General features: G+C 50.8%; 106 protein-coding genes, 2 tRNA genes, 1 other RNA gene and 4 pseudogenes. 28 read left to right on the forward strand and 85 right to left on the reverse strand.

What is annotated here, in order from left to right:
* Positions 1-103: 103 nt before the first annotated feature.
* The gene (locus QO008_RS02910) at positions 104-445 is read right to left on the reverse strand and encodes a type II toxin-antitoxin system PemK/MazF family toxin (RefSeq protein WP_307384215.1); all 342 of its coding nucleotides are present in this window, start codon (positions 443-445) and stop codon (positions 104-106) included.
* Between the two features lie 25 nt (positions 446-470).
* Positions 471-1,640 (reverse strand): NAD(P)H-hydrate dehydratase, encoded by a 1,170-nt coding sequence (locus QO008_RS02915; RefSeq protein ID WP_307384218.1) that lies wholly within the window; start codon positions 1,638-1,640, stop codon positions 471-473.
* 255 nt (positions 1,641-1,895) lie between these two features.
* On the opposite strand from QO008_RS02915, the gene tyrS reads away from it, so the two are divergent.
* Entirely contained in the window at positions 1,896-3,128 is a 1,233-nt protein-coding gene (gene tyrS, locus QO008_RS02920) for a tyrosine--tRNA ligase (RefSeq protein WP_126465616.1), read from the forward strand.
* A 45-nt stretch (positions 3,129-3,173) separates the two neighbouring features.
* Here the strand turns inward: tyrS and QO008_RS02925 are convergent, their stop codons facing one another.
* The 8 genes from QO008_RS02925 to QO008_RS02960 form a co-directional block, all read right to left on the reverse strand.
* The gene (locus QO008_RS02925) at positions 3,174-4,193 is read right to left on the reverse strand and encodes a PIN/TRAM domain-containing protein (protein WP_331852448.1); all 1,020 of its coding nucleotides are present in this window, start codon (positions 4,191-4,193) and stop codon (positions 3,174-3,176) included.
* Positions 4,194-4,310: 117 nt separating this feature from the next.
* Complete coding sequence (locus QO008_RS02930) at positions 4,311-4,820, reverse strand: CarD family transcriptional regulator (protein ID WP_126465618.1); 510 nt, start codon at positions 4,818-4,820, stop codon at positions 4,311-4,313.
* Between the two features lie 166 nt (positions 4,821-4,986).
* Positions 4,987-5,994 carry an electron transfer flavoprotein subunit alpha/FixB family protein gene (locus QO008_RS02935; RefSeq protein WP_126465619.1) on the reverse strand — a complete coding sequence of 336 codons (1,008 nt, stop codon included), beginning with the start codon at positions 5,992-5,994 and terminating at the stop codon, positions 4,987-4,989.
* Between the two features lie 27 nt (positions 5,995-6,021).
* Positions 6,022-6,819: an electron transfer flavoprotein subunit beta/FixA family protein gene (locus QO008_RS02940; RefSeq protein WP_307384224.1), complete on the reverse strand. Its 798-nt coding sequence runs from the start codon at positions 6,817-6,819 to the stop codon at positions 6,022-6,024.
* A 15-nt stretch (positions 6,820-6,834) separates the two neighbouring features.
* The gene (locus QO008_RS02945; protein WP_126465621.1) at positions 6,835-7,980 is read right to left on the reverse strand and encodes an acyl-CoA dehydrogenase; all 1,146 of its coding nucleotides are present in this window, start codon (positions 7,978-7,980) and stop codon (positions 6,835-6,837) included.
* 405 nt (positions 7,981-8,385) lie between these two features.
* Complete coding sequence (locus tag QO008_RS02950; protein ID WP_126465622.1) at positions 8,386-9,606, reverse strand: glucose-6-phosphate isomerase; 1,221 nt, start codon at positions 9,604-9,606, stop codon at positions 8,386-8,388.
* A gap of 9 nt (positions 9,607-9,615) precedes the next feature.
* The gene (locus tag QO008_RS02955; RefSeq protein ID WP_307384227.1) at positions 9,616-10,716 is read right to left on the reverse strand and encodes a SpoIIE family protein phosphatase; all 1,101 of its coding nucleotides are present in this window, start codon (positions 10,714-10,716) and stop codon (positions 9,616-9,618) included.
* A gap of 19 nt (positions 10,717-10,735) precedes the next feature.
* Positions 10,736-11,857 (reverse strand): THUMP domain-containing class I SAM-dependent RNA methyltransferase, encoded by a 1,122-nt coding sequence (locus tag QO008_RS02960; protein WP_126465624.1) that lies wholly within the window; start codon positions 11,855-11,857, stop codon positions 10,736-10,738.
* A gap of 173 nt (positions 11,858-12,030) precedes the next feature.
* Here QO008_RS02960 and QO008_RS02965 point away from each other — a divergent pair, with 173 nt between their 5' ends.
* Positions 12,031-12,387, forward strand: coding sequence for a desulfoferrodoxin family protein (locus tag QO008_RS02965; RefSeq protein ID WP_126465625.1), 357 nt, complete (start codon positions 12,031-12,033; stop codon positions 12,385-12,387).
* Positions 12,388-12,434: 47 nt separating this feature from the next.
* Here the strand turns inward: QO008_RS02965 and QO008_RS02970 are convergent, their stop codons facing one another.
* Positions 12,435-13,106: a class II aldolase/adducin family protein gene (locus QO008_RS02970; RefSeq protein WP_126465626.1), complete on the reverse strand. Its 672-nt coding sequence runs from the start codon at positions 13,104-13,106 to the stop codon at positions 12,435-12,437.
* Positions 13,107-13,196: 90 nt separating this feature from the next.
* On the opposite strand from QO008_RS02970, the gene QO008_RS02975 reads away from it, so the two are divergent.
* The 6 genes from QO008_RS02975 (at position 13,197) to ffs (ending at position 17,364) form a co-directional block, all read left to right on the forward strand.
* Complete coding sequence (locus QO008_RS02975) at positions 13,197-15,023, forward strand: DEAD/DEAH box helicase (RefSeq protein WP_307384232.1); 1,827 nt, start codon at positions 13,197-13,199, stop codon at positions 15,021-15,023.
* Positions 15,024-15,032: 9 nt separating this feature from the next.
* Entirely contained in the window at positions 15,033-15,485 is a 453-nt protein-coding gene (locus QO008_RS02980) for a helicase C-terminal domain-containing protein (protein ID WP_307384234.1), read from the forward strand.
* On the forward strand, positions 15,482-15,949 hold the full coding sequence (locus tag QO008_RS02985) for a tRNA (cytidine(34)-2'-O)-methyltransferase (protein ID WP_307384236.1): 468 nt from the start codon (positions 15,482-15,484) through the stop codon (positions 15,947-15,949). Before QO008_RS02980 ends, QO008_RS02985 begins: the two co-directional genes overlap by 4 nt.
* A complete protein-coding gene (locus QO008_RS02990; RefSeq protein WP_307384238.1) occupies positions 15,949-16,902 on the forward strand; it encodes a biotin--[acetyl-CoA-carboxylase] ligase in 954 nt (317 codons plus the stop codon). The genes QO008_RS02985 and QO008_RS02990 overlap by 1 nt, the downstream gene beginning before the upstream one ends.
* A gap of 94 nt (positions 16,903-16,996) precedes the next feature.
* Positions 16,997-17,088: transfer RNA gene (locus QO008_RS02995), tRNA-Ser, on the forward strand.
* An 11-nt stretch (positions 17,089-17,099) separates the two neighbouring features.
* An RNA gene (gene ffs, locus QO008_RS03000) (signal recognition particle sRNA large type) lies at positions 17,100-17,364 on the forward strand.
* Between the two features lie 45 nt (positions 17,365-17,409).
* Here the strand turns inward: ffs and QO008_RS03005 are convergent.
* The 6 genes from QO008_RS03005 to QO008_RS03030 all read right to left on the reverse strand — a co-directional run bounded on the left by QO008_RS03005 (position 17,410) and on the right by QO008_RS03030 (position 22,579).
* Positions 17,410-18,057 (reverse strand): hypothetical protein, encoded by a 648-nt coding sequence (locus QO008_RS03005; RefSeq protein ID WP_307384240.1) that lies wholly within the window; start codon positions 18,055-18,057, stop codon positions 17,410-17,412.
* Positions 18,050-18,877, reverse strand: coding sequence for a 4-(cytidine 5'-diphospho)-2-C-methyl-D-erythritol kinase (gene ispE / locus QO008_RS03010; protein WP_307384243.1), 828 nt, complete (start codon positions 18,875-18,877; stop codon positions 18,050-18,052). The genes QO008_RS03005 and ispE overlap by 8 nt, the downstream gene beginning before the upstream one ends.
* 43 nt (positions 18,878-18,920) lie before the next feature.
* Positions 18,921-19,187, reverse strand: a complete 267-nt coding sequence (locus QO008_RS03015) for a Veg family protein (RefSeq protein ID WP_126465632.1) — start codon at positions 19,185-19,187, stop codon at positions 18,921-18,923.
* Between the two features lie 159 nt (positions 19,188-19,346).
* Positions 19,347-21,539 (reverse strand): 5'-nucleotidase C-terminal domain-containing protein, encoded by a 2,193-nt coding sequence (locus QO008_RS03020; protein ID WP_307384246.1) that lies wholly within the window; start codon positions 21,537-21,539, stop codon positions 19,347-19,349.
* Positions 21,540-21,624: 85 nt separating this feature from the next.
* On the reverse strand, positions 21,625-22,062 hold the full coding sequence (gene msrB, locus QO008_RS03025; protein ID WP_307384248.1) for a peptide-methionine (R)-S-oxide reductase MsrB: 438 nt from the start codon (positions 22,060-22,062) through the stop codon (positions 21,625-21,627).
* A 7-nt stretch (positions 22,063-22,069) separates the two neighbouring features.
* Positions 22,070-22,579 carry a zinc ribbon domain-containing protein gene (locus QO008_RS03030; RefSeq protein WP_307384250.1) on the reverse strand — a complete coding sequence of 170 codons (510 nt, stop codon included), beginning with the start codon at positions 22,577-22,579 and terminating at the stop codon, positions 22,070-22,072.
* A gap of 142 nt (positions 22,580-22,721) precedes the next feature.
* Between QO008_RS03030 and QO008_RS03035 the strand changes: the two genes are divergently transcribed.
* Positions 22,722-22,964 (forward strand): glutaredoxin family protein, encoded by a 243-nt coding sequence (locus QO008_RS03035; RefSeq protein ID WP_126465636.1) that lies wholly within the window; start codon positions 22,722-22,724, stop codon positions 22,962-22,964.
* Positions 22,965-23,027: 63 nt separating this feature from the next.
* Positions 23,028-23,225 carry a DUF1858 domain-containing protein gene (locus tag QO008_RS03040; protein WP_126465637.1) on the forward strand — a complete coding sequence of 66 codons (198 nt, stop codon included), beginning with the start codon at positions 23,028-23,030 and terminating at the stop codon, positions 23,223-23,225.
* Positions 23,226-23,302: 77 nt separating this feature from the next.
* On the opposite strand, the gene QO008_RS03045 is transcribed toward QO008_RS03040, so the two are convergent.
* The 7 genes from QO008_RS03045 to metG form a co-directional block, all read right to left on the reverse strand.
* On the reverse strand, positions 23,303-24,181 hold the full coding sequence (locus tag QO008_RS03045) for a DUF1002 domain-containing protein (RefSeq protein WP_126465638.1): 879 nt from the start codon (positions 24,179-24,181) through the stop codon (positions 23,303-23,305).
* Between the two features lie 165 nt (positions 24,182-24,346).
* Positions 24,347-24,580, reverse strand: a complete 234-nt coding sequence (locus QO008_RS03050) for a glutaredoxin family protein (protein ID WP_126465639.1) — start codon at positions 24,578-24,580, stop codon at positions 24,347-24,349.
* A gap of 106 nt (positions 24,581-24,686) precedes the next feature.
* Complete coding sequence (locus tag QO008_RS03055; RefSeq protein ID WP_307384260.1) at positions 24,687-24,974, reverse strand: ArsR/SmtB family transcription factor; 288 nt, start codon at positions 24,972-24,974, stop codon at positions 24,687-24,689.
* On the reverse strand, positions 24,967-25,845 hold the full coding sequence (gene rsmA / locus QO008_RS03060) for a 16S rRNA (adenine(1518)-N(6)/adenine(1519)-N(6))-dimethyltransferase RsmA (RefSeq protein WP_307384263.1): 879 nt from the start codon (positions 25,843-25,845) through the stop codon (positions 24,967-24,969). Before rsmA ends, QO008_RS03055 begins: the two co-directional genes overlap by 8 nt.
* A complete protein-coding gene (gene rnmV, locus QO008_RS03065) occupies positions 25,826-26,377 on the reverse strand; it encodes a ribonuclease M5 (protein WP_126465641.1) in 552 nt (183 codons plus the stop codon). Before rnmV ends, rsmA begins: the two co-directional genes overlap by 20 nt.
* Positions 26,374-27,147: a TatD family hydrolase gene (locus QO008_RS03070; protein WP_126465642.1), complete on the reverse strand. Its 774-nt coding sequence runs from the start codon at positions 27,145-27,147 to the stop codon at positions 26,374-26,376. The genes rnmV and QO008_RS03070 overlap by 4 nt, the downstream gene beginning before the upstream one ends.
* Positions 27,148-27,155: 8 nt before the next feature.
* The gene (metG, locus tag QO008_RS03075; RefSeq protein WP_307384266.1) at positions 27,156-29,132 is read right to left on the reverse strand and encodes a methionine--tRNA ligase; all 1,977 of its coding nucleotides are present in this window, start codon (positions 29,130-29,132) and stop codon (positions 27,156-27,158) included.
* Between the two features lie 138 nt (positions 29,133-29,270).
* Between metG and QO008_RS03080 the strand changes: the two genes are divergently transcribed.
* On the forward strand, positions 29,271-29,879 hold the full coding sequence (locus QO008_RS03080; RefSeq protein WP_126465644.1) for a pentapeptide repeat-containing protein: 609 nt from the start codon (positions 29,271-29,273) through the stop codon (positions 29,877-29,879).
* 33 nt (positions 29,880-29,912) lie between these two features.
* Here the strand turns inward: QO008_RS03080 and QO008_RS03085 are convergent, their stop codons facing one another.
* The 10 genes from QO008_RS03085 to QO008_RS03130 form a co-directional block, all read right to left on the reverse strand.
* Complete coding sequence (locus QO008_RS03085) at positions 29,913-30,569, reverse strand: YitT family protein (protein ID WP_126465645.1); 657 nt, start codon at positions 30,567-30,569, stop codon at positions 29,913-29,915.
* A gap of 285 nt (positions 30,570-30,854) precedes the next feature.
* Positions 30,855-31,961, reverse strand: coding sequence for an aminotransferase class V-fold PLP-dependent enzyme (locus QO008_RS03090; RefSeq protein WP_307384269.1), 1,107 nt, complete (start codon positions 31,959-31,961; stop codon positions 30,855-30,857).
* Positions 31,958-32,206: a putative Se/S carrier-like protein gene (locus tag QO008_RS03095; protein WP_126465647.1), complete on the reverse strand. Its 249-nt coding sequence runs from the start codon at positions 32,204-32,206 to the stop codon at positions 31,958-31,960. Before QO008_RS03095 ends, QO008_RS03090 begins: the two co-directional genes overlap by 4 nt.
* Complete coding sequence (locus QO008_RS03100; RefSeq protein WP_126465648.1) at positions 32,181-33,359, reverse strand: amidohydrolase family protein; 1,179 nt, start codon at positions 33,357-33,359, stop codon at positions 32,181-32,183. The genes QO008_RS03095 and QO008_RS03100 overlap by 26 nt, the downstream gene beginning before the upstream one ends.
* Positions 33,340-35,421, reverse strand: coding sequence for a helix-hairpin-helix domain-containing protein (locus QO008_RS03105; protein ID WP_126465649.1), 2,082 nt, complete (start codon positions 35,419-35,421; stop codon positions 33,340-33,342). Before QO008_RS03105 ends, QO008_RS03100 begins: the two co-directional genes overlap by 20 nt.
* Before the next feature lie 53 nt (positions 35,422-35,474).
* Positions 35,475-36,581, reverse strand: coding sequence for a peptide chain release factor 2 (gene prfB / locus QO008_RS03110; RefSeq protein WP_307384271.1), 1,107 nt, complete (start codon positions 36,579-36,581; stop codon positions 35,475-35,477).
* Between the two features lie 18 nt (positions 36,582-36,599).
* On the reverse strand, positions 36,600-39,338 hold the full coding sequence (secA, locus tag QO008_RS03115; RefSeq protein WP_307384272.1) for a preprotein translocase subunit SecA: 2,739 nt from the start codon (positions 39,336-39,338) through the stop codon (positions 36,600-36,602).
* 129 nt (positions 39,339-39,467) lie between these two features.
* Positions 39,468-39,704, reverse strand: a complete 237-nt coding sequence (locus tag QO008_RS03120) for a DUF951 domain-containing protein (protein ID WP_126465652.1) — start codon at positions 39,702-39,704, stop codon at positions 39,468-39,470.
* Complete coding sequence (locus QO008_RS03125) at positions 39,701-40,528, reverse strand: mechanosensitive ion channel family protein (RefSeq protein ID WP_307384275.1); 828 nt, start codon at positions 40,526-40,528, stop codon at positions 39,701-39,703. Before QO008_RS03125 ends, QO008_RS03120 begins: the two co-directional genes overlap by 4 nt.
* Positions 40,521-41,600 (reverse strand): hypothetical protein, encoded by a 1,080-nt coding sequence (locus QO008_RS03130; protein WP_307384277.1) that lies wholly within the window; start codon positions 41,598-41,600, stop codon positions 40,521-40,523. Before QO008_RS03130 ends, QO008_RS03125 begins: the two co-directional genes overlap by 8 nt.
* Before the next feature lie 59 nt (positions 41,601-41,659).
* On the opposite strand from QO008_RS03130, the gene QO008_RS03135 reads away from it, so the two are divergent.
* From QO008_RS03135 to QO008_RS03165, 7 genes are all read left to right on the forward strand, one after another.
* On the forward strand, positions 41,660-42,382 hold the full coding sequence (locus tag QO008_RS03135) for a polyphenol oxidase family protein (RefSeq protein ID WP_307384278.1): 723 nt from the start codon (positions 41,660-41,662) through the stop codon (positions 42,380-42,382).
* Positions 42,383-42,499: 117 nt separating this feature from the next.
* Positions 42,500-42,575 (forward strand) — tRNA-Ala (locus QO008_RS03140).
* A 108-nt stretch (positions 42,576-42,683) separates the two neighbouring features.
* A complete protein-coding gene (murI, locus tag QO008_RS03145) occupies positions 42,684-43,475 on the forward strand; it encodes a glutamate racemase (protein ID WP_307384281.1) in 792 nt (263 codons plus the stop codon).
* A complete protein-coding gene (locus QO008_RS03150) occupies positions 43,468-44,556 on the forward strand; it encodes a bifunctional glycosyltransferase family 2/GtrA family protein (protein WP_307384283.1) in 1,089 nt (362 codons plus the stop codon). The genes murI and QO008_RS03150 overlap by 8 nt, the downstream gene beginning before the upstream one ends.
* An 83-nt stretch (positions 44,557-44,639) precedes the next feature.
* The gene (locus QO008_RS03155; protein WP_307384285.1) at positions 44,640-45,269 is read left to right on the forward strand and encodes a hypothetical protein; all 630 of its coding nucleotides are present in this window, start codon (positions 44,640-44,642) and stop codon (positions 45,267-45,269) included.
* Positions 45,266-47,650 (forward strand): homocysteine S-methyltransferase family protein, encoded by a 2,385-nt coding sequence (locus QO008_RS03160; protein WP_307384287.1) that lies wholly within the window; start codon positions 45,266-45,268, stop codon positions 47,648-47,650. The genes QO008_RS03155 and QO008_RS03160 overlap by 4 nt, the downstream gene beginning before the upstream one ends.
* On the forward strand, positions 47,647-48,438 hold the full coding sequence (locus QO008_RS03165) for an EFR1 family ferrodoxin (RefSeq protein ID WP_307384290.1): 792 nt from the start codon (positions 47,647-47,649) through the stop codon (positions 48,436-48,438). The genes QO008_RS03160 and QO008_RS03165 overlap by 4 nt, the downstream gene beginning before the upstream one ends.
* Positions 48,439-48,475: 37 nt before the next feature.
* On the opposite strand, the gene QO008_RS03170 is transcribed toward QO008_RS03165, so the two are convergent.
* The 9 genes from QO008_RS03170 to QO008_RS03210 form a co-directional block, all read right to left on the reverse strand.
* Positions 48,476-48,781, reverse strand: a complete 306-nt coding sequence (locus QO008_RS03170; protein WP_126465661.1) for a YciI family protein — start codon at positions 48,779-48,781, stop codon at positions 48,476-48,478.
* Positions 48,778-50,121: an aminotransferase class I/II-fold pyridoxal phosphate-dependent enzyme gene (locus tag QO008_RS03175; protein ID WP_307384296.1), complete on the reverse strand. Its 1,344-nt coding sequence runs from the start codon at positions 50,119-50,121 to the stop codon at positions 48,778-48,780. The genes QO008_RS03170 and QO008_RS03175 overlap by 4 nt, the downstream gene beginning before the upstream one ends.
* 3 nt (positions 50,122-50,124) lie before the next feature.
* The gene (locus QO008_RS03180; RefSeq protein ID WP_126465663.1) at positions 50,125-51,003 is read right to left on the reverse strand and encodes a radical SAM protein; all 879 of its coding nucleotides are present in this window, start codon (positions 51,001-51,003) and stop codon (positions 50,125-50,127) included.
* 147 nt (positions 51,004-51,150) lie between these two features.
* Positions 51,151-52,287 (reverse strand): ABC transporter permease subunit, encoded by a 1,137-nt coding sequence (locus tag QO008_RS03185; protein ID WP_307384299.1) that lies wholly within the window; start codon positions 52,285-52,287, stop codon positions 51,151-51,153.
* On the reverse strand, positions 52,280-53,350 hold the full coding sequence (locus QO008_RS03190) for an ABC transporter permease subunit (protein ID WP_126465665.1): 1,071 nt from the start codon (positions 53,348-53,350) through the stop codon (positions 52,280-52,282). Before QO008_RS03190 ends, QO008_RS03185 begins: the two co-directional genes overlap by 8 nt.
* Positions 53,343-54,923: a sugar ABC transporter ATP-binding protein gene (locus tag QO008_RS03195; protein WP_407653960.1), complete on the reverse strand. Its 1,581-nt coding sequence runs from the start codon at positions 54,921-54,923 to the stop codon at positions 53,343-53,345. The genes QO008_RS03190 and QO008_RS03195 overlap by 8 nt, the downstream gene beginning before the upstream one ends.
* Positions 54,924-55,025: 102 nt before the next feature.
* Positions 55,026-56,372: a DUF3798 domain-containing protein gene (locus QO008_RS03200; RefSeq protein ID WP_126465667.1), complete on the reverse strand. Its 1,347-nt coding sequence runs from the start codon at positions 56,370-56,372 to the stop codon at positions 55,026-55,028.
* 247 nt (positions 56,373-56,619) lie between these two features.
* Positions 56,620-56,994 (reverse strand): hypothetical protein, encoded by a 375-nt coding sequence (locus tag QO008_RS03205; RefSeq protein WP_307384305.1) that lies wholly within the window; start codon positions 56,992-56,994, stop codon positions 56,620-56,622.
* 167 nt (positions 56,995-57,161) lie between these two features.
* Positions 57,162-58,322, reverse strand: a complete 1,161-nt coding sequence (locus QO008_RS03210; protein ID WP_407653961.1) for a CD0519/CD1768 family membrane protein — start codon at positions 58,320-58,322, stop codon at positions 57,162-57,164.
* A gap of 889 nt (positions 58,323-59,211) precedes the next feature.
* On the opposite strand from QO008_RS03210, the gene nifJ reads away from it, so the two are divergent.
* Entirely contained in the window at positions 59,212-62,730 is a 3,519-nt protein-coding gene (gene nifJ, locus QO008_RS03215; RefSeq protein WP_407653956.1) for a pyruvate:ferredoxin (flavodoxin) oxidoreductase, read from the forward strand.
* Positions 62,731-62,807: 77 nt separating this feature from the next.
* Here nifJ and QO008_RS03220 read toward each other — a convergent pair whose 3' ends face one another.
* The 6 genes from QO008_RS03220 to QO008_RS03245 all read right to left on the reverse strand — a co-directional run bounded on the left by QO008_RS03220 (position 62,808) and on the right by QO008_RS03245 (position 68,293).
* Entirely contained in the window at positions 62,808-63,749 is a 942-nt protein-coding gene (locus QO008_RS03220) for an NADH:flavin oxidoreductase (RefSeq protein ID WP_307384312.1), read from the reverse strand.
* A 77-nt stretch (positions 63,750-63,826) separates the two neighbouring features.
* Complete coding sequence (locus QO008_RS03225; protein ID WP_307384314.1) at positions 63,827-64,609, reverse strand: copper amine oxidase N-terminal domain-containing protein; 783 nt, start codon at positions 64,607-64,609, stop codon at positions 63,827-63,829.
* Positions 64,610-64,806: 197 nt separating this feature from the next.
* Entirely contained in the window at positions 64,807-66,000 is a 1,194-nt protein-coding gene (locus QO008_RS03230; protein WP_307384317.1) for an SAM-dependent methyltransferase, read from the reverse strand.
* A gap of 93 nt (positions 66,001-66,093) precedes the next feature.
* On the reverse strand, positions 66,094-66,270 hold the full coding sequence (locus QO008_RS03235; protein ID WP_371828952.1) for a rubredoxin: 177 nt from the start codon (positions 66,268-66,270) through the stop codon (positions 66,094-66,096).
* 75 nt (positions 66,271-66,345) lie between these two features.
* A complete protein-coding gene (locus QO008_RS03240; RefSeq protein WP_307384320.1) occupies positions 66,346-66,699 on the reverse strand; it encodes a rhodanese-like domain-containing protein in 354 nt (117 codons plus the stop codon).
* Complete coding sequence (locus QO008_RS03245) at positions 66,629-68,293, reverse strand: FAD-dependent oxidoreductase (RefSeq protein WP_307384324.1); 1,665 nt, start codon at positions 68,291-68,293, stop codon at positions 66,629-66,631. The genes QO008_RS03240 and QO008_RS03245 overlap by 71 nt, the downstream gene beginning before the upstream one ends.
* Before the next feature lie 192 nt (positions 68,294-68,485).
* On the opposite strand from QO008_RS03245, the gene nadA reads away from it, so the two are divergent.
* The 4 genes from nadA to QO008_RS03265 are packed head-to-tail and all read left to right on the forward strand — an operon-like array spanning position 68,486 to position 71,594.
* The gene (gene nadA / locus QO008_RS03250) at positions 68,486-69,385 is read left to right on the forward strand and encodes a quinolinate synthase NadA (protein WP_126465676.1); all 900 of its coding nucleotides are present in this window, start codon (positions 68,486-68,488) and stop codon (positions 69,383-69,385) included.
* 22 nt (positions 69,386-69,407) lie between these two features.
* Positions 69,408-70,271 (forward strand): carboxylating nicotinate-nucleotide diphosphorylase, encoded by an 864-nt coding sequence (gene nadC, locus QO008_RS03255; protein ID WP_307384328.1) that lies wholly within the window; start codon positions 69,408-69,410, stop codon positions 70,269-70,271.
* Positions 70,258-70,797, forward strand: coding sequence for a transcription repressor NadR (locus QO008_RS03260; RefSeq protein WP_307384331.1), 540 nt, complete (start codon positions 70,258-70,260; stop codon positions 70,795-70,797). The genes nadC and QO008_RS03260 overlap by 14 nt, the downstream gene beginning before the upstream one ends.
* Positions 70,794-71,594, forward strand: a complete 801-nt coding sequence (locus QO008_RS03265) for an aspartate dehydrogenase (protein WP_126465678.1) — start codon at positions 70,794-70,796, stop codon at positions 71,592-71,594. The genes QO008_RS03260 and QO008_RS03265 overlap by 4 nt, the downstream gene beginning before the upstream one ends.
* 402 nt (positions 71,595-71,996) lie before the next feature.
* On the opposite strand, the gene QO008_RS03270 is transcribed toward QO008_RS03265, so the two are convergent.
* The 10 genes from QO008_RS03270 to QO008_RS03315 all read right to left on the reverse strand — a co-directional run bounded on the left by QO008_RS03270 (position 71,997) and on the right by QO008_RS03315 (position 81,758).
* The gene (locus QO008_RS03270) at positions 71,997-74,444 is read right to left on the reverse strand and encodes an ABC transporter permease (protein ID WP_307384335.1); all 2,448 of its coding nucleotides are present in this window, start codon (positions 74,442-74,444) and stop codon (positions 71,997-71,999) included.
* Entirely contained in the window at positions 74,428-75,108 is a 681-nt protein-coding gene (locus QO008_RS03275) for an ABC transporter ATP-binding protein (RefSeq protein ID WP_126465680.1), read from the reverse strand. Before QO008_RS03275 ends, QO008_RS03270 begins: the two co-directional genes overlap by 17 nt.
* A 35-nt stretch (positions 75,109-75,143) precedes the next feature.
* On the reverse strand, positions 75,144-76,004 hold the full coding sequence (locus QO008_RS03280; protein ID WP_126465681.1) for a sensor histidine kinase: 861 nt from the start codon (positions 76,002-76,004) through the stop codon (positions 75,144-75,146).
* A 2-nt stretch (positions 76,005-76,006) separates the two neighbouring features.
* Positions 76,007-76,657: a response regulator transcription factor gene (locus QO008_RS03285; protein WP_126465682.1), complete on the reverse strand. Its 651-nt coding sequence runs from the start codon at positions 76,655-76,657 to the stop codon at positions 76,007-76,009.
* Positions 76,658-76,778: 121 nt separating this feature from the next.
* Positions 76,779-77,675 carry a glucose 1-dehydrogenase gene (locus tag QO008_RS03290; protein ID WP_126465683.1) on the reverse strand — a complete coding sequence of 299 codons (897 nt, stop codon included), beginning with the start codon at positions 77,673-77,675 and terminating at the stop codon, positions 76,779-76,781.
* Positions 77,676-77,766: 91 nt separating this feature from the next.
* Complete coding sequence (locus QO008_RS03295) at positions 77,767-78,366, reverse strand: DJ-1/PfpI family protein (RefSeq protein WP_307384341.1); 600 nt, start codon at positions 78,364-78,366, stop codon at positions 77,767-77,769.
* A 119-nt stretch (positions 78,367-78,485) separates the two neighbouring features.
* Positions 78,486-79,550: a DUF2871 domain-containing protein gene (locus tag QO008_RS03300; RefSeq protein WP_126465685.1), complete on the reverse strand. Its 1,065-nt coding sequence runs from the start codon at positions 79,548-79,550 to the stop codon at positions 78,486-78,488.
* Positions 79,537-80,118, reverse strand: a complete 582-nt coding sequence (locus tag QO008_RS03305; RefSeq protein ID WP_126465686.1) for a TetR/AcrR family transcriptional regulator — start codon at positions 80,116-80,118, stop codon at positions 79,537-79,539. Before QO008_RS03305 ends, QO008_RS03300 begins: the two co-directional genes overlap by 14 nt.
* The gene (locus QO008_RS03310) at positions 80,096-80,533 is read right to left on the reverse strand and encodes a hypothetical protein (protein WP_126465687.1); all 438 of its coding nucleotides are present in this window, start codon (positions 80,531-80,533) and stop codon (positions 80,096-80,098) included. The genes QO008_RS03305 and QO008_RS03310 overlap by 23 nt, the downstream gene beginning before the upstream one ends.
* 160 nt (positions 80,534-80,693) lie before the next feature.
* Positions 80,694-81,758, reverse strand: coding sequence for a methyltransferase domain-containing protein (locus QO008_RS03315; RefSeq protein ID WP_126465688.1), 1,065 nt, complete (start codon positions 81,756-81,758; stop codon positions 80,694-80,696).
* 309 nt (positions 81,759-82,067) lie between these two features.
* On the opposite strand from QO008_RS03315, the gene QO008_RS03320 reads away from it, so the two are divergent.
* Both QO008_RS03320 and QO008_RS03325 read left to right on the forward strand, forming a co-directional pair.
* Positions 82,068-83,948: a glycine betaine ABC transporter substrate-binding protein gene (locus QO008_RS03320; protein WP_307384348.1), complete on the forward strand. Its 1,881-nt coding sequence runs from the start codon at positions 82,068-82,070 to the stop codon at positions 83,946-83,948.
* Positions 83,938-85,113, forward strand: a complete 1,176-nt coding sequence (locus QO008_RS03325) for a quaternary amine ABC transporter ATP-binding protein (protein WP_307384350.1) — start codon at positions 83,938-83,940, stop codon at positions 85,111-85,113. The genes QO008_RS03320 and QO008_RS03325 overlap by 11 nt, the downstream gene beginning before the upstream one ends.
* Before the next feature lie 170 nt (positions 85,114-85,283).
* On the opposite strand, the gene QO008_RS03330 is transcribed toward QO008_RS03325, so the two are convergent.
* From QO008_RS03330 to QO008_RS03380, 11 genes are all read right to left on the reverse strand, one after another.
* Positions 85,284-85,742 carry a copper amine oxidase N-terminal domain-containing protein gene (locus QO008_RS03330; RefSeq protein ID WP_307384353.1) on the reverse strand — a complete coding sequence of 153 codons (459 nt, stop codon included), beginning with the start codon at positions 85,740-85,742 and terminating at the stop codon, positions 85,284-85,286.
* Positions 85,634-86,059, reverse strand: a complete 426-nt coding sequence (locus QO008_RS03335) for a hypothetical protein (protein WP_307384357.1) — start codon at positions 86,057-86,059, stop codon at positions 85,634-85,636. Before QO008_RS03335 ends, QO008_RS03330 begins: the two co-directional genes overlap by 109 nt.
* 198 nt (positions 86,060-86,257) lie before the next feature.
* The gene (locus tag QO008_RS08040) at positions 86,258-86,557 is read right to left on the reverse strand and encodes an SdpI family protein (protein ID WP_407653957.1); all 300 of its coding nucleotides are present in this window, start codon (positions 86,555-86,557) and stop codon (positions 86,258-86,260) included.
* A gap of 282 nt (positions 86,558-86,839) precedes the next feature.
* Positions 86,840-87,679, reverse strand: coding sequence for an MBL fold metallo-hydrolase (locus QO008_RS03345; protein WP_307384363.1), 840 nt, complete (start codon positions 87,677-87,679; stop codon positions 86,840-86,842).
* Between the two features lie 56 nt (positions 87,680-87,735).
* Positions 87,736-89,274 (reverse strand): CHAD domain-containing protein, encoded by a 1,539-nt coding sequence (locus QO008_RS03350; protein ID WP_307384366.1) that lies wholly within the window; start codon positions 89,272-89,274, stop codon positions 87,736-87,738.
* 316 nt (positions 89,275-89,590) lie between these two features.
* On the reverse strand, positions 89,591-91,096 hold the full coding sequence (locus tag QO008_RS03355) for a pyruvate kinase (protein WP_307384370.1): 1,506 nt from the start codon (positions 91,094-91,096) through the stop codon (positions 89,591-89,593).
* Positions 91,097-91,288: 192 nt separating this feature from the next.
* The gene (locus tag QO008_RS03360; RefSeq protein WP_307384372.1) at positions 91,289-91,459 is read right to left on the reverse strand and encodes a hypothetical protein; all 171 of its coding nucleotides are present in this window, start codon (positions 91,457-91,459) and stop codon (positions 91,289-91,291) included.
* A 57-nt stretch (positions 91,460-91,516) separates the two neighbouring features.
* Positions 91,517-91,831: a GNAT family N-acetyltransferase gene (locus QO008_RS03365; RefSeq protein ID WP_307384423.1), complete on the reverse strand. Its 315-nt coding sequence runs from the start codon at positions 91,829-91,831 to the stop codon at positions 91,517-91,519.
* Positions 91,832-91,840: 9 nt separating this feature from the next.
* Positions 91,841-92,128 carry a GNAT family N-acetyltransferase gene (locus QO008_RS03370; protein WP_307384374.1) on the reverse strand — a complete coding sequence of 96 codons (288 nt, stop codon included), beginning with the start codon at positions 92,126-92,128 and terminating at the stop codon, positions 91,841-91,843.
* 226 nt (positions 92,129-92,354) lie between these two features.
* A complete protein-coding gene (locus QO008_RS03375; RefSeq protein WP_307384376.1) occupies positions 92,355-94,430 on the reverse strand; it encodes a GmrSD restriction endonuclease domain-containing protein in 2,076 nt (691 codons plus the stop codon).
* 172 nt (positions 94,431-94,602) lie between these two features.
* Positions 94,603-96,057, reverse strand: coding sequence for a type I restriction enzyme subunit R domain-containing protein (locus tag QO008_RS03380; protein WP_407653962.1), 1,455 nt, complete (start codon positions 96,055-96,057; stop codon positions 94,603-94,605).
* A 45-nt stretch (positions 96,058-96,102) separates the two neighbouring features.
* Here QO008_RS03380 and QO008_RS08045 point away from each other — a divergent pair.
* The 3 genes and pseudogenes from QO008_RS08045 to QO008_RS03390 form a co-directional block, all read left to right on the forward strand.
* Positions 96,103-96,345 (forward strand): annotated as a pseudogene (locus QO008_RS08045) (transposase); the annotation flags it as partial.
* A gap of 15 nt (positions 96,346-96,360) precedes the next feature.
* Positions 96,361-96,588: a hypothetical protein gene (locus QO008_RS03385; RefSeq protein ID WP_307384382.1), complete on the forward strand. Its 228-nt coding sequence runs from the start codon at positions 96,361-96,363 to the stop codon at positions 96,586-96,588.
* Between the two features lie 41 nt (positions 96,589-96,629).
* Positions 96,630-97,052, forward strand: coding sequence for an IS3 family transposase (locus QO008_RS03390; protein WP_407653958.1), 423 nt, complete (start codon positions 96,630-96,632; stop codon positions 97,050-97,052).
* Between the two features lie 1,198 nt (positions 97,053-98,250).
* Here the strand turns inward: QO008_RS03390 and QO008_RS03395 are convergent.
* The 15 genes and pseudogenes from QO008_RS03395 to QO008_RS03465 form a co-directional block, all read right to left on the reverse strand.
* Positions 98,251-99,570 (reverse strand): sensor histidine kinase, encoded by a 1,320-nt coding sequence (locus QO008_RS03395; RefSeq protein WP_307384386.1) that lies wholly within the window; start codon positions 99,568-99,570, stop codon positions 98,251-98,253.
* Positions 99,567-100,220, reverse strand: a complete 654-nt coding sequence (locus QO008_RS03400) for a response regulator transcription factor (RefSeq protein WP_126465707.1) — start codon at positions 100,218-100,220, stop codon at positions 99,567-99,569. The genes QO008_RS03395 and QO008_RS03400 overlap by 4 nt, the downstream gene beginning before the upstream one ends.
* A 187-nt stretch (positions 100,221-100,407) precedes the next feature.
* A pseudogene (gene tnpA / locus QO008_RS03405) lies at positions 100,408-100,874 on the reverse strand (IS200/IS605 family transposase).
* A gap of 190 nt (positions 100,875-101,064) precedes the next feature.
* The gene (locus tag QO008_RS03410; protein WP_307384390.1) at positions 101,065-102,441 is read right to left on the reverse strand and encodes an ABC transporter permease; all 1,377 of its coding nucleotides are present in this window, start codon (positions 102,439-102,441) and stop codon (positions 101,065-101,067) included.
* Positions 102,441-103,097 carry an ABC transporter ATP-binding protein gene (locus QO008_RS03415; RefSeq protein WP_307384393.1) on the reverse strand — a complete coding sequence of 219 codons (657 nt, stop codon included), beginning with the start codon at positions 103,095-103,097 and terminating at the stop codon, positions 102,441-102,443. Before QO008_RS03415 ends, QO008_RS03410 begins: the two co-directional genes overlap by 1 nt.
* Before the next feature lie 9 nt (positions 103,098-103,106).
* Positions 103,107-104,384, reverse strand: coding sequence for an ABC transporter permease (locus QO008_RS03420; protein WP_307384396.1), 1,278 nt, complete (start codon positions 104,382-104,384; stop codon positions 103,107-103,109).
* Between the two features lie 18 nt (positions 104,385-104,402).
* Positions 104,403-105,293, reverse strand: coding sequence for a 4Fe-4S binding protein (locus QO008_RS03425; protein ID WP_307384399.1), 891 nt, complete (start codon positions 105,291-105,293; stop codon positions 104,403-104,405).
* Positions 105,286-105,438 (reverse strand): CD1871A family CXXC motif-containing protein, encoded by a 153-nt coding sequence (locus QO008_RS03430; RefSeq protein ID WP_126465712.1) that lies wholly within the window; start codon positions 105,436-105,438, stop codon positions 105,286-105,288. Before QO008_RS03430 ends, QO008_RS03425 begins: the two co-directional genes overlap by 8 nt.
* 21 nt (positions 105,439-105,459) lie before the next feature.
* Positions 105,460-106,617: a TlpA family protein disulfide reductase gene (locus QO008_RS03435; RefSeq protein WP_307384404.1), complete on the reverse strand. Its 1,158-nt coding sequence runs from the start codon at positions 106,615-106,617 to the stop codon at positions 105,460-105,462.
* A 175-nt stretch (positions 106,618-106,792) separates the two neighbouring features.
* A pseudogene (locus QO008_RS03440) lies at positions 106,793-106,995 on the reverse strand (hypothetical protein).
* A gap of 72 nt (positions 106,996-107,067) precedes the next feature.
* Positions 107,068-107,493 carry a group II intron maturase-specific domain-containing protein gene (locus QO008_RS03445; protein WP_407653959.1) on the reverse strand — a complete coding sequence of 142 codons (426 nt, stop codon included), beginning with the start codon at positions 107,491-107,493 and terminating at the stop codon, positions 107,068-107,070.
* Positions 107,494-107,511: 18 nt separating this feature from the next.
* Positions 107,512-107,742 (reverse strand): hypothetical protein, encoded by a 231-nt coding sequence (locus QO008_RS03450; protein WP_232006460.1) that lies wholly within the window; start codon positions 107,740-107,742, stop codon positions 107,512-107,514.
* Positions 107,743-108,256: 514 nt separating this feature from the next.
* A complete protein-coding gene (locus QO008_RS03455; protein WP_307384412.1) occupies positions 108,257-109,105 on the reverse strand; it encodes a MerR family transcriptional regulator in 849 nt (282 codons plus the stop codon).
* A gap of 287 nt (positions 109,106-109,392) precedes the next feature.
* On the reverse strand, positions 109,393-109,599 hold the full coding sequence (locus QO008_RS03460; protein WP_126465715.1) for a hypothetical protein: 207 nt from the start codon (positions 109,597-109,599) through the stop codon (positions 109,393-109,395).
* Between the two features lies 1 nt (position 109,600).
* A pseudogene (locus QO008_RS03465) lies at positions 109,601-109,723 on the reverse strand (helix-turn-helix transcriptional regulator); the annotation flags it as partial.
* Between the last annotated feature and the right edge of the window lie 334 nt (positions 109,724-110,057).

Consider the following 110,057-nt stretch of genomic DNA (forward strand, 5'->3'; position numbering starts at 1 on the left):
CCTTTCTTTCCCTATACTTAGCAGATCCATTATACAACATTCCCGTTGCTTCACCAATTCAATATGAAAATAAGCACGAGAAAACCCGTGCTTATCCTATGTATTATAGACCCAGACTTACTTTGATGGCATCGTCCACCGCGTCCATAATAGACGTATTGAATTTTCCGATCTTCTCTCTTAATCTCTTTTTGTCTATGGTCCGCACCTGTTCTAGCAAGATCACCGAATTTTTCGGCAAATCGTTGGTCGCCGCCCGCACCTTGACGTGGGTGGGGAGCTTGGTCTTGTTCATCTGCGAAGTGATCGCAGCGACGATCGTCGTCGGCGAGTATTTGTTGCCCACGTCATTCTGTAAGATGACCACGGGACGCACGCCGCCTTGTTCCGATCCGACCACAGGACTGAGATCCGCGTAGAAGATATCTCCTCGCTTGATAACCATAGATCACATCCTTTCTATGCAATTTTTATGTATGCGACTCGACGCCGGAATCCGCCTCCGACAATCCAAAGGCTTCGGGCAGATATTCGATGATATCCGATGCGGTGAGGCTGCGCATTCCCTTATGTCGCGCGGCCACATCTCCCGCCAGTCCGTGCATATATACCCCTAAGCGGCAGGCGGTAAAACCGTCAGCGCCTTGGGCGAGAAATGACGTAATGATGCCCGTGAGCACATCCCCGCTTCCGGCGGTGGCCATGCCTGGATTACCCGTGGCATTGACCGCGCGCTCCCCTTCTCGGGCGATTAGCGTCCGCGGCCCCTTCAAGACCAAAATGCCGCCGTATCGCGCCAAAAACAGATCCGCCGCCGATTCGGGGTGCGCCGCCACCCAGCGGCTGTCCCGGTCGATCAAGCGGGCTGCCTCCGCGGCATGGGGGGTATAGATCCTGTCGTCCCGTTTTTCGGCGGGTCGCGCCTGCGCCAAATGGTACAGGCCGTCGGCATCCACCACCATAGGAACATCCTTCGAAAGGACCGACGCCAAAAGCGCCCCCGCGGATTCGTCCCGCCCCATGCCGGGTCCGATCGCGACCGCATCCGCCTCGTTCAAAATCGAAAAATCCGACTGCCCCTTTACGATCACCTCCCGTGCGCGCAGGGCAAAGTCCCGCATACAGGCGTCGGGGACCGCCAAATACGAGAGCCCGCAGCCCGCGCGGAGCGCCGCCCTGGCGGAAAACTCCGCCGAGCCGTACATCCCGAGACTTCCGCCGATGACGAGCACTTTTCCCCGGTCTCCCTTGTGGTCGTCGGTATGTATGGCGGGCAATAGACGCGCCATCTCGGGATCGATGCGCGGCACCGTCCTATTGCGGAGTCTGGCGACGGCGACGGCATAGTCTTTTTCATGGCTTAGGGAAAGAGCAAACAGGCGGTCCTTCCACACCCCATAGGGCGCGCCGGCGGCCGTATAGCGCACCTTCAAATTCTTTAGGCCCGCGCGGGCGATCCCCGTGCCCAGGGCCTTCGCCATGGCTTCTTTCGCGGCAAAACGCGCGGCGATGCCGGCGGCGGTTTTCTTCCGCAACCCCTCGTATTCATTCCCCTCTGAGATATAGCGCAAAAACGCCTCGCGGCGGCGCGCTAAGATCTTTTCTACCCGGGGGATATAGACCACATCCACACCGATCATATTCCACCTCGTTTCCCCTTCATACTATCATACTTATCTATGAATAATAAAAACAAATTTATTACATAGATACTTGACATCCGCACCTAGGGTACTTATAATAAAATACAAATCGAATATATACGTTGATGGCGTCCCCAAAATTACAACGCCGGAGTATAATACTGTTTTAAGGCTTTGTGCGAAGAAAGGTGGTACCGCGTCGAAGAGACGCCCTTTCCCTCGAGTCTTTTTTTGTGCTTAAAAGGAGGCATTATGACCGAAAATGTATTTGACCTATTGGAGAGAAGAGGTTACATCGACCAGGTAACTTTTCCCGAAGAACTCAAAGAACGATTGGCCGAAGGACCCATTACCTTCTATATCGGCTTTGACGCCACGGCGGATTCGCTGACCCTGGGCCACTATCTCCAGGTAAAAGTACTGCAGCACTTCCAAAGAGCCGGCCATATCCCCATCACCCTCTTCGGGGGCGGCACCACCTTGATCGGAGATCCCTCCGGTAGAAGTGATATGCGCAAGCTCTTAACCAAGGAAAACATCGATCACAATATCCGCTGCTTCCAGGAGCAGCTCTCCCACTTTATCGACTACGGCGACGGAAAGGCGATCGCCGAAGACAACGGCGACTGGCTGCTGGACCTGAAATACCTCGACTTTATGCGCGAGATCGGCATCCACTTCTCCGTAAACCATATGCTCAAACTCGACGCCTACGCCAACCGGCTCGAAGAGGGACTGACCTTCTTTGAGATGGGATACATGCTCATGCAGTCCTATGACTTCCTCTACTTCTACCGCAAACACAACTGCCAGCTGCAGTTGGGCGGTTCGGATCAGTGGAGCAATATGCTCGGCGGCTACGATTTGGTGCGCAAACTGGAAAACGGCAAAGTCTACTCTATGACCTTTAAGCTGCTCACCACCGCCGACGGCCAAAAGATGGGCAAGTCTATGAAGGGCGCTATCTTCCTCGATCCCGAGAAGACCTCTCCCTACGAGATGTTCCAATACCTGAGAAACTGCGACGACCGCGACGTCATCAAGTTCCTCAAGCTCCTCACCGACGTTTCCGACGCCGAAATCGCCGAATACGAAAAGCTCGAAGGACAGGCGTTGAACGAAGCGAAAGAACGACTCGCCTGGGAAATCACCAACGAAGTCCACGGCAAAGAAGAGGCGGACAAGGCGCTCGCCTCTTCCCGCACCCTCTTCGGCGGAAGCGGCGATACCGATGAAATGCCCACCACCGAACTTTCGGCCGGCGAAGTCGAAGGCGGCATCACCGTCGTAGAACTCATGCAAAAAGGCGAACTCATCTCCTCGATGAGCGAAGGCCGCCGCTTAATCAAACAAGGCGGGGTCTCCGTAGACGACGAAAAGGTCGCTTCCCATGATCAGTTGATCACCCCCGAGGCATTGCGCGAAGGCGTACGCCTCAGAAAGGGCAAAAAAGTACACCACCTCTTCACCTTGAAAGAAGAGTAAGAAAAAACGAAAGCGATGGACATTTGTCCATCGCTTTTTCTATGCCTACTGGTGGGCGGGCTTGGCGAAGATCATCTTTCCGGCACTGGTCTGCAACATACTGGTGACGATGCAGTCGATTTCTTTGCCCAGATAGTCGATGCCGTTTTCCACGACGATCATCGTGCCGTCGTCCAGATACCCGAGCCCCTGCTTGTCCTGGCTACCGGGCTTTACCACCGACACGCGGATCTTTTCGCCAGTTACAAAGACGGGCTTTAAGGCATTCGCCAAGGCATTGATATTTAAGACCGGTATGCCCTGCACCGCGGCAACCTTATTGAGATTGTAGTCGTTGGTGACCACCATCCCCTTCACCTCTTTTGCCATCTTGAGGAGCTTGGCGTCCACGTCGTGGGCTTCGGGATAGTCCCGCTCCGAGACCACGATCTCGAGCTTGTCGTCCTCTTGCATTTTGCGAATGGCATCGAGGCCTTTTCTTCCTCGGGTCCGCTTCATACCGTCGGCAGAATCGGCGATCAACTGCAGCTCCGCCACCACAAAGGTGGGAACCACAATCGGACCCTCTAAAAATCCCAGTGCCAAAATATCCGAAATCCTGCCGTCGATAATCACCGACGAATCCAGGATTTTTGCCATAGCGGCTTTCCTCTCGCCGCTTTTTAACTTCGGCATCTCTTTGGCGGAGATGAAATTTTTAAGAGAAGTCGCGATCTCCTCCCGCTTAAACAGCATAATACGAATTCCCAATATGCCGAAAATGATATAGATAAACAGCGACAACAGGCTGCCAATAAAAGCGATGTCGAGCCGGTAGACCGGAATGGAGACCAGATAGGCCAATACCATCCCGATGACGAGCCCCGCAACGCCCCATAAAATATCGCCGGCGGGCAGATCTTTCATCCTCGCCTCTGCAAAGACGATCAAACGATCTACCCACCGATACACATACTTGCCGAGGAAGAAAAATAAAATTGCAAAAATGAGAAAAACAAAGATCGGCAAGAAGAATGTAGGCACATAGGTTTCGACAATCCCTCTGGCGCCCAACTCGGTGAGCATTTCCAAGAATAGGCGCCCTACCGCCAAACCCAAGACGGTAAACAATAGACGGAACAAAATGCGAAAAATTTGATTCGATCGGATAAAGACGCTCCTTTCTTTCTATAGTAATAGGGATCAGGCATTGCCGGCGTCTTTCAGACAACCCTCTTTCATGGTCGTATCGACGATATCGACGACTTCGTCGAAGGTCTTGTCGTAGACCAATACCATCTCGGAAAGGATAATCTGGCGAGCATTATTCAGGATCTTTCGCTCTCCGGTGGATAGGGACTTTTCCATATCCAGAGATTCAAGGTTTTTGATGACCTTGGCGATTTCTTTTAAGTCACCGGTCTTAATCTTATCCTGATGGAATCGATAACGGCGGTTCCAATTGGAAGGCATGTCTTCCTTCGAAGGGTCCTTGAGGACATCCAGTACTTCGTGCATCTCCTGCGGGGTCTTGATTTCGCGCACCCCGACTTCGTCCATACTCCCTACGGGCACGAGTACGCGCATCTCGTTAACGGGGATCTTTAGGACATAGTACTCCTTCTTTTCCCCCAAAATCACTTTGCTCTCGATGTCGACGATCACGCCTGCTCCGTGGATCGGATAGACGATCTTATCTCCGATTTCAAACATAGGTACCTCCTTTACCGGAATGTCTACCTATCTATTGTACCACAAGTGAATAAAATATTAAATGTTATCATATATTTCGCCCCGGATTAAGGGAAATCGAACAATAAAAAAAGGGAGACCCGGAGGTCTCCCCAAAAAAAGGATGTATTCTTGATGAATATAAAACTTAAATGGATTCTTTTCTGGCTTTTGCCTTTTTGTATTCTTCGACGAGTTTCGGCAGAATCTTGTTGATATCGCCGACGATACCCAAATCCGCCACTTCGAAGATCGGTGCGCCGTCGTTTTTGTTGATGGCGATAATCAGACCGGAGTCTTCCATGCCCGCCAAGTGTTGGATAGCGCCGGAAATACCCATGGCAAAGTAAACGTCAGGGCGAACGGTCTTACCGGTTTGTCCGACTTGACGATCTTTTTCGATCCAGCCAGCGTCGACAGTCGCACGAGAGGAGGAAACTTCCCCTTCCATAAGGTCTGCGAGTTCTTGCAGATTTTCGAATCCTTCGGGGCCGCCGATACCGCGTCCACCGGATACGAGCACTCTCGCTTCGGTGATGTCCATCTTCTTCTTTTCGTCTTTTGCGACTTCGAGAATCTTGACGTTCATGTCGGCGTCGGTAAATTGAATGTCTTCTACGATCACTTCGCCCTTGCGATTTTCGTCATTGTCCAAAGCTTGCATAACGCCGGGACGTACGGTCGCCATTTGGGGTCTAAAGTCTTCGCAGACGATGGTGGCCATAAGGTTTCCGCCGAATGCCGGACGGGTCATTCTGAGGAATTTGGTTTCTTCGTCGATATCCAGTCCCGTACAGTCTGCGGTCAGACCTGTGTGGATCCGCGCAGCGAGTCTCGGTGCCAGGTCGCGGCCGATGGAGCTCGCTCCGTAGAGCACGATTTCGGGTTCGTATTTTTTGATGATTTCGAATACGGCTTTTGCATAGGGCTCGGTTACGTATTCCTTCAACATGGGATCGTCGACGACGATGACCTTGTCCGCACCGTGGGAAATGCAGATATCGGCGAGGTTTTTAATGTTTTCGCCCAAAACGACCGCATAGACTTCCTGTCCGAGGTCGTCGGCGAGTTGGCGTCCCTTACCGATCAGTTCCGTGCTGACTTTTTGTAATTCACCGTCTCTTTGTTCGGCGATAATAAAGACATTTTTGCTCATTTCATTCACTCTCCCTGTATGGCAATCTTAGATAATAAACTTTTCTTCCAACTTGGAGACGATGGCTTTGGCTGCTTCGTCGGCAGACAGATCGGTCATTTTAATACCTGCACCCTTGCCTTCCTTCGCATAGGATTTTTTGACCTTGGTCGGGGAACCCTTCAGGCCGATGTGGTCGATATTAAGATGTTCCTTAATGTCGTCCAATCCCCAAACGGCGATGTCTTTTTCATAGGCATCGAATACGCCCGATACGGTCATATAGCGAGGCTCGGCGAGTTCGGCGAGTGCGGTGATGACACAGGGGGTCTTGATTTCTACTTTGTGGTAGCGGTCTTCGAATTGACGTTTTACGTGGATCGTGTTTTCGTCGATCAGTTCGAGACCTTCTGCATAGGACACTTGGGGTAGGCCCAGGTGTTCTGCGATTTGGGGACCGACTTGTGCGGTGTCGCCGTCGATGGCTTGGCGTCCGGTGACGATCAAATCGTAGTCGCCGACGTTTTTGAGACCGGCAGCGATCGTGGTCGAGGTGGCCCAAGTGTCAGCCCCGCCGAATGCTCTGTCGGAGAGCAAAATGGCTTCATCGGCGCCCATGGCGAGGGTTTCGCGTAATGCGTCTTCCGCTTGCGGGGGTCCCATCGAAAGAACCGTTACGTGGGTGTCGGGGTATTCGTCTTTAATGCGCAAAACCGCTTCTACGCCGGCTTTGTCGTCGGGGTTAATAATGCTCGGAACGCCGTCACGAATCAAAGTATTGGTCTTCGGATCCAAGCGAACTTCAGTGGTATCCGGTACTTGCTTTACGCAAACAATAATTTTCATTGTGCTTTCCTCCTCTTATTTTACGCCCATCCAGCCGGAGATGACCATGCGCATAACTTCGGATGTTCCTTCGTAGATTTCGGTGATCTTCGCATCGCGCATCAAACGTTCTACCGGGTAGTCCTTGATATATCCGTAACCGCCCAACAACTGTACGGCGCGACGGGTTACATCGGATGCGTTTTCTGCCGCAAACAACTTCGCCATGGCCGCCAGGTGACTATAGGGCACGCCGCGGGATTTGCTGTCGGCTGCTTGATAGACCAACAAACGAGCCGCTTCGGTCCTGGTTTGCATATCCGCCAATTGGAATTGGGTGTTTTGGAATTGAGAAAGTCTGCGACCGAATTGTTTTCTTTCCTTCGTATACTGTACAGTCTCATCGATGGCGCCTTGTGCGATACCCAGCGCTTGTGCGGCGATACCGATACGACCGCCGTCCAAGGTCTTCATAGCCAGGGCAAAACCCTTGCCTTCGCGGCCCAACATATTTTCTTTGGGGATGCGGCAGTCTTCGAAAATCAGCTCACAGGTGGAAGAAGCGCGGATACCCATCTTGTTTTCGGCTTGTCCGATGCTGAAGCCGGGGGTTCCCTTTTCTACGATAAATGCGGAGATGCCACGGGTGCCCTTGGCTTCTCTGTCGGTGATGGCGATGACGACGAAGATATCGGCGATGCCGGCGTTGGTGATAAAGATCTTCGTGCCGTTCAATACATATTCGTCTCCGTCTAAAACGGCGATGGTCTGTTGTCCGGAAGCGTCGGTACCGGCGTTGGGTTCGGTAAGACCGAAAGCGCCGAGCTTTTTACCGCTGCAAAGATCCGGTAAGTACTTTTTCTTTTGCTCTTCGGTTCCGTTTTCGAAAATAGGAGCTACGCAAAGAGATGTATGTGCAGAAACGATAACGCCGTGAGATCCGCAGACCTTCGACAGTTCTTCGATGCAGCTGACATACGCCAGATAGTCGCCCCCTTGTCCGCCGTATTCTTTGGGGAAGGGAATACCGAAAAAGCCGGCTTTGGCCATTTTCTTGATATTTTCCATCGGCGGTTCTTCTGTTTCGTCGATTTCCGCTGCAATCGGCTCTACTTCATTTTCGGCAAATGCGCGGTACAGTTGACGCAGAAGCAGATGCTGTTTGTCCATTGCAAAATCCATTACAAGTCCTCCTTCATCTTCCTAGATTGTTCATTTATTGTTTAACTAACAGCCTGAAACTATTGACTTGAATGTATCAATCATAGCTCCACCAACTAAATCCTATTATAAACCTTTTGCGCAGAATGTAAACCATTTCCGGCAAATCTTCGTGAAATATTTTTCATTTATATTGTATCCTTTCTATATGCACTCTGCTACCATGTAAAATCATGACTTTGAAACGCCTTTTCGATTTTTCCCGTAATTCTCCCCGTTTTAAACCACGAAGATTTTTTATTTCGATTCTCCGCGACGCGACACATAAAAATAATCGTTTCCCGCTTCGTTGTATATTTGTCAATTTGGAGTACATCGTTTTCCGAAAGGACAAAAAAAAGAGATGTCTCCATCTCTTTTGCGCGTTTATAATCTCTCCCGCATCGCCTGTTTATAATCTTCTACCCCCGGCTGATCGAAGGGATTTACGCCGTCCAAGTAGGCGCTTAAGGCGCAGGCGTATTCCATAAAATAGAAGAAGCGTCCCAATTGATAGGCGTCCATTTTCTCACAGACCAACGACGCCGTATCGACGCCACCCGCTTCGTGGGCAGCGCGGGTGCCGGTGAATGCCGCGCGGTTCACTTCCGATATGGCTTTGTTTGCAATGCCATTCAAGCCGTCTTTCATGTCGAGATCCGGCACGGCGAGCGAGGCGTCCCCGTCTTCTATAAAGAGGACGGTCTCAAAGAAGGTCTTCGGCCCCTGCTGAATCCACTGTCCCATGGAGTGGAGATCGGCCGAATAGACGAGGGGAACGGGAATCATGCCCCGCCCGTCTTTGCCTTCGCTCTCGCCGAAGAGTTGCTGCCACCACTTGCCCAGCGCCATAAGCTTGGGTTCGTAGACGGCAAAGATCTCCCCGACTTTGCCGTCTCTGCGCATCGCGTCGCGAAACAGGGCGTACTCCGCCGCCTTGTTCTCGGCGGGATCTTTCGCGCATTCGGCTTCCATATCCCGAGCGCCTCGTAAGACCTCGCGTATATCGATGCCCCCGAGCGCCATGGGAACGAGACCCACCGGAGAGAGTACGGAGTAGCGTCCGCCCATGTCTTCCGGCACGACGAAACGTCGAATGCCGTTTTCTATCGCAAAATCGCGTAGAGGGCCTTTTTGGGCATCGGTGATGATTGTAAAGTGGCGTAAGTGCTCGGATTCACCACCCGCCCGTTCTAAAAACAGGCGAAAGGCGATGGCAGTCTCCATGGTGGAGCCGGATTTCGAGATTACGACCACGTGATCGCGCGCGGGGTCGTATCGATTCAGCGCATCGGAAAGATCTGCCGCCGAAAAGCTGTTTCCCGTAAAATAGAGCCCATCGGCATCCAGCGCACAGGCGGCGGCATACGCACCCAAATACGACCCGCCGATTCCCAACACGAAGATGCGCTCTGCCTGAATCCTATCGGCATAGGCCTCGATTTCCGCCACATCCTCTTCCATTGTGCGCGAAGGATAGTCCAGCCAACCCGTAAATTCCACCCCCGGGGCGGTTTTCGACCGCATGGCTTCGACGATGGCGAAAATTTCTTCGCGCCGATGCGAAGTAAAGGGCTCGTTTGTGTGCAAACCGATGCGTACTTTCATAGCGACCTCCTAGATCATGCGAATATAGACACAACTCATGTCGTCGACAATATCTTGGTGAATATAGTCTTCCAAAGTATGAACGATATGCTCTAACATAGACGGTTCGTCGCCGGAGAAGAGTTCTCGCAAGGCTTCGACGCCGAATTGTCTCTGTTTTTGGTCCCTGCATTCCGTGATGCCGTCGGTATAAAACAAGAGCTCGTCTCCCCGCTTCAGATACGCCTTGCGGCATTCGTAGAAGGCGCCCTGCACCAGGCGGCTCACTGGAAAGCCCGAATTCAGCAAAAGCCGCACCCGGTTCTTTCGCTTTAACAGCGGCGGGCAGTCGTGCCCGGCATTTACGTAGGTAAAGCTGCGGTCCGTATCACAATAGACGCCCAGGAACATGGTAAAGTAAATGGTCTCCGGCAGATGCAGATCCCGAAACCGCTCCCCGAGCTCTACAATGGCGACGGTGGGATCGATCAAAATCTCGGGATCCAGATTCCGCATGGTCTGGGAGATAAACATATTGACCATCGAGGAGGCGAAGCCGTGTCCCACGGTATCGGCGATGTAGATCACCGTATGGTGCTCGTCGACCTCGAGCAGGTCGAAGAAGTCGCCGCTTAAGACCTCCGCCGGCCGGTAAAAGAAGTCCATATGCATCTTTTCGGTATATCCCCTACGCGGCAGGAGCGCCTGTTGAATATTGGCGGCGGCCATTTGTTCCTCGATCAGCGATCGATTCTTCTCGATCAGTTCGACCTGGAGGTTTTTCTCCATACTCTTGTCGCGAAAGACCTCGATGGCGCCCACGATTTTTCCCTTAGAAGAGCGAATCGGGTTTGTCTTTACGGAATAGTATTTGTCCTCGAATAAGACCTCCCGCTGAATATTCTCTCCGCTCGCAAGACAGCGTGCGGTCATGCGAAAATCGCAGAGACCGTTGGGATTGCCATCGTCTCCGGCGGGACAGAGCAAGCCGATATCCATGCCCTGGACTCGTCGCATCGCCTCGTTGACGAAGATGACTTCGTTGTTCTCGTCGACGACGCGGATCAAATCCGACATGGTATCTAAGAGCTTAATGTCCATTTGACCCGATAAAATATCATTGTCTTTCATCAAAACCTCACTCGAAACTTTATCTCGGCCGGGGCCCGTAGTATTGGTAGTAGTCTACTCTTATATTTCCGTTATACAATTTTCTCTTGCGATCCGCGACTTTCCCGAATCCCTTTTCAAAGCCGCCGTCGGCGGTAATGATGTAGTGGCTCCAGGTCTTCAGCGTGCGGCACAGCGCCCCCAGTTCGCGGTTTAAGGCCATCACCGATTCGCGGTCTTCGATCCGCATTCCGTAAGGCGGATTGGTGATGATCACGCCGTAATCGCCGGCGAGATCCAACCGCGCGATGTCCTTTTCCAACAGGCGAATGTCGTCGGTAAGACCCAGCGCGTCGATATTGATGCGCGCCGCTTCGATCGCCTTGGGGTCGATGTCGAACCCGTAGATCTCGAGGGGCGTCTCGTAGTCGATGCCCGCGTATGCTTCCTGGCGGATCTCTTTGGAGCGGGTACCCTCTAAATTCCAGTACTCGAAGTCGAACCTGCGGTTCAGTCCCGGCGGAATGTTGCGCGCGATCATCGCCGCTTCGATCAAGATGGTGCCGCTTCCGCAAAAGGGATCGACCAGAATGCGGTCCTTATTCCAATAGCTGAGCTGCACGAGTCCCGCCGCCAGGGTTTCGCTTAAAGGCGCTTTGACCGAACGCTTGCGATAGCCCCGGTCGTGGAGCCCGTCGCCGCTGGTGTCCAAGTAAATCGTCGCCATATTGTCTATAATGCGTATGCCGACGCGGAATCGGGCGCCGTTTTTCGGAAACCACTCCGTTTGGTAGCGGGTCTGCAATTTCTTGACGATCGCTTTTTCGCTGATTCGTTGAATGTCCGACAGGGAAAACAGGGCGGATTTTTTGCTCTTCGCCTCGGTGATGAAATTCGCCGTCTTCGGCAAAATCTCCTCCCACGGGAGCGCATACACGCCCTCGAAGAGCGCCTCAAAGCTTTCGGCCCGAAAGGTCCCGAGTACCCAATGTACCCGTTCTGCCGAACGCAAACAGAGATTGAAACGCGTCATATCTTCCATAGTGCCCGCCATGGACACCAATCCGTCGACGACGCGGATGTCTTTTGCGCCCAAGGCTGCTACTTCCCGTTTTACCACGGCTTCCATGCCGATATTGGTCGTCGCTTCAAATTGAATCATAGATCACCTCCACTGTATTATACTAAATGTATGCCGAAGTTAGCGTATATTTTATAGTTTTTGCCATCGTATCGTATAATAAATATATTTTGATTGTGAATTTTTATGGTCTACGGGGTATAAGGGCATTGTAGGACAAAATGATCTGTTGTATTACTGGGAGGTAATTGTACATGGCCAAATTAACCGAAACCGTAAAAAGCGGCGACTTTAAAAATGAAAAACACGTTCCCGAAATCGAAGCATCCTTCGAAAACGGCGAAGTTAAAGTAAAAGTAGCCGTCGGTTCCGAAATCGAGCACCCCAACACCTTAGAACACCATATCGCATGGATCAAGGTATTCTTTACCCCCGAAGGCGCTTCCGTTCCCTTCGAAGTAGGCAGCTATGAATTCGCAGCACATGGCGAAGAAAAAATCTTCACCAAGCCCGAAGTCGAAGCTTGCTTCAAGAGCGCAAAGAAGGGTACCGTTTATGCCCTGTCCTTCTGCAACATCCATGGTCTGTGGGAAAACGCAAAAGAAATCTAAGCGGTAAAAAAAGGATCCACCTGCGGGTGGACTTTTTTTGTGCGAAATTATCTCCTCTTTTTATTGCTTTCCGATTTTTGCCCGTAGTCTTTGGCCCGCGCAATGACCTCGTCGATCTTTTCGTCGGAAATAAACGAAATCTCTTTTCCGGTGGAAAGGGCGGTGATATACAAAAAGGCGCAGAACTCGAGATCCTTCGTGATCTCCAATGCCTCCTTTAAGGTCTTTCCGCCGGCAATCAGTCCGTGATTGGCGAGAATGACCGCCTTAGAACGGTCTCCCAAATGCTCCGCCGCCGACCGCGCCAGCGCCGGCGTTCCGAAGGTTTCGTAGGGAGCCAGGGGAATTCTCGACGTGCCGGAGGAGGCGATCAGATAGCTGATGGCCTGTAAGTCTTCGCCCAAGGTGGACAAAACCGAAATATATTTGCTGTGGGTGTGGATCAGCGCGTGGATGTCGCTTCTTCGGTCGTAGATCTCGGCGTGCATCTGCCATTCGGAAGAGGGCGTGCGAAAGCCTTCCACCACATTGCCGTAGGTATCCATGGCGACGAGATCCCGTTCTTTGATCGCAAAATAGTCCATCCCCGACGGGGTGATCATAAATTTCTCGCTGCCGTCCAAGCGGACGGACAGATTGCCGCCGCTGCCGAAAGCGAGCCCCTCTTCGATCAGGGTCTTTCCGTAATATATCAGTTCTCTTCGCTCTTGTACGTCCATAATGCCTCCTTCTCCGTGTGAGTATTATACATCCGGCGTACGGCATTCGCAACAGTACGCCGTCGTAGTATAATAGGAAACGGTGATCCTATGAAATTACGTTGGTCGGTACGCAAACTGATCGAATTTACCCTGCGAAGCGGCGATATCGACGGCGGCGTCTTATCCCACAGGCGGGCGCTCGAGGGCATTCGCCTCCACCAAAAATTGCAAGACGCTTACCCGCCCCGCTTCGAATCGGAGGTCGATATATCGACCGTGCTCTTCAAAGACGGCACCGAAATTCTCCTAGAAGGCCGCATGGACGGCATCGACCGGGAAGGGGGAGAAATCGACGAGATCAAATCCACCACGGCGACAAAAGAAGAGCTGGACGCGCACCCCAACGCGCTCCACTGGGCGCAGCTCAAGTGCTACGGCTATCTCTACTGCAAAAACGAAGAAAAAGACGAGGTGCGGCTGCGCCTTCGCTATATCCGCGTCGAGGACGAGGCGGTGTTTACCTATACGGAAGTCTTTCAGAAGTCGGATTTGGAGCGCTTTGTCTTCGACGTCATCGACCGCTACTGGGAAATTCAGAAGCGACTGGACGCCTTTTCGGAAACAGAAATCGCCTCTATGCGCGCCCTCCGCTTCCCCTACCCCCGCTTTCGACCGGGGCAGCGGGAGACTTCGGTGGCGGTCTATCAAAGGATTCGCGAAAAGGGCGCCCTTCTGATTCAGGCACCCACCGGCATCGGAAAAACCCTCGCCACCCTCTTTCCCGCCATAAAGGCCGTGGGCGAGGACATCGCCGGGGCCGTGTTTTATGCGACGGGTCGCTCCACACAAAAAGACCTCGCCTTTCAGACGCTTCGGCTACTGGAGAAAAACGGCCTCGCCACAAAATCCGTAGAACTGGTGGCGCGGGAAAAGGCGTGTCTCAACGACACGACGGACTGCCGTCCCGAGGCCTGCCCCTATGCCAAGGGCCACTACGACCGCCTGATCGAGGGAATTATCGACATTTACGAGCGCGAAAATATCTTCGACGCCCACACGATTCGCACCTACAGCGAAACACACCGGCTCTGCCCCTTCGAATTCGGCTTGGATCTGAGCAACTTCGCGCGGGTACTGGTCGGCGACTACAATTACATCTTTCATCCCAAGAGTTTTTTGGAGCGACTGATGGAGGACCGAAAGCGCACCCGAAAGACGGCGCTCTTAATCGACGAGGCGCACAATCTATGTGACAGGGGCCGGGATATGTATTCGGGAAAACTGAATGTCGAAGATTTCGACGGGATCGACTATCCCACCGCGCGCCTAAAACGGCTGGCGACGGCGGTACAAGAGAAACTGGAGGCGGAAACGAAGGCTGAGAATCGCGCCTTTACTTCGCTTCCCAAAACGCTTACGATACAGATCGAAAATCTGATCGACGAGCTGGCGTCGTACTTCGCCGTCGTAAAGGGCGAGCCCGACGAGACGCTGACAGAGCTCTATTTTATGCTCTTGGATTGGCAGAATCTCCTCTCCTACTACGACGCGGATGACTTCACTTTCTTCGTGCCCCGCCGGGGCGCCCTCGCTCTGTTGTGTCTGGATGCGAAACAGGTGCTCGCCGAACGACGTAGACGGTTTCTTTCCGCGATCTATTTTTCGGCGACGCTCAAGCCCTTCGACTACCACGCCCATTGCCTCGGCGCGGGCGACGACGCCGCAAAATACGCCGCGCCGTCGCCCTTCGATCCGGCGCATCTTCTGATTTTGCACCCGCCCGAGATCTCGGTGAAGTACAAAGACCGCGTGCGCAGCCTGGATGCAGTGAGCGAGTATCTGCGGATCCTCAGCGAATCCAAGACGGGCAACTACATCCACTTCTTCCCCTCCTACGCCTACAAGGATATGGTGGCGGAAAAGAACAAAGACTAGGAAGACGCCATGCACGACCAAACCCCGGGCATGACGGAACGGGAGCGACGGGCATTTATTCAGCGCTTCTTTGCGGAGTCCCCCGTGCACGGCTATTGCGTGATGGGTGGCGTCTTTTCCGAAGGGGTGGACCTGCCCGATACGGCCCTTACCGGCGCGAGCGTCCTTACCTTGGCGCTTCCCACGATATCGCCCGAAAGAGAGCTCTTGCGGCGACGATTTTACGAAAAGGGCTATAACGGCTTCGACTACGCCTACACCTATCCCGGCCTGATCAAGGTGGTGCAGGCGGCGGGCCGCATTATACGCACCGAAACGGACCGGGGCGTCTTATTGTTGTTGGATCGCCGTTTTTCCGACCCGGCAATCCGCGCCCTGCTCCCCGACAATTGGCACATTCGCTCTGTATCTTCCCGTGCGGAAATGCAGAGCGCAATCGATACATTTTGGAGGAATCAATGACAGTACACATTTGCCTGGTAGAACCGGAAATCCCCCACAACACCGGCGCCGTCGCGCGCAGTTGCGGCCTCACCAAGAGCGTATTGCATCTGGTGCGTCCGCTGGGATTTTCTACCGACGACCGCCATCTCAAACGGGCGGGACTGGATTATTGGCATCTGGTCGACATCCGCTATCACGACAGCATCGAAGAAGTGCTCGACGAATACCGCGGCCACAACTTCTACTTTGCATCCACCAAGGCAGAGCGCCCCTATACCGACGTATCCTTTCAAGACGGAGATTTTCTTGTCTTCGGCAAAGAGACCAAGGGCCTGCCCGAGCCGCTGATCGAGGCGCATTTCGAAAACGCCATCCGCATTCCCATGCTCAAGGATTTCGGCCGAAGCCTGAATCTTTCCAACTCGGTCAATATCATCCTCTTTGAGGCGCTGCGGCAATTGGACTTTCCGGGGATGGCGTAATGGCGAACAAAGACATCATCCTAAAGAAATTAAAAGAAAGCGAAGACTTCCTCTCGGGCGAAGAGATCGCCGAATCGCTGCATATCACCCGCGCCTCGGTATGGCAATCGGTAAAGGCGCTTAGAGACGAGGGCTACCGCATCGTCGCCGTGACAAATCGGGGCTACTTTCTCGATACGGACTATGCGCCCCTGGACGCCGATACGATTCGATCTATGCGCGCCCCGAAGGACATGGCGGCAGAGGGGATCGTGCTCCAAACGGTGGATTCCACCAACGACGAACTCTTTCGCAGAAACAAAAAGACGCCCCTCCCCTCCTATTCCTTTGTGGCAGCCGAGGAACAGACCGCCGGCAAAGGGCGGGTGGGAAAGTCCTTCCACTCCCCCTTCGGCACCGGTCTTTATCTGTCGGTCCTCCTCAAAGACGAAGTATATGTACGGCCGGATTTGATTACTATTACCGCCGCCGTCGCCGCGCGCCGCGCCGCCGCCCGTCAAAGCGATCTGCCCGTCGAAATTAAGTGGGTAAACGACCTCTACAGCGCACACAAAAAAATTGCGGGCATCCTCACCGAAGCGGACTTTTCCGCCCCCTCCCGTCCCGTCGTGGTGGGCATCGGAATCAACACCGCCACGTCACAGGAATCCTTCGAGCGCAAACAACTGCCTCGTGCGGGTTCCCTACGCGGTACAGCGGTCGATCGCAATCGATTGGCGGCGGATTTCCTCTCGGAGCTGCACGCCTGCTTTCTTACAGACCCCCGCGACATCCTCAAGGAATACCGCACCCACAATCTGGTCTTGGGCCGCACGGTCCGCTTTTCCGAAGGCGATATCGTATCCACCGGCGTGGCGGAGTCGATCGACGACAATGGCCATCTGATCGTCCGTGCGGGCACGCGTCGCGTAACCCTCCGCGCCGGCGAAGTATCCGTCGAAGGCGACTGGTGATCGCGTAGATCCACACAGATTTAACAAAATCGAAATAGTGTCTTGACAAATTTCCTCCGAGGCCATATAATTATTTACTGTAATCACTGCTCACGGAGAGATGGTTGAGTTGGTTTAAGGCGCTCGCCTGGAAAGCGGGTATACGTTAATAGCGTATCGGGGGTTCGAATCCCCCTCTCTCCGCCAGTAAAAGTTTGCCATGCTAGATGGGGAATCAGCGGTGCCCTGTAACTTGCAATCCGCTACAGCAAGATTGAATTCCCGATCGAGGGTATCTTTCTTGTGGTCTGCCCGAAACAAGTGATGTTGAGGAGCGGGTCCTACGCAATAGGCGCTTGCGAACCGTGTCAGGTCTTGACGGAAGCAGCACTAAGTAAGTCAGTCTATGTGACGTAGATTCGCCTGTTCTGAGTTAACTATTTCGGTAACGCACGGGAAATTTATTCGAAGTCGGGTGCATGGCTACATATAAAAAAAAGTACGGCATATGCCGTACTTTTTTTATGCTCACTTTCCCCCTTCGCCCCGAAGCCACGGGTGCGAATAGTAGGTGCGAAATCGAATTTCTTCGCCAAAAATCTCTGTCATGCGCCGCTCCAAGGGAAAATTGCGCTCGGTCCAAAAAGCGCGCAGCGCCCCGCCCGTTGAAGTCCTCGGCAAGGTGCGCATAAATGCATCCAGCGGATCGTCGATCGCGATGCCCCGCGCCCCGAAAATGCGCCGAAAATCGTCCGCGCGGTAACTGAGACCCGGGCGCCCCAAGACCAGCCGGTCCGCTTCTCCGCCCAGGCGATCCGCATAGTCGCGGATGATATCGAGGACATAGCTCCGCTGAAAGAGGCCATCGGCGATGGTATGGATCAAAATGCCGATATCCACATCTTCTGCCGCCGTACCCAGAGCGGGCGTCGCTGTTTTCTCACCTCGGATATAACGGTAAAAGTCGCGCTCCCAGTCGTTTTCTTCGGGCAAGAAAGACACAAATCGCTCGATCCCCATCGAGAGAAAGCGCGCCACATTCTCTTCGCGGTAGGAAGACGAATCCGCCGCCGGATCGTAGAGCAATGTGAGGTTTATATCCGGGCGCAGATGGCGAATTCTCGCCGCCATATAGGCCCCCGTTATATCTGCGATCAGTATGCCCAGTCTATACATCCCTCTCCCCCCGAACTCTCGTGCGAATCACTGCGGCGTATCTTGCTTTCAGTATAGCATAGGATCGGTCTCGTGCCCTCTCGTCGGCAAAAATTCCGTATACGGTGGGCCCCGATCCCGTCATATCGGCAAAGGCGGCGCCGGTCGCGTAGAGATCGGCGATCATCGACTCGACTTCGGGGCAGAAGGCGGCCACCCCGGGCTTTAAGTGGTTTACCGCATATCGCCCGAGTCCTTCTATGTCTCCGTTGACGAGGCAGGCGATGCTCTCTTCCACAGAACCCGCCCGCCGATCCGCAGAAAGGCGCTGATACGCCACGGGCGTCGATACCGGATACCCGGGGTTCAACAGGAGCAGCGGATACGAAGGAACCGGAACCAAGAAAGTGAGTTCGTCGCCGATCCCCGTTGCCAAGGCGGGGCGCGATGCGATGCAATAGGGAAAATCCGCCCCCAGGGGCCGCGCAATCTCTCGTAGCGTATCGTCTTCGACCGCCGGCAGATAGAGGTCGCGCATGCCGCGCATAACCGCCGCGCCGTCCGCCGTGCCGCCGGCGAGACCCGCCCCTGCGGGAATCCGCTTCGCGATCTCTATGGAAATGGGCATCGGGCCGTAGCGATCTTCCATCGCCCGATACGCCTTATACATCAAATCATTTTCGCCGTAATGGGGGCCCTTTACATGGTATTGCTTCGCCTTTTCGATTTGAATCGCATCGTGTAGTTCCAGGGGCAAAAAAATGGTTTCTATTTCGTGATAGCCGTCCTCGCGCCGATGGCGCACCCAAAGGCCGACGTTGATCTTTGCATATGCTCTCACATTTCCTCCAAGAAAAAAAGCTCCGAGCGATCGGAGCTTTTGCTTACGATATTTTTAAGTCGGCTACGTCGACGTCGTCTTCTAAGATCGTGATCTGTACCGTGGAGGTGAGGACGTCGGAGTAGGTAAAGGAAATGTTCCGATCCGATGTCTCATCCGCCTTGATCGATACGACAAAGAGGGAGGGATAAACCGCTTCCAAAATGCCCTTTCGAGTCACAATCCGCTTTCTTCCCCGATTTGCCTTGACGATGACGCGTTTGCCGATGTGCTCTGACAGTTCGTTCTTAATCATATCCATTTGAGTCATTTGGACACCCCTTCTATCCACAATGCGACTATTCTTTCATAGTATACAATAGATTCGAGGATAAGTCAAGAAAGCAACGAAATATAATATCGCATTTGTGGCAACAGGTCAAGCCATTTGCACAAAAAAGGAGCCGGTCTCCCGGCTCCCGATGGGGTCTTATGCCGCTTTTTTTGCGGATTTTTCTACCGGCTTCTCAACCGCTTGGGGTTTGTCCGCCTTGTTCACTGTATCATTTGCCGCATTGGCCTCTTTAATTTGTGCTAATTTTTGAATCACCTTGGCGAGTTCCGCTCTGGTCGCGGAGTCCTTGGGATAGAAGCGGTTTTGTTCTCTACCGTTCATAACCCCCATGTTTTGCAAGGGAATCAGGTATTCCTTCGCCCACTTTGCAATCTGCGCGTCGTCGGCAAAGGGCGCCGGCATCTGTTGGGTGACGGGGAATTTCTTCATATCGACATAGCGGCCCAAAATGGCTGCCATCTCTTCTCGGCTTACATTTTGCTCGGGCTTAAAGCTCTTGTCTTCGTAGCCTTTGACGAGTTTATTTTCTACCGCCCAGACTACCGCGTTCTCGTACCATTTGCCCTTTTCCACGTCGGGGAAGGGGTTTTTCGCGTCTTGCTTCTTGTCTTGTCCTTCCAGACGGGCGAGGGTGGTGACGAGCATGGCGCGGGAAATCTTGGTATCCGGTTCAAAGGTGGCGCGGGTCATGCCGGTAAAGTAGCCGTCGTTATACACCGACATAATGATGTCTTCCGCCCAGTGGCCCTTGATGTCGACAAAGACTTCCTCGGGCGTTTTCTCGCCGGGCTTTTCGCCGGATTTTTCGCCGACGGTCATGCGACCTTCGGTCTTGGGGCTAACGACTTTCGCTTCTGCGATATAATCTGCAAGCACTTCCGAGAGCAGATTGTATTCGCCCAGCTTCTTCTTGCCGGCAAACATCTTGTAGCCGTCTCCGCCCACGGCCATAAAGTCGTTGGTCGCGAGGGTATAGGTCTTATCGGGATCTAATGCTTCGCTCTTGACCTTCACTTCGATGATGCGGTTTCCGGCGGCTTGTTTGGGATCGTATTTTACGGTCATGCCCGCCACGTGGGGGAACTTCCCGGCGGCTTCGGGGGCGGCATCCAGGCCGTATTCCAATGCGGCGAGAATGTCCTTGCCCTTCACTTCGAGTTTCACGGGATAGTTGGTAAAGGGGAAAGAGGTCAGCACTTCGCCGCGGGTAATTTCGCCGATGTCGATGCTCGCGCGAATGCCGCCGCCGTTGGTAATCGCCACATCGGCGCCGGTTACCTTCAGCATGGCGTCGGTGAGGAGGTTCCCCAGATTGGTTTCTCCGGTGCGCACGTGTTCTCTCTCGCCGTCTAATACCACGTCGGTCTTTCCAATGACGGTCTCGAGATAGGGTTTGTTGGCTTCTTCGATGCCCGCGATCATGGCGAGAATCTTTTCGTCTTCTTTTACGTTTTTAAAGAATTCCTGATCGTGGAGCGTGGCCGATTTGGTGATGACCTTTCCGTCTCTCAGGGTGATGTTCACTTCGCCCAATTGTTTTAAGTGGCCGCCCGTCTGTGCGATCAGGGTGCCGTTTACCATGCGGCCGTCGGGCATTTCGGTATGGGAGTGGCCGTCGATGATCACGTCGATTCCGTCTACCGCCTTGGCGATGTCGGTGGATTTGATCTCGGTCGAATCGTCTACGCCCAAGTGGACGTCGGCGACGATGACATCCGCGCCCTTTTCCTTCAAGGACTTCACCTGCGCCTTGGCGACTTCGACGGGATTTAAGAAGAGAATCCCTTCGGTGTTGGCGGGATTGGATTTGGTCTTGGATTCTTCCGTAGAGAGACCGAACATCCCGATTTTCACACCGTCCACTTCGATCATGGTCTGATCCTTCAGGTCCCTTTGGCCGGTGGAACGGATGACATTGGCGGCGAGCACCGGAAATTCTGCGGCGCCCGCGAGTTCAATCAGCCGGTCGTAGCCGTAGTTGTAGTCGTGATTGCCGGGGACCATTGCCTTATAGCCCATGGCGTTCATCAAGGCGACAATGCTCTCGCCGCGGCTGATCGATGCGAGCGTCGTACCGTGGAGGACGTCCCCCGCGTCGATCAATACGGAATTGGGAATGCTGTCCGCATAGGTCTTTACCTTGGCATAGCCGATATTGCCGCCCTTTTCGTCGGCGGTCGCATGGCCGTGGATATCATTGGTATGGAGCAAGGTTACCGTCTTGGTATGTTGCGCCGTCGCTTCCTGCGCTAGAACCTGCGCGGGTCCGGCGATGGCTCCAAAGACCATGGTCAGCGCCAAAAGCATAGAAATATAGGTTTTCTTCATAATGCCCTCCTTCGTGGAACTTAAAATGAAACAGTATTATTTTATTTACCCCGAAATCGAAATTTTATAGCGTCCATTTTATGGATTACAGATACGGAATCCATTTGCCGTATCCCCGCGCCTCCATTTCCGCTTTCGGTATAAATTCGAGGCTCAGGCCGTTGATGCAGTAGCGCAGCCCGCCCCGATCCGCCGGGCCGTCTTCGAAAACATGGCCCAAATGCGTGCTCTCGGTGCGCACTTCGGTGCGCCGCATGCCATAGCGGAGGTCGGTTTTTTCCTCCACCGGCGCATCCGGCGCCGTGCGGCTGAAGCTGGGCCAGCCGCAACCGGATTGAAACTTGTCCTTAGAAAGAAACAGTACCTCTTTGGTGATCACATCGACATAAATGCCTTCTTCGAAGGTCCGATCATAGGGATGGCTGAAGGGCGCTTCGGTTCCTTCTTCGCGGGTCACGTGATAGGCGGCATCGCCCAAATCGCGCCGCAGCTGTTCTTCCGTACGTTTTTGTTTTTGATCCATTGTTCACCTATCCTTGCATAGGGGCGCCACAACGGGGGCAATAGGTGGCGCCCCTTTCCGTTTCAAAATGACAATTCTTGCACTCGATAAAGTCGGGCACTTCCTTGGTATGGGGAATCGATTCCACCTTGGTACCGCAGTTGGGACAAAAATTCGTCCCCTCCGTAAGGCCCTGCCCACAACGGGGACACTGCATGGGCAAATCCTCTACATCCAACGCCTTGGAATCGATCTGATTTTGAAGCGCCGCCCTCTCTTTTTGGAGTTCGTCGATGGCGAGCAGAAGTTCCGAGGAAGAGCTGTCCGTCAAATGGGACTGCTCCCGCATCTCCATATAGTACACTTCGCCCAAATGCCGGTACTGCTCCGCGATCATATTCTCGAGTTCGCGGATGCGAATACGCAGCTTTGTCGCCTTCGACGCCTCCTTCGCTTCATATATGCTTCGCTTGCCCAAATCTTTAACCTGTTGGGAAAGATCCTCGAAGCTCTTACCGATGCCGGAAAAAATATCCATACACTCACCTCAAGGGTACTATACCATATAAATTTTGCACTTTTTTCCTCCTTTGACAAGGATTGGATTTTTCGGGGAATTTGCCTGTCTTTGTGTCAGTCTTCGGAATTTGGGTATAAGACCAACGAACAAAGGAGGATGAATTATGGACTATAAATTGTATGCTGCCACCTACTGCCCCTTCTGTAAAAAGGTTGAAGGTTTTATGAAAGAAAACGGATTGGACCAAAAAGTCGAAGTCGTCTATGTCGACAAAGACGAAGCGGCCAAAGAGGCGTTGATCGAAGGCGGCGGAAAGAAACAGGTTCCCTGTCTCTACCACGACAACACCTGGCTCTATGAATCCGACGATATTATCGTCTATCTGAAAGAAAATCTGCTCTAACTTGATCTTCCCCGCCACTTGGGGTAGAATTTAGGAATCAGATCAATACAAGGAGGAGAAAATATGATTACCAAAGATATGCTGATCGGCGATTTGGTACGCCAACATCCCGAAGCCATCCGCACGCTGATGCAGTTCGGCATGGGTTGTGTCGGCTGTCCTTCCAGCCAGATGGAATCCCTGGAAGAAGCGGCCTATGTGCACGGATTTGACGTCGACGAATTGATGAAGTCCCTCAACAACACCATTGAAAATAAATAAACGTGGCGCATTCCGAAAGGAACCGCCCAAAATAAAAAGGGTGCATACCATGGTATGCACCCTTTTTTGTTTTTTCATTAGCGAAAGAGGGATGCGATCCAGTCGATAAAGTTCGAGATCGCATTTTTGATGCCCATCAACATCCCCTGGCCTTCGTCGCTTCCCAAGTATTCCTTGGCGGAATCGGCGGCGCCTTTCGCCTTATCGGCGAGGCCTTCCCAGTCGATGTCGGTGGTCCGCAGTCGATCGAAGAAGTCGGTCAGATCTTCAGTCTGTTTTTCGTTCAGATTGATATTGTACTCATTGGAAATGTTCACGATAATGGTGCGTACTTCTTCGCGGCTCTTGGGCGCTTCCTGCGCCATAGTGTCCTTGACGCCCTTTACGAAATCCGCCGCCTTGTCGCTCCCCACATCTTCCGCGAGATCGGAGGTGACGACCATCTCTTCGTTGGCGGCCTTTTTCACGGAATCGGAAATCTTCTTGCCGCTAGATACTTCATAGGCCTTCATAATGCCCGTCAGCGCCGCCGTACCGGTCACATTGCCCGGCGCATCGACGGTGATCCGCGCATCTTCCACGCCGGCGGTCTCAAGTGCCTGCTTATACATATCGCCGGTGATATAGGTAATGCGTTCCGAAGTCTCTACCGAAATCCCGCTTCCGGGTTTGGTGTATTCGATCTTCGCACTGGAGATCGCGCGCTTGCCGATCTTCGCCGCCGGCACGAAATCTCCCAAATACTTATACTCCTCCGCATTGGTGACCTCGATGATCTGAGGATCTTTCGGATCTCCGAAGCGTTTTGTAAGCTCGTCTCTCTGTTCCGCCCGCAGATCCTGACCGAACGAGAGAATAATATCCCCCTCTGCCGCATCGGCAAATGTCGGAATCGCGGCGGCTTGCAATAATACCAGCGCCAACACAAAGGCCGCGCATCGTTTGAATGCTTTCATATTTCTCCTCCTGAGATTCTCTTTCCGCCCGATACGGCGGAGCTCTACGGGATTATTATAGCACAGCGAATGTGCCCTGCCCGCCGACTGCCGGATCCTTCGCATCTTTTAGAACGATATTAGATTTTGGGCAAAAAAAGAGAGGGCATAGCCCCCTCCTTCGATTTAGTTCTTGTTGAGCGCCGCGTCGATTTGTTTTCTGTCGAAACCGACGATCTCTTTGTCGCCGATGACCAAAACCGGCACGCCGGTATAGCCCTTAGAGATCAATTCGTCTCTGGCGGCGGCGTCGGTTTGCACATTTCTTTCTTCGAAATCTACGCCGTGTTCTTTCAAATAATCTTTTGCCATGGTGCAATACGGACAGGTATTGCTGGTATAAATTTGCACTTTTTCCATAATCATGCCTCCATTTTATTCTGAATCGGTTTACGGTATGTATACCCGCACGCCCCGGCGTTAATCAATTTCGCCCAATTTGTGGCGCGCGTGGGTATAGCCCATATTAAAGAGAATCTCCACGTGTTCGTCGTCCAGCGAATAATACACTTTCCGTCCCTCTTTGTTTGCGCGCGCGAATCAACCCCTCTTTGCGCAACTCGCTCAGCTGATGGGATATGGAGGACTGACTCATAGACAACAGGTCGACCAACTTGCTGACATTGCAGGTGGACAGCATCAGCGCATACAAAATCTTAAGCCGCGTCGGATCCGCCATCGCCTTAAAGAGCCGACTCAAAACTTCGATCAGTTCGTCGTCCTCGGCAAATGCATCAAATTGCTCTCTATCCAATTTCCTTCTCCTTTGTTACTTTGGGAAAATTTTTTGCCAATACGCGGTACTCCTCCACGCTCAAGGTCTCGGCGCGCCGCGACGGGTCGATCCCCGCGTTCAACAAACTGCGCTCGATCTCCTCTTTCTCGACGGGAAAACCGTAGCGGGACAGGGCGTTTAATAAGGTCTTTCTGCGCTTCGAAAAGGCGGCGCGCACCACCGCCTCCGCTTGTCGTAAGGTCTCCGCGTCTTCGTCGATAAAATCGCGGACCGAAAGCACCGCGCTGTCGACATTGGGTTGGGGAATAAAGCAGGTGCGGGGCACATAGATTTCCGATTCCACCGTTCCCCGCATTTGCAGATACACCGAAATCGAGCCATATGCCTTGCTCCCCGGCGGCGCCGCCATGCGCTCCGCCATCTCTTTTTGTACCATCACGTGGATGGATTCCAAGAGCAGGTCGGAATCCAACAGGTGCAAGAGAATGGGGGTGGTTACATAATACGGTAGATTGGCGACCACCTTGATCTTTCGATTGGGAAAACGAGCGCCGAGTTCCTTTTTGAGATCGGTCTTTAAGACGTCGTTATAAAAGATCTCGACGCGCTCGAACGCCCCCAGGGTATCGGCGAGGACGGGCCGCAGGTTTTCGTCGATCTCGACGCAAAATACCTCCGCGCCCCGCAGCGCCATCTCTTCGGTTAAGGTGCCGATTCCCGCACCGATCTCCAACACCACGTCCCCTTCTTGCACCTCTGCCGCATCGGCAATGGCGCGGACGATATTTCCGTCGATCAAGAAGTTTTGTCCCAGGGATTTATGAAACCGAAAGCCCCATTTTTCTTGTATCTCCCGTACTTTTCCGGGGCTATAAAGTCTCTTTTCCACCGAGGACCTCCTCATATTTTTCCGTAAATTCTTCTATGGTAATGCCGAAGCGGTTCAGGCGATTCAAAAACTGCTTTCCGTTTCCGTGCCCGATCCCCAAGGATTCGCCGAGTTTTCTACGCCGTTCCGTGGCCGCATCGCTCCCGACGAGGCCCCAGCGAATCATATCCGCCTTGGTAAAGGTCTCTACATAGTCCTCCCGCATGGGCTGGGCGCGCTCTACGGCGATGCGGATGTCTTCGGGCCGCGCGTTTTCGATGCCGATGTCGTCCGCCTTGATCGCCTTGTCCTGGGGCAAATACGCCTGTTTCGGCGCCTTCAGCGCCCGGGTCAGGCGGCGGCGAATCTGCTCGCCCATATAGTCCGGATCGGTGAGGATAATCACGCCCCGCCGCTTTTCGATCTTGCGGAGCTGGCGGAGCAGCTTTTCGCCGAAGGCGAAGCCGCCGGTGGCGATGACCTCGCAATCCAGCGCCGATTTTACCCGTGCGATGTCGTCTTTTCCCTCGACGACGATGACTTCGCGAATCATATAGAAAACCCGTAGAAGCGCATGGCGTTCTCGTCGGTACGGCGGATCAACTCTTGGGTGTCCATCTCGCGCAATCGCGCGATGTTTTCCGCCACAAGGCGCACATACTTGGGTTCATTGCGCTTGCCCCGATGCGGCTCGGGCGTCATATAGGGGCTGTCCGTTTCCAGAAGAAGGCGGTCGAGTGCCACCGCTTTCGCCACCGCCTTGGGGGTCTTTGCGTTCTTGAAGGTCGTCACGCCTCCCAGCGAAAAGTAGCAGCCCAATGCGGCAAATCGCTCCATCATTTCGGGCGAATAGCTATAGCAGTGAATCAGCACCGGGTGGCCGGGATGGTCGTGCAAATAGGATTCTACGATCTCGAAGGTCTCGAGCGCCGCCTCCCGGGAGTGGATCACCACCGGCAGATTCAACTCGATCGCCAATTCGAATTGGGCGCAAAATGCTTCCCTTTGCACGGATTTCGGCGAATAGTCGTAGTAATAATCCAGTCCGATCTCGCCGATGGCGACGACTTTTTTTGAGGCGGACATGGCGCGAAGTGCGTCTTCCACTTCTTTCGAATAGGTCGTCGCGTCGTGGGGATGTACGCCGATTACGGCATAGAGCCCCTCGTAGGCCTCGGCGAGCGCGAGAACCGCTTTACTGGTCTCGAGATCCGATCCCACATTGACGACGGCGTCCAGGCCGTCTTTCATTCTATTTTCGATGATGCGGTTTCGATCCTCGTCAAATGCCTCATTTTCCAAATGGGCGTGGGCGTCGATCATGCTTCCTCCTAACCGATGGCGGCGCCGGATTTTAATGCTTCCATGGTCGTCGCCAAAGACAGCTTTCCGTCCGCATCTTCTGCCGCCAAAAGCATTCCTTCGGACAAAATGCCCCTGAGCTTGGTCGGCTTCAGATTGGCGAGGACGAGAATTTGTCTGCCTTCCAATTCTTCTTTCGTATACTCTTCTTTAATGCTCGAACAAATCGTGCGCTCTTCCGCACCCATGCGGATCTTGAGCACATACAGTCTGTCGGCATTGGGATGGTCTTCTGCGGATTCGATCGTCGCGACGCGAATGTCCAACTTATCGAAGTCGTCGATCGTGATCTCGGGTTTGCGTTCCATCTTTTCTTCTCCCTCTTCTTCTATGGCTTCACCCTTTTGCAGTTTTTCCTGTTTTCTGCGCTCGATCAGGGCGCCGTTTTCCGCCCACAGTCGCTTGGATTCTTCTTCGATATCCAAACGCGGGAAGATAATCTTGGTCTTTTCCACCTTTTTACCGGACTCCAGCAGTCCCCATTTTTTGGCGTCGTCCAGGGCGAATTCGCCCTCCGCCCCGATCTGATCGGCGATGTCCTTTGCCGTATTCGCCATAAAGGGCGAGAGGAGGATCGAGACAATCCGCAGCGATTCCGCCAAATTGTAGAGCACCGTATAGAGACGCTTCTTGTCGGCCGCATCGCCCTTGGCGAGCACCCAAGGTTCGTTCTCGTCGACATATTTGTTGCTGCGGCGAATCAGCTTCCAAATGGCGTCCAAGGCCGTGGAGAATTGATAGCCTTCCATTTCTCGGGCCACTTCATCCCAGGTCGATGTGGCCACTTCGATCAGCTGCCGGTCGATCTCGGTCGCCTCACCCGCTTCGGGCACGATGCCGTCGTTGTACTTTTCGATCATAGAGACCGTACGGCTTAAGAGATTTCCCAAGTCGTTGGCGAGGTCCGAATTCAGCCGCTTCATAAAGCTCTGTACGTTAAAGCTGCCGTCGTGGCCGAAGGAAAATTCGCGCAAGAGGAAGTACTTCAGCGCATCCACCCCGTACAAATCGATAATCGGCTCGGGATAGATGATATTGCCCTTGGACTTACTCATCTTGTCGTCGTCGAAGAGAATCCAGCCGTGGCCGAAAATCTGCTTCGGCAGCGGCAGATCCAGCGCCATCAACATCGCCGGCCAGATAATGGTGTGAAAGCGCATAATCTCCTTGCCGACAAAGTGCACATCGGCGGGCCAAAATTCCTCGAAGGTCTTTTCGTCGGTGCCGAATTCGCAGCCGGTGAGATAGCAGGATAAGGCGTCGATCCACACATAAATCACGTGTTCGTCGTCAAAGGGAACGGGCACGCCCCAGTCGAAGGAAGAGCGCGTGACCGAGAGATCGTCGAGGCCGTCTTTTAAGAACGAATTGACCATTTCGCTCTTGCGATAGGCGGGCTGGATAAATTCCGGGTGCTCATCGTAATACGCCAGGAGCTTATCCCGATACTTCGAAAGGCGGAAGAAATAGCTTTCTTCTTTTTGTTTGTGGGTCTCGCGTCCGCAGTCCGGGCAAGTGTGACCTTCGCCCAGTTGCGATTCCGCCCAAAATGCTTCACAGGGCGTACAGTAGTAGCCCTCGTATTCGCCCTTATAAATCTCGCCCTTATCGTAGAGCTTTTGAAAGAGCGCCTGCACATTGGCTTCGTGCACGGGATCGGTGGAGCGCACAAAGGAATCGTAGTGAATGTCCATCGTCTCCCACAATTTCTTGGTATCCGCCACAATGGCGTCTATATATTCTAAAGGCTTCTTCCCCACTTCTTCGGCTTTGCCCGCGATCTTTTGGCCGTGCTCGTCGGTCCCGGTGGTAAACTTGACGTCATAGCCCTGCAGGGTCTTAAACCGCTTTACCGCATCGACCGCAACGGTACAATACGTGTGGCCGATATGTAAATTGTCGCTGGGATAATAGATCGGCGTGGTAATATAAAACTTCTTTGACATGATTGCCTCCTTGCATATAGATGATATGCCGGCCATCGCGTGGCCCGTTCAAAATTTCTTGTATTTATTATACTATTACGGCCTAAGAATCGCAACGAATGCCCCTTCGTGCTATACTTTTTACAGGAGGTAGATCCCATGCAAACCCATCCCCATCGAGGCCGCCTCCGCGATCTGCGGGGCCGGGACTTTAGTAAACAAACCCTCGTCGGCGCCGATTTTTCGGACGCGGATCTCTCCCACGCCTGGTTCGCCGAAAGCAATCTGACCGGGGCCGATTTTTCGCGCGCGCTTCTCAGAGAGGCGAACTTCCGCGGGGCAAATCTAACAAATGCCGACATCTCGGGCGCCGATCTCTACGGCGCCGTCATGGAAGATGCCGTCCTTACGGGCATAAAAAGCGACGAGTACACCCGGTTTTTTCGCCTGCACTGCCCCGAAACCGGCGCCTTTATCGGCTATAAGCGCTGCTTCGACCACCGCCTTGTGACCCTCTACATCCCCGCCGATGCCCGCCGCAGTTCGGCGACGCTTCCCTCCTGCCGTGCCGACAAAGCCTTTGTGGTATCGATCACCGATTTCGAACACATGCGCCGCTTTGACGAGGCCATCTCCTTGGTCGACGGCGACTTCGTCTATCGCCGGGGCGAGATGGTCTATGCAAACAACTACAATCCCGATCGCTGGCGCGATTCCACCGGCGGCATCCACTTTTGGATGACAAAAGAAGAGGCGTTTCGCTATTGAAGCCATAAAAAAAGGGCCCATGGGGCCTGATTTTTATGCGTTCTTTTCGATTCCGCTTTCGCTGACTTTCCACGCCGGTACCTTCATATTCAGCTCGAACTGGCCGATGAGGAAGGAAGAGACGACCGTGGTCAAGAACGAAAAGATCAATCTCGTAAAGGGAATGTAGCTGAGGGAAAGTGCCAATACCGTAAAGTCCGTAAATAAGTAGGCTCTGGATATGGGCCAGCGGGTCTTTTTCGAAATCACCAAGGCGAGCGCATCGTCTCCGCCTGCGCAACCGCCTACGGTGACGACGATGCCACAGCCGCAGCCGATAAAGATACCGCCCGCAATCGCCGCCCAAAAGGGGTAGGCGTATAGGTTCGGTAGCACCGGCCCCATTTGATCGAAGATATAATAGAATATCGCAAAAAAGATCGTCGCCAAGGACGCCTTTTTCAGGAAGGGCTTGCCCAACATCGAAAATCCCAACAGATAGCAAATGCCGTCCAGTATCGGCGATACATAGGCGAGATTCCATCCCCAAACGGTCTTCATAAACAGACCCAAACCGAGGACGCCGCCTTCGGTAATATGCGCCGGTTCGTGCACATTGATCACCCCGAAGGCCATGATCGCACATCCCAAAACAATACGTACGAGATCGCTCTTTGTAATCTCGAATTTTCTCAGCAAGTGACTGAGCATTTGTCCACTCCTAATTCTGCATTAAGAGGCAAACCAAAAAAGACTGCCGTCCTTAGGTCTACCTAATTTCGCAATCTTATGATGGTGTCGATGCTTTTTTGTTTTGCTGATTTTTTCTTATAAAAACTCTGAGCTTCTGCATATGCTTTTCCGCCTTTCAAAGTCCCACATCAGGCACTTTACAGGCTCTTTATCGCATAAACGGCATCAGATAAAAACTACCGAGTAGGTCGGTAACCACCGTAAAACGTATCTTACGGGTCCAGTTTACCACAAACTGTTTTTTTATTCAATACTTTTTAATACCGCAAGCGCCGTATCGATTTCTTCTTCGGTCGTAAAATACGACGGCGACAACCGGCACAGGCCGCTCTCTTTGGTATGGAGATATTCGTGCAAAAGCGGCGCACAGTGGTATCCCGAACGGGTGGCGATGTCGTGCTCTTCGAGGAGCATGGAAAGTTCCTGCGAACTCATGTCCGCTCTTCGAATACTCACCACGGCGGTTCCCTTTTCTTCGGGATAAAACACCTCGTAGCCGTCCAGTGCGTGGATGCCGTCGAGCAGGCGCGCAAAGATCTTGTCCTTGGTTTCAAAATAGCCGTCTTGCAGTACGAAATCCATACCCGCGGCGAGGCCGGCAAAACCGTGGACATTTGCCGTTCCCGCCTCCCAACGCACGGGCTTTTCATCGGGCATGGAGGTCTTAAAGCTCTCGATGCCGCTGCCCCCTTGCTTTAAGGGCGCAAAATCCACCTCTTCGCCGTAATAAAATCCCCCGGTTCCCATGGGACCGTAGAGCGATTTATGCCCGGCAAAACAATAGACGAGTTTACGCGTATCCACGCCCGAAAAGTCGACGGGAATCTGTCCCAGCGCCTGGGCGCCGTCGACGATGACGTACAGGTCGTGGCGATTCGCCACCTCCATAACTCGATCTATATCGGTGACGCTTCCCACCACATTGGAGCCGTGGGAGAGGACGATGGCCTCGGTTTCGGGGCGAATAAGCCCCTCGAGCTCCGAAAGGTCGGGGGCGAGGTTTTCGTTTAAGGGCAAAATGCTCATATCGCAGCCGCTGACATAGAGGGGCCGGAGGACGGAGTTGTGTTCCATCACCGATGTGATGACGTGATCGCCCTCGCCGATTAAGCCGAAGATGGCGGCATTCAGGCTCTCGGTCACACCGCTTGTGAGGGCGATCCGCTCGTCGGTGCCCAATAGCTTCGCCGCTTTTTTGCGCACGTCTCTAAGCACCCGGTAGCTGTTCTGCGCCCAAAGGTGGCTGCCCCGGCCGGGGTTGCCGTAGCCCTTTGTCAATGCATCGTAGACCGCTTGTGCCACCGATTCGGGCTTGATGGCCGTCGTGGCGCCATTGTCGAGATAAATCACAATTCTTCCACCTTTCTCTGTTTGCCGATGCGCTCGTAGCGAAACGCGCCGGCGGTCGGGATGTCGTGCGACTCGATGCGCGAAAGTGCTTCCTCTGCCCGCTCTATGGGTCCGGAAAGCGCGAGTCCGCAGGATTCCTTGATCTCGGGCAGCACGGGAATAATCCGCGTGCCCAAATCTTCGGTGGCATCGAGCGCGTCGTAGACTTGTTCCTGACCGTCAAATGCGATAACGAATTGTTCCATCCTCGTCGTCCTTTCTGCGGTAGACGATATTGCCGTCTACCATGGTCCATCGGGCGGTATCGACCATCCCCTCGAACAGCGGCGCGTCGAAAGCGACGATATCGGCGTCATAGCCCGCTTCGATCTTGCCCAGCCGATGCGAAAGGTCCAATAGCCGCGCGGGATGCACGGTAAAGGCGTCGATTACCGCCGCCTCCGATGCCCCCGCCTGAATGTAGTAGCGTCCCGCCAAGAGCAGCGTGTCCGAAGAGATTTCGGGACAGTCGGTGATGATGCCGAAGGGCACCCCAGCGTCCTCGAGCTTTTTGGCGATGTCGAAGCCGCTTCCCTTTTGTTCCAATTTGGATTCGACGCCGAAGGCGGGTCCGATAAAGACGCCCACGTCTTTCTCTTTCAGATACTCGGCGATGGCGCCGGCGCCGGTGGCGTGTTCGATGGTGTATCGCAGGTGCAGGCTTTCGCCCAATCGGATGGCGGTTACCACGTCTTCTCGACTGTGGGCGTGGAATTTGACGGCGATGCTGCGGTTCACCACGGGAATCATCGCTTCGTATACGGAATCATAAAGATAGGGTGCCACCTCTTTGCGCTTCATATACATACGCGTAGCGAGGACCGTCTCGCGAAACAGAGAAGCGATTCCCATGCGGCTATGGGGCGCATTGGGACCCACGATTCCTTCGTAGAGGCGTTTGGGGTTTTCGCCCAGCGCCGCCTTCATCGCCACCGGCGCCTTCACGACCATCTTGTCCACGATATTGCCATAGGTTTTGATGACGCTCGCCTTGCCCCCGATCACATTGGCGCTTCCGGGGGTGACGCAGACCGAGGTAATCCCGATCTTTAAGGCCTTCCGAAACTGGCAATCTTCGGGATTGACCGCATCCAGCGCATCGAGCTGGGGCCGTACGGCATCGCCGATCTCATTGACATCTTTACCCATCCCTCCGCAGGTCTCACACATGCCGATATGGCTGTGGCCGTCGATAAATCCCGGGTAGAGAAATTCCCCCGTGGCATCGATCACGTCCCAATCCTCGGAGATCTCCATGGCGCCGACCTCTTCAATCTTTGTGCCGTCGATCAACACACGCCCTTCCCGCCAGCGGCGGTACTGATAGATCTTTGCGCCGTCAATGCACTTTTTTGCCACGATCCTTTCCTTTCCGTCCCAGGGAGATGCGCTCCTTTTCGGGGTCCGCTTCGAGGACGATGACCTCCATGCGATCTCCCACCTGTATGCGTTTGTATATATTGTCCCCGGCGCTTTTTGTGATCTCGGTCCTGTGAAGCAGGCCGTCTTTTTTCACGCCGATGTCCAAAAACGCGCCGAAATCCACCACATTGCGCACAATGCCTTCGAGCACGAGCCCCGGCTTAAGATCGGCCATCGAAAGCGAGCTGCGCTTTAAGCTGATATGGCCGCCGTCTTCGCGGATGTCGCGCCCCGGCTTTTCGAGCTCTCTTTGAATGTCCGAAAGGGTATAGTGCCCGGCGGATGCGAGGGCTTCTTTTTCAGAAGCACTCGCTTCTTCTTTTAAGAGAATGCGCGCCAGCGGGTAGGACTCGGGGTGGACGCCGGTGGCATCCAACATCTCCTCGCCCCCTGCGATCCGCAAAAATCCCGCGGACTGCTCAAAGGCCTTGGGCCCCAAACCCTTTACCGACTTGAGTTCGTTTCGATTGCGAAACGCGCCGTTGGTTTCCCTATATTCTACAATATTTCGGGCGAGTTTGTCGCCGATTCCCGAAACATGCGACAAAAGAGATACGGAGGCGAGATTCACATCGACCCCGACTTCGTTGACCGCGCCTTCCACGACGCCCGAGAGCCGCGTGTCCAACGCTTTTTCGTCGAGGTCGTGCTGGTACTGCCCCACGCCGATATGCCGGGGCTCGATCTTTACCAGCTCCGCCAAGGGATCCTGAAGCCTTCGCGCGATCGAGATGGCCCCGCGTATGGTCACGTCGAGATCGGGAAACTCCTCGATCCCCAGAGGCGATGCGGAATAGATGCTCGCCCCGTCTTCGTTTACGATGGCATACGAAATATCCGCGCCCTCTTCTTCGATCATCCGCCCCAAAAATTGTTCGGTCTCGTAGCTCGCCGTGCCCGATCCCACCGCGATCACTTCGACGCCGTGCCGTGCGATCAGCCGCATCAGGGTATCGGCGGAGCGGCGATAGTCGGAGCGGGGCGGCGTGGGATAGATCACCGCCTGATCGAGATAGCGGCCGTTTTCGTCCACCACCGCCACCTTACAGCCGGTTCGGTTGCCGGGGTCGATCCCCAGCACCACCCGGTGCCCCAAGGGCGGGGTCATCAACAGGGGCTTTAGATTTTTCGCAAAGACTTCGATGGCATCTTCCCGCGCGCTCTCTCTGAGTTCGCGGCGAATCTCCCGCTCCAAAGAGGGAAAGAGCAGCCGCTTTAAGGCGTCTTCGGCGATGCGTTCAAACGACTGCTTTTTGTCCGCCGGCGGCTTGATCACCTGCGCGATGATCGAACCCATCATCTCCTCGTCCGCCTCGATCTTTATCGAAAGCGCGTCGTTCGCCTCGCCCCGGCCCAAGGCGAGTACGTGGTGGCCCTTGAGGCGGCGGAGTTTGAGCGAAAAGTCTTCATACATTTCGTATTTCCCATCGGGCGTCTTTCCGGCCGCGGACGTCAAAGAGGCGCTGCGGCGCAGATACTTCTTGAGTACATTCCGCACGGTCGGATCGTTTTGGATCTCCTCGGCGACGATATCCATCACGCCGCTTCGTGCCTCCTCTGTATCGCCGTCGAAGGCAGAGAGGGCTTCTTCGAAGGCGGCCATCGGGCGATCCGACATAAATTCTTCCGCCAGGGGACCGTATCCCGCCTCTCGTGCGGCGGTGGCCCGTGTACGCCGCTTGGGCTTATAGGGGCGGTATAGGTCTTCCAGTGTGGCGGCATCTTCTGCCGATTCCACCGCCTGTTTCAGCGCGGGGGTGAGCTTTCCCTGCTCGGAAACGGTCCTTAAGATCGTATCCTTTCGCGCCGCAAGCTTTTCCAACTCGCCCTTTCGCGCCTCAAATTTTCGCAGGGTCGCATCGCCCATATCGCCGGTGCGTTCCTTTCGGTAGCGGGCGATAAAGGGCACGGTATTGCCTTCGTCCAACAGTTGTAAGATGTCCTTGGCGACGTCTTCGCCGATGTGAAATTCCCTCGCAAGGGCATTCGAAAGTTCCATTCTTCCTCCATGAAGAAAAGAGAGGACGCGCCTCTCTTTGTTCGTCGTTGTCTTTACTTTGCGTGTGCCTCTAAAAAGGCGTTGATAAAGGGGTCCAAATCGCCGTCCATAACGCGGTTGACATCCCCCATTTCCTCTCCCGTGCGGTGGTCTTTTACCATCGTGTAGGGGTGGAATACATACGAGCGGATCTGCGAACCCCAAGCGATCTGGGAATAGTTGCCGGCGAGGTCCTCGATCTTTTCTTTTTGTTCTTCTTCTTTCAGCGCCACGAGTTTGGCGGTGAGCATCTTCATCGCCTGTTCGCGGTTTTGAATCTGGCTGCGCTCGTTCTGGCATTGCACCACGATCCCCGTGGGGATGTGGGTAATGCGCACGGCGGAGTCGGTGGTGTTTACGTGTTGGCCGCCGGCGCCGCTGGAGCGGTAGGTGTCGATCTTCAAATCTTCCTGGTTGATCTCCACTTCCATATCGTCGTCGAGCTCGGGGTAGACGTCCACCGAGGTAAAGCTCGTATGGCGCTTTTTCGCCGCGTCAAAGGGCGAGATCCGCACCAGGCGGTGTACGCCCTTTTCGGCCTTCAGATAACCGTAGGCGTGGGGCCCGGAGATCGAAAGCGTGGCGGATTTGATGCCCGCCTCGTCTTCTTTTAACACGTCGAGCACTTCGACGCCGTAACCGTGCTGTTCGGCGTAGCGCGTATACATCCGGAGCAACATTCCCGCCCAATCCTGGGCCTCGGTGCCGCCGGCGCCCGCGTGGATGGAAAGAATGACGTCGTTGTCGTCGTACTCCCCGTTTAGGAGCGTCTCGAGTTTAAAAATGCGCGCCTTTTCTTCGATGCCGTCCAGGCTCTCTTTAAACTGATCGTAGAAGCTAAAGTCTTCCTCTTCCTGCATCAGATCCAAGAGCACCGATGCCTCTTCGATCGCCTCCATCAGTTCGTCGTACTTGTCCGTGCGAGACTTAATGGCGTTTTGTTGGCGGATCACCTTCTGCGCCGCCGCGCTGTCGTCCCAAAAGCCCGGCTCCATCGTCTTTTCCGTTAAGGCGGCGTATTCGGTTTTTAATTCGTCTATACGCAGACTCTTCGCCAATCGGCGGACGAGTTCTTCCACATCTTCTAATCGTCCCCGATCCAAAAATAAATTTTGTTCCATGGGATCCTTTCTCGCTCTCTATGCGTTTTTGCCGTGGCAGTTCTTATATTTTTTGCCGCTGCCGCAGGGGCAGGGATCGTTTCTGCCGATTTTCTTCGTCTGTCTGCGTACGGGTTCTTGCACGCCGGAATCGGGATTGACGGTCTTGACTTCCTGTGCGACCTGTTTTCTTTCCATCTTTTCCGGGTTTTCCACGTGGAAGAGGAGGCGTACGGTTTCTTCGCGAATGCTTTCGTTCATGGCCTCAAACATATCGAAGCCTTCGTTTTGGTAGGCGCGAACCGGGTCGATCTGGCCGACGGCTCTGAGCCCGATCCCTTGGCGCAGCTGGTCCATCGCGTCGATGTGGTCCATCCACTTTTGGTCCACGACGCGCAAAAGAATGACCCGTTCCACTTCGCGGAAGGCCTCGGCGCCGAATTCTTCTTCTTTTTCGGCATACTTCTTCTTCGCCTCTTCGCGAATAAAGCGCTTCAGTTCGTCGGCGTCCGATTCGGTATGTCCGTCGAGGAAATCTTCGTCAAAGCCGAAGGTATTGCGGGCAAAGAGATAAATGCCCTCGTAGTCGACGTATTTTTGGTGCTTGTCGTCGAGCTTTACATTGAAGTCTACGGTGTCGTCGATCAAATCCCGTGCCATGGCGGCGATGTCTTCTTTCAGATCGCCTCCTTCGAGCACTTTCTTTCTCTCGGCGTAGATGACTTCCCGCTGTTTGTTCATCACGTCGTCGTATTGGAGAACGTGTTTACGAATGCTGAAGTTGTTGCCTTCGACCTTGCGCTGTGCGGATTCGATCAAGCGGGTCAAGATCTTGTGTTCGATGGGCTCGTCTTCCGGCGCATCGATGCCTTCCATGACATTCTTAAAGCGATCGCCCGCAAAGAGGCGGATCAACTCGTCGTCGGCGGAAATATAGAACTTGGTGCTACCGCGGTCGCCTTGCCGTCCGGAACGACCTCGCAGCTGGTTGTCGATGCGGCGGGATTCGTGGCGTTCGGTGCCGATAATGTGTAGACCGCCCGCCTCGATGACCTGTTCCTTTTCCTTGTCGGTTTCCTGTTTGTATTCGTCGCGCAGCGCTTCAAAACGCGCGCGGGCATCGATAATGTTTTTGTCGTCGGTATCGAAGTGGCTGTCCGCCGCCTGAATCATATCGTCTTCAAAGCCCTCTTTTGCCATAGACTGCTTGGCCATAAAGTCGGGGTTTCCGCCCAAGACGATGTCGGTACCACGACCTGCCATATTGGTCGCGATGGTCACCGCGCCGAAGCGGCCCGCCTGGGCGACGATTTCGGATTCTTGTTTGTGGCGCTTGGCATTCAAAACCTTGTGCGAAATGCCCTTGCGCTTCAGATAGGCAGAGAGCTTTTCCGAGTTTTCGATCGAAACCGTACCCACCAGAATCGGCTGCCCCTTTTCGTGGCGCGCGCGAATGTCCTCGGTAACGGCGCGGAATTTCGCTTCTTCGGAACGATAGATCGCATCGTCTTCGTCCTTACGGATCACTTCTTTATTGGTGGGGATTTCCACCACGTCGATATTGTAGATTTCGCGGAACTCCGATTCCTCGGTCATCGCCGTACCGGTCATACCCGCGAGTTTGGTATACATGCGGAAGAAGTTTTGGAAGGTAATGGTCGCGAGCGTCTTCGATTCCGCCTTGACCTCGATCCCCTCTTTCGCCTCGATGGCTTGGTGCAGCCCTTCGGAGTACCGGCGTCCGTACATTAGACGACCGGTAAATTCGTCGACGATAATAATCTCGCCGTCTTCGACGACATAGTCGATGTCCAAATGCATGGTGCCCTTCGCCTTGAGCGCCTGGTGAATGTGGTGCAAAAGCTCGGTGTTGTCGGGGTCCGTCAAATTATCGATCCCGAAGTACTGTTCCGCCTTTGCCGTCCCCTTATCGGAAAGGGTCGCGGTCTTTTGCTTTTCGTCGATCACATAGTCCACGTCTTCCTCACGGAACTCGCGGTTAAAGCGGTCCTGTTGTTCTTCGGACTGGTCCTTCACCCGATAGCTCAGGGTATCGACGAAATTCTTGGCGCGGATATACAGATCCGTGGATTCGTCCCCTTGGCCCGATATAATCAACGGCGTACGCGCTTCGTCGATCAAAATCGAGTCCACCTCGTCGACGATACAGAAGAATAGATCGCGCTGTACCTGATTTTCCTTATAGACCACCATATTGTCCCGGAGGTAGTCGAATCCGAATTCGTTATTGGTCCCGTAGGTGATGTCCGCATTGTAGGCGGCTTTTCGCTCTTCGGAACTCATATCGTGCAGAATACAGCCCACGGTCAGGCCCAAGAAACTATAGACCTTTCCCATCCACTGCTTATCCCGCTCCGCCAGATAGTCGTTGACAGTAACCACGTGGGTTCCCTTGCCCGCCAGGGCATTTAAGTACGCGGGCAGCGTCGCCACCAGGGTCTTCCCTTCCCCGGTCTTCATCTCGGCGATACGGCCTTGATGGAGGATGATTCCCCCGAGGATCTGTACCGGGAAGTGTTTCATGCCCAGCACGCGATCGGCGGCTTCGCGCACGACGGCAAATGCCTCGGGCAGAATGTCGTCGAGGCTTTCGCCATCGCTTACGCGGTCTTTAAATTCTTTTGTCTTTGCCTGTAAGGCTTCGTCGCTCAATGCTTGCATTTCGGTATCCAGGGCGAGGACCTTTTCCATAATGGGACGGATTTTCTTGATCTCCCGCTCGGAATACGTGCCGAATATTTTATCTAATAGAGACATAATGATCACACATTTCCTTTCACTAACATAATATTTTATCAAATCGCATTTTCCACTGCAATCAACCGCGATGATTTCACAAATATAACACGAGAACGACAGACAAAAGAAAAGTCCACCGGTCGTGGACTATTCCTCTTCCTCGTTCGGTCGGTGATGGACGATGGAAACCATCTTGTCTCCTTCACGAATCTTGCGAACCCGTTTCTCGAATTCCATGCGCGTCATCCAAATGGTGCGGTCACAGCCCATACACTCCAATTTGATGTCGACGCCGGTGCGGAGAATGCGCCATAGATTTTCCCCGCAGGCGTGGCTCTTTTTTAAGGTTACCACATCTCCTTCTCGGTAAAACAGCCGATTCATTCCGTTCCTCCTTTTCCCCACGGGAACCGGGGCACCTGAATATCATTTTCCATCATCGTCTCCTGCAAAAGCTTTCTCAGATCGTACTCCAAGTCGAACTGCTCTCCCGGCTCCGCCATAGCGGTTACGGTGATCTCGTAGCCATTGTCGATATAGCCCGTAACGCCCCAAATACTCGGCGTCGCACTGGGGTATTCCGACGTCAGCTTCTTGAGCGCCTCTTCAAACAGCGAAAGCACCACATTGGGATCTTCGCTTCGGTCGATGGGCATAATCACCTTGGCGCGCATGCGGCCGCGGGCGCGATTGGTGACGATCCGAATCTCCGAATTGGGAATGATGTGGATCGAGCCGTCGAAGTCGCGGATCTTGGTGACCCGCACCCCCACCTCGATCACAATGCCCTTCTTCTCCGCACATTCCACATAGTCCCCCACGCCGTACTGGTCCTCGAACAGGATAAAGAATCCGTTGATAAAGTCCTTTACCATCACCTGGGCGCCCATGGCGATGGCGAGAGAGCCGACCCCGGCGGTCGCGATAATCGTCGAGGTGTTCACGTGCAGAAGGCGGAGCATCAAAAGCACCGCAAAGAAATAGATCCCGTACTTTGACAGATTGGCGGCGAGGCGCGTCAGCGTCATTACCCGCCGCTGGTTGCTCTTTTTCTTTTTCTCCCGGTCTTGGATGTACTTTTCGATGGCGTTTTCGATCACCGCCACCAAAATCCGCGTCGCCACAATCAATATCCCGGCGACGACAATCGTACCGACGATCGATAGGCTTCCGCTTTCGTTAAAGAGTACGGCCTTCAGTTCATTCAATGGTCTTTGCCTCCTCCAAATCCTGTACGGCTTTGTGTCGGAACGAAAAGTCCGGCTTTAAGGCGTAAACGGAGATCGACTTCTCTCCGTAGGCGGCGATAAAGCCGTCGCGAAGACTTAGTGTATCGGGATTTTCCGCAAAACGCAACTTGTAGGGCTTCTCGGCATGGACATTGCCCAAAATCTCGCGATTGCCGTAGGCGAAGAGCCCCTGCGGCATGGGCGCCAGCCGGTTTACATTGGCGCCCATCAAATACTGCTTCGTCTCCTCGAGCCGCTTGTCCCGCTTGCCGAGGATGCCGCTATATAAGGTATAGATATTCCCTCGGTACACACAGACGTCGCTTAAAATCGGCACGCTCTTTGTAATCAGCTCGTCTTGGATTCCGTAGAGATGCTTTTCCGTCACCACCACGGGAAAATCATAGGGCACCAGCCGCATGGAAACCTCCATGGGGAACTCCGTCTTTTCCATCTTTCGCGCATCGCCCTCTTCGCTGACGAATACCGTGGTCTTATAGCCGTTGGCCGTGTCCGAAAGTTCCGATACGGCGAAGCGATCGCGACTCTGTACGGCGAAGTCCAAAATAAAATTCTTCGTCTCGAAAATCGGCGACAAACTGCCGCTGTCTTCCGCCACAAACAAACGCTCCCCGTCGTCGTAGCGAATGTGCAACAGCCGCACTCCGTTTTGCATCTCCGCCCGAAACAGCTCGCCGTCTAAGGCATAGGACGCCTTTTCCTTCCCGTCGGGGCCGAAGACCACGAGCTTATCCACGTCCTTGTCGTAGAGCATCGCGTCCGCATCGCCGAAGAAAACCTCCTGCCCTTCCGCCGTGCGGTCCACCGTAGAGATCGTCTTGCCGTTTGTGCCGATAAACATCAGCCGGTCGCCGTCCCAAGTCGCCAAAATTCCCTTGTCCAAAATCTCCATCTTGGCGATCTCGTACTCGGTCTTTTTGCCGTATAGCAACTCCGCCTTATAGGGAAGCAAACCGAATCTTTTGATTCCGAAGAGTATTGCAATTATAATAAGTAAGAGGAGAACGGTCCTCTTGATTCCTTTTTTCATACGATTCCTCCACAGGTATTATATCGAATGAAAAAGAAGATGGAAAGGCGGAGAAATCCATGTCTATATTGCAGTGTGCGGGGATCCGCTTCGGCGTATCGCAAAAACCCTATAATTTTCGCGCCACCGAGGGCAACGCGCCCGCATCGGCGGCGCATCGCTTCCTTTCGGAAATCGGCGCCACGGCGGATTCCGTCTGGTTTATGGACCAGACCCACTCCGACCACGTGCGCATCGTGCCCACCCATCACGCGCGGCCCTATTACGGCGAATACATCGTCGCCGACTGCGACGCCCTGATCACCGACAAAAAGCACATCGCCCTCGTATCGCGCGTCGCCGACTGCACCCCCATCCTCCTCTACGATCCCGTACAACAGGTACAGGCGTGCATCCATTCCGGCTGGCGCCCTACCCTCGCCCGCATCGCAAAAAAAGCCGCGGCGGCACTTCGGACCCACTACGGCACAGAGCCGTCGGATCTCTACGCCTTTATCGGTCCCACCATCGGAAAAGACAGCTTTCAGGTGGGAAACGAAGTGAGCGCCCTGTGGCGAGACGCCTTCGACTTCGCCGAATCGGTGATTACATACGACGATCCCACCCACGACTACATCGACATTCGCGAGACCAACCGCAGGATCTTACTCGAAGCCGGCGTGCTGCCCGCCCGCATCGCCATCGATCCCGCCGACACCATGACCGACCGCCGCTACCACTCCTATCGCAATCGCACCGGCGACGACTACGGCACCAACGCCCTCGTCTCCGTCCTCGTATAAGCATACGCCGGCCGTGCAATTTTTATGTAATCATTATTTAGTCCTTGTAAATTTATGGCGGCTGTGGTACACTAATTCTTGTCGAAACGCAGTGAAATCTGTGCACGACCGACATATGGGGGTGTAGCTCACATGGGAGAGCGCTTGAATGGCATTCAAGAGGTAAGGAGTTCGATCCTCCTCATCTCCACCAAATTCCGCCTACGGGCGGTTTTTTTTATGCCCTTTTGCCGATTCTTTATCTTTCTGTAAAGAAGGACTTGAACGCTTCTGATATAATATTTCCGAAAGGATGTGGGATATGGAATCCATTGTGGTATTCGATTCCGGGCTGGGCGGCATTACGGCCCTGGCGGAAGCGGCGGCGGCGATGCCGCAAGAAAACTTCATATATTACGGCGATACGAAGAATGTCCCCTACGGACCGAAGCGCGTAGAGGACATCCGTTCCTTTTTGGACGAAATGATGGATGCCGTATCCCCCTGCCATCCCAAGGCGGTGCTGCTCGCCTGCAATACGGCGACGGTCACCTCCGCCGCGTATCTGCGCGAAAAATACGCGGTGCCCATCATCGGCATGGAACCGGCGGTAAAACCCGCGGTGGAAAAGGACGCGGCCCATAAGCGGGTGCTGGTGCTTTCGACCGAGGGCACGAGTAAGTCCGAAAAGCTCAAAAACCTGGTGAATCGAGTGGACAAGGCGGGCCAGGTGGACGTGTTGCCGCTTCCGAATTTGGTGGAATTTGCGGAAAACTTCGAGTTCGACACGCCGGATGTACGGGCGGATCTGGAGACGATTCTCTCTTCGTATCCCCTCGACGAGTACGGCGCGATGGTGCTGGGATGCACGCATTTTATTTGGTATCGCGAGATCTTTCGGGAGATCCTGCCGCCGGATATGCAGATTCTCGACGGCAATGCGGGGACGATCCGCCAACTGATGCGCCGCCTGAACGGCAATATTCAGACCGTCGGCGAAGGCAGAATCCGAGTACACTTCACCGGCGGCATGGACGCGCGCCTCATGCACTTTCTCGAAGGGGCGCTCCCCCTTCCCGTCTCGGTGCTCGGCGAGGAACTGTGCCGTGAATAAGGCGACGATGACGGCACATCCCGGCGATCTCGTGTTGATTCCCGCCTATAAGCCCGACGAGAGCCTGCTCTCCTTTGCCGAATCGCTCCTCGCAAACGGCGCCGCGGTTTTGGTAATCGACGACGGATCGGGTGCAGAATATGCGCCCGCGTTCGACGCCCTTCCCCCCGCCGTAGAAAGGCTCGGCTACGCGGAAAACCGCGGCAAGGGATACGCCATGAAATACGGATTTTGCCATATACGCGACCATATGCCCGCTGTGCGGCGCATCGTCACCGCCGATGCCGACGGCCAGCACAGCCCGCCCGACACCCTGGGAACCTTGCGGACCGCCGAAGCGCACCCCGACGCACTGGCGCTGGGGGTACGCGGCTTTCCCGAGAATACGCCGCTTCGCTCCCGCGTCGGCAACCGCCTGACCGCCAAGGTATTTCGCGGGCTCTCGGGCATTCGCGATCTGGAAGATACGCAGACGGGCCTTCGGGCGTTTTCCCGCGACGCTCTGGATTTTATGATCGACGTTCCGGGCGAACGCTACGAATACGAAATGAAGGTACTGATGGATTGGTCCCGGAGCGGGCGCGCCATCGTACAATACCCCATCGAGACCATCTACCGGGACGCGGAAAATTCCACCTCCCACTACAATCCCCTGCTCGACTCCGCCCGAATCTTTCGCGCGCTGTTTCAGCGGGGCGAGGCGATTTTGTTTGCGATCAGCGGATTTTTGAGTTTCTTGGTGGATTTCGCTTTTTTTAATTTGTTTCTACATTTTTTGAAGGCCTTCGGCATCGCCCATTTTCTCGTCGGCGCCAATGTAATGGCGCGGATTGTGAGCTCCACCTTTAACTTTGCGGTAAACCGCCGACTGGTCTTCGATTCCAAGGACACGCTCGCAAGAGATGCGCTCCAGTATTTCGGTCTGGTGCTCTGCTTGCTCGCGCTGAACAGCGGGCTCTTGTACCTGCTGGGCGAAGTGCTCTCGTTCCACCCGGTGCCCGCCAAACTCATGGTAGAAGCCACGATCTTCGTGCTCAGCTATCTGGTCCAACAATTTTATATTTTCGCCGACAAGGCGTAATCGCTTCAGCACCCTACGGGGTGCTTTTTTTCGTTTCGTGGTACAATATTTTCATAATCGATTGGCAGAGAAAGGAGCACGGGGTGGAACTGAAATCCCTTCACGACGAACTGCATATAGACGCCGATTCCCTCCGGCTCCGCGAGATTTTGCGCTATCTGCGTCTGGAGGGAACGGCGCCCGATGCCGAACTCTTAGATGCCGTACGGCGAAATGCCGAGCGCTTGCTCGCGGTGGCAGACATTCGAAAAGTCGCCGCACTCGTTCCGCTTTCGCTTGAAGGGGGCGCACTCGCAATCGGCGATCTTCGCGTACACAGCGAAGCGCTTCTGAAAAACCTTTCCGGCTGCGACCGCGCCCTCCTCTTTGCCGTTACCCTGGGCGCCGGCGTAGACCGGCTCATCCGCCGCCTGACCGTCGTCTCCAAATACGACGCCTTTATCACCGATGCGGCGGCGACAGAGGTCCTCGAAAGCTATGCCAACGCCTTTTGTCGCGCCGTCGACCGGGAGGCGCGCACATGGGGGTATTCCCTCAAGCCGCGCTTCTCACCCGGCTTTGCCGACTTCGGCCTGGCGTATCAATGGCCGCTGATCCGCGCCCTTCGCGCCGATACGAAGATCCATATTTCGCTGACCCGGGCGGATATGCTCGTGCCCGCAAAGACCATCACCGCCGTGGCGGGACTGTTGCCGAAAGAGAGGGAGATATGACCATCACAGACGATTTGAAAGCGCGTCGGCTCTACTACGACGGGGCGAGCGGCACCTATTTACAAGGAAAGGGCATCGCCGGGGGAAAATACCCCGAGCTCTTAAACCTACGCCGACCCGACGTCCTCTATGCCATGCACCGCGGCTATTTCGAAGCCGGGGCGAATATCGCCCTCGCCCATACCTTCGGCGCCAATCGATTCAAACTCGCGGGCACCGGCCATAGCGTCGAGGAGGTGGTGACGGCTGGGGTAAAGACCGCCAAGCGCGCCGCCGCAGAGGGTGCACATCGCTATGTATCCCTCGACATCGGCCCTTTAGGGCGGCTTCTCGAACCGGTGGGCGATCTCGATTTTGAGGAGGCGGTGGCTCTCTTTGCCGAAGTGGTGCGCGCCGGCGTGGCGGCGGGCTGCGATCTGATCACCGCCGAAACCATGTCCGATCTCGCGGAGATCAAGGCGTGTATGTTGGCGGTAAAAGAAAACAGCGATCTGCCGCTCTTTGTCACCGCCGCTTTTCAGGAAGACGGCAGAATGCTGACCGGTGCCGATATCGACGCCTTTTGTGCCACAGTCACCGCACTGGGTGCCGATGCCATCGGCTTTAACTGCAGCTTCGGGCCCGAACAGATGCAGCCGCTCCTCGCCCGGCTTTTAGAGATTTCTACCATTCCCGTCATCGCAAATCCCAATGCGGGACTGCCGGAGGTGCGCGGCGAAAAAACCGTCTACAATGTCGATGCCGATGCCTTTTCTACGTATATGGCGACATTTGCCCGGATGGGCGTCGCCGTTATGGGCGGCTGCTGCGGCACCGATCCGCACTATATTCGCGCCCTCGTCGAAAAGACCCGCCGCCTTCCTCTGATCCCATCGGCGGGACGCCCGCGCCCCGTGGCAAGCTCCTACCTACACGCGGTACGCTTTGACGGCTCCCCGCGCCTGATCGGCGAGCGCATCAATCCCACGGGAAAGCCCACGCTTAAACAGGCGCTCCAAAGCGGCGAGACAGACCGCATACTCCGCGAGGCCATCCGGCAGGAAGAAGCGGGTGCGGATCTGCTCGACGTCAATGTGGGCTTTGCCGGCGCCGAGGAAAAGGCGCTCCTACCCGCCGTCGTCAGGGCAATACAATCGGTGAGCGATCTTCCCCTCAGTATCGACACCGCCGATCCCTCTGCCATGGAGGCCGCCTGCCGCGCGTATATCGGTCGTCCGCTGTTGAATTCCGTCAGTGGCAAGGCAGCGAGCATGGAGCAGATCCTCCCCGTGGCAAAGCGCTACGGCGGACTGTGTATCGCTCTTCTCTTGGACGACGACGGCATTCCTGAATCCGCGGCAGGACGCCTTGCGGTGGCGGATCGCATCCTCGCCGAGGGCAAAAAATACGGCCTTACGAAAGCGGATTTCCTATTCGATCCCCTGACCCTCACCGTGGCGGAAAACCCCGATGCCGTGCGCGTACTCACAGAAACCCTGCTCGGCCTAGAAGAGCGCGGCCTCTATTCCGTCGCGGGCATCAGCAATGTATCCTTCGGCCTGCCCCGGCGGGAGGGGCTCAATGCCGCCCTCCTCGCCATCTCCCTCTCCGCGGGGCTTTCGGCCGCCATCGTCGACGTCACCGCCCCGGCGATTCGCCGCGCCTATCAAAGCGCCCTCGCCCTTCTCGGCTACGACCGCGACTTTTCGCACTATCTCGCCGCCTACGCCGAAGGCGAAGCGGTGGACTCGACGGCCCCCGCACCTACCTATGACCTCGCCTATGCCATAAAAAAGGGCATGGTCGATATGGCGGCACAGATTGCCCGACAAGAGATCGAAAAGCGGGATCCGATGTCGATTATCGACGAAGACCTCGTGCCCGCCCTCGATGCCATGGGCCGCGATTTCGAGGCGAAGACCCTCTTCTTGCCGCAACTGCTCCGCAGCGCCGATGCAGCCGCGGCCGCCTTTGCCGTCGTCAAAGCCCATTTGCCGCAACGGGCGGAGGGCGAGGGACGCGGCAAAATCGTTCTCGCCACCGTGCAGGGCGACATCCATGACATCGGCAAAAATATCGTAAAGGCGCTATTGGAAAACTATAATTTTCGCGTCGTCGACCTGGGTAAAGACGTTCCGCCCCGCGCCGTCCTCGAGGCGGTGCGCACCCACGGCACGCCTTTGGTGGGACTCTCCGCCTTGATGACCACCACCGTCGGCTTTATGGAAGAGACGATCCGCCTGCTCCGCGCCGAAGCGCCCGAGGTGACGGTCATGGTGGGCGGCGCCGTCTTAAATGCAGACTACGGCAAAGAGATCGGCGCCGACTTCTACGGCAAAGACGCCATGGCGACGGTCCGATTTGCCGAAGCGTATTTCGACCACAAGGAGGTTTCCCCATGATCCGTACATTTTACTTTTCGCCCACCGGCCGCACCCGAACCGTGGTAACCACACTGGCGAAGCCACTCTCGAATGCGCTACAAGAAGCGGTCGTTCCCTACGACTTTACCTGCCCCGAAAAGAGGCACACCTACCCCGAGACCGCAGCCGGCGATGTCGTCATCGTGGCCGTGCCCACCTATGCGGGCCGCGTGCCCAATCTGCTGCTTTCGTATATGCAGGGCTTTCGCGCCGAAGGCACCCGCGCCATTTTGGTTTGCACCTTCGGCAATCGCCACTTCGACGACTGCCTCTTGGAGCTCTACGAGCTTATGCAAAACGCGGGCGCGGAGATCGTCTGTGCCGGCGCCTTTGCAGCGGCGCATTCCTTCTCTTGCATCCTGGGTGCCGGCCGCCCCGATCGCGCCGATCGCGAAGACATCCTCGCCTTCTCTGACCGCGCGGCGAAAGCCCTTCGAAACGGCGATCGGCTCCCGCGCCCCGAACGGGAAATCGGCGGCTATTTTCGCCCGGTCGATCGAAAGGGCGCCTATATCGACTTTGTAAAAATAAAACCCGAGACAGACGCGGCGCTCTGTACAGACTGCAAAATCTGCGTCGGCCTCTGCCCCCTTGGCGCCATCCACTTCGACGACGTCGCCACCGTCGATAAATGTATGAAGTGCTGCGCCTGCATCAAGGGCTGTCCCGAGGGCGCCAAATACTTTTCCCACGCCGGCTATCTGTACCACAAGGAGGAGCTGGAGGCGATGTATGCCGATCGAAAGGACAACCGGCTGTTCTTCTAAATACGCGCATCAAAAAAGGGCCCCGCGGGCCCCTTTTTTATTGCCGCCAAAATCCCGATACGTCGTCGGCGAGGCGGATGTTTTCGATTTCGGTCATGCGGTATTCGATCACATCGGCGAGGGTCAGGGGGTCGCTTTCGAAAAACGACAGGAGTTCGTCGAGGCTTTCTCCCCGCACCAGGCCGATTACGCCGTGCGCCTTGTCGCCGAAACACAATAAGCGCCCTTCGGCCGCCGCCGCGTCCGTAAATGCCGCAAACTTCTCGAACAACGCGGCGTTTTCCTCTGCCTTGAGGTCGAATTCGAAAGTCTTAAACTTCCCTTCCACTACATAGTACTTCATAGCTCCTCCTTGACGACGGCGACTTTGCCGTCTTTTATGCCCTGCACCCCTTCGTGGCCTTCAAAATCCAAATCTCCCGCTGCAATCCGCTCCCCGTAGCTGATGCGGGGGATGCCGGGCGGATAGGGCGTCACCGGGAGCGCGCAGATTCTGCCGACGGCATCGTCGATATGCACCCATTCCCGGCCGGCGAAAAACGCGGCGCGCGGCGAAAGCTCTACCCGCTTGTCGAAAAAGGGGGCTTCTCGCCGTACGGGCAAATACGGCCCCGCCTCCGCTTCTCGAAAGACATCCTCGAGGCGACGAATCTCGTCTTCCTCGTTTAAAGGAGAAAGGATCGCCAGGGCGTAGCGGTCGTCGCCCATCTCGAGATACACCCCGCGCTCAGCGCAATCTCTCACGATTTCGCGGCCCGTCCTATGCGGCAGGCGAAAGAGAAATTTCGACCCGTCTATCGCCGCAAAATGGCCGGATCGCGTGGGGATCGCCCCCTCGGGAAGCGCCGCAGCCAACGTGCGCCGCATGTCTTCTATGCGATGCCACTCGCCGCTATGGGCCTGCATATGCGCCACGGCATATTCCGAAGAGAGCATAATCAGATACGAGGGCGAAGTGGAAAGAAACAGCCGCATTCCCGTCCGCACCGCCTGCTCGGTTCCGGCGCATCGCGTGTGCAAAAGCGCCGCGCCGGTCATCGCCGGTGCCGTCTTGTGGAGCGACTGCACCGTATAATGCGCGAATCGTACGGCGGAATACGCCGACAAGGGCGTAAAGGCGAGGTGGGCGCCGTGGGCTTCGTCGACCACCAGCACCTTATTTCTGGCCTCTACCTCCCGCGCGATTTCCTCGAGCTGTAAAATTCCGCCGAAATAATCGGGACTCGTCAAAAATACCGCCGCGATCTCGGGGTCCGCATCCAGCGCACGGCCCACCTCCTTCGGGTCGATGCCGCAGAACAGGCCCGTTTTCGGGTCTGTGCCGCAGGGTAGATACACGGGAATGAGGTCCAAGTGGACGGCGGCGTGAAAGAACGCCGTGTGGGCGCCGCGCTGTACGAGCACCTTGTCGCCGGGCCGCGTCGCCGCATAAAGGGCGACTTTAATGGCGGCGGTGGAGCCTGCGGGAATCAAATAACTCGCGGCGGCGCCGTAGGCGCGGGCGATCGCTGCTTCCCCCTCCAGAATCGCCCCTTCGGGATCCAGAAGATTGTCCGCCCCCTCGATCTCGGTGATGTCATCTGCAAAGCCGAAGTCGAAAAGCGCCTTGGATTTGTGCCCCGGCATGGCGAAATAGGCCCCGCCCCGAAAGGCGCGTACCTTCTCAAAAAGCGGCCGCTCCACGATCTAGTACCCGGTTCGCACAAAGCGGGCATTGCGCTCCGCTTCGCTCATTCCCTCGAGCACGCCGCGCAATTTGGCGAGCATCTCCTCTTTTTCGGAGAATCGGCCGATTACCGGCGCGGTGTTGTAGCTGTGGATGCCGAAGAACAGCGCACGGGGTTTGAGATCCAACTTTTCCAAAAGGCGAATTTCCTCTTCCAAAATCTCCCCTTCCGTAAGGGTTTGAAATTCGCCGTCCGCCACCATACGCGCGAGTTCCGTTCCCGGGTGCACCGTCGTGGTAAGGGGCGATACGCTCAGGGGCTGGTGGGTGTTTAAGAGCTTTGCCGTTTCGTCGGCGTGGGCAAAACTGTCCTCTTGGCCGGCGATCCCCGCCATCACCATGCAGATCCAATCGATGCCCGCTTCTTCCAGCTTGGCGAGTTCCCTGTACTCGTCCGCCTGGGTACATCCCTTTTTGATTTTTTTGAGCGTCGGGTCGTGGGCGGTCTCGATGCCGATATAGAGTTGGTTATAGCCCGCCTTGCGCAGACGCTTTAAGTCCTCTACGGTCTTGTTCTTCAAGTCGACGATAGAGGCATAGCAGGTGATGATCTCTACATTGGGCAGATGTTCGTAGATCCGATCGGCGATCTCTAAGAGCTCCTCGGTGGATAGAATAAAGGGATCCCCGTTTTCCAAAAAGATCCGATCGATCCGATCGGCATAAACCGACAATTCCCGCAAATCCGCCAGCACCTGTTCCTCGGGCGCCTTGCGATACGTCACGTCTTTATACATGGCGCAGTAGGTGCATTGGTTGTAGGAACACCCCACCGTCACCTCCAAAAGCGGCGTATAGGCTTCCCGCGGCGGGCGAAATGTCTGACCGGTGTAATGCATCGTCTCATCCTTTCTATTGGCTCCGGATGCGATGTCCGGATCTGGTTTCTTATTTCTGCGTATGAGAATATTGTACTATACTTATCGGTTTTTTTCTTCGCCCGCCGCTTCGGCCCGCAACCAAAAAGGCCCCGAAGGGCCTTTTCGTCACGGTGCACTCGCCTCGGAACCCGGCGGTGCCGCCTCTTTTTTGTCTTTGCGCGCCTCTTCTGCTTGTTTGGCGCGGTTGTAGGCGTGCATAATCAGCGCCAAGGTGACGACCCCGTAGGAAATAAAGGTGCGGAAGTACTCGCCCATCATGGCATCACCCGTGAGGATGCGCCCGGCTTGGGGCAATACGATAAACATGAGGTGAAAGAGCATGGTACCGATCACCGCATTGGGAATAGTCGCCCGCATAACGCTCGCGCCGCCGACGAGGATCGAAGCCGCCGCATAGAGCGCCGCCTGGTCTTGCCCCGCGTAGGTCGCCAGGGTACCGATATTTTGGAGGTAGATAATCTGCCCGTAGCAGGCGAGTACGGTCGAGATCACGATGGATTGGATGCGGATTTTATCGGAGTAGATCCCCGCATTGGCAGAGATCACCTGGTCCATGCCCACGGCGCGCATATCGTGGCCGAGTTTGGTCTTTTTGAACCAAACGATAAACAGGCACATCAACGCGATGACGAGGATCGTCACCACCGGTATGTCGAAACTGATGGCGTGCTTGGCATTGAGCGGCAAATAGATGCGGTAGAGCAAAATATTGTCAATCGCCTGGGCGGTATCCAAGGTGATGGAGTTTTTTACGCCGTAGCCTTTTGAAAGGAGCATCGACGCATTGTGCATGGGAATCACCGTGCCGCACATATAGAGCAAAAACAGCATATAGACCCCGAGCATAAAAAACGCGAGCATCATAGAAGTAATCATCTCGCGGCCCCGAGCGCGGTTGAGTACCCGGCCCGAAAACTGCCCCAAGACGATGGCGATGGGCGTGCCGATCAAGACCGCCACTAAGATGCCTGCGGGCCCGGTGATGCCCCAGTCCTGGGCGAATACCAGGCCGATCTGCCCGGCCATGGCGCCCAAGGGAATCCCGAAGTTGATCCCCATGCCGGCGATAATCGGCACGATCAAAGAGAGCACCAGGAAGGTGTTTCGAATCATGCGCTTCGAAATTTCCGATGTGACATAGGCCAAGGGCGGCTTGGCGATCCATAGTCCGATAACGATGATGACGATAAATAGAATCGGCACCATATATCTCGACAGCTTGGCTTGTAAAGATTTATTCATTGCGATTCCTCCTCGTCAATGCGTATACGATCATGCCATTGGTAATAATCAGGCGCAAGATCTCCGATATGTCGATATTGAGCGCGCCGTTGATGACCGTCGGCGTAAGGGTGATGATCCCCTGGAACAAAAAGGTTCCTATAATCACATTGGGGATCGAAGCCTTGTTGATGCTCGCGCCCCCGATCAACAGCGCCGCGACGGTCTGGAATGTAAAGGCCAAAGGCGCCTGATACAGCTGTATAAATCCATAGGATTGTTGATAGACGATGATCCCCACGGCGGCGATCACCGTAGAGAGAATGACCGAAAAGAGCCGCATTCTGTCGATGTCAATGCCGCCGGCTTTCGCATAGTCGGGGTTCGACCCGACGGCGGTCATCGCCGTACCGGTCTTGGTGCGAAAGAACGCCCAGACCAAAAAGGCGAAGAAGGCAAAGACCAAAAACATGCCCACGGGAATGCGTACGCCGGCGATGCGGAAGCTCAAGAAGTCGGTGAGGATCCCCACAGAACTCCGCGTTCCCTCGGCATCCACCAGATTCTTCATCCAGTACTGGGCGACGGGCACCTGTTGCGACAGGCCGCGCCCCGCATAGCTCAATACCGACACCGGGTTTTTATAGGGCAGAATCAAGTAAATAATGCACATAAATGCCGTAAACGAGTAGCCGACATAGGTGGCGATCAGCATCTCGTCGCCCTTGATTTTGTTGAGAAGCACCCCGTAGCCGAAGCCGAAGACCACGGCGATGGCGGCGGCGATCAGCATGGCGACGGCGATGCCGCCGAAGCCCTTTAGGCCGAACTCCATACTGGTGACCCCGCCCAAGATGCCCGCGACGATGCCGATGGGAATCCCGAAGTTGAGCCCGCAGCCGGACTGTACCATGGGAATTAAGCTCAACACCAAGATCGAAAACATCCCGAAGCGGGCCAATACGTTTTCTACGGAATCCGCCAGCGAAATCCCGGCCAAGGGCGCCGCTACAAACAGCGCCAATAAAAACAGGCCGATGATCAGTCGAGGCAGGCCGATTTTCTGTACGAAAGATTTATTCAACGTTCTCTACCTCCACTTCTTCTCCGCTCATCAAAAGACCGAACTGCGCCGCCGGCGCTTCGGGCGAGAGGATGCCCGCAATCTTGCCCTCGCAGATGACGGCGATGCGATCGCAAATGCTCCTTAGCTCCTCCAGTTCCGAGGAGATCATGACGATGGTCGTGCCTTCCTTCTCGTTGATGTCCTCGAGCGCCGATAGCACCAGCTCCTTGGCGCCGATGTCGATGCCCCGGGTGGGTTCCGAGACGAACAAGAGCTCCGGCTCCATGCAGAGTGCCTTGGCAAGGCAGACCTTTTGTTGGTTGCCGCCGGATAGATTGCCCGCCTTTTGGTGGCTGCCCATGCATTTGATCGCCAAGTTTTCGATGTATGCGTCGGAGACCTTTTTCATCGTTTCTTCGTCGCGAAAACTCAGTCCCATAACTTTTTTAATGAATTTATTTTGAATCTGCATGGCGTTAAAAGAAATGTTCCAGTAGATCGGCTCGTCCAGCAAAAGTCCCACGCCTCGGCGGTCTTCGGAGACGAAAGCGATCTTCTCGGCGAGGATCTTTGCGGTCTTTCCGAGCGCCAGCTGCTTGCCCTGAAATTCCACATTGCCCATTACGGGATAGGTGCCCAAAATGCCGTTGGCGATCCCGAGCTTGCCCTGCCCGGCGAGGCCCGCAATCCCCAAAATTTCCCCGCGATACACGTCGAGATTCACATCGTCCACCTGTTCGCCGGGCATATCCACATTCAAATTGCGCACCTTGAGGAGCACATCCGTCTCCCCGGGCCGCATGGGCTGCCGCTTGCGCGTCCGCGCCTCTTCGGTTCTGCCCACCATCCAGGCGGCGATCTGATCGACGCTCAAATTCTCGTTCTTCCGATTTTCGATGATCTCCCCGTCCCGGAGCACCACCACCGTATCGCATACGGTAAGGATTTCCCGCAGGCGGTGGGAAATAAATACGATCGCGATGCCCAAATCCGAAAGCCGCTTCAAAGAGGCCATCAGCATATCCGCTTCGGATTCGGTCAATACCGCCGTCGGCTCGTCCATAATAATGAGCTTTACGTCTTCGCGGGTGATCTCCCGGGCGATCTCGATAAACTGCTTATGCCCCACCGGCATCTCCGACACCATGCCCTCGGGATCGATCTCGACGCCCAATTTGTCGAGGGATTCGCCCGATAAGCGGATGTTCGCCTTTCCGTCGACGGTGGCGTATTTCTTGCCCAATACCTTCGAGAGCACCGAGGGTTTGGTGCGTTCCATATCCAAGGTGATGTTTTCCGCCGCGGTAAAGCCGGGGATCAGATTGAATTCCTGGTGCACCATGCCGATCCCCGCCTTTAGGGCGTCGATGGGCGAGCGAAAATTCACCGCCGCGCCGTCCAAGAGGATCTCGCCGTCGTAGCCGCCGGTCTCTCGAATTACTTCCATGCCGAAGATGATATTCATCAATGTGGACTTGCCCGCGCCGTTTTCTCCCACGAGTCCCAGAATCTCGCCCGGCGCCAGGTCGAAGTTTACGCCCTTTAGGACGACATTCTCCCCGAAGCGCTTGCCCACATTCCGGACCTCCATCAATGTTTGCGCCACAATATACCTCCTAAAGGAAATAAACCAACGATTGCCGCTGGTTTATTTCCGTTTTCCTCGTATAAAAACTATTTTTCGTACCCGGGATCATTCTCCGGTTTCGCCTTCGGCATCCTTTTGCGATTGTTCGATGGCATCCAAGTCGACATTCATTGTCATGTACTTTTCGGGTACTTCCACCTTGTCCATGCCCAAATATCCCTTGCCGTAGACATAGGTATCCTGTGCCAGGAGAATGTGGTTTTCTTTCTTTTCGCCGCTGGCTCGATCGACGTAATTGCTGCCGGTCCAGTTGGCGCCCTCGGTATAGGTACTGATCGCTTCGATGACCTGATCGATATTCGTGATTTCCTTTTCGCCCTTCAAGACGTCGGTCACGAGATCCACCGATCCCAGCGTCAACGAGTAGCCCAAGGAGTACGCCCAGGTACCCATGCGTTCGGAACCGCCGGCCGCCACAACCGCCTTTTCCACTTCGCTATTGATCGCTTGCCAGTCGCCGGCTTTGTCTTGAATGTCGACAGAAAACGCCTTGGGGTATCCCATAATGGGAGAGGGCAAATCCTGTTCTACAAAGATCGCGCCGCCGGCCGCCACGCCGCGAAGCAGGGGTTCGGTATGTGCGTCGTTGGTACAGAAGAACGCCGTGTCCTTGCCGTACTTGTCGATCCAGGGTTGAATGTTCTCGGCGATGTATTGTTGCGCGCCGGGCACGCCGATGTCGGTCGTGGGGTCGGGAGCGTTCAACGAAATAAACTCGAGGCCCAAATCCTTACAGGCTTCTTCCATAATCGCGCGGCGCAGCGCCAACAGCTCGATGGACATATGCCGCGGGAAGGTGATGTGCGCAAACTTGGTCGCGCCCATTTGTTTCGCCGCTTCCACGATGCGGTATCCACGGCCCACATTGTCGGCGTCGAGTACCAGATCCGCGGTGTTTTCCGCCATAATCGTATCCTCTTGCGCCACAAGATTGATCAGGATAATGTCGGGGCGTTTTTGCCGAATTTGGGTAAATGCCGCCGACGTGCCGGGAACGGATTGATTTACGATCACGGCGCGCATCTGCGGGTCGTCCGCCATGGCGACGATCTTTGCGATCGTGGTCTCCTGCTCCGCCTCAAAGCGGTCGGGGTAGGTGTCGTGGCGAATAATGCCGCCTTCGTCGGCATTGCCGTACTTTTCGATGGCATCTTGGGCCGCACGGAACTCGTCTTCCGCCTGCGATACCGTACCGGTAATGATGCCGATATGGTACTCTTCCCCTTCCTTCAAAGTTTCATATTCCGCCTTGGTCGCTTCGGCGGCGACCCCGTCTGCGCCTTCGGTCTTGCCGGCATTGGTCGTATCCACCTTCGTACAAGCTGCGGTAAAGACGAGCAACATGGCCAAGACCAAACCTAGGGACAACAGTCGCTTCCTGCGAATTTTCATGTCTATCTCTCCTCTTTGGTATGTATTGGCAAAACCTAAGCGAGTTCTTAAGTTTTTTTAAGTTTAATCTAATAAAGTATAAAAGTCAAGCAAGAATCTTTTTCTCCATTGCTTTTCCGAAGAAATTTATGCCATCTTAACGAAGACCTCACCCATCTATCGAAAACTTTACGGCGTTCCTCTTAGTCCCTTCCTTCCTGGTCTGTTTTACGCATAAAAAAAGAAGCCCCGAAGGACTTCTTTGCACTCAAGATCTCTCCCCCTGTTTTCCGCGGATGATCGCCATCAAAATCCGATACACCACGCCGAACAGCACCAGGATGGCAATGCCCTTGATCCAAGTCATCGCGAAGAAAAATACCGAGATGCCCAAGATAAAGGCGCTGTTGATAAATCCGCCGCCGTTCCAGTTTTCGGCATAGGCATAGGCAAATTCGTCGATATGTTTCTTTTCATATATGTATAAAAGAAAACCGATAATCGCCAAGATCGCCCCGGCTCCCACCAAAATCGGAGTCTGTTTTACTTCCATGCCGCCGACGCCGAGCAGCGCCCGTAAAATGATGCAGGCGGGACCGACGATCGCGAACATCAAAAATTTTTTCTTATCTGTATCGTTCATATTGCCTCCTTAATACTGCGATTTGGGAAAGGATTTCCCATGGCTATAGTATACCCCCCCCCCACAAAAAATACAACGATTTTTATCCCCGTCGTTTCGAATATTTCTCCGCACTTTTTTACGCCATACAAAAAACCGCACCGAAGATTCGATGCGGTTTCGCGTTTTTATCCGCCGATCAGCATAAACAAAAAGTGTGCCACCACGCCGGCGACGATGCCGCCTATGGTGTGGGACAAAATCGCCTTGCCCGCGAGTTCGCGGGAGTCGAGCGCGTCCATCATGCCGATATGCGTACTCAAATATCCCGACCAGCACATGCCCATGGCGGTAAAGACCGCGATGTCGTTGGGAAGCGCCGCGCCGGTTTCGATAAAATTCGGCACCAGCGAGATAGCAGCGCCCACGGCGCCCAGCGCCGTAATGGGAAACGCGATGGCTTCGGGGGATCGGAATCCGAACAAGGGCTCGAAGATAAACTGCAGCTTTTCGCCGAGGAAGGGCAAAAACTCGACGCCTTCGTAGGCGGCGCCGGTGTAGACGCCGTTTTCGCCGGGCCCGAAGGTGATCATCATGACGAAAGTACAGACGATCAGCACGCCGGGGATAATCGACATCCCCATTTCTACGCCGGTCTTTCCCCCTTCCAAGAGGGCATCCAGCGTTCGTTGAAAGTAGTTGCCCTCGCGGATATAGCGAAATTCCCCTTGGGATTCGAGATCTTCGGTCTGCATTTCTACGTCAAAGGGTTCTTCGGCCTCGGCGCCGTAGAACTTCTTGGTTTGGGCGAGCATCAGGCGAACGCTCACCACCGAGCCGACAATCGCCCCCACATTCCCGAGTATCGCCGGCAAGATAAATTCCTTACCCTGGGCGATCATAAAGGTGGTTACGATCAAACCCATGCCGAACGCGGTGCCCAAATTGCACATCGCCGGAACCTGGTATTTCTTAAAGTATTGGGTAAACGTCTTGTCCTTTGCAAAAGATATGATTGCCGGATTGTCCGATAGATATGTCGCGATAGCGCCGGTGATACTGGCTCCCGGAAGGCCCCATACCGGTTTCATCAAAGGGGCAAAGATCTTGTTGATCAAGGCGATCGCGCCGTATTCGGAAAGGACGCCGCTGATGGCGCCGGCCAAAACGGCCATGGCCATAATCAAAAAGACCGTAGAGAGCAGTAAGTCGTGCGCAGTTGCCATCATGGTTTTAAACATCAGCCCCGCGCCCATCTTGTTGCCGATCAGGGCGAAGCCGCCGATGAATATAATCAGGAAGACAAAAGTTTCAAGGCCTACCGCCTTTACTTTTTTCCTGCCATGCATGTCATCCATTGTTAACCTCCGTACACTGTTTCCTAGTGTTTCTAATATTCATTTTTTCGATTTGCATTTTTTGCTATTCAATTCGGCAATCAATCTTAAGTATATTATAAAGTTTGCCGGGAAATTTGGCAAACGATTTTTCGTTTGTGATTCGTCTTTCAAGGGCAAAAATGTTGAAATTCTGCGGTTTTATTTGCCTAATTTTGTATACATAGCACTTCGGCTTGTTTTCATAAGGGAAAACATTTGGGAAACTTTAATATATTGAAAACTTCGTGGCGACGTTCTTGTCGTTGTTCCCCCTACCCCTTTACGCAAGCCAAATACGGCATTAAAGGCCATTGTGATCGGCACCGAAAGATTTTACCGGCGGCCACTAATATGTGAAATTGTATATTTTATAGTATTCGGGAAAATGGAAGTATTTTTCCCCTCGCGTTTTCCCGTCGTTTTCCCAGCCTTCGAGCGAAAAATTTCTACGACTCAAATAATTTTTCTCGATTTTGAATCGAATCGAAGGCAAACGGTAATGCACAAGCGAGTTCTGCCGCGCGATGTCTGTGATCGATCTTTTTCGCTTCGGATTTTTGCAGCTATTTCCATTATTTACGAAAAATCAATTCTATTCCCGAATTATATATTTTAATCTCCCCTGTATTTCGATTTAATTTTTGTTTTATATGCCTTTTACAGCCATTTTGTTCTTTCTCGGCATTTCCTGCGAAATCCGCTTCGCTTTTCGCGTCAGATTGTATATAATGTTTTCGAGGAAAGGTGAACTCACACTGACAACGTTTTCATCATTTGCCTAAAGAGTTCCCGATCCTGTCGGTTGTACCGACGCACCATTGTTTCGACATTTGTCGACTTGTAGTAAGGAGTGTATATCTTGACAAAAGTGTTTAAGTCTATGGACGGTAACGAAGCGGCGGCTTATGTCTCCTATGCGTTTACCGAAGTAGCAGCCATTTACCCCATTACGCCTTCTTCTCCCATGGCGGCGCTCGTGGACAGCTGGTCCGCCGACGGTAAGAAGAACCTGTTCGATCAGGAAGTTCGCCTCGTCGAAATGCAGGCGGAAAGCGGCGCTGTTGCAGCATTGCACGGTTCTTTGGAAGCCGGCGCGTTGACGACTACATATACGGCATCTCAAGGTCTCGCCCTGATGATCCCGACTATGTTCCGTACGGCGGGCTCCCTCTACCCCGGCGTTATGCACGTCGCTTCCCGTACCCTGGGTTCCCACGTGCTCTCGATTTACGGCGACCATTCCGACGTTATGGCCACCCGCCAATCCGGTTGGGCTATGCTCTCTTCCGGCAATGTGCAAGAAGTCATGAACCTCGGCGGTATCGCCCACTTGGCGGCCATCGAATCGAGCGTTCCCTTTATGCATTTCTTCGACGGATTCCGTACCTCTCACGAAATCCAAAAGGTCGAAGTGATGGACTACGAAGACCTGCGCGATATGCTCAATATCGAGGCGCTGGAACGCTTTAAGTCCAATTCGATGAACCCCGAACGCCCCAAACAAAGAGGGATCGTACAAAACCCCGATACCTATTTCCAATCCAGAGAATCCATTAACGTATTCTACAACGCCATCCCCGGCATCGTAGAAAAATATATGAACAAGGTCAACGAACTCAAGGGCACGGACTACCGCCTGTTCAACTACTACGGCGCGGACGATGCGGAATATGTCATCGTCGGTATGGGTTCGGTCAGCGGTCTGGTACAAGACACCGTCGACGAACTAAACGCCAACGGACAAAAGACGGGTTACCTGCAAGTACACCTCTATCGTCCGTTCTCTCGCCAACACTTCTTAAACGAACTGCCCGAAGGCATCAAGCGCATCGCCGTGATCGACCGCACCAAGGAACCCGGCGCGCGCGATCCGCTGTATCTCGACGTGGTCGGCGCATTCGCCAATGTCGAAAACGCACCGGAAATCTACGGCGGCCGCTACGGTCTCTCCTCCAAGGACGTGGACCACGCACAGATCAAGGCGATCTTCGACAATCTGATGCAAAACGAAGTCAAAGACGACTTTACCGTAGGCATCGTAGACGACGTGACCTATCTGTCCCTCCCCGTGGACGACAGCTATGTCATCGACAATCCCAAGATCATCAACTGCAAGTTCTGGGGTCTGGGTGGCGACGGTACCGTAGGCGCCAACAAAAACTCCATTAAGATCATCGGCGACAATACCGATATGTACGTACAGGCGTATTTCGAATACGACGCCAAGAAGACCGGCGGTATTACGAAATCCAATCTACGCTTCGGCCACGAACCCATTCGCAACAGCAATGTGGTCAAAAACGGCGACTTTATCGCTTGCCACAACCAAAGCTATATGACCCGCTACGACATCGTAGACGAAGTGCGTCCCGGCGGCGTATTCCTGCTGAACACGAACTGGGACGATGCGGCATTGGAAACCCACCTCCCCAACAAGGTGAAGAAGTACATCGCCGAAAACGACGTACAGTTCTATACCATCAACGCGGTGGCACTCGCGGAAGAAATCGGTTTGGGTCGACGCACCAACACCATTTTGCAATCGGCATTCTTTAAACTCGCCGAAATCATCCCCATGGACGAAGCCGAACGCCTGATGAAGGAATTCGCCGAAAAGTCCTACGGCAACAAGGGCGAAAAGATCGTCAATATGAACTTTAAGGCCATCGAAAGCGGCTACCAAAACCTCCACAAGGTCGAAATTCCCGCTTCCTGGAAGGACCTCGAAGTCGAAGAAAAGAAGGTCGACGAAACCCTTTCCGACTACGTACGCAATATGATGATGCCCATCACCGAACTACACGGCGACGATCTGCCGATCTCGGCGTTCAAGGGCTATGAATCCGGATTTATCCCCTTGGGTACGTCCAAATACGAAAAACGCGGCATCGCCGTGCGCGTACCCCGCTGGAAGGAAGAAAACTGTATTCAATGTAACCAATGTTCCTTCGTCTGCCCCCACGCGGCAATCCGTCCCTTCCTCTCCAATAAGGAAGAAGTAGAAAACGCACCCGAAGGATTCCGTTCCGTTCCCGCCAAGGGCTTTAAGGAATATGAATTTACCATCCAAGTCGATCCCCTCGACTGTACCGGATGCGGCAACTGCGTAGAGACCTGCCCCGCCAAGGAAAAGGCGCTGGAATTCCACGATCTCGAATCGCAAATGCCCGAACAAGAAAACTGGGATTACGCACTGACCCTTTCCCATAAGGAAAACCCGATGGACAAATTTACCATCAAGGGCAGCCAATTCGAACAACCCTTGCTCGAATTCTCCGGCGCCTGCGCGGGTTGCTCCGAGTCCCCCTATGCGAAACTTCTGACCCAACTCTTCGGCGACAGAATGTATATCGCAAACGCGACGGGATGTTCCCAAGCCTGGGGCTGCGCATTCCCCATCGCACCCTACACCACCAACCACCTGGGCCACGGTCCCGCATGGTCGAACCTCCTGTTCGAAAACAACGCGGAATTCTGCCTCGGTATGTATCTGGCGGTTGGCCAACAACGCGCTAAGATCACCATGGAATTGGAAAAGATCTTGCCCGTCCTAAAAGACGAAGCGGCGAAGAAGACCATCCAAGACTGGATCGACAATATTAACGAAGGCGAAGGCACCCGCGAACGCAGCGACGCGGTCGTAGAAACCCTAGAGTCCTTAGACCTCGACGGCGAAGCCCTGGAAGCCAAAGAATACGTCCTCAAGAACAAAGAACAACTCACCAAGAAATCCTTCTGGATGTACGGCGGCGACGGCTGGGCATACGACATCGGCTACGGCGGATTGGACCACGTCCTCGCAACCGGCGCCGACGTCAACGTACTCGTCGTAGACAACGAACTCTATGCCAACACCGGCGGACAATCCTCCAAGGCAACCCCCAAGGGCGCCGTGGTACAATTTGCCGCAGCCGGTAAGAAGACCGCCAAGAAGGACTTGGGTCTGTTGGCCATGAGCTACCGCGACATCTACGTCGCCAAGGTGGCATTGGGTGCGAATATGAACCACCTGATCAAGGTCATCAAAGAAGCCGAAGCCTACGACGGCCCCTCCTTGATCGTGGCATACTCCCCCTGTATCAACCACGGCCTCTCGAAGGGCATGGCATTCGCCACCAAACAACAAAAAGAAGCGGTCGAGTCCAACTACTGGCAACTCTACCACTACAACCCCGAACTCATCGCAAAGGGCGAAAATCCCTTTATTATGGATTCCAAGGAACCCAATAAGTCCTACCGCGAATTCCTGATGAGCGAAGTCCGCTATGCATCGCTGTTGCGTCGTTCCCCCGAGGAAGGCGAAGAGCTTCTGGATGCTTCCGAAGAAGATGCAAAGCAAACCTACAAACGCTATAAAGACCTGGCGGAAGAAAAATAATCGCAACGCGCGACACACAAAAGCGACATGGCAACATGTCGCTTTTGTATGCGCAAAATGCGCGTATTTCGTTTTTCTTACACGCCCCAGTCGGGGTTCTTCAAAAAGGCGCGGCTCACGCCGATCAGATCCGCCTTCTCGGTGGCGAGAAGCGCCTCGGCATCCTCCGGCGTCTGTACCCCGCCGGTCAGAAGAACGGGGGTGGTGACAGCCGCCTTTGTCTGTGCGGTTAAATCGGAAAACCAACCCGGTTCGCTATGGCCCGGCCGCGTATAGCCGTTCATGCCGCCGGTCATATCCAACAGATCCGCCCCCGCCGCTTCAAAGCGCTTGGCGGCCTCCACGCCGTCTGCGATCTCGGTGCCGCCGTCTTCGAAGTCCAATCCGCCGATCCGCACCGCCACGGGAAAATTTCCCAGCGCTTCTTTGACGGCAGAAAATACCTCGAGGGGATAGGCGAGTCGATCCTCGCCGTAGCTGTCGCGCCGCTTATTCACCAACGGCGAGAAAAACTGGTTCAGCAAAAAGCCGTGGGCGACGTGCACCTCTACCCCGTCGTAGCCCGCCTTTTCGGCGCGGAGAGCCGCTTCGACGAACTTTTCCTGTACGCGCGCCATATCGCTCGCGTTCATCTCGCGTACGCCGTCTTCTGCCGAGGGGCCGATCAAAGGCACAGGCGGCGTCGCGAGCTTCGACTTTCTGCCCGCGTGGTTCAGCTGCACAAAGATTTTGTGATCGCCTGCTTCCGACTGCATGGCGTCGATCAAGCGCTTGTGGGAATCGATCGCCCCGTCTTCTGCCAAAGACATCTGCTTCGGCGACACCTGACCGGCGCGTTCCACATAATTGTGCTCGATGATATAGAGCCCGAACAGCGGATTTTTTGCACATTTTCTATAAAATTCCACCGCCGATGCGCCGATCTTTCCGTCTTCCGCGCCCTCCGATGCCATGGGCGGCATTACGATGCGCGTGGGGATCTTTACGCCCGCTTGTATGCTTGTTTCGATATACTGCATAGTTCCTCCTTCAAAATTCGCGATTCCCTATACCTATACCCAAACAAAAAGAACCGGCCCTCGCCGGTTCTTTCGTCTTATTTGCCTACCCGCACCGTCATCAGAATATCGTCGATCTTTGCGGTGGCCTTCTCATACTTCTTTTGCAGTGCCTCGCTCTTTGCCATATGGGGATCGCCGCGGAAGTCGGCGCCGTAATAGAGGCCGTCTTTTTCGCCCAACAGCATGGGCGAATTATTCCATTCGCGCATCGGATGCTCTGCGCGAGAGAGGCTAAAGAGGAAGCCGTCGCCGCCATCGCGATTGGATTTTTCAAAAAACGCAACCTCTTTATCTGACACTTCGTAGACAATCTCTACGTCTGCATCCGCGGGCAGAGCAAAGGACATATCCACTTCCTTTACATAGATCCGCTTGTCCGCCGCCACGTCCTTTTGCGGATAGGCACCCACGGTGACGATGCGCTCGTCTGCGATCCACCGCACGGGCAGTTTCGTCGCCTTCCCCAAGTAGAGGGCGGGTACATAGGTGCGATCTTTGTCGAGATAGGGCGCCACATCCATGGCTTCAGTGTTTCCGTTATGGCGATAGGATTTCGCGCCGATTTGCATTGTAACCGCTTCGCTTCCTTTCGTCATGGTGACTTCTTTCTTCGCCTGGTCCCATTGTACCGTGTATCCCAGCTCTTCGGTGACCGCCCGCAGGGGCAGAAAAGTGCGATCTTCGCGAATCACCGCTTTTTGCCCCTCTTCCTGCATCGACTTACCGCTCACAAAAATCGTTACGGGTCGAGCGCCCTGGGCAAACGCCGCCGACGGGAGCAAGAGCAGACACAATACCAATGCCGCCAATTTTTTCATAAATACCTCCATATTTATGACGCGGTGCGAAAATGCCGCAAAAGGTCGCTCCGTACCTTTCGTTTCGCCCGCCGTCGTATGTAAATAGATATTGCTTTCTCTAATACTTTACCATTTTTTTTTGATAAAGCAAGCGTATTCCCCATTCTTTACAAAATCTTATTCTTTGCGCCAAAAAAGGCGACCCCATGGCCGCCTTATCGGAACATATATTCCCGCGTCAGGGGACGCTCGTTGTCCGCGCCCTTTTCGATCAAATACTGGCATACGTCGAGCTTGCCCGCCTCGAAGATAGCGGCGCAGGCCTGCAGATAAATGTCCCACATGCGCATAAACTTTTCGCCCATCTCCTCTTCGATCTCGTCCCAATGGCGATGAAACCGCCGGCACCATTCCTCCAATGTCAGCTGATAGTGGCGCCGCAGGCTCTCCATATCGATCAGATGCAGCCGAAGTTTTCCCAAGGGGGCGACGATTTCGGCGATGGCGGGGATATAGCCGCCGGGAAAGATGTATTTGTTGAGGAAGGAATTCTTGCCCATATCGGGATCGTCGGGATCGCGCTGGCCGCTGATGCCGTGGATCAACGCGAGCCCCTTGTCGGCGAGCATGCGGTCGATGCTCTCGAAGTATTCGTAGAGGTTTTCCTTCCCCACGTGCTCGAACATGCCGACGCTCACGATTTTGTCGAATGTCTTGCCCTTCGCGGCGATATCCCGATAATCGGCCAAAAAGACCTGTACCCGATCGGAAAGGCCTTCCTGTTCGATGCGCTCGGTGGCGAGCTTTTGCTGCTCTTCGCTTAAGGTACAGCCGTAGGCGCGAATGGGGTAGGTCTGTGCCGCTCGAATAATGAGATTGCCCCAGCCGCAGCCGATATCCAGCAGCGTATCGCCTTCTTTTAGGCGCAACTTTTCGAGAATGTGGTCGATCTTCTGCAGCTGCGCGTCCTCGAGGCTGTCGCTTTCTTTTTTGAAGTAGGCACAGGAATAGGTCATGCTCTCGTCGAGCCACAGTTCGTAGAAGTCGTTCCCGATGTCGTAATGGTAGGCGATTTCTTCTTTGGATTCCGCTTTGCCGTGCCCCTGCAGAAACTTGAGCATTTTATATTCCTTGCTCTCCATAAAGCTGTCGTCGTTGGCAAACAGCGAACGCATCAAATTTTGCAGGGAGCCTTCGATCTCTATATCGCCGTCCATATAGGCTTCGGCGAGGGTCAAAGAAAAGTCTTTGCGCGCCTTGTTCAGATCGAGGGGCGCCTTAAAGTGGATGGCGATCTCCGCCTCGCCCGTACCCAAGAAGGACTTCGTTCCGTCCCAATAGCGGATCTGTGCCGGGATGGTGATCGAACGCTTGAGTACTTCGTCGTAAATCTTCACCGTCGGTTTCATATATCCTCCTCCAAAAAAATGCAGATGCAGGGCTTCGGCGACATCACGCGCCGAAGCCGTATATAGGAAAAACGAGCCTTTCAGCTCGTCTTCTCAGTCTTCCATTTTTACGAACATCCACTTGCTGGTGCCGCATTTGGGGCAGGTCCAGTCGTCGGGCAGCTCCGCAAAGGGAACGCCCGGCTCGATGCCGTATTCCGGTACGCCTTTTTTCGGGTCATAAATGTAGCCGCAGGGTTTGCATTGGTAGCGGCTCATGTCCTTTTCCATCGCTCTCCTCCTTCCTATATTCTACGGGGTACATACCCCCGGTGTCCGCGATATATGCGGATCGCCGCGATTTTGTTATTTTTCTAAGGGGCCGTGATAGGCATTCATGCCGTCTTTTACATTGACGCAGCGGTAGCCGTGGGCCATCAGTTCCTTACACGCCTTGATGCTCCTGCCGCCGGCGGCACAGATCACATAGACCTTCTCCTCCCGGGGAATTTCGTCCATGCGTTCCTGTACCCTAGGGAGCGGCATTTTTACCGCCCCCGGAATGATGCCCTCGGCGTGTTCGTCGGGATTTCTCACGTCCAAGATGTATCGGTCTTCGCCGTCCGCCAGTTCGTCGGCGGTGGTAGACTCAATCCCGGACGATGCGATCCGGAAAATTGGCTGCAAAATATACGAAAGAACCGTCCAGATTTTTGACATGATACCCCTCTGCTTTCAAGATGCGCTCCGCATTGTAGGAGCGAACAGAGCTCCGGCAGTGCACCACATATTTTTCGTCTTTTTCGAACTCGTCCAGACGGTCGCGAATCTCGTCTAAGGGCACATTCTTCGCCCCGTCGATATGCCCGCGCTCGTATTCCTTCGCCGTGCGCACGTCAATCACGCGGTAACCGCGCTTTTCGTAGTCCGCAAGCTCCGAAATTTGAATCGGATCGGTTAGGCCCAACATTACATTTTCGGCAAAATAGCCCGCCAAATTGATGATGTCCTTGGCGCTGCCGTAAGGCGGCGAGTACGAGAGTTCCAACTCCTGCAACCGGTCCGCCCGAAGGCCCGCCTTGATGGCGGTGGCGATCACGTCGATCCGCTTGTCCACGCCCTTCTTCCCCACCGCCTGGGCGCCCAGAATCTCGCGGCTGTCCTTGTCGTAGATCAGCTTGAGCAGAATGTCTTCCGACCCGGGGAAGTACCCGGCGTTGCTCTTTCCGATCAGGTGGATGGGTTGGTAGTTCCTGCCTTCCAACTGCAATTCGTTCAGGCCCGTCGAGGCAAAGGCGCGGTCGAAGATCCGCACGATCGAGGTGCCCAAACTGCCGGACAGATCGTGGTCGTACCCCGAGAGCATATCCGCCAGCTGTCGGCCCTGGCGATTGGCGGGCCCCGCCAGCGCGATCATTACGTCCTCGCCGGTGATGGTGTGTTTGACGATGATCGAATCCCCGATGGCATAAATATCGGGAACGGAGGTGCGGTAGTGTTCGTCGACTTTGATGCCGTCTTTCATGCCGAGCTCGATCCCCGAGCCTTCCAAAAATCCCGTCTCGGGGGCGACGCCCACGGACATGAGCAGCAGGTCGGATTCCAATTCGCTGCCGTCTTGTAAGGTGAGTTTTTTGCCTTCCACTTTCTCGACGCTGTTATTCGTGAGCACCTTGACGCCGTGATCGGTCAGTTCCTTCTCGGCGAAGACCGCCATCTCGGGGTCAAAGGGCGGGAGCACGTGATCGGAAATCTGCACGATTGCCACCTCGAGCCCCGCGTTTTTCAGACTCTCCGCCACCTCCAGGCCGATAAAGCCGCCGCCGATCACCGTGGCGCTCTTCGGTTGCGTGCCCGCAAGCGCCCCCTTGATCCGATCGAGATCGGGGATATTTCTAAGGGTAAATACGGCGGGGTGCGAGGCAAGGCCCTCGATATCCAGCCGAATCGGCTTCGCCCCCGGCGAGAGCACGAGAATGTCGTAGGCGATTTCTTTTTTCTCGCCCGCCTTCGTTTCGGTGCAAATCTTTTTTTCTTCCGGTACGATGCGCACCACCTCTTCTTCGGCGCGCACGTCGATGCGGAAGCGATCGCGAATCGTCTTTTCAGAGACCACGATCAGATCCTCCCGCTCGGGAATTTCTTCGGAAATATGATAGGGCAATCCGCAGTTGGCGAAGGACACATAGGGATTCTTGTCGACGACGATAATCTCGTCGTCGAGATTCAGCCGCCGATAGCGCGCGGCAAAACTCATGCCGCCGGCGACGCCGCCCACCACAACTACGGTCTTTTTCTTCGTATTCGATTGCATAGATACGCCTCCTTTGTCGCATTGCCGTACAAACGGCTTTATCTCTACTATACCCCGAAGGCCGTGCAAATAAAGGCGGAAGATATTTTATACTGACAAGACAAATGTCTTGTCAATTATAAAAATTGTGGTAAGATGGGTTCAGTCCGTTGTATTACATAGACATGACACATAGATGAACAGGAGTTTACAATGTATACAAACGAATTGGATGCACTCAAACGAGAAAACGATGCTGTCGTCCTCGCCCACTACTATGTCGACGCCGAGGTACAGGCGGCGGCGGATTTTATCGGCGATTCCTTTTTCTTGGCGAAAAAGGCGACGACCATTCCCCAATCGACCATCGTGATGGCGGGGGTCAATTTTATGGGCGAGACCATGAAAATCTTAAATCCCGACAAGACCGTCTACCTCCCCGATGCCGAGGCGGACTGCCCCATGGCGCATATGGTGACTGTCGATGCCATCCGTGCCATGCGCGACAAATACGACGACCTGGCGGTGATCTGCTACGTCAACTCTACGGCGGAGATTAAGGCGCATTCCGACTATTGCTGCACCTCGTCCAATGCGGAAAAGATCGTCGCATCGGTACCGGAAACGCATATCTTCTTTGTGCCCGACCAAAATCTAGGGCAATACATCGCCGCCAAGTTTCCCGAAAAGCAATTTCACTTTCACGAAGGCTTTTGCCCGGTGCACCACCGCATCCGCGCCGAACAAATCGCACAACTGAAGAAAAACCATCCCGATGCCGCGATCTTCGCCCACCCCGAATGCCGCCCCGAAGTCTTGGTCCTCGCCGACTACAAAGGCAGTACCTCGGGCATTCTCGACGCAGTGGGCGAAAGGGACCGCGCGGTAAATATTATCGTCACCGAAGGTGGCATCGCGGCGGAACTCGAAAAGCGCTACCCCGAAAAGACCTTTGTCTTTCCCGAAATGCTCTGCGAGGGCATGAAACGGGTAAATCTAAAAGGCATTATCCGCGCGCTTCGCGAAGGCGGAGACGGCATCGCCATCGATCCCGAACTCGCCCGCCGCGCCAAGCGACCCCTGGATCGCATGCTCGAAATCACCGCAAAATAAGCCCCGTCAGAAAGGAGATTCTATGCACATCCCTCCCCTCCCCCATTTTTTGATCGACAAACCCATATTGCAAGCGCTCAAAGAAGATATGCACACCGAAGATGTGACGACCGCGGCAGTGATCGCCGACGATCCCCACGCCGAAGTCACACTCTTTGCGAAGGCGAACGGAATTTTGGCGGGCATGGACGTATTCGCCCGGGTGTTTTTCCTTTTGGATGCCGGCGCAATCGTCGATGCCCACGCGAAAGACGGCGATGCCGTCCGCCCCGGCGATCGACTCGCCACCCTGCGCGCGCCCCTTTCGGTACTTTTAAGCGGCGAGCGGGTGGCGCTGAATTTCCTGCAGCGCATGAGCGGCATCGCCACCTATAACAAGCAGATGGTCGACGCCCTGGAGGGTACGGGCACCCGCATCGTCGACACCCGAAAGACGACGCCGAACTTTCGCCTCTTCGAAAAATACGCCGTCCGGATCGGCGGCGGAGGCAACCACCGCCACAACTTAAGCGACGGCGTTATGCTCAAGGACAACCACATCGCCGCCTGCGGTTCCGTGAAAGAAGCCGTGGAACGGGCGCGCGCCTACGCCCCCTTCGTCCGAAAAATCGAAGTCGAGACCGAAACCCTCGAAATGGTGGAGGCCGCCCTCGAAGCCGGCGCGGACATCATTATGCTCGACAATATGTCCCCCGACGAGATCCGCGAAGCCGTCACGCGCATCGACGGCCGCGCTATGGTAGAGCTTTCCGGTAATATCGACCTGAACTCTCTCCCCCTCTACCGCGACCTGGGGGCCGATATCATTTCCTGCGGCGCCCTTACCCACTCGGCGCCGATACTGGATCTGTCGCTAAAGGAGTTGCATACCATTGACGATCGATAAACGAGAACGACTGCAGAAATTGGAAGAAATCCTCCGCGCCGCCAAAGCCCCCATCTCCGGCGACGACTTGGCGGCACGCTTCGGCGTCTCGCGCCAAGTCATCGTACAGGACATCGGCCTGCTCCGGGCGCGGGACGTCCCCATCCTTTCCACCAATCGGGGCTACTATACCGAAAAGCGCGGGGGCAGCAAACGCGTCTTTAAGGTGCACCACAGAGACGATCAGATCCTCGAAGAGCTGGATCTCATCGTCGATCTGGGCGGCACCATAGAAGACGTCTTCGTGGACCACCGCATCTACGGCCGCATCTATGCGCCCATGCAGATCAAATCGCGAAAAGATGTGCGCGTGTTTATGGATACCATCTACGCAAGCGTCAGCACGCCCTTAAAAAACATCACCGACGGCTACCACTTCCACACCGTCTCCGCCGACGACGAAGAGAGCCTAAATATGATCGAAGACGCCCTCGAAAATGCGGGCATGTTGGTGCGGGGCGACGATCCCCGCCGGGAGGAAGCATGAAAAAAATATCCATCATCGGCTACGGCGCCTTGGGGAAAATCCTCACCCGTGCCGTCCTCGAAAAATTGGAGTATGCCTACGAGATCGCAGGCATATACGATCAAGCAAAGATCGATGCCCCGCAGGCGGGCGCAAAACCCATCCACGTCTATACTACCTTTGAAGAACTGCTGAAAGACGATGCCGACATCGTCGTCGAAATCGCAGGCGTCGGCGCCGTGCGCGCCTATGGGCAGAAGGTCCTCGCGGCGAAAAAAGACCTGATTATCACATCGGTGGGCGCATTGGCCGACGATCGCCTCTATGTTGATCTGCGAAAAGCGGCGGAAAAAAACGGGCGCCGCATTCACATCCCTTCGGGGGCGGTCGGGGGCTTCGATATCATCCGCACCATCGCCTTGATGGGCGGCGCCGATGTAGAGATCGAAAGCACCAAGGCGCCCAAGAGCCTAAACGGCGCGCCGTACTTAGAGGAAAGAGTGCTGCCCGCCGACGAGAAACGAGAAATCTTCGCAGGCGATGCCCGCGCCGCCATCGCGGGTTTTCCCAAAAACACCAATGTCGCCGTCGCCACCGCCATCACCGGCGTCGGCGTAGAAAAGACCCGGGTGCGCATTATCAGCGACCCCGAAGCGGCCGGCAACACCCACCGCATCCACGCCGAAAACGAGCGCGCCGCGGCGGACATCGCCATTACCTCCAAACCCGATCCCGCTAATCCGAAATCCAGCGTGACCGCCGCCTGGAGCGTGGCGGCCCTCCTCGCCGACTTGGCATCCCCGGTGCGGTTTTTCTAGGGAGGTAGGTAGAGTCATCATGCGGTCCGGCAGGGGATTCGTTGCGTAACATGTATAGAGAAAGAGATTCTTCGACTCGGAACAAAGTTCCTCGCTCAGAATGACAATAAGAGACGTGATAATAATTTGTCATCCTGAGCGGAGCGAAGCGGAGTCGAACGGATCTCGAGTTTGCTATTGCGGGTCGACTGTTCGTATGTTACCTATTACGGGTCTTTTCCCCCAAAACAAAACTGTACATCCTGCGGTTCCGTACGGCTTTCGTTGCATAACATTCCTTGGTAAGGGGCAGTTGCCCGTCGACCACCATTCGCCCCTCTACCACATCATGTTCCTCCGAGAAAATAATCCCTATCGAAACACATAAAAACGCCGCCGGAAAAGTCCATGCGGCGTTTTTGCTTATCGTATCAAAGACAATATCGAGGACCGAAGCGGTTTGTCGACCTCGCTTCGAAATATCATTAGATTCATGCCGTAAATAAGCGCGGCAAAAAGGGCAAACAGATCCCAGCGAAAGTATTTGATCTGAATCGAAAGGGGATAATTGCCGCTGAATAGATGCACATACAACATCATAACGGCGGTAATGCCCACGGCGACGATGAGCGAATGCAGCTGCTCCTTCGCATATTCTCGCACCATGCGTCGCCGAATGTCCGCTTCTTCCATGCCTTGGGAGCGCAATATGCCGATCTCCCGGCTGCGGTGCAGTATGCCGCTCTTTACCGAGGCGTAGGCATTGCTGAAGTTAATCAGTGCCACCATAGTGCCCAGAGCGCCCATCATCCACAATAAGGCTTTTAAGTCTTCGGATTCGAAGAAGTCTTGCTCGCCCTTGGTGCGCACTGAATAACTTTCGTCATAGGCGATATGTTGTTTGAGCCTGCGGTTAATTTCTCCCTTTACGGCCGCTTCCCGATCTTTCGGCACTTTTAGAAAGAGGCCGTACTCGCCCGCCGGAACGTCAACTTGCGCCTGCCGGTAGGCTTCGACGAAGTTGCCGCGTAAACGCATAAAGGTATCCAGATCGGTAAACATGCGCACTTGCAAAGGAAAAATCCTGTGTACATACTGCCGGGGCAATTCGTTCACCAATCGCACCGGCACGGTCTGTTGCAACGCATGTTCTTCTTCGGAAATGTCGTAGTCGATATGGTCGACTTCCTGAAACAAGGGAATCCACTCCGCATCGGCAATGGGCGCCTTGGGATCTTTTTGGGTGCGGTTGTAGAGAAGAACCTCCCCTGGCTTTCCTCCTATTTCCTGAAAGGCGGCTGGATCCAAACCCACAATCAGCCCCTCCACTCCGCCGAAATTTTGCATCACTTCGTCGAGTTTGGCAGCCCGCGCGGCATCGGAAAGCGGCGCATCGAGTGTGATGCGAATATATTTCTGCGCCTGCAAATATCCTCTTTCGTGGGGAACCTCTTCCTGTAGCCGACGCAGGATTCCGGGATACTTCGTACCATTTGCAAGATACGACACCTCCACATTGTATTCGCTATCGTAGGAAAAGCGCACCCGTTCGTAGGTCGCGAGTCCGTAGACGAGGCAAAGCGCGGCGAGAAGCGCAATCCCCACGGCGGATACATAGCGTTGGGCGCGCAGCACGGTTCGATTGTTGCGGGCGAGTTCTTTCCACAAGTCGGACCGACGCTTCTTTTTGCTCGAATGCATTTTTACATTGCCCCGTATGCCCTCGATAATCGGGATTTGGGCGATTCGCTTCGCCGGGGCGCGGATGGCGAGTAGAAGAATTGTGAGGGTCACGCCCACGACGCCGAGGCTGATCAACGGGTGATAATAGAAGCTGCGGCCGCCTTCTGCCGCCATGCGATCCGAAAGCAATACACCGAGCCCGATTCCCAGTATATGTCCCGCCAAGACGGGTGCCACCGCCAATTGCATGGCTTCTTTGAGGAGAAGACGATAGATCTGCCCATCGGTGGATCCGATGGACTTATACATAGAGAGTTTTCGGATTTTCTCGAGGCCCCAGACGGCGAATACGTTTTTGATAAAAAATACAAAGAAGAGTATGCCCAAAAGAAGTCCCAGCCCGCTTACGATGGCGGAACCATAGCGATCTAAAAAACTCTGCGTCTCCTCCCCCAGATGGTAGTGGTGAATCCAATGTTTGTCGAAGTTGAGGTGCAGATCGCCGCTTCCCGTCGCCGTGTAGATGTGCTCCACCAATTCTTTCCGCGCCTCATACGCCCTTCGGAAGTCGTGGAAACGAACGACGGTCTTTTCGGCTGTGGTGTGCGCATCAAAGGGCGCATAGGTGACGTGGATGCCCGCCTCGGCATTGTATTCGTTGCGGACGATACCGCTTACGACATAGCGACAGTCGCGCTTCTCGCGAAAGGCTTCTGCCCCGCTCCACGTCGCCTCCTCGGGGATCACCTTGCCGTCCACCATCCGATCTCCGAATTTCACTTCGATGGCATCGCCGATGCGAATGCCCCGTTCGGCACAAAGACCCGCCGAAATCGCGATCTCACCTTCGCCGCGGGGCGCGCGACCTTCATAAAAGAAGTCGTCGCCCATCAGCGAATAATACACCGCATCTACCGCTCTATGCACCAGTACTGCATCGCCCGTCATTGCCGATTCGGGTTTCCCGAGGGTCGATACCGCCGCCAATGCCTCTACCTCTTCGATTTTCTTCGTCTCTTCTGCCGACAGAGGACGATTGAATGCGGCGTCAAAGGGAAATTCGGCCCGCAAGCTTTGTCGCATGGCTTCACTGCTTGAATAGGCGCTAAAGAGAATAAATGTGTAGAAGATCGTGGTTACCAAAATGGCGATGCCGATGGGAAAGTTCTGCTTACGCATTGTACGCATCTGCCACCACCTTTCCGTCTACAAAGGTGACGATCCGCTCCGCCTCCATGGCGATTTTTTCGTCGTGGGTAATCAAGAGAATCGCCTGGTTTAGGCTCCGATTAAAATACTTTAGGATCTCGATGATCTCCTTGGAGTTTTCCCGGTCCAAGTTGCCCGTGGGCTCGTCCGCCAAAATAAGTGACGGTCGGTAGATCAGACTTCGGGCAATGGCGGCCCGCTGCTGCTCGCCGCCGGAAAGCTCGCCGGGAAAGGCATCGAGTTTGTCTTCTATGCCGAGGCGCGCCGCCAGTTCCCGAAGAAAGACTTTGTCGATCTTTCTTTTGTCTAGGACCAGCGGCAGTTCGATATTGTGCCGTATGGTGATGTCGGGTATCAGATTGTAAAATTGGTAGATGAGCCCCACCTTGCGCCGCCGATAGTGCGCCAGTTCCTTGCTCGATAGCCCGGCGATGTCGCGCCCTTCTATAAAAATTTTCCCCGACGTGGGCGTATCCACCCCGCCGAGCATATGTAAAAAGGTGGATTTTCCGCTGCCGCTCGGCCCCACCAGGGCGACGAATTCGCCCCGCTCTATACACAGACTCACGTCGTCAACGGCGCGCACGGTCCGCTCGCCCGCCCCGTATATTTTCACCAGATGTTCCGTTCGTATCAACTCCATAGTATGCCCCCCTATTCTGTGTCCATACTATGGCCCTAAGATGACTTTTCGGTGACACGATAAAATTTCATTACGAAACGCGCTCCCGCCGCCCCTTCTTCGACCTCGAGTTCTCCGCCGTTTTCTTCGGCAATCTTTTTCGCCATGGCAAGCCCCAGGCCGAAGCCGTCGGAGTCCGGTGACTTGTAGAATCTGCGAAAGATCTTTTTTCGCTCTGCCGCGGGGATTCCCCCGCCGTCATCCTCTACGGCAATAGAAGTATACAGAGGGTTCGAGGCGGAGGTGATGGCGATGCGGCTGCAGCCCGTTTGGAACGCGGCGTTTTTCAGTAGATTGATCAGCGCCTCTGAAATCCAATAAAAATCGCCGACGACGACCTCTTCGCCCATGTCGATTGCACAGGCAATATGCCGCGCATCTAACATATCTTCCACGATCTCTTTCGCATACGCCGCCGCTTCGGCGAGGGGAAAGGGCGCCCGCACCATGCCGCCGCCCGCATCGAGACTCGCGAGCTTTAACAGATCGTCCGCCAAGGTATTCAGCCGCAGCAACTGCCTATACAATCCCTCGCTTTCGTCCGCATTACCGCGCCGCTCCAGCTGCAACAGTATCCCCGCGATGGGCGTCTTGATCTGATGGGCAATGTCCTCTACATTCTGCGCCTGCCGCTTGGCAAGACTCTGCGTCTCTTCTCGCGCTTCTACCGCTTCTATGAACAGCTTTAAGATCTCGTCTTCGAGGATCGAAAAATCGTCCTGCGCCATTTCCGCCCGATATCGGCCCCGGTTCATACCCTCTACCGACGACAAAAGCTGCGCAATGCGATTTCTCTTTCTGCGCTCCAGATATATATACAGACACACAAGGCTCGCACCCCATAAAAAAACAACCATACTCACTCCATTCTGTACCCGATGCCGCGCACCGTGGTGATTACATCCTTTTCTGTCTTGTCCCGAATCCGCTTGATTGTCGCCGTCAAGGTATTGTCGTTCACGTAGTTTTCCCGCTCGTCCCAAAACCGCGCCAACAGCTGCTCTCTGGTAAAAATGCGGTTGGGATTACAGATAAAGTACGACAGGATCCGAAATTCCAGCGCCGTAAGATCGGCCACTTTGCCCCGGTATTCGATCGTTCCGCGTGTGGAATCGTAGCGGCAATCGCGATGGGTGCGGATTTTCCTTTCCCCCACCTCGCTTTCCCGAAGCCTCACGTCGATCCGCGCACGCAACACCCGCAAGTCGAAGGGCTTGGTGATGTAGTCGTCGGCTCCCCGATCCAAAGCGGAAGCGATAAACCCGGGATCGTCCTTTACGGTGGCGATGATGACTTTTGCGCCCGTCGCAGAGAGATAAGAGAGGAGTGCCATGCCATCGCCATCGGGCAGGTTCAGATCCAGTATCGCGAGATCATAAACCTCCTTTGGCAAATCATGCGCTGCGCGATACGAGCGCACCCATTTTGCGGCATAGTCCGCTTCGTTCAGAAATGCTTCGATCTCGGCGCCGATAATCGGATCGTCTTCTACAATCAGTATATTTTGCATGGCCTCTCCTTTCCAATCCTTTCGCGGTGGTTCGCATCTTCTTCCTATTATAATCCATCGCAACATAAAAACCCCGGGAACGGGAAGTCTTTCCCCATTCCGCAGGGTTTTCTACCCTATATCAACTGCAGACGAATTGGCCGCCGTTGATGTGGATGGTCTGTCCGGTGATAAAGCTCGAACCCTTGGCCCAGGCCAAGAATACATAGGCCTCCGCCAGTTCGACGGGTTGTCCCGCCCGCTCCATCAGGGTATTCTTTCCGAAATTTTTAACGTGATCCGCCTCGAAGGTAGAGGGAATCAGCGGCGTCCAGATGGGCCCCGGTGCGACTTGGTTGACGCGGATCTTCTGTTCCGCCAGTTGTTGGGCGAGGGAGCGGGTAAAAGCGGTGATGGCGCCCTTGGTGGCGGAATAATCCAAAAGCAGAATATTGCCTTCATAGGCGGTCACCGACGCCGTGTTGATAATGCTCGCATATGCCTGCATATGGGGAAGCGCCGCCTGCACCATAAAGAACATGGAGAAGAGGTTTGTGCGGAAGGTGCGCACCAACTGCGCCTCGTCGATGTCGAGTATGCTCTCTTGCGGGTGCTGCTCGCCGGCGTTGTTGACGAGAATATCGATTTTTCCGAAGGCGTCGACGGTCTTTTCGACGGCCTCTTCGCAAAACGCCTTGTCCCCCACATCGCCGGTGAGAATGAGCGCTTCGGAGCCCGCGGCGCGGATTTCCTCGGCGGTTATCTCCGCGTCTTCGCATTCTTTTAGGAAGACGATGGCGACCTTCGCGCCTTCTTTCGCGTAGGCGATCGCCACCGCACGGCCTATGCCGCTGTCGCCGCCGGTAACTACGGCGACTTTGTCCGAAAGCCGCCCCGCCCCCTCAAAATCGGCGTCGTATACGGGTTCGGTTTGCATTTCTTCTTCTACCCCGGGCCGCGTGGGCAGCTGTTCGCCGGAAATTTCTTTTCCGACGCGTTCCAGTTCGTCAAAATATTGCGCTTCGTCGAATTTCGCCATAGTCATTCTCCTTTCGTATGCCTTTTATTTCTCTTTTCCCTTATACCCGCGGTTGTGTATAAAAATATGAAATTTGCGTGTGTTCTCTCTGTTATTCCTTTTCTACAGCAAAAGGATCGGTATCGGGATTGCGATTCCAGATATATTCAATTTCTCGCGCTACGGCCTCTGCCGTGGATACGCCGTGATGGTCAGCAACAAATCCGAGTGCCATATCGATGCCGGCGGAAATCCCCGAGGCGGTATAATATTTCTCCGATATAGACCACCGCGCAGAACTCTGCCAGTTTACCTGTGCGTTCGTCGATATCACCCAGTCCCATGCCATTTTATTACTCGTCGCTTCCTTCCCGTCCAGCAATCCCGTCTTCGCCAACAGTGCCGAGCCGGTACAAACGGTCAGTACATTGGCTGCTTTTTGTGCAACCTCTCGCAATTTTCGAATAAATACCACATTCCGAATCAATTCCCTGGTCCCCATACCGCCCGGTACGAGCAGAATATCGAAAAGTGCAATATCATCGATTGCCTCGGTTTCTATCCGCGCTCCTTGTCTACTCACCTTAATGCCGCCTTCAAAAGACACATATCGCAATGTATAGCGATCGTTCATACGCCCGAAAACCTGTACGGGCCCAAAGGCATCCAGTGTCTCAAAATCGTCGAACAACAATACACATATTTTGTTCATAGCCACCTCCCAAATCATTTTACTGCGATACTGTATCTGTATCCGATTTTAATGTATCCGAACCTCAGAATTGCGAGCAATAAAAAAATCCCCGACGCCGATGCATCGAGGATTTACGGTTATGCGATTTGTCTCTGTCCTTTTTTGATCCGCACGAAGAGCCATATCAAGCCGACCCCCAAGAGGATGTGTCCCATGCCGGATACCCCCGAAAGCGCCGCTTCCGAAATCGTACCCGCGCCTTCTGCCACGACGTCGTAGATGCCGTAAGCGAGCATGGCGGCGAGGGTCCATACCAGGCCGATGTTGTAAAGATAAAACGGCCGGCGGAATCGCGCAAGCGTCTTTGCATCCGATGTGCGCACGAATAGATACGCGATCAAAAGCACCATCAAACCCAGCGCCAGGGTATGCACGTGAAGTTTGCTCAAATGGCTGGGGGCGGTATAACCGAAAAACTTGGTGAACTCCCGGTACCATACTCCGCCCACGAGGCCCATCACCCCAAAGGTAAGGGCCTGGTCCAAAATGCTCTCGGCGCCGAATGCGGGGACGAAGTGGCGGAATCCCACCACGACGATGCCCACATAGGCCAATGTCTTCGGCATCATAAGTGCCCCCACGGCGGGCCGGGTGTCCGCCCATAGGACGACGGGGATATAGAAGGCAAAACTCAAGAAGATCAGCAGGCTCATGTATTGGAGTCCCGCTTTGTGGCGATGGCGATAGGTCCATAGGATCAGGAGTATCCCCATAATCGCAAAGGGAATGTTTCGCACAATTCCCATGGTATAGTCGCCGGGCATGCTGCCCCAGCCATTTTGCGGCAAGAGCACGCAGACAATGCGAACCGCGGCGAGGACGAGGATCGCCGCCATTTTTTTCTTGTCCGAATCGCCGCTTTGGGCCTTGTAATAGAAGTAAAAGAGCACATAAAAGATCGTCATGGTAATGCTCGTCACAAATTGTCCCATAGAGAGGGCGCGTTCATAGGCGCCGAATCCGCCGGGACTCATATGGGAAAGGATGCGGGGAATCAGATGAAAGGCATCCCCCGCTCCCAACAGCACCGCCATCCAACCGAACAGCTTTGCCCCTTCTTTGCGGGTAAAGAGCAGGCGCACGCCCAACCCGATGACCACGCACAGATAGAATACATCGAATAAAGATTCACCGAGTGCCATCAATGTGCACCCCTCCTTTCAGCCACGCTGCGTACTGCTTATAGTGCCGCACAAATTCCTGCGCGTCCCACTTCTCCAAAAAATTTCGTTGAATCAGATTGTGCACGACGGCCTTTATAAACTGCATCTCTTCCCGATACAGATACCGATCCCTGTCGCTCGCACCGGCGGCCGCGCTCTTCCGATACGCCTGCCAGCCTTCTTCGAGCCCCGGGGTCCAGTACAAAAATCGGTTCTTATAGATGCCGTAATTGCCCTCGACAAACAAGATCTCCGCCAAGCGGTCGCCATATTCCTCCAGAGCGGCGAAGACGTCGCCCTCTTGTTCGGTCAATAGCGCCATAAACAGATCGTGAATGTCTACGGTCTCGCGGTCGAGGATGGTAAAATACGCCTCTTCGAGATTCTCGAAGTACTGGTAAAAGCTGCCGCGGGCGATCTCCGACGCCTCGACGATTTCCTTTACATTCGCCTCGAAAATCGTCTTGGTCTGAAACGTGTGCTTCAGCACCTCGAGAATCCGCGCCTGTTTTTCTTCGCTCAGATTATAAAAGGTCGCCTTGGGCATCGCATACGCCTCCCCGTGCAAACAGTTGACAGAAATACTTGACTCCGGCGGCAAAGAGCGCCGCACCGAGTCCGGTATAGAATACCGCAAAAAAGAGCGTCGGAAGCAACGCGGACTTGCGCAACAAAATGCCGAAAGTCATCATAAACGCCATAATCAAATAGCTCTTTTTGTCAAAAAACGACCACGGGCGAATGGCGGCCTCGTCCATCATTCCGATGCGCACGCGGTTTTTTTCTTGTAGCGACGAAAAGATCTTGCTGTAAAAAATAAAGCCGATCGCCGCACTTACGGGCAACCACCACAAAGCGGCGCCTTCTAATGCGATTTGTGCGCCAACGCCGATCTTTAATACCATAGATCCCGCCAAGATCCACAACAGACCGGCGACGGCTGCGAGTGTATTGCGTTTCAAAATAATTCCTCCTTTATAAATGACGATGTGTCATCTATGGTTTTAGTATATATGACACCGTGTCATTTTTTCAAGGGATTTTTTAATATTTCGCGATATTTCTGCACATTAGAATGTTGCGCAATAAAAAAAGACCGGGGTCTCTCCCGATCTTTTGCCCTTAACAGCAGCAGCTGCCGGATTCGCCTTCCGATGCGGATTCCGCCGCCGCGGGAACGCTGCCGCAACCCTCGAAGGGGCCGAAATGGCGGGAACGATCGCCGATGATTTCAAAATACTTGCCAAAGCGCGTATTTTCTACCATACAGCAACTATTGCCGCAGACGCGCAGCGGCAGATCCTTGATAAAGCGGTGATGGTCGTCCAAGTCGAAGTAATTTTCGCTCCCCAAGATCCCCCCGCGATAGATGGCCACTTGGCCGTATTCTTCGCAGATGTCTTCGATATATTCGGGGTGCTTGATGGCGCGAATGGTGGCGGAACTGAAGCCGATATTGCCGATCTTCTCCTCGATCTCGGCATTGCCGATGTCCGCCTTTACATTTTTGATATAGCGGAAGTCCTTCCAACCCACACTCTGCATCAGCCGGCGAAAGTCCTCGCTATACATGGCGCCGCCCAGGCACTCGCCGCGGAGCATTTCGTCGTTCGAAATCGCCTCGGGCACGCGGCGGTCGGCGAAGATGTCGGAGAAGTAGAGCTCGCCGCCGGTCTTCAGAACCCGCCAGATTTCGCGGAATACGGATTCTTTATCGGGCGAGAGGTTGATGACGCAGTTGGAGATGACGACGTCTATCGATTCGTCTTCGATGCCCATGGCGGCGAGGTCTTCGATAAAGCCTTTCTTAAATTCGACGTTCGAAGCGGAAAATCCGAACGCCTTGGCCATTTCGTCGCGGTAGCGCTTGGCGATAGCCAATTGATCGTCGTTCATATCCACGCCGATTACTTTGCCGGATTCGCCTACCAACTTCGATACGGTGTAGACATCGACGCCCGTACCGCAACCCAGATCCAAAACGGTGCAGCCCTCGAGCGCCAGCGGAATGGGAGATCCGCACCCGTAAAAGCGCTTTACGATCTCGGGGTGGATCTTCGCCTGTACCTCGGCGATATGTGCCGGCACCGCATCCAAGGAACAACAGATATTGGTCTCCATTGTCCCTTCTTTTTCTACAGTGATCTTGCTGTAATAGTCTTTGACTTCCTGTCTAATGTCGCTCATGGTATCTCCTTTTGTTTCTTAGTTTGCACCACATATTCTGTAGCGGCTCTGTAGCTTAAAATGACAATCGAAATATTTGCACTTAACCCGTATGTAATTTTATTATAGCACGATCATTGGCAGTAAAAACGTGCTTTGTGTGGGTCCACCGTCTCTAAACTTGTTCTTTTTGGTATTAACACATATAATTGCACTATGGTTTTCTTTTATTCTCGAGAACTCAAGAATATTTTGGGTATGCTTTTTAATATCAAGACGATTTTTCCTTTTAAGACGATTACACGAAACACACAGAAAAGGAGGCTGTATATGAAACGACGATCACTCGCGCTCGTTTTGGCAATGCTTACGATGCTCTTGTCGATTCCCGTCTACGCCGCTTCCGAAAAGGGAACCATTACCTTCGGCGATGCGGGCTGGGAGAGCAATAAGTTTCACAATGCCGTAGCGGGCAAAGTGGCCGAAGAGGTCTTCGGCTACGATTGGGAAGAGACGCCCGGTTCTTCTGCCGTGGTGCACGAAGGGCTGTTGATCGGCGAAATCGACGTGCAAATGGAAGAATGGACCGACAATCTGCCCAAGTACTTAGCCGATTTGGAGGCGGGCAAGCTTCAAGAACTCGGCATCAACTTCGACGACAACTACCAGGGCATTTACGTGCCCCGCTACGTGATCGAAGGCGATCCCGAACGGGGGATCGAACCCACCGCGCCCGATCTGAAGCACATTCGGGATCTCAAGCAATATCCCGAAGTCTTCGCCGATCCGGAAAACCCGTCGAAGGGCAGAATGTACGGCGCCATCACAGGCTGGGAAGTGGACAATATCTTACAGCGCAAGTTCGCCCACTACGGCTTGGACGAGAGCTTCGTCTACTTCAGCCCCGGTTCCGACACGGCGCTGCAAACCGCGATTATCGATGCCTACGACAAGGGCGAACCGGTGGCGGCCTACTACTGGGAACCGACGGCCCTTTTGGGAATGTACGATATGGTGCTCTTGGAAGACGAACCCTATCGCGACGAAGCCGCGTTTAACGCCGGCGAAACGGAACTGCCGCCTATGCGGGTTACCGTCGGCGTAAGCAACGCCTTTTACGACGATCCGAAAAACGCCGATATGGTGCAGTTTCTCGAGAAATACCATACCTCCAGCGAACTCACCTCCGAAGCCCTCGCCTATATGGAAGAAAACAAGGCGAACTACGAGGAAACGGCGGAATGGTTTTTGAAGGAACACGACGAACTCGTAGACGACTGGTTAAACGAAGAAGACGCCGCCACACTCCGCGAAGCCCTCGATGAAAAGGGCGGCAAAGGGCGGCGCTCTATCTACGACTTTCCCGTTCAATTGCCCATAGACTTCACTGCCATCGATAAATCCGTACGCGACTTCAGCGTCAAACACGACGGGTTCTTTGGCGCCGTCACTCGCGGCCTTACGGACTTCGTAAACGCCATTCAGTCCGTACTGGAATTTATCCCCTGGTTCGTGCTGATCGCGGCGGTGTTTTTCGCCACGTGGAAGCTATTGGGAAAAATTTCTACCGCCCTCCTCTACGCTGTCCTCCTCTTTTTGGTAGGCGCCGTGGGCTATTGGGATATGATGAATGAAACCTTGGCGATCATCATCGCATCGGTACTCATTTCGCTGTTGCTGGGCTTTCCCCTGGGGGTATTGATCTCCGCCAGCGAACGCGCCGACCGCATCGTGCGCCCGATTTTAGATACCATGCAGACCATGCCCGTCTTCGTGTATCTGATCCCCGCGCTGCTCTTCTTCGGCTTGGGAAAAGCGCCCGGCGTCATCGCCACCACAATCTATGCGGTGGTCCCCATGATCCGACTGACCAGCCTCGGCATCCGCGGCATCGACCCCGAAGTCGTAGAGGCTTCGGTCGCATTCGGCTCCACCTGGATGCAGTCGCTCCTCAAAGTAAAGATCCCGCAGGCACTCCCCACCATAATGACCGGCATCAACCAAACCCTGATGATGGCGATCTCGATGGTCGTCACCACCTCCATGATCGGCGTACGGGGCTTAGGCATGGAAGTCTTAGACGGCGTCAACAAAATCGAGATCGGCCGTGGCCTGATTTCGGGCATCGCCGTCGTCATTATCGCCGTCATCTTAGACCGCATTACCCAAGGTTTTGTAAAACAAAGCGAGGTGAAACACGATGGAAGATAGCATTCTTCGCGTAAAAGACGTATCCGTCGTCTTCGGCCCGGAACAAAAAAAGGCGCTGGAGATGAAAAAATCGGGTCTATCAAAAAGCGAAATCTACCAAAAGACCAAAACCACCGTCGCCCTCTATGGCGCAGACTTCGAAATCTACCCCGGCGAGACCTTTGTCGTCATCGGCCTATCGGGCTCCGGCAAGTCGACTTTGGTGCGCTGCTTAAACGGCTTAAACGCCCCCACCACCGGCACGGTTGAATTTCACGGAAAGGACATCTTTCGGTTCAAAAAAGACGATCTGATCCGCTTCCGCCGGGACAGCATCTCCATGGTCTTTCAGCAGTTTGGGCTGATGTCCCACCGCGACGTGTTGGGAAACGCCGAATACGGTTTGGAGATCAAGGGCGTGCCCAAGGAAGAACGCACACAAAAGGCCATGGAAATGCTCGCCATGGTGGGCCTGGAGGGCCACGAGCACGAATCCATCGCGAGCCTCTCCGGCGGCATGAAGCAGAGAGTCGGCATTGCCCGGGCCCTCGCCAACGACCCCGAAATCCTATTAATGGACGAGCCCTTCTCCGCCTTAGACCCCTTAGTACGCAAAGACATGCAGTTTGAGCTTCTCACCATTCAAAAGAAACTCAACAAGACCATCGTCTTTATCACCCACGACATCAACGAGGCCTTTAAGCTCGGCGATCGCATCGCTATTATGAAAGACGGCGACATTATCCAAATCGATACCCCCGAAAAAATGATCACGCACCCCGCCAACGACTACGTGAAACAATTTATCGACAGCGCCGATATGACCCAGGTCCTCACCGTGTCCAATGTAATGGCGCGGCCGGACAGCTTGGTAAAAATCAGCGACGGACCGGAGGTCGCCATCGCCGCCATGCGCAGAAACAACACCTCCAGCGCCTATGTCCTAAGCGACGATATGAAACTCATGGGACTGGTAAACGTCTACGACACCCTGCGTGCCGTGTGCGAATCCCTGCCGCTGGAAGAAATCCTTATTACCGACCTGCACACCACCGGCCCCGATACCTTGCTTACCGATATGATGGAAATGGCCACCGAAACCCCCTACCCCATCGCCGTCGTCGACGACGACAACAACTTTCTGGGCATCGTGTCCAAGGTGCACGTACTTTCCTCAATCGTATAAGAACAGAACTTGCAAACGGGAGATCCCCAGGGATCTCCCGTTTTTTCTGGAGCCAATAGCGGCAAGTAGAGTCTGCGCTTCACAAACGCCCCCTTTCCCACCAAAGTCCTTTTGTTTCATTATAGCAATCTGCCGACACAAAAAAAGCCCGGATTCCTCCGGGCCTTTCTCTATTGGTCCTCTGTGCTTTTTATGCTCTTTATCATTTCGTCCATCAACTTTTGGTAGCGATCGGTACCGATTCCCTCTTCGGGAAAGTGCAAGACGATATATTTGCCGTCCGCATAGCGCAACACCCGATCTTCGAGATTCGAAAGCGGCGGCTCATCTTCGGCGGCGATGGTAAACAAAGTGCCCGGCTCGTTGTCGTATTGGCCCAGCGCTTCTTTCGCCGTAAAGACATACTTTCCGCCGATCTCGTTATAATCGACGGCATCGAGCACGATCAGAGAAATGCCGAGAGGATCGAGACTCTCGGCAAACTCCGTCACCGCCCCCGGGTTCGGCCGCTTGGCGACGATCACCGTGCGGTTCTTTCCGTCCCAATCGACGATCCCGCCCAGCGCCTCTTGCACAAAGCGCACCGGTATGTATACCGTCCCGCCGTCTTCGAAGGGCGCGGCGTCCATGGCCGTGGCGTTCCCGTTTGCGGTATAGGCCTTCTCGCGATTTTCATGGCAATCTGTTTGTCGCCTGCGCGAAGCGTTACGGCGCCGTCGCCGCTTTGCTCCACGGTATAGCCGAAAAAGTCTTCGCAGTTCGCCAGGGAAAGATACGTTCTGCCTTCGCGAATGGGGGCGACCTCTTCTGCGCCGTATTGGCTAGCCGCCAAGTTCATGCCGTTTACATATACGGAAACGGCCGCGCCCCCCTCTCCCCATACTGCCGTCGGAATCAACACAGCTGCACACAAAAACAATAACAATCGTCTCTTCTTTGCGTCCACACTACCCCTCCTCCGGTATAGTTTTTTCAGGTATGCGACGAAATGCCGCCGAGCCCTTTTGCTCGCCCCCATCGTATCACCCCCCGGAAAAAACAATGACAAATTCTTTATTTTACTTCTACTTTCAATTCCGGGACTTCCCGTCCTCGTCAAAGCACTGCCGCAAGGCAATTTCCGTGGGCAGGATGGCGCCGAGCATCACCGCGACCTCTGCAAAAGAGATGCCGAACACAAAACCTTCCTGCGCATCTCCCATTTGATTCCACGCAAAGAGCAAAACAAAAGCCCCGCCACAGCCAAGACAATGTCCGTCACCAGCCAAATTTTGCCGAAAAACTTTTGCGCGAATTGCCATGCCTCCGGGCTTTTCATTGAACGCTTTGTGCGGTACCCATACGCCGGATTGATTTCCTTCGGCCCCCGTGCATACAAGAGCCAACCGAAAACGATCATTACAATGGGTACGAGCAAAACACCCATCGCCACAAGAAATACCATACGTCCCTCCTATCGCAAATCTATTACTTCATATTCGAAGTATATTGTATGGAGGATAAGAATTCAATGAAGTTCGTCCGGCATATTTTTAAAAAAACAGAGCGAAACATCGCTCTGTTTTTATAAATTGGTTTTATATTGTTTATACGCCCATAAACAATTGCAATACATCTTTTTTGATCTCGGAAAACGCCACGGTGGCGGTAATCTCCAAGGAGCGCGGCCGACGCCGATAACAACTCATATGTTACGGCTTATATGCTCCTGCGATTCGCTCTTCCCTCACACTTCCATGCTGGTATGGGGCAGTTGCACCACGGTATTCACCCCGTGTTCTTCACAGTAGCGCACCAGGTGAAAGGCGACGCGATCGGTGCGCTCGGCGATTCTCGGCAGGCGCTTAACGGGACGGTTTAGGGACACGAAGAAGTTGTCCCAATGAATGGGGACGACGAGTTTTGCCGCTGTGCGTCCTATGGTTTCGTCGAAAAACGCCCGCCGCTTTTTGCAGCGCAACCGTCGATACCCCGCCACGGCCAAAAAGAGTACGTCGGCCGGATAGCCTTCGAGCTGCCCTTCGATATAGTTGCCGCTGGGGTGAATCAAATAGCGCTTTTCGCCGTTTTGCACATAGAAGTCGTAGGAGCCGCCTTCCTTATACTTTCGCAACCGGCTCGGCCGGGCGAGGGGCGCCTCGATCTCCTCGCCGATGTCGTCGTGAAAGGCGACCGGGCGGGAATGGAGAGACGGTATCACGGTGATCTCAAAATGGCCGATGCGATAGCGTTTGTAGCCTTCGAAGACGGCAAGTTGTTCTGTGGGCACGCCCCCGCCCAAGCCCACATTTTTGGTGGATTCGCTGCCATACAGGGTGGCCCCGCAACGCCTGGCGATGTAGGGCGCATCGATCACGTGGTCATAATGGGAATGCGAAATAAAGACGGCCCGCAGTCGATCGATGCCGTGGGTTTCGAACAGATCGTCGATCAGATCGCAATCGGTGTCGACCTTTCGGAACAGATAGCGCCCTACCGTCGGGCGGGTAAAATTTGCGTCGAAGAGGACTTGATCCTCGCCGTCGTCGAACAGCAAAGTGGTGGTGCCGAAATTGGTGATTTTCATCCTTTCCTCCTCGAATTTATTGCACAATCCCAAACCTATTGAAGAGACTACTATCGTTATAGGAATTTATTGAATAGAATCGACGCCAACAGAATGACGACGGCACCTACGACGAACAGCTTATACTTGGATGGGTCGTCGAAATAGACCGGCGCATCCGGCTCGATTGCCGCGTCCGCCGCCTCCGCTCGCTCCGCAGGGCGCTCGCCATCTTGCGCCTTTTCCCCATCCTCGATCTTGTCCGCGCGCTCCGGCGTCTCGGCCTGCGCGTGTGTGGAAGCAGGCGCCGTCGACTCTTCGACGACTTCGCTCTTTTCTTCCGCGGCATGCGGATTGGAATCCGCCGTTTTGTTTCGCAAGCCGAGATCGTGGAGCAACTGATTTTCCCTCTGTTCTTCCTTTTTTATAAAATACGCCGCTTCTTCCAAGGCCTTATCGTCGAAATACGGCTCGAGTTCTCGAATGGCCTCCCGATTTCTCAGCGCGTCGCACACTTCCCCCAGCACGGTCTGCCGCTTTTTGGCCTTTTTGTGGTGCATCACTTGGGTGAGGGTGGTGTGGTCGTCGAAGAACTCGGTGACGTATCGGTATTTTTTACTTTTCAGCCGAATTCGATGCACAAAGGGCAGGTCGAATTCCTCCATGCGCCACAGCGCCTCGAGGGTATAGCGATACCAATTGTGCAGCCTTTGGTCCAACAGGAACACGCCGTCGATTTCGTGCCAGTCGGACATACTCAGGCTGTGCATAAATGTATTTAAGCCTTCTTTTAGCTCTTCGCGAATGCGATCGGTCTTTAGGAGCGCGAGTAGCCGTTCCTCTTCTCGCTTCCGCTGTTCCATTAAGGCGTTCTTCAGGTGGACTTGCTCCGGCTCTCTCACCTTGTCCCACTCTTCCATCAACACGTCCAGTTCCCGCAAGAGTTCCGCGTCTCTGCCCTTTTGCCGGAAGATATCTTGAATTTTTGCGTAGGACGAAGGATTCAATATGGGTTTTACCATAGAAATTAACGCCCTAAATCGGCGAATGGAGACCCGGTATTGGTGCACGGATTCGACTTCCCAAGGTTCTCGAATAAAGGTATCGAGGTTTTTGAGAATCTTCTTAAAGCCCTCTTCGATTTTCGGCAAAAGGAGCTTTTGCAGCGAAATGTCCGTTCCCTTACGAAACGGCACCACGATTTCTTCGGGATAGGCAAAAAATATCAGATCCTTTGCCCTATAAATCCACTGCACCGTTTCCCGCCCTGTCGGGTCTTTCTTCGAAAGTACCGCCATGTGATCGTCAAAATCTACCCTTTTTCCGGTTGCGGCATATAAATCCGCCGATAGCCGTTCGGGCACGTCCATGAGAATGCGGCATTCGTCGTCTTCCGAAAAAAACAGCTCGTTTTTCGGTTTCAGCGCGAGCTCTCCAAATACGCCCGCAAAATCTTCCGCCCGCGTTTTGAGACTGCTGTCGTAATACAGCGTCTTTTTACAAGGGGGCAGCCCCAAGGACAGCGCCTTGATCCGATTGATTTTTCTCTTTGTTTTGCCTTCGGCATTTTCTTTCGGTCTATATAATGCAAAAGGATATATTCTTAGTATGAGCATCCTGTATCCCTCCGATTTTGCCACAATTATATACTATAAACTATAAATAGTCATCTATATGGCTGAATCCTCTGTTTTGTTTCGCCTGTGTATAGGCGATATGAGAAATAGAGTACTTTTTTCTTATCAGCCACTTTCTCGTTACACACCGTTATTTTATTGCATAAAAAAAGACCGCTGAAAAAAACGGCCTTTCCGAATAGATCATATATAGAATTGCCCTACATTTTCATAGGGGCTCTTTTATCAAATACTGCAGTCTTTTTGGGTACGCAGGGCATACCACTTATACATCTTACATAAACACCGTCGCGCGTTACTCGTGAGAATACGCAATTCCCAAGGCTCTGAGCATATAGGTCTTTTTGAGCTTGTGGTACTTTTGCTTTTCCAAGATCCGGCGGACCATCTCCACCCCTTGGGGCAGGTATTTGCCCTTATTGAGCATAATGCACTCCGCCGAAGCGCCTTCGGCAACGTCGGTGATTTCCGCTCGCGTGGGGATGCCCCGTTTGATCAGGTTCGCCAAAACTTCAGTGGCCCAAATCACGGGAATATTGGCCGCTTCACAAATCCACATAATCTCCTGTTGCAGCTCCGACAGGCGCACATAGCCGCATTCTACCGCCAAATCCCCCCGGGCGATCATTACACAGAGCGGATTTTTCCCCGCGCCTTGCAAAATGATCGAAGCCAAGTTGTCCACAGCTTGCACCGTCTCTATCTTCGCCAAGATCGGGATTTTTTTGGCCCTTTCTCCGACTTGTCTTTCCATTTCTTCCTGGATCATTCTCATATCCTGGGCATTTTTCATAAAGGAAAACCCAATGATATCGGCATGCTCCAAGGCAAAAGCCAAATGGACCTTGTCTTGTTCCGGCAACACATGCAGGTCGAACCGGGACTTGGGAAAGTTAATGCCCTTTTCCGACTTAATCCGGGTATCGGATCCGTTTACCTTGTGGATATATAGGGTCAGACCCTGCGCATCTTTTTCCACCACCCGGCATTCCACAGTTCCGTCGTCAATAATGACCTCTTCTTCTACTCGGATATCTGCGAGGATTTCCGGTACCGTCATTCCCACCACCAACTTACAGTGCGGGTAATTGCCAATTTTTGTCGTATCCTTATCCAGACGAATCGAATCTCCCGCCGCCACCTTCGGATTCTTTTCGGTGGTATAGACCCACGACGTTCGAATTTTAGGACCGGCCATCTCCATCGAAATCTTTACTTCCCGACCAAATTTTTTCTCTGCTGCCCGTACCCTTTCGATCATTTGGGTCCAAATCTCTTCGTCGTCGTGGGAACAGTTGATTCGGGCGATGTTCATTCCGTTTTCTACCAGCTTGTCGACAAACTTTTGGTCGTCGGCGGCTTCTGTGGGCAGAGTCGCCATAATGCGAGTGTAATTTTTCGACTCGGTAGGACCGAAAATCTCCAAAGTATTTTTTGCCAAAATCTCAGGTCCCTCATAGAAGCGGGCAATTTTCGGATGGAACACGGTTTTTTCCGCACCTGTAATATCCTCGAGGGTAGCTACCAGGGAATCGAGCGTGGCGAGAGTCTTCGCCTCCAACCGCCCCAAAGACGAAAGACCCCAGGGAATTAGGGCCTCCTGCAAATCCCGAAGGTCCCTTCGGCGAACGGCGAGATAGTGAAAGAGGTTTTCCGCCGAGGGTAGAAAATCCTCCCTCTCCAGCTCCTCATCCCAAAGGGCTATATCCCGATCCCTTTCGTCCATCACATCCTGTCGTAACTTTCTGACCCGGACCAACAGTTCCCGCGCCAATTTCATCTCATCCGCACCCTTATCCATGCCGGCCTCCTTTTGCTATGGATTGTATTCCTATTCGTTCTTTACTACATTTATTTATACCTATTTATAATTGTATCATGCTTAAAAATATTTGGAACGCTATAAAGACTTTCGATGCGCCATATGTAGCCGGCGAATCATAACTTTACGTAATTTTAACGGCAGATATGCTTATTTTGATAATTTATTAAATTACTTTGTCTCCGCTGCAAATGCGATTCGTTGCTCTTCGGTATCTTCCACCGCATCGACGCCAAAGGGAATAATGCAACGCGGCGTACTATGCGCTTCATCCGCCGGCTTGCCGAACAATACGCCGCGCACCGCGCCAAATACGCCGGCGTCGCGAAGGGTCTCCGTCATCCTGCGAAACTTCTCGGGCGTTCCTGTTCTTTGCCCTATATACACCTGATCTTCCGCTCACGCAGGCACCCAATGGAATGCACTTGTTTTTTTTACAAAAACCGCCGAACCAATCTGCCGGTCTCGGCTTTCTCCTCTAATTCTTTTCTTCGGTATCTTCTCGTGACGAGCGCAAATCAAGAACCGTCGCCATAAAATCGATGTATCGCTCCCCGTCTTCACCAAAGCAGGCACTCTTCCCGTTCGTTCAAACCCGAACGTTTGAAAGAAAGCCATCGCCCGGCGATTTTCTTCGCTTACCTCGAGCGTGACGATTTCGATTCCGTTTTTCTGTCCGAAGTCGATGCCCCAGCGCAACATCGAACTGCCGATGCCGCGTCCTCACGCGTCCTTCGCCACCGCCATGCCCAGCTCCGCCCGATGCGCCATCCGGCCCGAAGCGCCCGCAAGACTCAATGTTCCCAAAAGGGTCTCCCCATCCCATGCGATAAGAAAAAGACAATTCTTCTCATCGCGCATGCCCTCCAAAAATCGCGCCCCCTCCTTTAAAGAGATGCCGATCCCTTCCGCGCCATACGACAAAAAATCCGTCTCGCCGCCCACTTGCCGCAAAAACGCCAACACCGCCCCTGCGTCGGAGGCCCTTCCTTCGCGAATCGCAACTGCCATCGTAATCTTTCCCTTCGCCGAACTCACACTATGATATATTTTCTTACTTTATTATTGTAATCGATTGCGGTGTAAAAATCGCCGGGTTCTAATACGATTCGAGAAAATTACAAATAAAAACGCCCACAGCGTAAACCGCCGCGGGCATAACTTGAGTTGGCGACATATACCATGTAAGGGCAAAAGTCGGCCTTCCTATCTCCCTCCACTTTTATCGATTCTATATTTACAAAATCTCTTTTTTCTCGCGCAAGGAAACACCACCCGAGGTTTTCCAGCAATCCCATCCATTCCGAGACCCATGTAAAATTAGCGACGCTGAACTGCTCAGCGCACTAAATCCATCGATTTTCGGATTTACTATATGGGATCGTTTAAATACTAATTTTTCACCATCATCATAAATAATCCCATCGTCTATCAAGCTCTGTCTTTCTTCATTAATTTCCGGATAATTATCCGCATTTTTAAACAGAGCGAGCTCCGATCCTTCATAGATTTCGACCGCACCGTTATCTGCATAAAACATTCCCGATGCCGAAACGCCATTGGCGTCGATATAGATCGGTGTCGTCTTAATAATTTTTGAATTGGTTTGGGGATATGAGAATAATTTATTAAACGCTTGAATTAAGAATTCCGTTCTTTCGTGAATCGCATGTATATCCCATTTTTCTTTTTTCAAAATATCTTGATTGATTTTTAAGTGAGATGTGTTCGATAAAATTTCATTTTTATAGGTCCAGACCTTATTTTGCATCCTGCTATTATCGACTTTAGAAGCCAAAGTCAAATTCCCCAACCTGCTCACATTTCTTTGGTATTCTTCCTCATCGACGCCCAATGCTTCATACCATTCCGGCGTGGGCGTTTGCGGCATTAAATGTTCAATATTCAAATCTTCCAAATGGACGGGCGCCGGATTGTCGTGATGTTCGAGTTTATCGAAGAAGATTCGAAGTGGCGTTTTAATCTTATACACATTCGCATGTAGCAAAATATCTCTTAGCTGCTTGTCGTTGGGGACATACATGCCATTGTTACTATTCTTAAAGACTAAATTCTTTTTCAGGACTTCCACTACATTCTTGTAGTCTCCGGCACATTCTTCCTCGATATCCTTTAACAAGGGCGGGAACATTTTTGTAAGATAGCTGGTGTTTAAATCGCATAGAGCCCTCCGTATTAAATAGGAATTAATGATATAAATCATCTCAGAGGTTTGCGCAATGCTTATCTTTCCCTTTTCGTATAAGTCCCATAAACCCATCATCAAAGGCGCAGGCATGTCGGATAGAATTCTTCGATACTCCTTGATCGGCCCTCTTAGCGCTTTCTCTATAGCAGCGAGATCTTTATAGTAAATTTCATAATAATATCTGCTATATTTTATAATATCATCAAAAATAGCTTCTCTTTCTACATCCTGATTCTTCTTATACCAATGTACAAATTCTCTGTACACAGCATTTTTATTTGGCAAGACCTTATTTTTTATGGAAAGATAAAATCGGAAAAAAGATTCTAGTTTCTTGGAGTCACTTCCCAAGTACTTTTCTAGCTCCATCCAATACTTTGTGTAATAGAGATCTTGTAACTCGCTGTTTAAATCCATGAGTAAAAAATTTCGAATTAAATCGGAAGCGGTTAATTTTACGCCGGTAGAATTGATACTTTCAAATATTTTTTGTGCATTATCTTCTTTGGATAGAGGGATACAAACGACGTATAACTTATTTAAAGCCAGTAAAATTTCATTATACGTAAACTTTTCATTGAGTGTCTTTACGTAATTTACTATATACTTAAAATTTTTATACACCAGAGAATCTGTATCCTCTATATCGCCGGCTTTGTCGTTCACGATATATTTATAAACCGAGTCATCCGAAACCAAAGGCTTCAGCTTGTATTTTAACGTTTCATGGGTGGCGAATGGATTGGTCAAAATTTGCCCATCTAAGCTCTGGATTGCGTCCACGGCATTTTCTTGTTTCATGATTTCCCGTATGGCATAGAGGATCAGAAATGTCGTAGTCAATCTCTGTTGCCCGTCGATCACCGAAAATTCTCGGCTCGTAAAATCGATTGGCGTATCTAGATAGATGATGATGCCCAAAAAATGATTGTTATATTCCCCCAACAAAACACTTTTTAAGTCATCGAGATATTGCTTAACTTCTTTACCTGCCGACCAAGTATAATTTCTTTGGTACACGGGTATCACGAATTGGCTACCGCTGCTATTTCTTAGAAAGTCCAACAATCCCGTTCTTAAAGGCGGTTGCGCATTTGCGCTCATACTCCTCACTCCTCCATACGATCTTTGGCATGCGAAACGCTCAAAAGCCCTCTGTTCTATCTACCGTCGAAAAGTTTCTATGCCTTCATTTCTTCCGGTCATCCTTTTAAATAAGCAGCCTCTAGCCTCACGCCATCATTCTTTTATAGCTGCGATCCTATATAAGCACATCTCAAATCGCATTGGCCCTTAAACTTTTGTAAATCTCGGACATAAATAACCCGAGGACTTCTTTTTGCGCATCTCGGTTATCGAGCAAATAAGAGAAAAATCCTTGATTTTGATCTAAGCCCTGGATCAAAGCATCTTCGATATTCGAAAAATAAGAGAATCTAAAATCCTCTTCTGTATTATTTTTAGCGGAAGTTCTAAGTTCTTCTGATTTCAACATCAAATCCCGAATTTGCATGGCTGCTGTGGTGGCCAATTCCACATCGTAATTAGAACCGGTTTTCGCATTAATATCCGCGATAATCTCCGAAAGTCTCTCTTTTTTATCCCCCGATATTTCAATGGGTTCTGCCATGGGAAGATTGACGACAGGCTTTGAGATCATCTTTTCGTCCTTGTGCGTTTCGCCCTCTATTTGCGCAAAGTTGCTTGCTTCTACTTTGCCCTTGAGGTCAAAGCCGTCTCCCCCATCGTCGAGACTGATCATATCCAAGAAATAGCATACGTATATATAGTATTTGTGAACATCCAAATCTTCATAACTGGATACCTGAATGAGATACTCATAGAACCGTTTGAAGTTTTTCATCCTGGCCACAAATACTCTTTGCGGTACTTCTTTCAATTCCTTTAGCCTGCGATTGGAATTCTGTAAAGACAGAAGAAGAGACTTCTGCTCATTTCTTGTTATGGAGCCCTTTCGCTTTTTAAAGATCAATGTATTGACGCGATCTACATCCAGCGGGTCGATAATGTAATATCCTTCCAAACTTGTCAGCATCTCTTTGATCTTACCGGGGGTTAAATCGCTCGCTAAGAGCGTGGTCGTATAATACGGAGCAAACGCGTTTTGCATACTTTCATAGTCATTTACAAAGTCCAGTACAAATACTTTCTTTTCGTAAGGCGGACAGACTCTATTCAATCTCGATAGCGTTTGCACCGCGTTTACGCCCCGGAGTTTTTTCAATACATACATGGCGGATAGCTTCTTCTGATAGAAGCCGGTCTGATATTTATTGGCCACGATCATTACATTATACCGATCACTGTCGAATTCATAGGGAACACTTTCTTCGGCCACATGATTGATGCCGAACTCTGTATATGTCTCGTTGTCGTCTTCTAAATTGACCTTGCCGGAAAAGGCCACGAGGGCGCGGATGTTCTCATAGCCCTTTTCTCGAACATATTTATCCAAATGTAACTTATACTTTACCGCCGCCTGCCTGGAAGCGGTAACGACCATCGACTTCGCCTGGCCGCCCAATTCGCTCACCACATGATTTCTAAAATGCTCGACGATAATCTCGACCCTTTGGCGAATATTGGTATCGTGCAGATCGATAAACCTTGCAATCTGCCGCTTGGCCTTCACGGTTTTCAGCTCTGGATCTTCTTCTATCGCCTTGTTAATTTTATACATCGTTTCGTAGGTCGTGTAGTTTTGCAGCACATCCAATATAAAGCCTTCTTCAATGGCTTGCTTCATCGAGTACAAGTGAATTGCATAATTTGTAAGTGGGTCAAGAATTTCCAACATTTTGGTGATGAAGGGTTGGTACGGTCTAGAAATCAGCGTTCGTACAGTGTAGAATTTAAATTAGAAGCCATTACACGCTACGAAATGAGTGAATGCAGCTATCAAGAACTTGCTCTCTTGCTCGGCCTCACGAATCCCAGCCTCATTGCGAATTGGCGGAGACAATATCGAGAGCAAGGCATCGATGGTCTGCGCCCTAAAAAGCGAGGTAAACCCATGAAAGATAAGAAAAATCCGGATCAACCATCCCCGTCTTCCAAACCGGAAGTAATGGACACAGCTACGCGAGAAGAATTGGAGAATCGGATCCAAGAGCTAGAAGCAGAAAATCGTCGGTTGACCATTCAAAAAATGTTCTGGGAACAGCTAAGGAGTTTGGAGAGGGAAGAAGCAATGCGCAAAAGGCGAGGATCGTCGCCAAACTCCGAGAACAATTCCCGCTAACAGAGATCCTGGCCGCGGTGCGTTTTCCAAAGTCTACGTTTATGTACTGGCAAAAGAAATTGGAAATCATCAGCTACACCCCCTCGGATCGACCAAATGGAGTAAGCATGCTGAGAGGCCTCGAAGAAGCCATTCGGCAATCAGAGAATTGCCCCTATCGGCGGACCTTTCATTCCGATCAAGGTTGGGGGTACCAGATGAAAACCTATCAAGCCATGCTAGAGAAACATCATATATTCCAAAGCATGTCTCGCAAAGGGAACTGCTACGACAATGCGCCCATGGAAAACTTCTTTAGCATTCTGAAACGCGAGATCTATGACGGCTATGTCTATACAAGTCGTAGCGAGTTGGTTCTGGCAATCAAGAATTTCATCGTTTACTACAACGAGAATAGAATCAAGGAAAAGTTAGGGGGGCTAAGTCTGAGACAATATCGAGAAAACAAGAAGCCGGCATCGTAAAATATGTAAAACCAAATCGAGTAAGTAAAATCTACTTACTCGATTTGGTCCAACTTTATGGGGTCACTCTTCACTCTTTCCATCTGCCATACTCTTTTTTATATTCGTTGTTTACTACTTATTCTGTACGGTTTGAAATGATAGGATGAATAAAAAAGATTGTTAGAAAGGAGATGAAAATGAAACCATTTAATCGATATTTAATATGCGCAAAAATTCTACTCATACTCGCTATTATTTTTATTATTGTAGCAATTAATCACCCAGAAATGTCATTTCCATGGAGTAATAAATATACTGGTTTCTTGTACTCTTTCTATTTTATAGTAACAATATTTTTGTTTGTACTCGGAATCCGAAAAAATAGCTAGCGCCTATACAGTGACCCCATAAAGTTGGTTTTCTAGGTTCAACTTTATGGGGTCACTGTAATTTTGATGTCTGTTTTTATTTGTTTTGACATGGCTCACTTTATTTGCTCATTTTATTATCAAGTCCAAAATACAAAAAGCTATTAATTGTAACCTTTAAATCTTTCTATTCCTCGACATCAAGACCAACGTCTCAGCCGTCGAGTTCTAACCAATCGAAACTCCCGCTCGTCGTTTCTCTTGGGAACTCTTGGCATAAGACCAACATCTACTTAGAAGGAGGATAGTAAATTATCTCCTTCTAAGTAGTGTCAGGGCTTCCACATGAAACCAGTGAACATTAAGTATCTCAGGTCATCCTGTTTGTTTGTAATAACATATCTACGAACCCTTTAACAATAGGTAGAAACTATCGTTAAAAGTATCAACCCGACAAACTGAGAATTGCCTCTATTTCTTTTTTGTAGTGTGATACCTTTTTCTACAACCTATAAGGAAAGCATACACCATATTGTCCATAAATACTCTGTTTTTCCTGTTTTATTTGATATGTGTATTGATAATAAAACAACGGCTCCTGAGATTCTAGTTAATACTAATTCCATATTCTTTATTGATTTTCCAACCTGAGAAATTTAAATTTGTACGAATTATACTGTAAAAAAATAAGGTTACAGATTTTACTCCAAAGTCTCAATATTTTTAAAATAAGCTTTTTTAGGAATTGTGAAATTTCCTGCTGATAATATAAAAGTAAACTGGGAAAATTCTATGCCAAAGAAAAGGCTAGAAACTTAATTAAACAAATTATCGGAAATTCTAATTCACTAAGGAAATATTTTAATTTTAAATGTAAAAAACTCTTCATCTTTCAATACTTTATATTCTATGTTGTAATTATTCAGAATATTACTTACAATGTATAAACCTAAGCCATTACTATTTTCCTTATTTAAATCAAATTTAACATCAAATATTTTATCCATATTCGGAATTTTATTGTTACCATATAAATTCTCTATATATAACCAATCATTAACTATCCCAATATTAATTACCCCATTTACATCAGTATATTTTACCGCATTACTAATCAAATTAGATAGAATAATTTTTAAAGCTGGTTTTCCTATATAAATATTCTCATCTAATATATAATTATTGACAGTTATTTTCTTTTGATTTGCTAATATTTCATACTTTTTTAATATGTCTTCTAATGTATCATTTATTTTCAAATATTCTTCATCATTATTCAAATCTTCTATAGAATGAACTGATAATATTTGATGAATATTTTTTGTTAAACTATCAACGATTTCAATGCATTCATTAATATAAATATCTCTTTCTTTATATTTTCCAATATTGTATTTCATGTTTTCCAATATTATTTTAAGACTAGCAAGAGGAGTTTTAAGTTCATGGGATGCACCTTTAAAAAAGTCATATTTTAACTTTTCTAATTTTAAAATTTCTTTATTTTTAAATTTCAAATCGTCAATTGTTCTTAATAAAGTAGAATACAAATCATTAATTTGTTGTTTTAATTCTCCAACTTCATCATTAGAGCTAATTTTTAAACGAGTTTTTTTATCAAGTTTCATCATTTTATCAGTAACAATTTTTATTTCTTGTATATTGTTTTTTATTGATTTTGCATAAATTAAAGAAATAATAGCAGAAAATAAAATTGATATTAATAAAGAATATGGTAAAAATTTAAGGCTTAAATCTTTCGCATCTTTTTGCATATCAGCTGTAGAAACAAATTGTAGATTTGTTTTTTTACCATCATTAAGCTTTATTTCTCTTTCTTCAATTATCAAAGAATTACTATCACTTTCTAAATTAACATTTATATTATCTTTAATTTGTATTTCATTCTTATTATTTTTTTCTTTTATAAATGCTTTTATTTCACTACTCTTAGAATAAAGTTCCAAAGTTTGTTCTATATATTTTATTTCTTTTCCATTCATATTACTAGAAATTTCATTTGCCATATTATGAATCTTTTCTTTTCTCGTCTCCAAATATGTTTTAGGAAAGATAAAAAAAACTAATGAATGAACTAATATAATTATTATTCCAAGAACAGAAAATATTTGTATGAACATTTTTGGAAATATCTTTAATTTTTTCATTTTCTCTCCAATTTATATCCTACATTTCTTATAGTAGTTATACAGTCTAGCTGTAATTTTTTTCTAAGTTCTTTTATATATACATCTATTACTCGATCATAAGGAGTTTCTTCGCTATCTTTCCATACATAATCAATAATTTGCATTCTTGTTAACACTTGTCCATAATTATCCAATAAACATTTTAATACTTCTAGTTCTTTTGCATTTACATCTATTTCTTCACCATTTATTTTAGCTGTATATCTATTAAAATTAACCAATAGATCCTTATATTCAAACTTCTCTAAATGTCCATAATTCTTCTTAATTAAAGAATCTATTCTAGCCTTTAAGACTGGCAATGAAAATGGCTTTTCTACATATCCGTCTACTAAATTAGTGAATGCATCAATTTTATATTCTTCATCACTAAATGCAGTCAAGATTAGAATTGGTAAATTGCTTTTCTTTCTAATTTCTTTCAACACTTCTAAACCATTTATAAAAGGTATCTGAATGTCTAAGATAACCAAATTTATATCACTATTAAATTTTGACAAGGCTTCTCTTCCATCTTTAGCTTGAATAACAGTATATCCAAATTCTGAAAGATATTCACTTATTCCCTCTCTTATCATATTATCATCTTCAACAGTTAATATTTTCATATATACCTCCACTTAAGCCTATACACTTATATTATACAGCATATTATTTGATTTTTTAAATCAAAACTACCAGCTTAGCTGGTAGTTTGCACTGCGCCTATAAACCACGAATACCGGCATGCCCCTATTGGGGATCCGAGTATTCCGTCACATGCACCACTATCCCAACTACTGCTAAAGCAGTTTATTATTTGTTTTTATTTACCGGCTCACCCGTAAACGGGTATTATATTCCTTTATACTTATTTGATCCGAATAATAGTCTTCTCTTAATTGATTCTGTATATATTCTTTGATTTTCTTCTCATTGCGCCAACTGTATCTATACAGTACCATCGACATCAAAAATGTCTATTTCCATACTTGTATTTTAGGTTTGCATGTCTATCTAATATTATTAAGGAACTTTTCCCTTTCAAATATCCCATTATTTCTGATACACTGTATTTGGGCGGTATTTCTAACAACATATGAACATGATCAGGACATAGTTCTGCTTCTATTATATTTATTCCTTTTCGTGTGCGTAACTCTCTTAATATACTTCCTATATCCACCTTAAACTGTCTGTAAATTACTTGCCTTATATTTTGGCGAAAATAAAATATGATATTTACATCGATATTTGGTATGTGATAAACTATTCTTATCCAATGTATCCTCCTTGTTTTAATTGTGCATGTTATTATCACAATTATACATCAAGGAGGTTTTTGGTGCTTGAAGCTAAAGCTTTCGTCCTCCACCTGCATAGCAGGTGGTTTACTGTTTCGCTCACTTTCGTTCACTCAACACACTAAAGTGCACAATCCAAAAAATTTTGGTGCTAAAAAGCACCAAAATTTTAATTATTGTCAGTTAATAATTCTTTTGGATTCCTTCTTAATATATTGAATGAAGAAATAATCAATGATATAAGAAGTACTAAACTCATAAATATAACTACATAAATTATGAATTTAGGTAATACATTTATATCTAAACTTGATAATGTCTTGTTAAATCCTTCGGCTTCTGCCCCACCACCTAATTGGCTAGATGCAGATTGTCTAGCTATTTGTTTAGCTATATCACCAGTAACCTTATTCAATATATTATTCCCAAGCTTATCAGCTGTATATTGAGCTAAGAAATAAGAACCAACGAATGCGGGGATTGATATAAATGCCATCTCAATTAGAAATTGACCAAAAATTTCTAATTTTGATATACCTAATGATAGTAATACTGCTATTTCTTTCTTTCTAGCATTCATCCATAAGAATAATAATAATGAAACTACAACTCCTGCAAATATTAATGAGCCAACAAATAATTTATTTGAAATTGAGTAGATACCTGATATAGATTGTTGTAATGCAGGGTAATTTGATGAACTTTTAATCAAATTATATTCTCTCCAATTTATATCTAATTTCCCAAGATCTTTTATTACACTATCAAGATTCCTATCACCTTTTACAAAGAATGTTGCATCTTGGTATACAGCTGTATCTTCTGTATTACCATAAACTTTAGCAGCTGTATGAACATCAGTGATTAATGTATTTTCGTATAGTTCTTGTGCTGCACTTACGCCACCACTATTGTGTCCATCAAAAAGCCCTTTAATCTCGACTTCTACCGTTTCATCAGCACCTTTTTCATTATCGGCATCAAATAAATTTGATTTTATTTTTATTTTATCTCCAACTTTTAGGTTGTTTTTTTTCGCCAAATCTTTATGCATTAAAATTTTATTTTGGTCTTTATTTTCTAAATGTTTTCCTTCTATTAATTTATATGCTTCGGATACAAACTTTGTTTCCTTTGATGAATCATTAACCCCTGTTAACATAACCGTTCTTTTGAAGTTTTTAGCTCTTTCAGGAGATTGATTTGCTAGTGTTTCTTGAGTTTCAATAATATCATGATCCACTAAATCTGCAACACTATTGATTCTTTTTACATAAGAGTCGATACTATCTGTTTCAGATATCTTTTTTATATCTTCACCTTTTATATTTCCCCCACCTCTAGGTGTTCCTGGATTTACTTGTCTATTTATCTCCATAGAAAAACTATTTGTTATATTAGCAAATGTTTCTTTTGAAGCTCTGTCCGTAGCATCTTTAATAGATAAACTAATGAGACTTAAAGTTGACATAGATAAAATAACTAATATAATAATTAATGATTTTAAGCTTTTTCTAGTTACATAAGCAAATGCATTTTTTATCATTATTCAACCTCCAAATTCATTTTATTTACTTTTTTCAACTTTTTACCACTTAGTTCTAAAATGATATCCGCAGAATCTGCTACTTCCTTACTATGTGTTACAACTATTACACATTTATTTCTATCTTTAGCTAATGTCTTTAATATATTAATTATTTCTCCAGCAGTAACACTGTCTAGATTACCAGTAGGCTCATCAGCTAGTATTATTGGAGCATCTGATACTAATGCTCTAGCAATAGCTACTCTTTGTTGCTGTCCACCAGATAATTTCATAACATTTCTTTTTATTTGTTTATTATCTAAGCCTAATTCAAACAAGATGCTCTCATCTACTGATTTATTTACTAATCTAATATTTTCAATAGGCGATAAATAATCTATCAAATTATAATTTTGAAATACTAAAGATATATTATTTTTTCTATGATTACTATATCCTTTCTTTTGTATATCTTCATTCTTAAACAATATTTTTCCTGTTTGAGGTTTATCAAGTCCTGCAAGTAAGGAAAGAAGTGTAGATTTTCCTGTTCCTGACTTTCCTACTATCGAATAAAACTTTCCAAGTTCAAATTTTTGATTTACTCCTGACAAAACTTTTTCTCTAGAATTTGCATAACTGTAAGTTACATTATTTATTTCTAATATATTCATTATTTTCTCCTAACTTATTTTTGATAATATTTCTTTAGGTTTCTTGATTAATATTAATGAAGAAGCAAATACAACTGATAAAACAATAATACTTATTAATATTAAATAACTTTGTCCAAGTGTTGTTATATTTAGCATAAAAGTGCTTTTATTTATTAAACTTCCACCGAAAATCATTGAGTTATCTGAGTTAATGAATCCTTCTACAATTACTTTTAGTAGTAGATTTCCTAAAAATAAGGAGGATATTATACTTGGTATAGATATGAATATTAACTCAAATATAAACTGCATTATAATTTGTACTTTAGTTATTCCAATAGATAAAAATATACCTATTTCATAAATTCTTTCTCTTAACCATAGAATCAAGATTAACGAAAGAACAACCATACCACCTAACATAATAGAATAAGTCATTATTTTTATTATATGTTTTATTCCACTCACTGACTCCAGAGACTCTTCAAACGCATTATTATCTTTTTCAACGGAATACCTTGATTCATCAATTTTAAGATCTTTAATTTTTTTTAAGGCTAAGTCTGTAGATTCCAAACTACCAGAATACATTAAAATTTTATTTGCAATTTTATTATTTTCTGATTTATTTAATATCTCTTGGCTTGTTGAATAATCTGCAAAGACCATGTTTTCGCTAAAATCAGAAGACAACCCTGTATATGTTTCCTGTTTTTTACCAGAAAAAATTCCTATAATTTTAAATTTATGACTTTTTATTTTTCCATTTTTTTCCATATCTAGTAATTCAAGATCAACTTCATCCCCTAATTTTAGATTGTTTTGTTTAGCAAATTCTTCATGAATAATAATTGAATTTCTATCATTTTCTTCTATATTTTTACCTTCACTTATTATAAATACTCCGCTACTGAATAAAATGTTTCTTTTAGTATTATTAGTAGCTTCGAGTGAAACAACATTCTTAAATTCGTCAGATAAATCTTCTCTATTTATTCTTTGTTCTCCGCTAACTACTTTAGCATCTTTTAGTTTTGCTAATCCATCATATTGAATTATTTTTTCTTCAATTTCTTTTAATTTTTCAATATCTTTAAATTGATTAACATTAAAATATTTACCATCTTTTTTTGTTATTGATATTGAAGAATTAGAACTTTCATATAAAGCCTTTTCTATTTCATTGCTTGATTTCATTATTGTTAAACAAGAATACAAGCAAGAAAGAACTATAGTTAATATGATAAAAATTATTAAAGTTCTATTTCTCTTTCTTGTAATATATGCTATTGCGTTTTTTATCACTTTCCTACTTGGCTCCTCTTATTTTTTTATTCCACAATGAATTGCATCCACTGGACAGGCATTTTTACATCGTCCACATCTAATACACTCAAGGTGATTAGAGTTTTCAACTGGGTCTACATTCATTTGGCAAACTTTTTTACACCTACCACAACTAATGCACTTTTCTTCGTCTAGTTTATACCTGAATACTGAAATCGGATTAAAAACCGAATAAATCGCCCCCAGAGGACAGATATACTTACAGAAAGGTCTATATATTACTATTGAAACTAATAAAGTAAGTATTAAAATTGCTCCCTTCCAATAGTATAAAAAACCTATGGCTCCTCTCATACTTTTATTCAATAATACAAGGGGTAAGCCTCCCTCAAGCATACCAACTGGACAAATAAGCTTACAAAAATATGGAGACCCTTGCCCTAAAATATCCACTAAAAATAGAGGAAGTATTATAACGAAGACAATCAATATTATATATTTCAATTTTCTCAAATGCTTATCAAACTTAAATGTCTCAATTTTTTTTGAAAAGGGAATTTTGTGTAATAAATCTTGAATCAAACCAAATGGACATAGCCAACCACAGACAAATCTACCCATGAGTGCACCTATCAAGAAGATAAAGCCAACTATATAATAACTGAACTTATAGTTCGAATTTCCAATCACTGCCTGTAGGGATCCTATAGGACAAGAACCCTTTGCCCCCGGGCAGGAATAACAATTCATACCCGGAACACAAACTTTCTTCAGGTCCCCACCATAGATTTTACCTGTCTTAAACCCTTCAAAATAAGAATTAGTAACTAAAAACCAAAGGGCTTGAAATAGATGTCTAAAACGATCTCTTATTTTATATTTATCTTTTTTTTTACTACCCTTTATAAATTTTTTAATTCTATCCAATTCCAACACACTCCATACAAATTCTTATCGCCTTTTCCAAGACAACTTTAGCCTCTCCATTCGTATAGCCATAGTAAATCATAGCCATACTAATAAAGACCATTACTACCGAGAAGGCACGGCTTTTTAAAAACTTATTAACCATATCCCATTCACCACTTTACATTTACTTATTATTTATTTTTGCTAATTCTTTTTCAATTACCTGCTTCCATTCCTTTGCACTCTTTGCCCCTGAATAAGTATCACCTACAATGTTTCCATTCTTATCAACAAAGAAAGTCTCTGGCATAGCCTGTATACCATTCAATCTACCATTAAAGTTTGTCTTGTCTGGCATCAAGAAAAGATATGAAGCCTTTGTCTTTTCAAATATTAACTTTGACTTTTCAATAGCTTCCTTGTTTTCACCCTTATCATCAACAGTATCTGTTACAACTCCAACAATATTGACACCCTTGCTTTTCATTTCATTCTGAACCTCAACCAAATCAGGAATTTCCTTTACACAAGCTGTGCACCAAGTGGCAAATACGTTCACCATAGTAAGATCATACTTCTCAAAATCCTTGCTTGAAAAATTCTTGCCATTTATATCCTTTGTTGATAGATTACGCAAGTCTTTAACGGAATCTTTGCTAAATGCTTCTGTATTTTCTAAATCAGTTTTTTCTGAAAGCACAAAACCATTTTCTGGACGTTCTTTTTTATCTATAATTTCACTCTCAGTGTTTTTAAATTCTTCCACAAGACTGCTTTCAGCTTTGCTATTTGTGCTTAGATAGTAATCGTAAGCTCCATCTCTTGAAACTCCTATTTTAGTATGAGTATCACATTTTGTAATTTCAGATATTTTTTCTTCTGACATATTTTTTTCAAACATACCAATAGTCCCAATTCTTTCAAGTCCATTCTTCCATTTTTCATAACCATCGCCCATTTTTTCTATAACTGCATTTTTTTGCTCTTCCGTCATTTTTTCAAATGTCAAAATAGCATACTTTAGTTCTTTATCTATAGGACTTTGATCATCTAACATTCCTATCTTTTTATCTGTCATATACTTTTTAACTTTGTCTGAGAGTTTGAATTTAAGCCCTAAATATTCATAAACATATTCTTCCTTTGCTTCCAATGTGTAATCTGACGGTTTAAAAGTTTCATTTTTGCCATCTGGGTTAATTGACATGCCCGCCTCTTCAGAACTTATAGATTGCCCTTCTTTAATTTTATTGTTTTCATTACTTTTTTGACAGCCAACTGCGCTCAAGCTCAAACATAATGCAAGTAATAGGCATGCTCCTCTTGATACTATTTTTTTCATAAATTATTCCTCCTTTATTTTTTACACAATAGCATTTCATAGCTACTTTCAATAACATTCTACACACCTTTTATGAAACGTTGATGAAATATGTTTTTTATTTCTAAGCTTGGCGCAATCGTGGTTACTCCGTTACGTTTATTTCTTAATTTTTTCTCATTATGCTAAGTGTTTTTTAGAATTCCTTTGTCTTTGTTGCTTCTTCTAGTAGGACTTTTATCTCTCCTTCTGTTAGTTCTACTGCATTTTCTATAAGACTTTTTAAGATTGCTCCTCTTTTTATAAGTCTATGTGTTCTTTGTTTCTTTCTTTTTCTATGTCTTGTATTAATATCTTCTTTTCTCGATTTTTTAGTTGCTTTAATCTTTCCTTCTTAATTCTGGGCGATCGAGTAGGGCATAATTAAATGCCCTCTCACACCACCGTACGTACCGTTCGGTATACGGCGGTTCAATTAAATCTAACATTACGTCTTTCTGTATAATAATCTAAGCAACTGACTAGACCTCGTCTGGTCAGTATTTCTTTTGAGATTGATCTGACTACACAAGTTTTTGTTACTACAAAGTAGTACCTGTTTCCTACATATGAGGTTAGTCTTGTTAGGTCTTTGTTCACACCTAGTTTTTGTACTCCCCATTGTCTTTTTGATGCTACTTTCCACATTTTCCAGATTATCATTCTTAGTCGTGTTCTTAAGTGCTCATCTATTTTTGTTAAGTTTGTTTTCATGTCACCTATAAAGTATTCTAGTAGTTTCACTATGGCCATTTCACAGTTTCTTCTTGGTCTGAACCCATAACTATATTCTGAAAATTTCTGTTCTATGATTGGTGTTAGGACTTGTACTATTGCCTGTTGGATTATTCTATCCATCACAGTTGGTATTCCTAGTTATCTTACTCCACCATTCGGTTTTGGTATTTCTACTCTTAATACTGGTTGTGGTTTGTATTTTCTTGTTTGTAGTTCTTCTTTTATCCTTGGCCAGTTTTCTCTAATGTATCCATCTATTTGGTCTATGGTTATTCCATCGATTCCACTTGTACCTTTATTTGAGTATACTCTTTTTAAGGCTTGATACATATTTTGTCGGTCAAGTATTTTATCTAGTAGTGTTTCCATAATGTGCACTTGCTCCTTTCCGCTTGCTTAGATTCATCTTGTGCTACTGGCCTTGAACTCATTTTACGTTTTCATCTGTGCCTGTCAGATATTCTAAGCTACATACATTTTGCTTTATGCTCTCTAATTGTTCTGTCCTTCGTAAAAAACTTTTACTACTATGACATCTGCTGACTTCTCATAGTTCGTTGTTACTACTGTTTCGTCTATGAGACCTCACGGGTTAAGTCATATATCTTTCCTCGTTTACCTGCAGAATTTACGTTTTAGGATTACGGTTATCTTTTGGACTTTGTTGTCTTCAGCCAACTTATCCACCTAACTCGCCTTGTATTCTGTTCCTGTTCGTCAGGCCACGATTTTTCTATTGCTTCCTCTCTCCCATGCCTCACGGCGTGATACTTGCAAGTTGCTATTGGATTCGTCGATAACTACGCTCCGTTGGACTTCCACCTTAGACATATGACATGCCCGTCAAACTGAAAAAAGACACCAATCTCTGGTGCCTTGTAGTTTATTTATTGAGTTCTAAATATTTATCATTTGCTATAAGTAACTTTTGATAATACTCATCATAGCTCTTGCTAAACTTTCTTATCAGCGGAATAGCTATTTCATAGTATTTATTATCTTCCATATATCTTTGCAGTTTATCTTGAATGTTTTTCATTGGGCTATTTTGATATTCATCACTATTTTTATAATCTTGATATAAAGCTACCATATCCTTATTTTCTTCTAACCATTGTTCAGAATTCTCTATAGCTTCAATTTTTGATGTATTCACTTCTTTTAAAACTTTCATGTTATAAGCAGAGCTAACAACTTCAATATACTCTTGTTCTTCTTTACTAAGTGTAAATGAAGGTAAATTATCTAAATAGGCTACAAAGTCTTCATATGAAGCTTTTCCTTCTACATTCAATGTTTCATTCAAAAATGATTGATAAGAAGAAAATATTAGCTGTCCAAAATAGCCAGGAAAGGCATTTGCTAACTTTTCATAAATGCTCTCCTCTGCTTCGATCAAGGCGATTTTATCATCGATTACAGTTTGACATTCTTTCTTCACCATCAGTTCAATAACTTCTTTTCTTTTTTGTTCAATATCTAACTGATGTTCTTTTTTTCTAAGCATAGAAGAAAGTGAGTTACCATTGGACGATAAACATTCTTCTATCTCAGATATTCTTAGACCCACTTTTCTAAATAATGCGATTTTGTTTAGCGTAACTAAATCTTCATTACGATAATCTCGATAGCCATTTTCTAATTTCAACGGCTGAATCAAACCTTTTTCTTCATAATACTCGATTGCTTTTCTAGTCAAACCTGTTTTCGCTTGAATTTTATTTCTTAGCATGGTTTAACACCTCCTTGATTAAAGGATAGCTCAGTCCCTAGTGGACAGGTCAAGGCTTAAATTTAATTTCTACATCTCTTTTTTTATTTGATATGATAATAGACATTTATTCCTACAACACAAAGATATGAAATCACTACCACAATAATAGTAAATATATCTGAAACAGCTATTGCTAAATAGAGCAATACTGCTCCAAAAATATAAATAAAAGTATCATACGCCTTTGATTTTGCTATATTAGAAATAGTACTGTTTCTCTCATCGTTTTTTCTATTTCTAACTGTTTATATGTTTCTGCGATTTTTTAATGTATTTACTTTTATTATTTCTCCAACACCATGTCCAAATAAACCACATCCTATACCCACCAGAATATATGGTAATGATTTTAAAACACTTTCTGTCTCAGAATAATTTCTTTCCAAATATATTCCGATAATCAATGACAACGCTCCACAAGAAGCTAATATCCAATACTTGTATTTCTTCATTTTATATCTCCTCCTCGTAAATAAATACTTCTTCAATTGATAAATTAAAGAACTTAGCAATTTTAAATGCCAAAATTATAGATGGATTATATCTTCCATTCTCTAAAGAACCAACTGTCTGCCTTTACCTTTTAATGATAGCCTATGAATAAGCCTTTATTTTCAATTCTTTATTTACTTACTGGGTGCAACTCTTGACATCAAAACGACACTCTCGACATGGCTTGAGTGGTCAGTATGGATAATTTTAATATTTTAAGTAAGCGTAGTATGTGAGAATATATCCATAAGTATATTTCTTATGTTTTAAATTATCTCTAAATCTAAATTTACTTATAATATATAATTATCATTTGTATAAATAAATACCATAAATATAGTAGACGAGATTTATCGAAATTTATTTATTATTTTTGGTTTTGCTAATACATAGTCTTTTGAGTATTCTTAAAATATAA

It is taken from the genome of Aedoeadaptatus ivorii (genome assembly GCF_030815095.1).
Taxonomy (GTDB): Bacteria; Bacillota; Clostridia; order Tissierellales; family Peptoniphilaceae; genus Aedoeadaptatus; species Aedoeadaptatus ivorii.

Coding starts and splice junctions, on each gene's coding strand:
- QO008_RS03120 (WP_126465652.1), bottom strand. CDS start 39,704: ATGAATCGGCTGTTTTACCGAGAAGGAGATGTGGTAACCTTAAAAAAG.
- QO008_RS03395 (WP_307384386.1), bottom strand. CDS start 99,570: ATGAAAAAATTAAAGATATTTCCAAAAATGTTCATACAAATATTTTCT.
- tyrS (WP_126465616.1), top strand. CDS start 1,896: ATGACCGAAAATGTATTTGACCTATTGGAGAGAAGAGGTTACATCGAC.
- QO008_RS03315 (WP_126465688.1), bottom strand. CDS start 81,758: ATGAGCGACATTAGACAGGAAGTCAAAGACTATTACAGCAAGATCACT.
- murI (WP_307384281.1), top strand. CDS start 42,684: ATGGAATCCATTGTGGTATTCGATTCCGGGCTGGGCGGCATTACGGCC.
- QO008_RS03180 (WP_126465663.1), bottom strand. CDS start 51,003: ATGCATTACACCGGTCAGACATTTCGCCCGCCGCGGGAAGCCTATACG.
- QO008_RS08040 (WP_407653957.1), bottom strand. CDS start 86,557: ATGGTATTTCTTGTGGCGATGGGTGTTTTGCTCGTACCCATTGTAATG.
- QO008_RS02935 (WP_126465619.1), bottom strand. CDS start 5,994: ATGAGCAAAAATGTCTTTATTATCGCCGAACAAAGAGACGGTGAATTA.
- QO008_RS03220 (WP_307384312.1), bottom strand. CDS start 63,749: ATGCAGTATATCGAAACAAGCATACAAGCGGGCGTAAAGATCCCCACG.
- QO008_RS02915 (WP_307384218.1), bottom strand. CDS start 1,640: ATGATCGGTGTGGATGTGGTCTATATCCCCCGGGTAGAAAAGATCTTA.
- rnmV (WP_126465641.1), bottom strand. CDS start 26,377: ATGATTCGCGAAGTCATCGTCGTCGAGGGAAAAGACGACATCGCACGG.
- QO008_RS03280 (WP_126465681.1), bottom strand. CDS start 76,004: ATGGTTGTTTTTTTATGGGGTGCGAGCCTTGTGTGTCTGTATATATAT.
- QO008_RS03305 (WP_126465686.1), bottom strand. CDS start 80,118: ATGCCCAAGGCGACCTTTTATAATCTGAGCGAAGAAAAACAGGCGCGG.
- QO008_RS03400 (WP_126465707.1), bottom strand. CDS start 100,220: ATGAAAATATTAACTGTTGAAGATGATAATATGATAAGAGAGGGAATA.
- QO008_RS03430 (WP_126465712.1), bottom strand. CDS start 105,438: ATGGTTAATAAGTTTTTAAAAAGCCGTGCCTTCTCGGTAGTAATGGTC.
- metG (WP_307384266.1), bottom strand. CDS start 29,132: ATGTCAAAGAAGTTTTATATTACCACGCCGATCTATTATCCCAGCGAC.
- QO008_RS02925 (WP_331852448.1), bottom strand. CDS start 4,193: ATGCTCACCGAGTTGGGCGCCAGAGGGATTGTCGAAACCTATGTGCCT.
- QO008_RS03195 (WP_407653960.1), bottom strand. CDS start 54,923: ATGGAGGTCCGGAATGTGGGCAAGCGCTTCGGGGAGAATGTCGTCCTA.
- QO008_RS03445 (WP_407653959.1), bottom strand. CDS start 107,493: ATGGATAGAATAATCCAACAGGCAATAGTACAAGTCCTAACACCAATC.
- QO008_RS03230 (WP_307384317.1), bottom strand. CDS start 66,000: ATGAAACCGACGGTGAAGATTTACGACGAAGTACTCAAGCGTTCGATC.
- QO008_RS02990 (WP_307384238.1), top strand. CDS start 15,949: ATGGCGAACAAAGACATCATCCTAAAGAAATTAAAAGAAAGCGAAGAC.
- QO008_RS03455 (WP_307384412.1), bottom strand. CDS start 109,105: ATGCTAAGAAATAAAATTCAAGCGAAAACAGGTTTGACTAGAAAAGCA.
- QO008_RS03355 (WP_307384370.1), bottom strand. CDS start 91,096: ATGGATAAGGGTGCGGATGAGATGAAATTGGCGCGGGAACTGTTGGTC.
- prfB (WP_307384271.1), bottom strand. CDS start 36,581: ATGGAACAAAATTTATTTTTGGATCGGGGACGATTAGAAGATGTGGAA.
- QO008_RS02955 (WP_307384227.1), bottom strand. CDS start 10,716: ATGAAAGACAATGATATTTTATCGGGTCAAATGGACATTAAGCTCTTA.
- QO008_RS03205 (WP_307384305.1), bottom strand. CDS start 56,994: ATGAACGATACAGATAAGAAAAAATTTTTGATGTTCGCGATCGTCGGT.
- QO008_RS03135 (WP_307384278.1), top strand. CDS start 41,660: ATGTCTATATTGCAGTGTGCGGGGATCCGCTTCGGCGTATCGCAAAAA.
- QO008_RS02930 (WP_126465618.1), bottom strand. CDS start 4,820: ATGTTTGAAATCGGAGATAAGATCGTCTATCCGATCCACGGAGCAGGC.
- QO008_RS03080 (WP_126465644.1), top strand. CDS start 29,271: ATGCAAACCCATCCCCATCGAGGCCGCCTCCGCGATCTGCGGGGCCGG.
- QO008_RS03410 (WP_307384390.1), bottom strand. CDS start 102,441: ATGATAAAAAATGCATTTGCTTATGTAACTAGAAAAAGCTTAAAATCA.
- secA (WP_307384272.1), bottom strand. CDS start 39,338: ATGTCTCTATTAGATAAAATATTCGGCACGTATTCCGAGCGGGAGATC.
- QO008_RS03460 (WP_126465715.1), bottom strand. CDS start 109,599: ATGAAGAAATACAAGTATTGGATATTAGCTTCTTGTGGAGCGTTGTCA.
- QO008_RS02970 (WP_126465626.1), bottom strand. CDS start 13,106: ATGGACGTACAAGAGCGAAGAGAACTGATATATTACGGAAAGACCCTG.
- QO008_RS03385 (WP_307384382.1), top strand. CDS start 96,361: ATGAAAGATAAGAAAAATCCGGATCAACCATCCCCGTCTTCCAAACCG.
- QO008_RS03015 (WP_126465632.1), bottom strand. CDS start 19,187: ATGACTCAAATGGATATGATTAAGAACGAACTGTCAGAGCACATCGGC.
- QO008_RS02985 (WP_307384236.1), top strand. CDS start 15,482: ATGACAGTACACATTTGCCTGGTAGAACCGGAAATCCCCCACAACACC.
- nadA (WP_126465676.1), top strand. CDS start 68,486: ATGTATACAAACGAATTGGATGCACTCAAACGAGAAAACGATGCTGTC.
- QO008_RS03300 (WP_126465685.1), bottom strand. CDS start 79,550: ATGGCACTCGGTGAATCTTTATTCGATGTATTCTATCTGTGCGTGGTC.
- QO008_RS02980 (WP_307384234.1), top strand. CDS start 15,033: ATGCACGACCAAACCCCGGGCATGACGGAACGGGAGCGACGGGCATTT.
- QO008_RS03285 (WP_126465682.1), bottom strand. CDS start 76,657: ATGCAAAATATACTGATTGTAGAAGACGATCCGATTATCGGCGCCGAG.
- QO008_RS03240 (WP_307384320.1), bottom strand. CDS start 66,699: ATGTCAAAAATCTGGACGGTTCTTTCGTATATTTTGCAGCCAATTTTC.
- QO008_RS03275 (WP_126465680.1), bottom strand. CDS start 75,108: ATGGAGTTGATACGAACGGAACATCTGGTGAAAATATACGGGGCGGGC.
- QO008_RS03095 (WP_126465647.1), bottom strand. CDS start 32,206: ATGGAACAATTCGTTATCGCATTTGACGGTCAGGAACAAGTCTACGAC.
- QO008_RS03345 (WP_307384363.1), bottom strand. CDS start 87,679: ATGAAAATCACCAATTTCGGCACCACCACTTTGCTGTTCGACGACGGC.
- QO008_RS03270 (WP_307384335.1), bottom strand. CDS start 74,444: ATGCGTACAATGCGTAAGCAGAACTTTCCCATCGGCATCGCCATTTTG.
- QO008_RS02940 (WP_307384224.1), bottom strand. CDS start 6,819: ATGAAAATTATTGTTTGCGTAAAGCAAGTACCGGATACCACTGAAGTT.
- QO008_RS03265 (WP_126465678.1), top strand. CDS start 70,794: ATGAAAAAAATATCCATCATCGGCTACGGCGCCTTGGGGAAAATCCTC.
- nadC (WP_307384328.1), top strand. CDS start 69,408: ATGCACATCCCTCCCCTCCCCCATTTTTTGATCGACAAACCCATATTG.
- msrB (WP_307384248.1), bottom strand. CDS start 22,062: ATGGATCAAAAACAAAAACGTACGGAAGAACAGCTGCGGCGCGATTTG.
- QO008_RS02945 (WP_126465621.1), bottom strand. CDS start 7,980: ATGGATTTTGCAATGGACAAACAGCATCTGCTTCTGCGTCAACTGTAC.
- QO008_RS03225 (WP_307384314.1), bottom strand. CDS start 64,609: ATGAAAAAATTGGCGGCATTGGTATTGTGTCTGCTCTTGCTCCCGTCG.
- QO008_RS03450 (WP_232006460.1), bottom strand. CDS start 107,742: ATGGAAACACTACTAGATAAAATACTTGACCGACAAAATATGTATCAA.
- QO008_RS03245 (WP_307384324.1), bottom strand. CDS start 68,293: ATGCAATCGAATACGAAGAAAAAGACCGTAGTTGTGGTGGGCGGCGTC.
- QO008_RS02950 (WP_126465622.1), bottom strand. CDS start 9,606: ATGAAAGTACGCATCGGTTTGCACACAAACGAGCCCTTTACTTCGCAT.
- QO008_RS03435 (WP_307384404.1), bottom strand. CDS start 106,617: ATGAAAAAAATAGTATCAAGAGGAGCATGCCTATTACTTGCATTATGT.
- QO008_RS03130 (WP_307384277.1), bottom strand. CDS start 41,600: ATGAAAAAAGGAATCAAGAGGACCGTTCTCCTCTTACTTATTATAATT.
- QO008_RS03375 (WP_307384376.1), bottom strand. CDS start 94,430: ATGAGCGCAAATGCGCAACCGCCTTTAAGAACGGGATTGTTGGACTTT.
- QO008_RS03105 (WP_126465649.1), bottom strand. CDS start 35,421: ATGGAACTTTCGAATGCCCTTGCGAGGGAATTTCACATCGGCGAAGAC.
- QO008_RS03415 (WP_307384393.1), bottom strand. CDS start 103,097: ATGAATATATTAGAAATAAATAATGTAACTTACAGTTATGCAAATTCT.
- QO008_RS03030 (WP_307384250.1), bottom strand. CDS start 22,579: ATGGATATTTTTTCCGGCATCGGTAAGAGCTTCGAGGATCTTTCCCAA.
- QO008_RS03070 (WP_126465642.1), bottom strand. CDS start 27,147: ATGATCGACGCCCACGCCCATTTGGAAAATGAGGCATTTGACGAGGAT.
- QO008_RS03290 (WP_126465683.1), bottom strand. CDS start 77,675: ATGGCGAAATTCGACGAAGCGCAATATTTTGACGAACTGGAACGCGTC.
- QO008_RS03185 (WP_307384299.1), bottom strand. CDS start 52,287: ATGAATAAATCTTTACAAGCCAAGCTGTCGAGATATATGGTGCCGATT.
- QO008_RS03045 (WP_126465638.1), bottom strand. CDS start 24,181: ATGAAAGCATTCAAACGATGCGCGGCCTTTGTGTTGGCGCTGGTATTA.
- QO008_RS03350 (WP_307384366.1), bottom strand. CDS start 89,274: ATGCTCATACTAAGAATATATCCTTTTGCATTATATAGACCGAAAGAA.
- QO008_RS03235 (WP_371828952.1), bottom strand. CDS start 66,270: ATGGAAAAGGACATGAGCCGCTACCAATGCAAACCCTGCGGCTACATT.
- QO008_RS02975 (WP_307384232.1), top strand. CDS start 13,197: ATGAAATTACGTTGGTCGGTACGCAAACTGATCGAATTTACCCTGCGA.
- QO008_RS03370 (WP_307384374.1), bottom strand. CDS start 92,128: ATGGCAGTTGCGATTCGCGAAGGAAGGGCCTCCGACGCAGGGGCGGTG.
- QO008_RS03160 (WP_307384287.1), top strand. CDS start 45,266: ATGACCATCACAGACGATTTGAAAGCGCGTCGGCTCTACTACGACGGG.
- QO008_RS03005 (WP_307384240.1), bottom strand. CDS start 18,057: ATGTATAGACTGGGCATACTGATCGCAGATATAACGGGGGCCTATATG.
- QO008_RS02960 (WP_126465624.1), bottom strand. CDS start 11,857: ATGATTCAATTTGAAGCGACGACCAATATCGGCATGGAAGCCGTGGTA.
- QO008_RS03320 (WP_307384348.1), top strand. CDS start 82,068: ATGAAACGACGATCACTCGCGCTCGTTTTGGCAATGCTTACGATGCTC.
- QO008_RS03360 (WP_307384372.1), bottom strand. CDS start 91,459: ATGACGGAGACCCTTCGCGACGCCGGCGTATTTGGCGCGGTGCGCGGC.
- QO008_RS03165 (WP_307384290.1), top strand. CDS start 47,647: ATGATCCGTACATTTTACTTTTCGCCCACCGGCCGCACCCGAACCGTG.
- QO008_RS03170 (WP_126465661.1), bottom strand. CDS start 48,781: ATGAAGTACTATGTAGTGGAAGGGAAGTTTAAGACTTTCGAATTCGAC.
- QO008_RS03295 (WP_307384341.1), bottom strand. CDS start 78,366: ATGAACAAAATATGTGTATTGTTGTTCGACGATTTTGAGACACTGGAT.
- QO008_RS03390 (WP_407653958.1), top strand. CDS start 96,630: ATGTACTGGCAAAAGAAATTGGAAATCATCAGCTACACCCCCTCGGAT.
- QO008_RS03050 (WP_126465639.1), bottom strand. CDS start 24,580: ATGGAAAAAGTGCAAATTTATACCAGCAATACCTGTCCGTATTGCACC.
- QO008_RS03085 (WP_126465645.1), bottom strand. CDS start 30,569: ATGCTCAGTCACTTGCTGAGAAAATTCGAGATTACAAAGAGCGATCTC.
- QO008_RS03040 (WP_126465637.1), top strand. CDS start 23,028: ATGATTACCAAAGATATGCTGATCGGCGATTTGGTACGCCAACATCCC.
- QO008_RS03200 (WP_126465667.1), bottom strand. CDS start 56,372: ATGAAAATTCGCAGGAAGCGACTGTTGTCCCTAGGTTTGGTCTTGGCC.
- QO008_RS02910 (WP_307384215.1), bottom strand. CDS start 445: ATGGTTATCAAGCGAGGAGATATCTTCTACGCGGATCTCAGTCCTGTG.
- QO008_RS03325 (WP_307384350.1), top strand. CDS start 83,938: ATGGAAGATAGCATTCTTCGCGTAAAAGACGTATCCGTCGTCTTCGGC.
- QO008_RS03330 (WP_307384353.1), bottom strand. CDS start 85,742: ATGGACGCCGCGCCCTTCGAAGACGGCGGGACGGTATACATACCGGTG.
- QO008_RS03020 (WP_307384246.1), bottom strand. CDS start 21,539: ATGAAGAAAACCTATATTTCTATGCTTTTGGCGCTGACCATGGTCTTT.
- QO008_RS02965 (WP_126465625.1), top strand. CDS start 12,031: ATGGCCAAATTAACCGAAACCGTAAAAAGCGGCGACTTTAAAAATGAA.
- QO008_RS03210 (WP_407653961.1), bottom strand. CDS start 58,322: ATGCATGGCAGGAAAAAAGTAAAGGCGGTAGGCCTTGAAACTTTTGTC.